This window comes from Shewanella sp. MMG014, assembly GCF_018100775.1.
GTDB classification, from domain to species: domain Bacteria; phylum Pseudomonadota; class Gammaproteobacteria; order Enterobacterales; family Shewanellaceae; genus Shewanella; species Shewanella japonica.
The window spans coordinates 346,028-461,370 of sequence record NZ_JAGJDZ010000003.1 but is presented as its reverse complement, the minus strand read 5'-3'; the positions used below and the strand labels follow the sequence as shown (position 1 = coordinate 461,370).

Annotated in this window: 102 protein-coding genes (2 of these 102 running past the window's edge); 45 read left to right on the top strand and 57 right to left on the bottom strand. The window is 40.9% G+C overall.

Annotated elements, in window-relative coordinates:
• The 9 genes from J8L86_RS07300 to cobA all read right to left on the bottom strand — a co-directional run.
• Positions 1 to 82 carry the 5' end (the start) of an NADH:ubiquinone reductase (Na(+)-transporting) subunit D gene (locus J8L86_RS07300; protein ID WP_065109532.1) on the bottom strand. Its footprint begins 539 nt before the window's first position, so 82 of the gene's 621 nt are visible here — the first part of the coding sequence; it begins with the start codon at positions 80 to 82; the stop codon falls past the left edge of the window.
• Positions 79 to 852, bottom strand: a complete 774-nt coding sequence (locus tag J8L86_RS07295; RefSeq protein WP_211029540.1) for a Na(+)-translocating NADH-quinone reductase subunit C — start codon at positions 850 to 852, stop codon at positions 79 to 81. Before J8L86_RS07295 ends, J8L86_RS07300 begins: the two co-directional genes overlap by 4 nt.
• On the bottom strand, positions 842 to 2,059 hold the full coding sequence (locus tag J8L86_RS07290) for an NADH:ubiquinone reductase (Na(+)-transporting) subunit B (protein WP_065109530.1): 1,218 nt from the start codon (positions 2,057 to 2,059) through the stop codon (positions 842 to 844). Before J8L86_RS07290 ends, J8L86_RS07295 begins: the two co-directional genes overlap by 11 nt.
• On the bottom strand, positions 2,059 to 3,420 hold the full coding sequence (locus J8L86_RS07285) for a Na(+)-translocating NADH-quinone reductase subunit A (protein ID WP_065109529.1): 1,362 nt from the start codon (positions 3,418 to 3,420) through the stop codon (positions 2,059 to 2,061). The genes J8L86_RS07290 and J8L86_RS07285 overlap by 1 nt, the downstream gene beginning before the upstream one ends.
• Positions 3,421 to 3,842: 422 nt before the next feature.
• Complete coding sequence (gene cysC, locus J8L86_RS07280) at positions 3,843 to 4,460, bottom strand: adenylyl-sulfate kinase (protein ID WP_055025135.1); 618 nt, start codon at positions 4,458 to 4,460, stop codon at positions 3,843 to 3,845.
• Positions 4,461 to 4,490: 30 nt separating this feature from the next.
• A complete protein-coding gene (locus J8L86_RS07275; protein WP_055025134.1) occupies positions 4,491 to 6,218 on the bottom strand; it encodes an SLC13 family permease in 1,728 nt (575 codons plus the stop codon).
• Positions 6,219 to 6,221: 3 nt separating this feature from the next.
• The gene (gene cysN, locus J8L86_RS07270) at positions 6,222 to 7,664 is read right to left on the bottom strand and encodes a sulfate adenylyltransferase subunit CysN (RefSeq protein ID WP_211029624.1); all 1,443 of its coding nucleotides are present in this window, start codon (positions 7,662 to 7,664) and stop codon (positions 6,222 to 6,224) included.
• Between the two features lie 74 nt (positions 7,665 to 7,738).
• Positions 7,739 to 8,647 carry a sulfate adenylyltransferase subunit CysD gene (gene cysD, locus J8L86_RS07265; RefSeq protein WP_055025132.1) on the bottom strand — a complete coding sequence of 303 codons (909 nt, stop codon included), beginning with the start codon at positions 8,645 to 8,647 and terminating at the stop codon, positions 7,739 to 7,741.
• A gap of 56 nt (positions 8,648 to 8,703) precedes the next feature.
• A complete protein-coding gene (gene cobA, locus J8L86_RS07260) occupies positions 8,704 to 9,525 on the bottom strand; it encodes a uroporphyrinogen-III C-methyltransferase (protein ID WP_055025131.1) in 822 nt (273 codons plus the stop codon).
• 290 nt (positions 9,526 to 9,815) lie between these two features.
• Between cobA and J8L86_RS07255 the strand changes: the two genes are divergently transcribed.
• Complete coding sequence (locus tag J8L86_RS07255) at positions 9,816 to 10,679, top strand: phospholipase A (protein ID WP_055025194.1); 864 nt, start codon at positions 9,816 to 9,818, stop codon at positions 10,677 to 10,679.
• A 71-nt stretch (positions 10,680 to 10,750) separates the two neighbouring features.
• On the opposite strand, the gene J8L86_RS07250 is transcribed toward J8L86_RS07255, so the two are convergent.
• The 5 genes from J8L86_RS07250 to J8L86_RS07230 all read right to left on the bottom strand — a co-directional run bounded on the left by J8L86_RS07250 (position 10,751) and on the right by J8L86_RS07230 (position 17,467).
• Positions 10,751 to 12,472 carry a hypothetical protein gene (locus tag J8L86_RS07250; protein WP_065109594.1) on the bottom strand — a complete coding sequence of 574 codons (1,722 nt, stop codon included), beginning with the start codon at positions 12,470 to 12,472 and terminating at the stop codon, positions 10,751 to 10,753.
• A gap of 203 nt (positions 12,473 to 12,675) precedes the next feature.
• A complete protein-coding gene (locus tag J8L86_RS07245; RefSeq protein WP_211029538.1) occupies positions 12,676 to 12,879 on the bottom strand; it encodes a hypothetical protein in 204 nt (67 codons plus the stop codon).
• 258 nt (positions 12,880 to 13,137) lie between these two features.
• Entirely contained in the window at positions 13,138 to 13,881 is a 744-nt protein-coding gene (locus J8L86_RS07240) for a phosphoadenylyl-sulfate reductase (protein ID WP_065109527.1), read from the bottom strand.
• 32 nt (positions 13,882 to 13,913) lie between these two features.
• The gene (gene cysI / locus J8L86_RS07235) at positions 13,914 to 15,605 is read right to left on the bottom strand and encodes an assimilatory sulfite reductase (NADPH) hemoprotein subunit (protein ID WP_211029622.1); all 1,692 of its coding nucleotides are present in this window, start codon (positions 15,603 to 15,605) and stop codon (positions 13,914 to 13,916) included.
• A 77-nt stretch (positions 15,606 to 15,682) separates the two neighbouring features.
• Positions 15,683 to 17,467: an assimilatory sulfite reductase (NADPH) flavoprotein subunit gene (locus J8L86_RS07230; RefSeq protein WP_211029536.1), complete on the bottom strand. Its 1,785-nt coding sequence runs from the start codon at positions 17,465 to 17,467 to the stop codon at positions 15,683 to 15,685.
• 346 nt (positions 17,468 to 17,813) lie between these two features.
• Between J8L86_RS07230 and J8L86_RS07225 the strand changes: the two genes are divergently transcribed.
• The 5 genes from J8L86_RS07225 to J8L86_RS07205 all read left to right on the top strand — a co-directional run bounded on the left by J8L86_RS07225 (position 17,814) and on the right by J8L86_RS07205 (position 23,615).
• A complete protein-coding gene (locus J8L86_RS07225) occupies positions 17,814 to 19,001 on the top strand; it encodes a Re/Si-specific NAD(P)(+) transhydrogenase subunit alpha (protein WP_055025128.1) in 1,188 nt (395 codons plus the stop codon).
• Between the two features lie 5 nt (positions 19,002 to 19,006).
• Positions 19,007 to 19,282: an NAD(P) transhydrogenase subunit alpha gene (locus tag J8L86_RS07220; RefSeq protein ID WP_055025191.1), complete on the top strand. Its 276-nt coding sequence runs from the start codon at positions 19,007 to 19,009 to the stop codon at positions 19,280 to 19,282.
• Between the two features lie 5 nt (positions 19,283 to 19,287).
• Positions 19,288 to 20,667, top strand: a complete 1,380-nt coding sequence (locus J8L86_RS07215) for an NAD(P)(+) transhydrogenase (Re/Si-specific) subunit beta (protein ID WP_211029534.1) — start codon at positions 19,288 to 19,290, stop codon at positions 20,665 to 20,667.
• 387 nt (positions 20,668 to 21,054) lie between these two features.
• Entirely contained in the window at positions 21,055 to 22,068 is a 1,014-nt protein-coding gene (locus J8L86_RS07210; RefSeq protein ID WP_065109525.1) for a sensor domain-containing diguanylate cyclase, read from the top strand.
• Between the two features lie 182 nt (positions 22,069 to 22,250).
• The gene (locus J8L86_RS07205) at positions 22,251 to 23,615 is read left to right on the top strand and encodes a MipA/OmpV family protein (RefSeq protein WP_247663252.1); all 1,365 of its coding nucleotides are present in this window, start codon (positions 22,251 to 22,253) and stop codon (positions 23,613 to 23,615) included.
• Between the two features lie 342 nt (positions 23,616 to 23,957).
• Here the strand turns inward: J8L86_RS07205 and J8L86_RS07200 are convergent, their stop codons facing one another.
• From J8L86_RS07200 to hldE, 3 genes are all read right to left on the bottom strand, one after another.
• On the bottom strand, positions 23,958 to 24,440 hold the full coding sequence (locus J8L86_RS07200; protein WP_211029533.1) for a TetR family transcriptional regulator: 483 nt from the start codon (positions 24,438 to 24,440) through the stop codon (positions 23,958 to 23,960).
• Between the two features lie 324 nt (positions 24,441 to 24,764).
• On the bottom strand, positions 24,765 to 25,739 hold the full coding sequence (locus J8L86_RS07195; RefSeq protein ID WP_211029530.1) for a hypothetical protein: 975 nt from the start codon (positions 25,737 to 25,739) through the stop codon (positions 24,765 to 24,767).
• On the bottom strand, positions 25,739 to 27,169 hold the full coding sequence (gene hldE, locus J8L86_RS07190) for a bifunctional D-glycero-beta-D-manno-heptose-7-phosphate kinase/D-glycero-beta-D-manno-heptose 1-phosphate adenylyltransferase HldE (RefSeq protein WP_065109522.1): 1,431 nt from the start codon (positions 27,167 to 27,169) through the stop codon (positions 25,739 to 25,741). Before hldE ends, J8L86_RS07195 begins: the two co-directional genes overlap by 1 nt.
• Positions 27,170 to 27,271: 102 nt before the next feature.
• On the opposite strand from hldE, the gene J8L86_RS07185 reads away from it, so the two are divergent.
• The 4 genes from J8L86_RS07185 to J8L86_RS07170 all read left to right on the top strand — a co-directional run bounded on the left by J8L86_RS07185 (position 27,272) and on the right by J8L86_RS07170 (position 32,808).
• On the top strand, positions 27,272 to 28,198 hold the full coding sequence (locus J8L86_RS07185) for an LpxL/LpxP family Kdo(2)-lipid IV(A) lauroyl/palmitoleoyl acyltransferase (RefSeq protein ID WP_055025122.1): 927 nt from the start codon (positions 27,272 to 27,274) through the stop codon (positions 28,196 to 28,198).
• 268 nt (positions 28,199 to 28,466) lie between these two features.
• A complete protein-coding gene (locus J8L86_RS07180) occupies positions 28,467 to 29,432 on the top strand; it encodes a L,D-transpeptidase family protein (RefSeq protein WP_055025121.1) in 966 nt (321 codons plus the stop codon).
• Positions 29,433 to 29,641: 209 nt separating this feature from the next.
• Complete coding sequence (locus J8L86_RS07175) at positions 29,642 to 31,105, top strand: pitrilysin family protein (protein ID WP_348772648.1); 1,464 nt, start codon at positions 29,642 to 29,644, stop codon at positions 31,103 to 31,105.
• Positions 31,105 to 32,808 carry an insulinase family protein gene (locus tag J8L86_RS07170; RefSeq protein WP_211029529.1) on the top strand — a complete coding sequence of 568 codons (1,704 nt, stop codon included), beginning with the start codon at positions 31,105 to 31,107 and terminating at the stop codon, positions 32,806 to 32,808. Before J8L86_RS07175 ends, J8L86_RS07170 begins: the two co-directional genes overlap by 1 nt.
• 94 nt (positions 32,809 to 32,902) lie before the next feature.
• Here J8L86_RS07170 and J8L86_RS07165 read toward each other — a convergent pair whose 3' ends face one another.
• Together J8L86_RS07165 and nrfA are read right to left on the bottom strand one after the other, a co-directional pair.
• Complete coding sequence (locus tag J8L86_RS07165; RefSeq protein WP_211029527.1) at positions 32,903 to 33,388, bottom strand: GFA family protein; 486 nt, start codon at positions 33,386 to 33,388, stop codon at positions 32,903 to 32,905.
• A 137-nt stretch (positions 33,389 to 33,525) separates the two neighbouring features.
• Entirely contained in the window at positions 33,526 to 34,926 is a 1,401-nt protein-coding gene (nrfA, locus tag J8L86_RS07160; RefSeq protein ID WP_055025119.1) for an ammonia-forming nitrite reductase cytochrome c552 subunit, read from the bottom strand.
• A gap of 243 nt (positions 34,927 to 35,169) precedes the next feature.
• On the opposite strand from nrfA, the gene narQ reads away from it, so the two are divergent.
• Both narQ and J8L86_RS07150 read left to right on the top strand, forming a co-directional pair.
• Complete coding sequence (gene narQ / locus J8L86_RS07155; protein ID WP_065109519.1) at positions 35,170 to 36,921, top strand: nitrate/nitrite two-component system sensor histidine kinase NarQ; 1,752 nt, start codon at positions 35,170 to 35,172, stop codon at positions 36,919 to 36,921.
• Positions 36,914 to 37,543, top strand: coding sequence for a response regulator (locus J8L86_RS07150; RefSeq protein ID WP_055025117.1), 630 nt, complete (start codon positions 36,914 to 36,916; stop codon positions 37,541 to 37,543). The genes narQ and J8L86_RS07150 overlap by 8 nt, the downstream gene beginning before the upstream one ends.
• A 97-nt stretch (positions 37,544 to 37,640) precedes the next feature.
• Here the strand turns inward: J8L86_RS07150 and J8L86_RS07145 are convergent, their stop codons facing one another.
• Positions 37,641 to 38,009: a YacL family protein gene (locus J8L86_RS07145; RefSeq protein WP_055025116.1), complete on the bottom strand. Its 369-nt coding sequence runs from the start codon at positions 38,007 to 38,009 to the stop codon at positions 37,641 to 37,643.
• A 193-nt stretch (positions 38,010 to 38,202) separates the two neighbouring features.
• Here J8L86_RS07145 and J8L86_RS07140 point away from each other — a divergent pair, with 193 nt between their 5' ends.
• Positions 38,203 to 39,171, top strand: a complete 969-nt coding sequence (locus J8L86_RS07140; protein WP_080916640.1) for a zinc transporter ZntB — start codon at positions 38,203 to 38,205, stop codon at positions 39,169 to 39,171.
• A gap of 79 nt (positions 39,172 to 39,250) precedes the next feature.
• Here J8L86_RS07140 and fkpA read toward each other — a convergent pair whose 3' ends face one another.
• Complete coding sequence (gene fkpA, locus J8L86_RS07135) at positions 39,251 to 40,009, bottom strand: FKBP-type peptidyl-prolyl cis-trans isomerase (RefSeq protein WP_055025114.1); 759 nt, start codon at positions 40,007 to 40,009, stop codon at positions 39,251 to 39,253.
• A gap of 149 nt (positions 40,010 to 40,158) precedes the next feature.
• Between fkpA and J8L86_RS07130 the strand changes: the two genes are divergently transcribed.
• From J8L86_RS07130 to pepN, 6 genes are all read left to right on the top strand, one after another.
• On the top strand, positions 40,159 to 41,124 hold the full coding sequence (locus tag J8L86_RS07130) for a hypothetical protein (RefSeq protein WP_065109518.1): 966 nt from the start codon (positions 40,159 to 40,161) through the stop codon (positions 41,122 to 41,124).
• A gap of 33 nt (positions 41,125 to 41,157) precedes the next feature.
• The gene (locus J8L86_RS07125) at positions 41,158 to 41,370 is read left to right on the top strand and encodes a SlyX family protein (RefSeq protein WP_055025112.1); all 213 of its coding nucleotides are present in this window, start codon (positions 41,158 to 41,160) and stop codon (positions 41,368 to 41,370) included.
• A 133-nt stretch (positions 41,371 to 41,503) separates the two neighbouring features.
• Complete coding sequence (gene def, locus J8L86_RS07120; RefSeq protein ID WP_211029518.1) at positions 41,504 to 42,085, top strand: peptide deformylase; 582 nt, start codon at positions 41,504 to 41,506, stop codon at positions 42,083 to 42,085.
• Positions 42,082 to 43,449, top strand: coding sequence for a hypothetical protein (locus J8L86_RS07115; RefSeq protein ID WP_055025111.1), 1,368 nt, complete (start codon positions 42,082 to 42,084; stop codon positions 43,447 to 43,449). Before def ends, J8L86_RS07115 begins: the two co-directional genes overlap by 4 nt.
• A gap of 39 nt (positions 43,450 to 43,488) precedes the next feature.
• Positions 43,489 to 44,082, top strand: coding sequence for a penicillin-binding protein activator LpoB (lpoB, locus tag J8L86_RS07110; RefSeq protein WP_174567611.1), 594 nt, complete (start codon positions 43,489 to 43,491; stop codon positions 44,080 to 44,082).
• 86 nt (positions 44,083 to 44,168) lie between these two features.
• Entirely contained in the window at positions 44,169 to 46,805 is a 2,637-nt protein-coding gene (gene pepN, locus J8L86_RS07105) for an aminopeptidase N (protein WP_065109516.1), read from the top strand.
• A 187-nt stretch (positions 46,806 to 46,992) separates the two neighbouring features.
• On the opposite strand, the gene ftsZ is transcribed toward pepN, so the two are convergent.
• The 3 genes from ftsZ to J8L86_RS07090 all read right to left on the bottom strand — a co-directional run bounded on the left by ftsZ (position 46,993) and on the right by J8L86_RS07090 (position 50,562).
• Entirely contained in the window at positions 46,993 to 48,186 is a 1,194-nt protein-coding gene (ftsZ, locus tag J8L86_RS07100; RefSeq protein ID WP_065109515.1) for a cell division protein FtsZ, read from the bottom strand.
• Positions 48,187 to 48,238: 52 nt separating this feature from the next.
• Complete coding sequence (locus J8L86_RS07095) at positions 48,239 to 49,246, bottom strand: WYL domain-containing protein (protein WP_065109514.1); 1,008 nt, start codon at positions 49,244 to 49,246, stop codon at positions 48,239 to 48,241.
• Between the two features lie 143 nt (positions 49,247 to 49,389).
• Entirely contained in the window at positions 49,390 to 50,562 is a 1,173-nt protein-coding gene (locus tag J8L86_RS07090; RefSeq protein ID WP_211029516.1) for an endonuclease/exonuclease/phosphatase family protein, read from the bottom strand.
• A gap of 236 nt (positions 50,563 to 50,798) precedes the next feature.
• Between J8L86_RS07090 and J8L86_RS07085 the strand changes: the two genes are divergently transcribed.
• The 5 genes from J8L86_RS07085 to J8L86_RS07065 all read left to right on the top strand — a co-directional run bounded on the left by J8L86_RS07085 (position 50,799) and on the right by J8L86_RS07065 (position 54,869).
• The gene (locus tag J8L86_RS07085) at positions 50,799 to 52,181 is read left to right on the top strand and encodes a DUF4397 domain-containing protein (protein WP_211029514.1); all 1,383 of its coding nucleotides are present in this window, start codon (positions 50,799 to 50,801) and stop codon (positions 52,179 to 52,181) included.
• Between the two features lie 151 nt (positions 52,182 to 52,332).
• Positions 52,333 to 52,983, top strand: a complete 651-nt coding sequence (locus J8L86_RS07080; protein ID WP_080916654.1) for a CIA30 family protein — start codon at positions 52,333 to 52,335, stop codon at positions 52,981 to 52,983.
• Between the two features lie 98 nt (positions 52,984 to 53,081).
• Complete coding sequence (locus tag J8L86_RS07075; RefSeq protein ID WP_065109511.1) at positions 53,082 to 53,690, top strand: HAD family hydrolase; 609 nt, start codon at positions 53,082 to 53,084, stop codon at positions 53,688 to 53,690.
• Between the two features lie 409 nt (positions 53,691 to 54,099).
• Complete coding sequence (locus J8L86_RS07070; protein WP_156003341.1) at positions 54,100 to 54,240, top strand: hypothetical protein; 141 nt, start codon at positions 54,100 to 54,102, stop codon at positions 54,238 to 54,240.
• A gap of 413 nt (positions 54,241 to 54,653) precedes the next feature.
• A complete protein-coding gene (locus J8L86_RS07065) occupies positions 54,654 to 54,869 on the top strand; it encodes a TIGR02450 family Trp-rich protein (RefSeq protein ID WP_065109510.1) in 216 nt (71 codons plus the stop codon).
• 48 nt (positions 54,870 to 54,917) lie between these two features.
• On the opposite strand, the gene J8L86_RS07060 is transcribed toward J8L86_RS07065, so the two are convergent.
• The 5 genes from J8L86_RS07060 to J8L86_RS07040 all read right to left on the bottom strand — a co-directional run bounded on the left by J8L86_RS07060 (position 54,918) and on the right by J8L86_RS07040 (position 58,186).
• A complete protein-coding gene (locus J8L86_RS07060; protein ID WP_211029512.1) occupies positions 54,918 to 55,823 on the bottom strand; it encodes a DnaJ domain-containing protein in 906 nt (301 codons plus the stop codon).
• Between the two features lie 553 nt (positions 55,824 to 56,376).
• Positions 56,377 to 56,682, bottom strand: a complete 306-nt coding sequence (locus tag J8L86_RS07055) for a DUF1330 domain-containing protein (RefSeq protein ID WP_065109508.1) — start codon at positions 56,680 to 56,682, stop codon at positions 56,377 to 56,379.
• 77 nt (positions 56,683 to 56,759) lie between these two features.
• Positions 56,760 to 57,434: a nitroreductase family protein gene (locus tag J8L86_RS07050; protein WP_055025100.1), complete on the bottom strand. Its 675-nt coding sequence runs from the start codon at positions 57,432 to 57,434 to the stop codon at positions 56,760 to 56,762.
• Between the two features lie 88 nt (positions 57,435 to 57,522).
• Complete coding sequence (locus tag J8L86_RS07045) at positions 57,523 to 57,687, bottom strand: YbaM family protein (protein ID WP_080916659.1); 165 nt, start codon at positions 57,685 to 57,687, stop codon at positions 57,523 to 57,525.
• Positions 57,688 to 57,811: 124 nt separating this feature from the next.
• Positions 57,812 to 58,186, bottom strand: a complete 375-nt coding sequence (locus J8L86_RS07040; protein WP_055025099.1) for a PH domain-containing protein — start codon at positions 58,184 to 58,186, stop codon at positions 57,812 to 57,814.
• A gap of 201 nt (positions 58,187 to 58,387) precedes the next feature.
• On the opposite strand from J8L86_RS07040, the gene J8L86_RS07035 reads away from it, so the two are divergent.
• Positions 58,388 to 59,098: an NAD-dependent epimerase/dehydratase family protein gene (locus tag J8L86_RS07035; RefSeq protein ID WP_211029510.1), complete on the top strand. Its 711-nt coding sequence runs from the start codon at positions 58,388 to 58,390 to the stop codon at positions 59,096 to 59,098.
• Between the two features lie 698 nt (positions 59,099 to 59,796).
• Entirely contained in the window at positions 59,797 to 60,069 is a 273-nt protein-coding gene (locus J8L86_RS07030) for a hypothetical protein (protein ID WP_119967999.1), read from the top strand.
• Positions 60,070 to 60,283: 214 nt separating this feature from the next.
• Here J8L86_RS07030 and cydC read toward each other — a convergent pair whose 3' ends face one another.
• Both cydC and cydD read right to left on the bottom strand, forming a co-directional pair.
• A complete protein-coding gene (gene cydC / locus J8L86_RS07025) occupies positions 60,284 to 62,062 on the bottom strand; it encodes a cysteine/glutathione ABC transporter ATP-binding protein/permease CydC (protein WP_211029508.1) in 1,779 nt (592 codons plus the stop codon).
• Positions 62,062 to 63,897 (bottom strand): cysteine/glutathione ABC transporter permease/ATP-binding protein CydD, encoded by a 1,836-nt coding sequence (gene cydD / locus J8L86_RS07020; RefSeq protein ID WP_211029507.1) that lies wholly within the window; start codon positions 63,895 to 63,897, stop codon positions 62,062 to 62,064. The genes cydC and cydD overlap by 1 nt, the downstream gene beginning before the upstream one ends.
• A 337-nt stretch (positions 63,898 to 64,234) precedes the next feature.
• Between cydD and J8L86_RS07015 the strand changes: the two genes are divergently transcribed.
• Positions 64,235 to 65,116, top strand: coding sequence for a GGDEF domain-containing protein (locus J8L86_RS07015; RefSeq protein ID WP_211029505.1), 882 nt, complete (start codon positions 64,235 to 64,237; stop codon positions 65,114 to 65,116).
• Between the two features lie 56 nt (positions 65,117 to 65,172).
• On the opposite strand, the gene J8L86_RS07010 is transcribed toward J8L86_RS07015, so the two are convergent.
• Positions 65,173 to 66,240 (bottom strand): DUF3626 domain-containing protein, encoded by a 1,068-nt coding sequence (locus tag J8L86_RS07010; protein ID WP_211029503.1) that lies wholly within the window; start codon positions 66,238 to 66,240, stop codon positions 65,173 to 65,175.
• A gap of 295 nt (positions 66,241 to 66,535) precedes the next feature.
• Here J8L86_RS07010 and J8L86_RS07005 point away from each other — a divergent pair, with 295 nt between their 5' ends.
• The 4 genes from J8L86_RS07005 (at position 66,536) to J8L86_RS06990 (ending at position 70,683) form a co-directional block, all read left to right on the top strand.
• Complete coding sequence (locus J8L86_RS07005; RefSeq protein WP_065109500.1) at positions 66,536 to 67,978, top strand: DEAD/DEAH box helicase; 1,443 nt, start codon at positions 66,536 to 66,538, stop codon at positions 67,976 to 67,978.
• 207 nt (positions 67,979 to 68,185) lie between these two features.
• Positions 68,186 to 68,965, top strand: a complete 780-nt coding sequence (locus J8L86_RS07000) for a hypothetical protein (protein ID WP_065109499.1) — start codon at positions 68,186 to 68,188, stop codon at positions 68,963 to 68,965.
• Positions 68,966 to 69,358: 393 nt separating this feature from the next.
• Entirely contained in the window at positions 69,359 to 70,060 is a 702-nt protein-coding gene (locus J8L86_RS06995) for a DUF6445 family protein (protein WP_065109498.1), read from the top strand.
• 176 nt (positions 70,061 to 70,236) lie between these two features.
• The gene (locus J8L86_RS06990) at positions 70,237 to 70,683 is read left to right on the top strand and encodes a hypothetical protein (RefSeq protein WP_065109497.1); all 447 of its coding nucleotides are present in this window, start codon (positions 70,237 to 70,239) and stop codon (positions 70,681 to 70,683) included.
• An 82-nt stretch (positions 70,684 to 70,765) separates the two neighbouring features.
• On the opposite strand, the gene dbpA is transcribed toward J8L86_RS06990, so the two are convergent.
• The 8 genes from dbpA to mpl all read right to left on the bottom strand — a co-directional run bounded on the left by dbpA (position 70,766) and on the right by mpl (position 78,725).
• Entirely contained in the window at positions 70,766 to 72,169 is a 1,404-nt protein-coding gene (dbpA, locus tag J8L86_RS06985) for an ATP-dependent RNA helicase DbpA (RefSeq protein ID WP_211029501.1), read from the bottom strand.
• Positions 72,170 to 72,318: 149 nt separating this feature from the next.
• Positions 72,319 to 73,194, bottom strand: coding sequence for a pirin family protein (locus tag J8L86_RS06980; protein WP_211029499.1), 876 nt, complete (start codon positions 73,192 to 73,194; stop codon positions 72,319 to 72,321).
• 199 nt (positions 73,195 to 73,393) lie between these two features.
• Positions 73,394 to 73,993, bottom strand: a complete 600-nt coding sequence (locus J8L86_RS06975; RefSeq protein ID WP_055024874.1) for a class I SAM-dependent methyltransferase — start codon at positions 73,991 to 73,993, stop codon at positions 73,394 to 73,396.
• Positions 73,994 to 74,158: 165 nt separating this feature from the next.
• Positions 74,159 to 74,929: an ABC transporter permease gene (locus J8L86_RS06970; protein ID WP_055024875.1), complete on the bottom strand. Its 771-nt coding sequence runs from the start codon at positions 74,927 to 74,929 to the stop codon at positions 74,159 to 74,161.
• Complete coding sequence (locus J8L86_RS06965; protein WP_055024876.1) at positions 74,929 to 75,864, bottom strand: ABC transporter ATP-binding protein; 936 nt, start codon at positions 75,862 to 75,864, stop codon at positions 74,929 to 74,931. Before J8L86_RS06965 ends, J8L86_RS06970 begins: the two co-directional genes overlap by 1 nt.
• A 150-nt stretch (positions 75,865 to 76,014) precedes the next feature.
• Positions 76,015 to 76,545 (bottom strand): hypoxanthine phosphoribosyltransferase, encoded by a 531-nt coding sequence (gene hpt, locus J8L86_RS06960; RefSeq protein WP_055024877.1) that lies wholly within the window; start codon positions 76,543 to 76,545, stop codon positions 76,015 to 76,017.
• 29 nt (positions 76,546 to 76,574) lie between these two features.
• Positions 76,575 to 77,246, bottom strand: coding sequence for a flavin prenyltransferase UbiX (locus tag J8L86_RS06955; RefSeq protein ID WP_065109493.1), 672 nt, complete (start codon positions 77,244 to 77,246; stop codon positions 76,575 to 76,577).
• 78 nt (positions 77,247 to 77,324) lie between these two features.
• Positions 77,325 to 78,725 (bottom strand): UDP-N-acetylmuramate:L-alanyl-gamma-D-glutamyl-meso-diaminopimelate ligase, encoded by a 1,401-nt coding sequence (gene mpl / locus J8L86_RS06950; RefSeq protein ID WP_211029497.1) that lies wholly within the window; start codon positions 78,723 to 78,725, stop codon positions 77,325 to 77,327.
• Between the two features lie 216 nt (positions 78,726 to 78,941).
• Between mpl and J8L86_RS06945 the strand changes: the two genes are divergently transcribed.
• A complete protein-coding gene (locus tag J8L86_RS06945) occupies positions 78,942 to 80,720 on the top strand; it encodes a glycoside hydrolase family 9 protein (protein WP_211029489.1) in 1,779 nt (592 codons plus the stop codon).
• Between the two features lie 385 nt (positions 80,721 to 81,105).
• On the opposite strand, the gene J8L86_RS06940 is transcribed toward J8L86_RS06945, so the two are convergent.
• Positions 81,106 to 81,564 carry a TetR/AcrR family transcriptional regulator gene (locus J8L86_RS06940; protein WP_156003344.1) on the bottom strand — a complete coding sequence of 153 codons (459 nt, stop codon included), beginning with the start codon at positions 81,562 to 81,564 and terminating at the stop codon, positions 81,106 to 81,108.
• A 179-nt stretch (positions 81,565 to 81,743) separates the two neighbouring features.
• On the opposite strand from J8L86_RS06940, the gene J8L86_RS06935 reads away from it, so the two are divergent.
• Complete coding sequence (locus tag J8L86_RS06935) at positions 81,744 to 83,159, top strand: hypothetical protein (RefSeq protein ID WP_211029487.1); 1,416 nt, start codon at positions 81,744 to 81,746, stop codon at positions 83,157 to 83,159.
• A 105-nt stretch (positions 83,160 to 83,264) separates the two neighbouring features.
• Here J8L86_RS06935 and J8L86_RS06930 read toward each other — a convergent pair whose 3' ends face one another.
• The 8 genes from J8L86_RS06930 to J8L86_RS06895 form a co-directional block, all read right to left on the bottom strand.
• Positions 83,265 to 84,113, bottom strand: coding sequence for an ion transporter (locus J8L86_RS06930; protein WP_211029485.1), 849 nt, complete (start codon positions 84,111 to 84,113; stop codon positions 83,265 to 83,267).
• 283 nt (positions 84,114 to 84,396) lie between these two features.
• Positions 84,397 to 85,077, bottom strand: coding sequence for a Fe2+-dependent dioxygenase (locus J8L86_RS06925; RefSeq protein ID WP_211029483.1), 681 nt, complete (start codon positions 85,075 to 85,077; stop codon positions 84,397 to 84,399).
• Positions 85,078 to 85,097: 20 nt separating this feature from the next.
• On the bottom strand, positions 85,098 to 87,425 hold the full coding sequence (locus tag J8L86_RS06920) for a TonB-dependent receptor (RefSeq protein ID WP_211029481.1): 2,328 nt from the start codon (positions 87,423 to 87,425) through the stop codon (positions 85,098 to 85,100).
• A 356-nt stretch (positions 87,426 to 87,781) separates the two neighbouring features.
• Positions 87,782 to 88,177, bottom strand: a complete 396-nt coding sequence (locus J8L86_RS06915) for a VOC family protein (RefSeq protein WP_065109487.1) — start codon at positions 88,175 to 88,177, stop codon at positions 87,782 to 87,784.
• A gap of 127 nt (positions 88,178 to 88,304) precedes the next feature.
• A complete protein-coding gene (locus J8L86_RS06910; protein ID WP_211029479.1) occupies positions 88,305 to 90,371 on the bottom strand; it encodes a PhoX family phosphatase in 2,067 nt (688 codons plus the stop codon).
• A gap of 228 nt (positions 90,372 to 90,599) precedes the next feature.
• Complete coding sequence (locus J8L86_RS06905; protein WP_211029477.1) at positions 90,600 to 91,868, bottom strand: DEAD/DEAH box helicase; 1,269 nt, start codon at positions 91,866 to 91,868, stop codon at positions 90,600 to 90,602.
• 149 nt (positions 91,869 to 92,017) lie between these two features.
• Entirely contained in the window at positions 92,018 to 92,452 is a 435-nt protein-coding gene (locus J8L86_RS06900) for a hypothetical protein (RefSeq protein WP_080916701.1), read from the bottom strand.
• Between the two features lie 168 nt (positions 92,453 to 92,620).
• On the bottom strand, positions 92,621 to 93,076 hold the full coding sequence (locus tag J8L86_RS06895; RefSeq protein WP_211029476.1) for a GNAT family N-acetyltransferase: 456 nt from the start codon (positions 93,074 to 93,076) through the stop codon (positions 92,621 to 92,623).
• Positions 93,077 to 93,238: 162 nt separating this feature from the next.
• Here J8L86_RS06895 and rluF point away from each other — a divergent pair, with 162 nt between their 5' ends.
• Positions 93,239 to 94,189: a 23S rRNA pseudouridine(2604) synthase RluF gene (rluF, locus tag J8L86_RS06890; RefSeq protein ID WP_065109482.1), complete on the top strand. Its 951-nt coding sequence runs from the start codon at positions 93,239 to 93,241 to the stop codon at positions 94,187 to 94,189.
• A gap of 144 nt (positions 94,190 to 94,333) precedes the next feature.
• On the opposite strand, the gene J8L86_RS06885 is transcribed toward rluF, so the two are convergent.
• The 5 genes from J8L86_RS06885 to J8L86_RS06865 all read right to left on the bottom strand — a co-directional run bounded on the left by J8L86_RS06885 (position 94,334) and on the right by J8L86_RS06865 (position 98,993).
• The gene (locus J8L86_RS06885) at positions 94,334 to 95,506 is read right to left on the bottom strand and encodes a lipase family protein (protein ID WP_055024892.1); all 1,173 of its coding nucleotides are present in this window, start codon (positions 95,504 to 95,506) and stop codon (positions 94,334 to 94,336) included.
• A 42-nt stretch (positions 95,507 to 95,548) separates the two neighbouring features.
• A complete protein-coding gene (locus J8L86_RS06880; protein ID WP_065109481.1) occupies positions 95,549 to 96,139 on the bottom strand; it encodes a DUF6795 domain-containing protein in 591 nt (196 codons plus the stop codon).
• Positions 96,140 to 96,469: 330 nt separating this feature from the next.
• Positions 96,470 to 97,495, bottom strand: coding sequence for an alpha/beta fold hydrolase (locus J8L86_RS06875; RefSeq protein ID WP_247663250.1), 1,026 nt, complete (start codon positions 97,493 to 97,495; stop codon positions 96,470 to 96,472).
• Between the two features lie 603 nt (positions 97,496 to 98,098).
• Positions 98,099 to 98,437 carry a hypothetical protein gene (locus tag J8L86_RS06870; RefSeq protein ID WP_211029474.1) on the bottom strand — a complete coding sequence of 113 codons (339 nt, stop codon included), beginning with the start codon at positions 98,435 to 98,437 and terminating at the stop codon, positions 98,099 to 98,101.
• Positions 98,403 to 98,993 carry a hypothetical protein gene (locus J8L86_RS06865; RefSeq protein ID WP_211029472.1) on the bottom strand — a complete coding sequence of 197 codons (591 nt, stop codon included), beginning with the start codon at positions 98,991 to 98,993 and terminating at the stop codon, positions 98,403 to 98,405. The genes J8L86_RS06870 and J8L86_RS06865 overlap by 35 nt, the downstream gene beginning before the upstream one ends.
• Positions 98,994 to 99,383: 390 nt before the next feature.
• Here J8L86_RS06865 and J8L86_RS06860 point away from each other — a divergent pair, with 390 nt between their 5' ends.
• The gene (locus J8L86_RS06860) at positions 99,384 to 101,246 is read left to right on the top strand and encodes a hypothetical protein (protein ID WP_211029470.1); all 1,863 of its coding nucleotides are present in this window, start codon (positions 99,384 to 99,386) and stop codon (positions 101,244 to 101,246) included.
• 55 nt (positions 101,247 to 101,301) lie between these two features.
• Complete coding sequence (locus J8L86_RS06855; protein ID WP_211029468.1) at positions 101,302 to 102,759, top strand: OmpA family protein; 1,458 nt, start codon at positions 101,302 to 101,304, stop codon at positions 102,757 to 102,759.
• 77 nt (positions 102,760 to 102,836) lie between these two features.
• On the opposite strand, the gene pyrC is transcribed toward J8L86_RS06855, so the two are convergent.
• Positions 102,837 to 103,874, bottom strand: coding sequence for a dihydroorotase (pyrC, locus tag J8L86_RS06850; RefSeq protein ID WP_065109479.1), 1,038 nt, complete (start codon positions 103,872 to 103,874; stop codon positions 102,837 to 102,839).
• Positions 103,875 to 104,238: 364 nt separating this feature from the next.
• Here pyrC and J8L86_RS06845 point away from each other — a divergent pair, with 364 nt between their 5' ends.
• Together J8L86_RS06845 and J8L86_RS06840 are read left to right on the top strand one after the other, a co-directional pair.
• Positions 104,239 to 105,294, top strand: coding sequence for a PQQ-dependent sugar dehydrogenase (locus tag J8L86_RS06845; protein ID WP_247663269.1), 1,056 nt, complete (start codon positions 104,239 to 104,241; stop codon positions 105,292 to 105,294).
• A gap of 64 nt (positions 105,295 to 105,358) precedes the next feature.
• Entirely contained in the window at positions 105,359 to 106,537 is a 1,179-nt protein-coding gene (locus J8L86_RS06840; RefSeq protein WP_211029464.1) for a BamA/TamA family outer membrane protein, read from the top strand.
• A gap of 34 nt (positions 106,538 to 106,571) precedes the next feature.
• Here the strand turns inward: J8L86_RS06840 and J8L86_RS06835 are convergent, their stop codons facing one another.
• Positions 106,572 to 108,617: a hypothetical protein gene (locus J8L86_RS06835; protein WP_211029462.1), complete on the bottom strand. Its 2,046-nt coding sequence runs from the start codon at positions 108,615 to 108,617 to the stop codon at positions 106,572 to 106,574.
• 188 nt (positions 108,618 to 108,805) lie between these two features.
• Between J8L86_RS06835 and J8L86_RS06830 the strand changes: the two genes are divergently transcribed.
• The 7 genes from J8L86_RS06830 (at position 108,806) to J8L86_RS06800 (ending at position 114,759) form a co-directional block, all read left to right on the top strand.
• Complete coding sequence (locus J8L86_RS06830; RefSeq protein ID WP_247663249.1) at positions 108,806 to 109,924, top strand: acyltransferase; 1,119 nt, start codon at positions 108,806 to 108,808, stop codon at positions 109,922 to 109,924.
• A gap of 124 nt (positions 109,925 to 110,048) precedes the next feature.
• Positions 110,049 to 110,999 (top strand): DMT family transporter, encoded by a 951-nt coding sequence (locus J8L86_RS06825; protein ID WP_211029460.1) that lies wholly within the window; start codon positions 110,049 to 110,051, stop codon positions 110,997 to 110,999.
• A complete protein-coding gene (locus J8L86_RS06820) occupies positions 111,000 to 111,335 on the top strand; it encodes a 5-carboxymethyl-2-hydroxymuconate Delta-isomerase (protein ID WP_211029458.1) in 336 nt (111 codons plus the stop codon).
• Positions 111,336 to 111,370: 35 nt separating this feature from the next.
• Complete coding sequence (locus tag J8L86_RS06815) at positions 111,371 to 111,709, top strand: hypothetical protein (RefSeq protein WP_211029456.1); 339 nt, start codon at positions 111,371 to 111,373, stop codon at positions 111,707 to 111,709.
• A 439-nt stretch (positions 111,710 to 112,148) separates the two neighbouring features.
• The gene (locus J8L86_RS06810; protein WP_211029634.1) at positions 112,149 to 113,075 is read left to right on the top strand and encodes a hypothetical protein; all 927 of its coding nucleotides are present in this window, start codon (positions 112,149 to 112,151) and stop codon (positions 113,073 to 113,075) included.
• A complete protein-coding gene (locus J8L86_RS06805; RefSeq protein ID WP_211029454.1) occupies positions 113,065 to 113,535 on the top strand; it encodes a hypothetical protein in 471 nt (156 codons plus the stop codon). Before J8L86_RS06810 ends, J8L86_RS06805 begins: the two co-directional genes overlap by 11 nt.
• Positions 113,536 to 114,114: 579 nt before the next feature.
• Positions 114,115 to 114,759, top strand: a complete 645-nt coding sequence (locus tag J8L86_RS06800; protein WP_211029452.1) for a hypothetical protein — start codon at positions 114,115 to 114,117, stop codon at positions 114,757 to 114,759.
• 102 nt (positions 114,760 to 114,861) lie between these two features.
• On the opposite strand, the gene lysS is transcribed toward J8L86_RS06800, so the two are convergent.
• Positions 114,862 to 115,343, bottom strand: partial view of a lysine--tRNA ligase gene (gene lysS / locus J8L86_RS06795; RefSeq protein WP_065109468.1) — the final stretch only. Its footprint extends 1,021 nt past the window's final position; only the last 482 of its 1,503 coding nucleotides appear in the window; its start codon lies beyond the right edge, outside the window; it ends in the stop codon at positions 114,862 to 114,864.

Below are 115,343 nucleotides of genomic sequence, written 5' to 3'. Positions count from 1 at the left end.
CACCCAATACTTGCATCGCAACAGGGTTATTAGCAAAAATAGGCGATGTTAAAATCTGCTTAGTAGAAATAGCACTACTCATGACTTAGCCTCCGCTTGAGCAAACTGCTTAAGAAAGGTTTGAAAACCTTCTACCCCAAACCAAAACTCAACCGCGCGCTGAATACCGACACCAGTTCGAGTCGCTCCACTCACACCATCAACCCCATGAATGTCACCTTCTTTAGCGCCACCTTTGACGACTTTAATAGCAATCTTGCCTTGTTCATCAAATAGCTGTTTGCCTTTCCATAAGTCAGTCCATTGTGGATCGGTAACAAAGTCAGCAATACCAGGTGTTTCACCATGTTCGTAGAAAATGATATTTTCAACCGTATTCAAATCAGGCTTGACTGCTAAATAGCCATAAATCATTGACCATAAACCTTTGCCATATATAGGCATAACGACGCTCGATAAGCTGCCTGATTCATCTCGAACTTCAAAAATTCGGATATTATCCGCACGAGTCTTAATCTTGGCGGTATCTTTTTTAGGCTTAGATGAACTATCAGGGTTGATTGCCGCCATACGGTCATCGAAATCAAGTAGGTTTTCTTGTGCGACATATTCACCAGAATCCAGATTCACCATCTTAGGTGTCACTCGCTCGGCAAAGAGTTCACGAAAATCGCCATTACTGATATCAACATTGGCTGCGCGCAACACAAATTGCTGTATTTCATCTCGTTTTTTGGCCAACTTACGTTCTTTGAGAATTTCAGCGGTCCCGGTAATCATAAACGAACACACTAAACTCAAACTGATGATAAATATCATCGTGCCTGCGACAGTATCTTTCTTAAAGGCCATGACGTTTTAGTCTCCGTTTAATGTTGGCTTGAGCCACCAGATAATCGAATAGCGGTGCCCATAAATTCGCAAACAAAATCGCTAACATAATGCCTTCAGGAAGTTTTACGTTTAGTACTCGTATCAGCACAGTCATAAAACCAATTAATGCGCCGTAGGCGTATTTGGCATTGCGCGTGTATGAAGCGGTCACAGGGTCCGTTGCCATAAACATCATGCCTAAGGCAAAGCCACCTGTCACAAGGTGCCATGTCCACGGCATTGCAGCGATAGAGTTTTTGCTAGGGCCAACAAGATTGAATAAAATCGCCGTGGCAATCATACCTAACAACACACCAGCGACCACTCGCCAATCTGCAACACGAGTCAGTAATAACACGCCACCACCAATCAAAATGGCTAAGGTGCTTGTTTCCCCAATCGAACCAGGAGTAAAGCCTAAAAAGGCATCCATCCATTTAGGATCTGACAGCGCACCTAACCAACTGACATCAGCGTAAAGGTTAGCGCGACTCGCTGCAGCTTCGGTTAATGTAGTAGCGCCAGCGAAGCCGTCTACCGCGACAAACTGACTAATTGCAGCCACTTCTGTCGGATATGCAAAATAAATAAAGGCGTAACCCGCTAAGGCAGGATTTAAGAAGTTATACCCCATGCCGCCAAACATCTCTTTCGCGACAATCACCCCAAAACACACGCCAATAGCAATAATCCACAACGGTGTTGAGACTGGCACAATAATCGAGAACAACAAGGCTGTGATGAAAAAGCCTTCGTGAAGTTCTTGCTTACGCATTTTGGCAAAAATCACTTCCCAAAATAAGCAAACGATTAATGTGGCGAGATAAATTGGTACATAGTAGCTGGCACCATAAGCAAACAAACTCAGTAAGCCTGATTCACTTGTCAGTGGTCCAAAAACCGCATTAAAAATAACTAATTGCCAACTATCAGGTTGAGTAGCACCTGCTGCTATGGCGATTTGAGCTTGAAGCCCTAAGTTGTACATGCCAAAAAGCAGCACAGGCAGTAAACACATACCCACAATGTGCATAGTACGTTTGACGTCAATAGCATCACGTACATGTACTTTACCCTTGGTGCTTCGGCCACGTGCAATCCATAAAGAGCGCAAATAGCTTTTCATCGAGTGCCCGTGAGCGTAATACTGCTCTTGCTTACCCGGTTTATTTTGTTGCTGACCCATTAACCTTCCCTCTCGATAATATCCAAGCAAGCACGTAACTCTTTACCGAAGTCATACTTTCCGGGACAAACAAAAGTGCATAACGCTAAGTCTTCTTCGTCTAATTCTAATGCGCCTAATAGCTGAGCTTCATCAGTATCACGAACCACTAAATCTCTGACGAGTAAGGTAGGTAAAATATCCAAAGGCATCACACGTGCTAATTGGCCAAACGCCATCATTGCCCGTGGTGAGCCCCCCGCATGAGTGGTGAAATCGAATAGCTTTTTCGTGCGGCTAAAACCCGACATCATAATGCCAGTAAGGGAGAACTTTTCTTTATTGCGTCTCACCCACGGCAAAAGCTCATGGCGAGCATTTTCAGTTAACACACTAACTTGGGTGTGATAACGACCTAAGTAGTTATAAACCCCGACAGCAGTATGACCAGAGAGCACAGATCCCGACACGACTCGAGACTGAATATCTTTGATTTCTTTCTCTACCATTTCACCTAAATCGGCACCAAGCTGGGTACGAATCAATCGTGGGTTTAACACATTGGGGCCCGCTAACGCGACAACACGTTCGTTGAATAACTCACCAGTTTGAAATAGTTTGCCAAACGCAATGACATCTTGGTAACCAATATGCCAAACCACATTTTCAATGTTTACAGGATGAAGAAAATGAATATGCGTGCCCACAAGACCTGCAGGATGTACCCCACCAAACTGGTGTGAATCTACTTGCTGAGCATCACTGCCGGGTAAACTCGCGCCTTCATCATGACAGAGTATGACTTTGCCATCAGTTAACCGAGACAGTACTTGTAAGCCTTGACTGAATGCTTCCTCATGCTCTGCAATCACAATGCGAGGATCCGCCGCTAATGGATTGGTATCCATCGCAGTGACAAAAATTGCACTCGGAGTTGCATCAAGGGCAGGAATACGTGAAAAAGGACGGGTGCGAAGTGCAGTCCACAAACCGCTATTGACGAGATTACTCTTTACCTTATCCCGAGATAAAGCCAGCACATCATCAGCAATGTCAAAACTCACCGACTCGTCGCCTTCACAGCGAATAACAACAGATAATAATACGCGTTTTTCACCGCGATTAATGCTGATGACTTCACCACTTGCTGGTGCTGTGAATTTTACTCCTGGTGTTTTTTTGTCTTCAAAAAGTACCTGGCCTTTTTTGACCATATCCCCTTCTTCAACCAGCATAGTCGGTTTTAAACCAACGTACTCTTCACCAAGAATTGCTACTCTCGACGTCGCTTTTATTGATTCGATGACTTGTTGCGGTTCCCCCGCGATAGGCACATCAAGGCCTCGTTTAATTGTTATAACCTGATTTGAGGATCCAGCCATTACTTGTAACCTTTAAAATTCAGATACCACATATTAAATAAATTTGTGAGCCAAATCCGCTATTGAAGTCACACCTTTTAAATATAATGTGAAATAAATGTACGACAAAAAACGAATTTGAGCTAAAACTTTGAACTGAGTCCGAGATAAAATTTCAATTATGAAACTAAAAAACGGCCCAATAAGCACAAAAACTCACCAAGCGCTGTTGATGTAGCACAACATACTACCAAACAACATAGACCTAGATCACAGTAAACTCAACAATATCTGTATGACAATGAAATGAAATTTCTTGGAGGATGTTAACGTTCTTCTTGGTGAAAAACGCAAATGTTAACATTGAAGACTAAAAATAGTCTAAAAGTAAAAACACGGCACAAGCAAGGCGCTTATACCGTGTCAAAAATAGTGAGTAATGGTTAAGCTAGTGCAGAAAGCTGCTTCCCATCGATCACTTGAATGGCGCTTAAGTAATCCAGCAAGGTATTTACTTGAGTGGTTAAATCACCTTTACTGGTATCAATGGTCAATTCAGCTGCAAGGGGCTGCTCATAAGGCGAAGATATGCCAGTAAAATTCGCTATTTCTCCACTTCTTGCTTTGGCATAAAGCCCTTTAGGATCGCGAGCTTCACAGACACTCAAAGGCGTTGATACATGAATTTCAATGAACTTCCCCTCAGGAAATAATGCTCTCACGCGTTCTCTTTCTGCCAAAGTCGGTGAAATAAAAGCTGATAGCACCACTAAACCTGCATCAACCATTAACTTAGCAACTTCACCGACACGACGTAGATTTTCGTCTCGATCTTCCAAGCTAAAGCCTAAATCTTTACATAAACCATGACGAACATTGTCACCATCAAGTAGATAGGTATGGAAGCCTGACTCAAATAAAGCTCGTTCAAGTGCTCCCGCTAATGTTGACTTACCTGAACCTGAAAGCCCTGTAAACCAAAGCAACACTGGACTTTGACCTTTCTGGTCACCTCTGGCAGCTTGGTCAATTACATGTTGATGCCATACTATGTCTGTCATAAAGACTCCAAATTCAGCCTAATTTGCTGATTACTTAAAAGGAAATACGATTGGTACAACAGAAATCACAACCGCAGAATAAAGCACCGACATCGGTAACCCTAAACGAACAAAATCACTAAACTTATAATTGCCTGCGTTAAATACCATGAGATTAGTTTGATAACTATAAGGCGAAATAAAACTGGCACTTGCTCCAAAAACTACCGCCATGATGAAAGGTCTTGGATCCAGTCCATAATTAACTGCTACGGCATAGGCAACAGGAAAAGACAGCGCAGCTGCAGCATTGTTGGTTATCAACTCAGTGAGAATCAAAGTAACAAAGTAAATCCCCACAAAAGCCGCAAAATAGCCATAACCATTCAACACGCCAAGCATTCCTTGCGCCATGACATCCGCAAGCCCTGTTTCAAGCATTAAATTTGCTAGACCCAGTGCACTACCAACAATCACCACCAGCTCTATAGGAAACCGACGTTTAATTTCGGTCATATTCACTGCACCAATCGCCAGCAAGCCTAATAGCAACAGCACCAAGCCTTTAGCTAAAGGTAAGATATTTGCAATACTGGCTAATATGGTTATAGCAAAGCCAAACAAAACTAAATTACTGCGTTTGCTATCTAACCTAACGCTAAGATCTAGGCCGCTAATGGCAGCAAAATCCGTAGTTAACCTCGGATTAGTCGAAAAGCTATCGCCAGGCGTAATCAATAAAACATCACCTGGTTGTAATTCAATATCCCCAAGCCCCCCTTTTAACGGAAGGTGACCACGCCTAATTGCCATTACAGCCGCATCGTACTCTTCACGAAAACGCGCATCCTTTAAGCTAGTTCCCACTAATTTAGACGCAGGAGACAGCACTGCTTCCACAAGGTTTTGACCTTTAGCTTGTTGCTTGCCGAACCACTCCAAACCATCAAATTGATGCAATAGTTCAACTGACTCAACAGCACCACTAAAACGCAGTACATCGCCAGCTTGTAGCACTAACTGAGGTGGCACTGGACAGATTCGAATACCACTGCGCTCTAACTCGACTAAATACAATTTTTTAAGCGCGCGTAAACGGTTATCGACAACACTTTTACCCACCAAGGCAGATGTATCGGCGACATGCGCTTCTAACAAATAAGGTAATGACTCTTCTGCCGTATCAACCCGCCTATCAGGAAGTGTATTGGCGATTAACATTAACAACACGATGCCGCTCACAACCAGTACGATACCAACCAATGTAAATTCAAAAAAACCAAGCGGTTTCAAGTTGGCATTTTCAACAAACGAATTAACGATTAAGTTAGTGGAGGTACCAATTAATGTGAGCGTGCCCCCTAATATCGCAGCATAATTTAGCGGTAGTAGAAGCTTAGCTGGCGCATGGGTTTGATTGCGGCGAACAACACCAATCAGTGAAGCAACAACAGCCGTATTGTTTGTAAATGATGATAATAAAGCAGTAGAAACACCCAACTTAGCTAACGTCATTGGCAGTGAACTATTGCCTATCATTTGACTCAGCCTCGCCAAGAGGGAGGTCTTCTCTAAGGCAATCGCAGCTAACACGAGCAAGATTAAGGTAATTAAGCCGTTATTGGTAAAGCCAACAAGTGCACTCGATATATCAACCAACCCGAATAAGTAAGTGGTTAACAGTGCAAAAAAGAACAGTGCGGCAGGCGACGCAAGACCAGCGACTAACCCGCCAACCAAGGCAATTAATATAATAGCCAGCTGCCACACTTCACTCATTGATTATTTTCCAAAGACACTAATATCTTTCGCTTCCCAATGAGGGTAATGCTTACGTATTAGTGCATTTAACTCAACTTCAAATGGAGTAAATTGAGAGTCAGCTTGCAAACTACCTTGCTGACCTGCTACAACCATCGCAGCCCCAACAGTTGCATTGGTTAGACGATCGATAACGATCATGCCGCCAGTGTCACGCACTAATGTATAAGGATCTAAAATAATCGATTCAGTGAGCTCTAAATGAACTCTTGCAATTGCATTCAATGGCAGACTGTCAGCATCACTTTTTGCTAGTGTATTCACATCAACCACATATTCGATTGAACTAACACTTGCTTGAGTCTTTTTACCTGCCACTTTAACGTCATACTGCACACCAATCTGTAGAGATTTTTCATCCATCCACACAATGTCAGCTTGAATTTGGTTTGCTAGTGCAGGTGCACTGTCGGGCTTTGCAATTAAGTCGCCACGGGAAATATCAATTTCATCTTCTAATGTAATTGTAATGGCTTGACCTGCAACCGCTTCTTCTAAATCACCGTCAAAAGTGACCAAGCGAGCAACCTTGCTACGCTTACCAGAAGGTAGAGCAACGACCTCATCACCTACTTTAAATGAACCAGAGGCTAAAGTGCCGGAGAAACCTCTAAAGTCTAGATTTGGGCGCTGAACATATTGCACAGGGAATCGAGCTGGCAAGTCGGCTAATTCACGTTGTGTATCAATGGTTTCTAATAGCTCTAATAAAGTGCCACCTTGATACCAGTCAGTTTGCGGACTGCGGTCAACAACATTGTCACCTTTAAGCGCTGACAGTGGCACAAAGTGAAGGTCAAGCTCACCAAAATCTTTAACGAACTCTTTAAAGTCGGCTTCTATTTTATTGAATACTGACTCATCAAATGCCATTAAATCCATCTTGTTTACAGCGACAACAAAATGTTTAATGCCCACTAACGATGCAATAAATGCATGACGTTTAGTTTGTGTTTGCACGCCGTAACGAGCATCCACTAGAATTACAGCTAAATCACAGGTTGATGCACCTGTTGCCATGTTACGGGTGTACTGCTCGTGGCCTGGGGTATCTGAAATAATAAATTTGCGTTTTTCACTCGAGAAGTAGCGATACGCTACATCAATCGTAATACCTTGCTCTCGTTCAGCCTGTAAACCATCAACTAATAGCGCTAAATCAATTTCATCGCCTGTCGTTCCCATTTTGGCGCTATCGTTTTTAATACTTGCTAACTGATCTTCATAGATTTGCGCACTATCGTGTAATAAACGGCCAATTAAAGTACTTTTACCGTCATCCACACTGCCACAAGTCAAAAAGCGTAATAAGCCTTTATTCTGCTGAAGCGCTAAATATTCCTTCACACCATGCTGCTCAATTTCAGCTGCCATTTTGGTGGTATTATTCACTGCTTGATCCATAATTTTTCTCACTTACATTCTTTACGATGACATTCGTATCAATTCAATTCTCGAAAACCATTCACCACAGAAAATTAGAAATACCCTTGACGTTTTTTAAGTTCCATAGAGGCGCTTTGATCAGAGTCAATAAGACGCCCTTCTCGCTCACTTGAGCGGGTTAGCAGCATTTCTTCAATAATCTTTTCTAAGGTGTCTGCTTCAGAATTCATTGCCGCAGTTAATGGGTAACAGCCTAAGGTTCTAAAACGCACCTTCTGATAAGTCACTTCTTCATTTGGCTCTAATGGCATTCTGTCATCGTCTTTAAGGATCAACTGGCTTCCTTTTTGTACTACAGGACGTTCAGCCGCAAAATATAACGGAACAAGCTCAATGTTTTCTTGATAGATATATTGCCAAATATCTAACTCTGTCCAATTTGATAATGGAAATACGCGAATGCTTTCGCCTTTATTGACTGCGCCATTGTATGTACGCCATAACTCAGGTCGTTGATTTTTAGGATCCCAACGGTGATGTTTATCCCTAAACGAATAAACACGCTCTTTAGCACGAGACTTTTCTTCATCACGACGTGCTCCACCAAAAGCAGCATCAAATCCATATTGGTTAAGAGCTTGCTTTAAGCCTTGCGTTTTCATGATATCAGTGTGCTTGGAACTACCATGGTCAAAAGGGTTAATGCCTTGAGCAACGCCCTCTGGGTTTTGATGTGTCAGTAATTCAAAGCCAAATTTTTTGGCTTGTTCATCACGGAACTTAATCATCTCTTTAAACTTCCAGCCTGTATCAACATGCAATAAAGGAAATGGGATCTTGCCAGGATAGAAAGCTTTACGGGCCAGATGAAGCATTACCGAAGAGTCTTTACCAATTGAATACAGCATCACTGGGTTATCAAACTCAGCTGCGACTTCACGAATGATCTGGATACTCTCAGCTTCCAGTTGTTCTAAATGGCTTAATGAACGACTTGCCATGATTACTCTCCATTACCAAGACTGCAAAACAGTTAGAAATTAATAAATTGGGTAAATTACAATCCGAGGGCTGTAATTTCTGAATGTATTTGGGAAGTCGTTGCGGATGCTGGTGTGAACCAGTTTAATGTTTCCGCAAGCTCAACTACTTCACCGATAATCATCAGCGCAGGCATTTCAAGTGCTGCATCTGCCGCTAATTGGGGTAAGTCACTTAACTTACCGATAAATCTTTGTTGTAAAGCCGTGGTTGCTTTAGACACAATAGCCACTGGTGTATCAGGATGTCGGCCATGGCTCATTAAGCCTTCGCTGATAATATTGGCATTCAAAATACCCATATACACCACTAAGGTGTTGGATGAATTAGCATAGCCTTGCCAATCCATCGGTCGACTCTCCAACTGGCAATGCCCAGTAATAAACGACACTCCTTGAGCATAATCTCGGTGAGTGAGTGGAATTCCAGCATAAGCTGCTGTACCACTAGCGGCTGTAATACCGGGGACGACTTCAAATTCAACATCACTTTTAACTAAAGTTTGGAGCTCTTCTCCACCGCGACCAAAAATAAATGGGTCGCCACCCTTTAAACGAACCACATTTTTACGGGTATACGCCTTAGTCACTAATAATTGATTAATCTCATCTTGTGCAGCACTGTGTTTACCAACACGCTTACCTACAGCGATTTTTTCTGCAGCAGCAGGAATAAGATCCAGAATTTCTTGGCTAACAAGTGCATCATAAAGTACCGCATCAGCTTGTTTAATAACGCGATAAGCTTTTAACGTGAGTAGTTCAACATCACCGGGACCAGCACCGACCAACCATACTTTGCCTTTAGCCTGCTGACCAGGCATTGATACTAATTCCATGACCTACTTACCTTTCGATAATTAATTAAGGGTAAATATAGCGGTTTATATATTCCACATATAATATGTATTGATTAGCTTTTATTCCTTTTAGTTATATACAGAGTTATCTATTAATCTTTTTTCAGTACATATTACGCTGCTAGTATTTGCACTTTGTTGTCTTACATTTGTTTTATAAATGCGTAAGTTTTGTTTCACCTTTGTATCCTCAGTGATAACCTATGACGAAAATTAAGTAAAAAGGGAATTCAATGAGAACATTTTTTGGCATCGCTTTGACGATATGCATGCTCTATGACGTTTCTCAACTCGCATTCGCAAATGAGTCATTAGTTGATGAACGAGTAAAGAGTGAGACAGAGACATCTGAAAAACGCTTCGTGATCACACCTCATAAGGTGAATTACATCCTGCCTTACACTTACAATGACACCCCGAATACTGCTCCATACGTCGACTTTAAGACGGGCAACGACGACGCTGATGAGCACGTTGATAATGCTGAAGCTAAGTTTCAAATAAGCTTCAAGTTTCCTCTTTGGTACAATGTTTTTGGTGATAATGGCCATTTATTTTTTGCTTATACCAACCAATCTTATTGGCAGGTATATAACAAAGACATCTCATCTCCTTTCAGAGAAACTAATCACGAACCTGAAATTTTTATGTTATTCAACAATGACTGGGAAGTTGCAGGCCTAAGAAACTCATTTTGGGGCCTTGGTGCAGTCCATCAATCAAATGGGAAGTCAGGAAGTTTATCTCGTAGCTGGAATCGTATTTATGGCGAAATGGTTTTTGATCGTGGCCCTTTTGCACTCGGATTTAAAGCGTGGTATCGCATTCCTGAAGATGAGAAAGAAACTCCAACATCAGCAGATGGTGATGACAACCCAGATATCGGCGATTACATGGGGAATTTTGAAGTGACGGCGATTTATGGTCTAGGTGAACATCGCTTTACCTTAATGGGACGTAACAATTTAGATAGCCCCAATAAAGGCGCAATAGAAGCAACTTGGAGTTACCCTATACTAGGTAACCTTAGATTATATACACAATACTTTAACGGTTATGGCGAGAGCATGATTGATTATAATCACCATAACCAACGTATCGGTATTGGCGTATCAATTAACGACATTTTATAACGCTGACAAATAAGTAAATAAAAAAGGTGAACCGCAAAGGTTCACCTTTTTTTATTAGTAATCATAATGATTTATTTTGCTTTGCTATTCGCTTTGGTAGAGATAGCAAGGCCTTTATCGGTGACATCGAAAGTAAACTGCATGCGCATATCATAATCTTTCAAAGCAGAAATCTCTTCAGGAATAGGTTCACCACTGTCTTCAATCAGTTTCAACACTGGCGTGAGAAGTTTCTGATAGTCTAACGACATTGCTGTTAAGCCGTTAGCGACCACTTGCTCATCATTTAGCTGATTCGCTAATGCTTCACCTTTTTCACCGCTATAAATCACAATATGCTGGTCTTTAACCGCCATTTTAGCAGTGACGCCAAGCTCAGGCGGTAACATTAGGTATGGAGTGACATCGACCGCATCACCATTCTTAGTGAGTTCAACATTCGCTAACTGAGGTACAAAAGGCTTAACCATGTTGAGTAACATATCAGGATCATTGGCAGAAAGAGCAATTAACGAATCTAACTGCTTAAATCCAGGCTCACCATTTTCATCAGTTAAGGTGAAGTCGATGATAGATGCACTAACGCCTTGCACGCCATTCGCCATACCAGTCATCATGCCGAGCATCGCCGGATTTTGTTCGCTTAAGCCATATTGCATTTGCGCTAGCGCTTCACACTGATAACTCGGAGTTTGCAGATCTTGCCAAATTTCAGTCAATGCCGGCGCCAATTGCATCACGTTTAAACCAATGCCTACAGAAGCTACATTGTCATTGAGGTTTTGGGCAAAACCAGGAATAAAGCCACGCATTTTAGTCAATGCACCTAGTATCACTTGGTTATTAGACTCAATCACGACTTTTGCATCAAAATTAGTTTGCTTTCTATCAACGGAGAATGACGTTAATCCCATCACCGTTTTTGGCCAATTAGCTGCAATAGCACCAAATTCAGCTTTACATTCTGGTGTTTTGAATTCAGCGAATGGATCACTTTGAGTGCCATCCATCTCAACCAGTTTAGTCAGTTGCTTCGCCAACATATTGCCATCAGAAGAAGTTAATCCTTTCACTAACTCCACATGGTTAACAAAGCTGATGCTGTCTTGTAAAAAGCCATGTGTAGACGTAATGTTTTCAATGACATTAGTATCACTGATAGGGTTATCGACTTTCGTTAGCCCTAAAGCGGTTTCTAACAACGAAGCTTGGTTAAACGAAGTGTTTAATGTAATCGTCAACCAGCCGTCTTGTTGTGCAAAAACCATATCAATGGTTTCATCTTCTGCAATCAGAGGATAAGCACGATATTCAAGGCCTTTAATCGACTCAGCTTTATGCACTAAGCCACTCTCTTCAGACGCCTTATCTAATAAAGCCCAAATAGCCGCCTCATTCTCAACCTGAATTTTGAATACCGGTAATGCACCTAAAGTGTATGTATAAGATTCAATTTGAGAAGGAAAACCAAACGTTTTTAAGAATAAGTCTGGGTTTTCAAAACTGGTTAGATAGCTCTTATATAAGCTAACAAAAAAACGCTCTTGTTCAGTGCTAAAAGGGCCTGCTTGCTCTAACTGCTCAAGTGAAGCTTTGCTATTTAATCCCATTGGCATGGAATATAAATAATCTTCCAGAGGAAATGGCGTTAGCTGACCTGAAAATAGTAAGGTGTCAGCCGGAATGTATTGCAGCATTTCATTCGCTGAAACAGCGTTATCTTCTTTACTTGTGAGTACATAAGCACCGGCACCAACTGCAATAACAGCCGCAGCAATTGCGAGTTTTTTCATTTTTTGCTCCATAAATTACATGCACATTAAAACAAGTCACTCTTCCTTGAGAGTTATTGGTTTATTTTGAGTTCAATTAGGTTAATGCGACACATCAACATCAATTTTTAATAGCTAGCGCAATAACTTAGCATTATTTTTTAATGAATCACAGAAAACGGGCAGGATAAGCCATCATTTACAAAATATTTGCCAAAAAATGTTTAATGGCTGACTAGTCGATGACATCGAGTAAACGATAAACGAAGGGGAATTTCTCGGTAAGTCACCCAAGGGTGACTTACCGAGAAATCAAAGTTGATTGCACTTACGCTAGCAAGCCAATCACTGGGCACTCGATAAATCGAGTGAGGCTTTTGGAGGTACTGGGTGAGCAACAACTCACCTAAAGTGTCGACAAAAACCATCTACGGGAACTTTCTAATTTAGACTATAAAATTAACTTGTGCATAATTTTAAAGTCGATTTTTGACGAAAAAATGTCAGCAGATATAAAATCAGTCAATAGTCTTAATTGAGCGAACAATATACCCCAATTGAATGAGGTTAAACGCTAGATAAATAAAGCGTAACCAAACTATTTTATTCATTGATTTTATGCAAAATAAAAAATATCAGCACGGATGCTGATATTTTAAGTCGGTCAATCACGCTTGAATACACAGCTATATTTCGTAGTGTAAACCACACTCACGCTTTAAACCGTTGAAACGTGTTTCTTCTTCGCTCATCCCAAGCTCTAACGGCTTACTAGAGTGAGTATCACCCACCGAAACATACCCTTGCTCCCATAAAGGATGATAAGGCAAATCATGTTTGGTTAAATATTCATGCACGTCTTTATTAGTCCATTCAATAATCGGCAGTAATTTAAAACGATTTCCGTGAATGGCTAAAATAGGTAACGCTTCACGGGTGCTTGCCTGTGAGCGACGAAGTCCAGCAAACCAAGTACCAACATTGAGTTCGTTTAAAGCGCGCTGCATAGGCTCAACTTTATTGATACGGTTGTATTTCTCTAAACCATCAAGTCCTTGTTCCCACAGTTTTCCGTAACGCGCTTCTTGCCAAGCAGACGATTCGCTTGCTTTATAAACGTTAAGATTTAGCTCCAATCGTTCTGTGAGCTGATCAATAAATTGATAAGTTTCAGGAAACAAATAACCAGTATCAGTCAACAAGACAGGAATATCAGCTTGTGCTTGGCTTACCATATGCAACATAACCGCAGCTTGTATACCAAAGCTAGATGATAATGCATGTTCGCCCGGCAACAGTGCTAAGCCCCAAGTCACACGTTCTTGTGCTGTTAATCCAGCTAAAAACTCATTCACTTGCGCTAATACAATAGCCTGCTCCTCTTTAGGAGCAGTCAGTAGCGCAAGCAATTCATTTTGATTAATCATCATTAATCCCTCATTGGTAAGACTCAATTAGAGCCTTAACCATGAAAATCTTTCGCAGCATCATTTACTGCTTTCACGATGCCATGACGAACGGTAAAGTTACCAAAAGTTTCGCCAGCATCACGCTCTTGTACATACAAACCAAACAAGTTGTCTAATTCAGCTAAAATCTCAGCTTCTTGAATGTTTTCTTTGTACATTTTATTTAATCGCGTACCTTCAAAGCTTGCGCCTAGGTATAAGTTATATCGCCCAGGAGCTTTGCCAACTAAACCAATCTCGGCCGCAAAGGGTCTTGCACAGCCATTAGGGCAGCCTGTCATACGCACCACGATGGCTTGTTCGCTAATACCATGTTTCGTCTGTAATGCATCAATATGGTCAATAAACTCAGGAAAATAACGCTCAGCTTCCGCCATCGCCAAAGGACATGTAGGCAAAGCAACACAGGCAATTGAATGACCACGGGTCTGACTGATTAACTTACCAAAAAAACCATGTTGGCGAGCAAGATCTTCAATCGCTGCTTTATCTTCTTCTGAAACACCAGCAATAATCATATTTTGATTAGATGTCATTCTAAAATCGCCTTTATGAATTTTGGCAATTTCACGTAAACCCGTTTGCAATGTTTGACCTTCAACATCTTTAATACGACCGCTTTCGATAAATAAGGTCAGGTGCCATTTATTATCAACACCTTTAACCCAACCATATCGATCGCCTCGATCGCCAATCACGACATCACGTTTTGGTTCAAAATTGACACCTGCACGTTTTTCAACTTCAGCTTTAAATTCAGCAACGCCATGATCAACTATGGTGTACTTTAAACGTGAACGCTTACGATTAACACGATTACCCCAATCACGTTGAACTGTCATGACGGCTTCTGCAAACTTGATCACATCTGCAGTTTTAATAAATCCAAAATCATCAGCTAATCTTGGAAACGTTTCCACTTCACCATGCGTTGAGCCCATGCCACCGCCAGCAACTAAATTAAAGCCAACAAGCTCACCTGCTTCTGCCACTGCAACAAAACCTAAATCGTTGGTATACACGTCCACGTCATTATCTGGCGGTACAGCAACGGCCATTTTGAATTTACGTGGTAGGTAGGTTTTACCGTAAACAGGTTCATTAGTTTCAGTGTCTAATAACTTTTCTTCATCTAACCAAATCTCGGCATAAGCACGAGTATGAGGCAATAAATGATCTGACAATTCTTTTGCTACAGCATAAGCCTGTTGATGTAGTTTAGACTCAACAGGATTTGGGTTACACATCACGTTACGGTTAACATCACCACAAGCTGCAATCGAATCTAATGCTGCCCTATCTAAACCTTGGATCAGGGTTTTCAAATTACGCTTAGGAATGCCGTGATATTGAAAAGTTTGACGTGTCGTCAAACGAATACTATTCGAGGTTGTTAATGTTGATGAAATACGATCAACATCTAACCATTGTTCAGGCGAACAAATACCACCTGGCACACGAGCACGCAGCATGAAACTATATAAAGGCTCTAGCTTTTGCTCTTTACGCTCATTCCTTAAATCACGATCATCTTGCTGATAAAAACCATGAAACTTAATTAATTGCTGATCGCCATCACTAAATGATCCCGTGACTTGGGTATCTAAACCTTCTTTAATCGTGCCACGTAAATAATCACTGTCGGTTTTTAAGTACTCGTTTACTGCTAATTTTTGCTCACTCATCATGTGGCCTCTATCAATGCTTTGCTCACGCCAGCGTTCATCTTTCTAGCGCATATCTTGTTATGTTTTTATGGCAATTAGTAAACGTCTTTTTGATAACGTTTGGCGCTACGTAATTCTTCTAAATAATTTTCGGCACCAGCTTCATCTAAACCACCGTGCTCAATTGCAAGGTTTATCAAGGCTTGATGAACATCTTTGGCCATACGCTCAGCATCACCACAAATATAGAAATGGGCACCATTTTGTAACCAGTTCCATAGGGTTTCACCTTGCTCAGCAATACGATGCTGCACATATACTTTTTCAGCTTGGTCGCGAGAAAATGCCACATCTAATCGGCTTAGCTCACCAGACTTAAGGTATTGTTGCCATTCAACTTGATATAAGAAGTCTTGCTCAAAATGCGGATTACCAAAGAATAACCAGCTATCGCTTTCAACACCGTCAGCAGCACGCTGTTGCATAAATGCTCTGAAAGGCGCAACACCTGTTCCAGGGCCCACCATAATAACGGGAGTATCATTGTTTTCAGGCAATCTAAAGTGCTTGTTAGGCTCGACATAAACCTTAACTGTTTGTCCTTCTTCAGCAGACGCCAAGAAGTGAGATGCACCGCCAAAACGAGTTTGTCCTTCTCTTTCATCCTCAACTAACGCCACAGTTAAATGCACTTCACTTTCAACTTCAGCTTGGCTAGAAGCAATTGAATACAAACGAGGCGTTAAAGGACGCAATAAGGCAACCAATTTGTCAGCATCAATGGTCACTGGATATTGGGTAATTAAGTCGGCTAGTTGATGACCTAATACAAACTGTCGTGTTTGTTCTTTATCTGCTGCAATAGCTGTTAATGCGCCATTGCCAGCTAACTCTGCCCATGCGGTAACAAGTCCAGGATAAAGTTGCGTCAGTTCTTTCTTTTCAAGTAAAGCTTGCTCAAGGGTTAGCGTTTGCTTGCTTACTGTCACTTCAGCGTTAGCATCTAACGAAAGGCCCGTTATGACCTCGTTGACTAAACCTGAGCTATTGGTAAACCAGATACCTAGTGCATCACCAGCTTCATAACGTATACCTGACTCACCTAAATCAATCTCTACATGACGAACATCTCTATCAGAATCTCGTCCGGTTAATTTTTGACTAACCAGTATTTCTGCTTCATAAGGCTGCTGCTTGGTGTATTCACTTTCTGCAGAAGATTTTGCAGTATCAATTGATACGACACTTGCGCCACTTGCTTGTACTAAGGGTTCAACGGCAGTTAATACTTGCTCTTGCCAGTTTTCAGCAGCGTCTTCATAGTCCACATCACACTCAACAATAGGCAATAACTCTTTGGCGCCTAATGCAGTTAAACGCTCACTGAAGTCCTTACCTGTCTGGCAGAAAAATTCATAACTGGTATCACCTAAAGCAAGCACAGAAAAATTCAATTGCTCAAGCTTTGGTGCACGCTTCGATGCTAAGAATTTATGTAACTCAATGGCATCATCTGGCGCTTCACCTTCGCCATGGGTGCTGACCACAGCAATCAAAATGGTTTCTTGTTTAAGTTGACGAACTTTGTAGTCAGCCATAGAGGCTAGGTTAACAGCAAAACCTTTTGCGCTAGCTTGCACAGCCAATGTCGTTGCGATGCCTTTGCCGTTACCCGTTTGGCTACCATATAAAATTGTGACCGTTTGAGCAGGAGCAGCCTCTGGTATTTGTGCAACCTGTCCTTGATTAGCGGTCGCTGCTAAATAGCCACTTACCCAAGCTAATTGTGTCGCAGATAACTCAGAAGTGAGCTGCTTTAGCTTATCCACTTGTCCTTCAGACAATGGTGAAGCAAATGAAGAAAGTTCTTTTAACAACATTAGAAGATGGCCCTATAACAGTTTAATGTCATAAGACTACTCCTAATCCTTACAACCAAAAAATAATAAAAATTGCTTTTTTATTCCATTAAGGAATATGCAAAGGCGATTTTTTAAGCTACAAAAGTGTGGTGTAGCGCAAACTTTTAGGTCAGACCTCCGTAAAAATGAGATTTCACGCATTCTTTACTTGTATCAAACCTAAGACTTGCCAGAATGATGCACGTTAAAAATTATGGTACTAAAATTGTTTCTTACTCATCACTGTTAGCGATGGCAGTGTTAAGCACGATGAAGTACTAAAACGACCCGACCCTTCCCTACATATAACTAAGAGGTTGTCCTTTTGAAATTAGGTCTACCGAAAGAGAGTCACTCAGGTGAGCAACGTGTTGCGTTAATCCCTGCCAACGTGACCATTTTAATGAAAAAACAGCTACAAGTGATCGTAGAATCAGGCGCTGGACTACAAGCAGGCTTTACCGATGACGATTACGTCAAGGTTGGAGCCACGATAGCTTCTTCACGAGAAGCCTTACTCACTGAAGCCGATATCATTACAGTGGTAAACTGTAAGGGTGATCAATTTGATGAAATTAGTGCGGTATTAAAACCACATCAATTGGTTATAGGGATGATGGATCCACTGGTAAATCCACAAAACGCCCAAACGATAGCAAATACAGGTGGCAGTGCAATCGCACTTGAACTGATCCCACGTATTACCCGTGCTCAAAGCATGGATGTATTATCATCAATGGCAACCATTTCAGGTTACAAAGCTGTATTACTTGCAGCCCATAAAGCGCCGCGTTTATTTCCTATGATGATGACAGCAGCAGGCACATTAAAGCCGTCTCGTGCATTCATTATGGGTGTGGGCGTGGCAGGTCTTCAAGCTTGTGCGACGGCAAAACGTTTAGGTGCAGTTGTAGAAGCTTACGATATTCGCCCTGCAGCTAGAGAGCAAATTATCTCTGTTGGTGCAAAGCCTGTTGAGCTGGATATCGAAGCAGAAAACACTGAAACCAAAGGCGGGTATGCCACAGAGCAAAGTGATGACTTCTTAAAACGTCAGCAACAAGCCATGGCTAATGTACTTGCCCAGCAAGATATCGTCATCACCACAGCTGCCATTCCTGGTCGTAAAGCCCCTGTGCTCATCACTAAAGAAATGGTCGATGGAATGAAAAGCGGAACTATCATTGTAGATCTCGCCGCTGAAAGTGGTGGTAACTGCGAGTTAACCCAGGTTGATGAAGTGATTATGCATAACGGCGTAATGATTTTAGGCCCTTCAAATGTACCAAGCACTGCGGCAAATCATGCGAGTCAAATGTACGGCAAAAACGTTGAGAACCTACTGAATTTACTGATTAATAATGAAGGTGAATTGGTTCTTGATTTTGAAGATGAAATTGTACGAGATACGGTTGTTGCTCATGGTAATGATGTGAGTAGCGCTCGCCTGAGAGAGTTACTGAATTTAGCTCCACTCACAGCGCCTGAGTCACCGTCTGAGGAGACAGCATAATGGATATGACACTATTGCTTTTACTGACACTATTCGTCGTCGCAGTATTTTTAGGTGTAGAACTCATCACTAAAGTGCCACCAACCTTACATACTCCTTTAATGTCAGGTTCCAATGCCATTTCTGGTATCTCTTTAGTTGGTGCGTTACTTTCTGCTGGTTCTGGGGCAGGAATTATGGTTAATGTCCTTGGTTTTATTGCCGTGGTATTAGCAACAATTAACGTGGTAGGCGGCTATATGGTCACTAACCGTATGCTTGCCATGTTCAAAAGGAAATAGACTCAATGACAACATTTATATATTTAGCTTACCTTGTTGCCGCAGTCTTATTTATCTTAGGTATTAAAGGGTTAACTAAACCACGTACCGCTGTGCGTGGTAATCAGCTCTCGGCAATGGGGATGTTTATTGCCGTTATAGTCACCTTATTTGATCAAAGCATTCTTAGCTATGAGTGGATCATCGCTGGGGTGCTATTAGGTGGAACAATCGGCGCAGTGATGGCAACTAAAATTAAAGTCACTGACATGCCTCAAATGGTTGCTTTACTGAATGGTTTTGGTGGTGGTGCCTCGCTAGCAATCGCTGCGGCAAGCTTCCTAGATCCTGCAGCAGCGACCAATACCGTGGCACTAATTTCAATTGGTGCAACAATTATTATTGGCTCTGTCACCCTGTCGGGTTCATTTGTCGCTTTTGCAAAGTTACAAGAACTGATTTCGGGTAACCCAATTAAAGTCCCAGGTAATAAACCATTAAATGTCATCTTGCTGATCAGTGCACTTGCACTCGCTGTTGCCATTGTAATGGACCCAACTAACACTAGTTTAATGTATGCATTAGTTGCTGTTGCGGTTGTGCTAGGTGTGCTGCTTGTTGTTCCTATTGGCGGTGCAGATATGCCAGTCGTCATTGCACTATTGAACTCTTACTCTGGTATTGCTGCTGCCACAACCGGTTTCATCACAGGTAATACAGTATTGATTGTGTCAGGTTCTTTAGTCGGGGCTTCTGGCATCATCTTGACTCAAATTATGTGTAAAGCAATGAACCGTTCATTGTTTAACGTGTTATTTGGTGTCATGGCTGAAGGCGGTGAAAAAGTTGATGCAGATGAAATCTACGCAGGTAAAGTCAAATCAACTTCGCCAGATGAAATCGCCATGATGTTAGAAACGGCTGAGCGTGTGGTCATTGTCCCTGGCTACGGCCTAGCTATGGCGCAAGCACAGCATGCTGTAAGAGAACTTGCCAATGTTCTCCAAAGCCGCGGAACCGATGTGAAGTATGCTATTCACCCAGTTGCTGGCCGAATGCCTGGTCACATGAACGTATTGCTTGCAGAAGCTGAAGTACCTTACGATCAGCTAATCGAAATGGACGAAATTAACCCACAGTTTGAACAAACTGATGTGGCCATCGTCATCGGTGCAAACGACGTCACCAACCCTATGGCGCGTGAAGATAAAGGAAGCCCGATTTATGGCATGCCGATTCTAAACGTTGATAAAGCCAGAACCGTTGTGGTGATTAAGCGTTCATTAAGTCCAGGTTTCGCTGGGTTACCTAACCCACTGTTCGCTATGGATAACTCATTAATGTTATTCGGCGATGGTAAAAAAGGCATCGTTGAGTTAACAGCGAGCTTAAAAGAAGCTGATTAACCAACCTCTCTAATAAAAAGGCCACTATGTGGCCTTTTTTATGGCTGAAATAAAATCAAAGCTTAAAAATAACGACAATAAATGAGTATTTCCTAAAACAATAACAGTAAAACTCATTCGCTTTAATTCGTTAAATACTTGCCAACAATGACACTCCACACCCGATACCTTAGATAAAGACAGTTTATAAGCCATTATTATCTTGAGTTATTTTCAACATGCTCAATAAAACACCTAAAACACACACCTTGAAGAGTACAATAAATGCGATAGCATTATCGATTCATCAATCTTTAGCTTACAAAATTACACAATTGACTATTTAGGCTAAAAAAAGTACAAAAGTAGATTGAGTTCTTTTCTGACGAACACGGATGATTGACCCATATGGATACCCAAGCTTCGCAACTCAGTGCATTAGCAGCAGAAATAGAGCGGTTAACGCGCGAGAATGAAGCCCTAAAACAACATAACATTCACTTGCAACAGCAGCTTTCAGCAACGCTTGACGGCACAGGGTTGTGTTTGTGGGAGCAACACGTCCCTTCTGGTGATTTACTTATCTATAATCAAGAGTGGGGGTCATTACTGGGTTACACCCGTGAAGAATATGCCGCGAATATGGAAAGTTGGAAAGGAAGTTTGCATCCAGATGATAAAGACTGGGTCATTAAAGCTTTTGAAGATCATATTGAAGGCAAAGAAAACGTGTACCAAGCCGTACATCGAATGATCCACAAAGATGGAAGCGTACGATGGGTTTCTGATCGTGGCAGAATTGTAGAATACACATCAGATGGTAAACCGTTAAAAATCCTCGGCACCCACATCGATATCACCCAAGAAAAACGTTACCAACTCGATTTAGCCAGACTGGCGCATCGCGATCCGCTTACTGATTTACTCAATCGAAACGCAGCTAAAAAAGCGTTCAAATCCTTACAACACGATGCCAACTTTGACTCTGGAACCTTGTTATTTATTGACGTTGATAATTTTAAAATGATCAATGATCATCATGGCCACCGATTTGGTGACCTAGCACTAATCAATATCAGCCAAACCCTGCAACACTATGCTGATAAGCTATTAGCGAGTAAACAAGTGAGCATTGCTAGAATTGGTGGAGATGAGTTTGTCATTATCACAGCGATTTCAGAATATGAACTCATTAGTATTTTGGCGGGGTCATTAGTGAATCATTACAAGCAGAACGTCACTATAGAAGAAAAGTCGGTATCATTAGGCTTAAGTATCGGCATTAGTTGCTTTGCAAAACACGACACTTTTGCTGAAGTTTGTGAGCAAGCTGATAATGCCATGTACGGCATTAAACAAGCAGGAAAACATAACTATTCTTTTTGGCAACAACCCAAAACCCTTATTCAATCGATTCGCTAATCAATTTCATCAGTAACAAAAGAAGTTAACAGTTTGCTACAAAAAAAGCTGGGGACTGATTACTTTAAAAAACGTCATGCTATAATCCACTAATATTCAATAAAATACATCTGTTAGCCACTAAACAATTTGTAAGTGGTTTGTAAAGTCCATTACTCCATTATTATTGGTATTAAAGCACTATGTCTAACTTCTCTCGCTTATGTGCGATCTTATTATGCACTAGCCCTTTAATGTCTTATGCCAGTGATAATAGCCCTTCAACGGCTACATCTACGTCAAATACAACTCAAACGAGCAAGGCACAAGAAAGCGAGTCAGAAAAATACTTTCCTTCAACATGGGGAGTCGGCATTGGCATGCGTCGCGCCGATATTCCTTACGCAACTGAAGCAGATGTTGTTACGGATGTCATGCCATTAATCGAGTTTGAAAATGATTACTTTTTTATTGATGGTTTAGAAGCCGGTGTCCATTTGTGGAGTCATCAAGAACATCAAGTCAATTTATATACTCGATTTCGTTTTGTCGATATTCCCCAAGAATATCAAAATCAAACTCAATCAGATGCGTTTGATTTTGGTGTGCAATATCGCTTTCAAAAAGATGGATTAGAAGCTGATGTTGCCTTTTTAAGTGATGGAGATAAACGCTATTACGCCTATACTCGAACACAATATCACTGGACGGCGGGTGATTGGCAATTAAACCCATATGCAGAATTTCAATGGAAAGGTGATTCATTTAATGAGCACTATTACGGGCTAGATCAAATTGATCCTGGTGCAGGTCTAGCGTTTTCTGCAGGGTTAAATACCCGTTACCACCTTGCCAGTAACTTATACTTGCTTGCCAACTTTGGCGTCACGCGCCTTGAAGATGATATTTATGATTTACCGACAATCGAAAACCAATATCAATTAGAATCCTTCTTCGGTTTTGGTTTTTACCCCGATGCTAAACGACCTAATACCAACCCAATACCTAAGGAAAGTGGTGAGTTTTTAAGGGTCGCGCACGGTTGGGCCACGCCTTCAAACTTAAATGATATCCTAACAGGCAATGCAAAAGGTGACCGTTATAACAACCAAATGACGTCGTTATTTTATGGCATACCCTTAACAGACAATTTATTCACACTCCCAATTGATCTTTATTTTACTGCGGGTGGTGTTTGGCATCATGATTCTGAAGTGCAAGACAATTTAGCTGAAGGTGTCATCGGAGTTAAGGCATTTTATACCTTTGATTTAGGCTGGCGCTTCCGCCTTGGTGTTGCAGAAGGCTTGTCTTATGTGTCTGATGTCACCTACATTGAAGGCAGTGAGTTAGATGAAAAAGATTACCGACCATCAAAGTTACTTAATTATTTAGACTTCTCATTTGACGTCAATCTAGGCGATGTATTTAACCATGCGCCATTAAAAAATGCATGGCTAGGTTACAGTATTCATCATCGTTCAGGCATTTTCGAAACAAGCTCAGCTTTCGGGCGCATTAAAGGTGGCAGTAACTACAACACCATCTATGTACAGTGGCATTTCTAAGTTTTTTGATGACCTCCCCTGCGCAGCTTTATGGCACAGGGCACAGGGAAAAGACAATGACTAGGGCCTGTTGATCTTTCAAGGTTGTTTTTGCAGCGAATTGTTGGCCATTTATACAAGGAAGAGACTTTGTGGTGTAGTTATTCTACATAAAAAGTTAATAACGCAGTAAAAATGGCCAACAAACGCTGCCCAAAGGGTTCGAGTAAAAGCGTTTTACTCTTTGTTGGATAAATTTTGCTTAGATGATTAGGCATCAATCCATCCGCCTCAATTAAAACGCTTTTATTTCGAACAAAACTTAACCAGCAAAGATCAACAGGCCCTAGCCTTTATGAGGTTTTAAGCCGCTACAGCTTCTTCAGTTTGTGCACTAAACATGGTCACAGCGCTTTGACCAATTAACCTATCAATGCAAAAGCCACCTTCATCACCTAATCTCATCAGCGCTTTATAACGAATATCGTTAACTGTGTTGAAGCGTCCCTGAATTTGCTGGCTAGAAGCACACAAGCTAAAAAACAATTTAAGGACGGCTTTAGCGTGATCTTGACTAATGAAATGTCGCCATGAAGACTCAAGTAATTGCACAGAGCTAAAATCTAACCCTTCACAAAAACGAGCTGAAATACGTGAATCTAAACACGAAAGAAAGTCTGCCTTTCGGGGAAAATGATGGCTAATTCCTGTACGGCTGATACCTGTAGCATTTGATAACGATGTATAAGACATGTTTTCAAACCCAATTGTCAGGATTTGCTCAAACGCCTCATCTAAAATCAATTTTATGGTGATTTCAGTATCGATTCTAGAACGCTTTGCCATACAAAAATATCGTTACTATTTCTAGTAACTACCTCAATGAAATGAAATTTTGCATAGCCTATCAAATGTTTATCTAGCTTGTCTTTTTAAAAAGTACAATTTATTAACACGCACTTTAACTATGGATTTTAACATTGGCTAAAGAGCAAACATATCACCAATTAATCTTACAGAAATAGCCACTGCGTCAGTCAATAATAAGGCTTTTAATAATTTAGCTAGCGGTAAACACTATTTGAAAGCGTTTCAGATTGAAATGTAAATATTCATGACAACAGTCTACGCTAACTGAAACATTTTCATCATGGTTCAAACCTGACAGTTTTACTCATCAGTGCTTATAACCTTTTCGGCTTCTGAGAACTGCTGAATTAGCCATGCATTAGCAAGTTCAGCTCCCATCAGGTGCACTAACGTCGGATGTAATACTTCAATTAAACGCTGCTGTTGCCAAAACATATAATGCGGCAAAGCTTGAACGGCGCCACGGCCAAATGTGCGTTGCATCAGGCTTGATATTTCATCCATTTCGGTGTCATTGATTTGCGGCGCGTGGGGATAAGCATCAGCGATGAAGTCAGCATATTGTTCAAAAGCAATAATATCATCAACTTCATAGCGATTTAGTAGCCACAATAATTGTGGAGAGCTCCAATGGCCAATATTACCAGTGGTATTCATCACAGCAATATTGCGTCTATGCAACTGCTGCCAAATCAGTGACACATTTCCAGACTCATGAGCTAAGCGCCACGCTAAGTAGTAATCAGCAAGCCATTCGTGCTGGTAAGGGGTTAATGGCAGCAATAAATGACTCTCTTGCAGCGAAATATTTTCAAGGTGCCCTAGCTCATGCCACAAAGTCAGTTGAGTTTGTTGCTCAAGGTTAAATTGATACGCTTGACCGTTAAGTGCCACACTTTGATTAATCACTGGCAGCTTGTCATTTATCACCACGATACCTGCAATATCTTGATCAACAACTGGCATTACCATCGCAGTTTTAAGACCCAAGCTTTGTGTTACCGACTGACGTAAAGGCAATTGTGCAGACACTCTCGCGGGTAGCTGTTTTATGCAAGAAATATAATGAGCAATTGGACAAATCAGCGCTTGTTTATCAGTCAGTTGATGTATTTGGCCGATTGAATATAGAGAGGAATAACTGGGGTAAGAAAGGGGGTTGAAACGATTATGGCTCTCACGACTTAATGAGCTAGCGTTAGCCTGTTTAGGACTAACGCCAACAATAATAGCGCTGAAAAAACTAAGCCCAATAATCAGGGCCAGAAATTTCACTACTTTTTAGCCATAATATTTTCGATTATCGCTGTGGTTGATACGCCATCTTCAAACCCTAAGATTTCAACCGTGCCACCAGCTGCCATAACTTCAGCTCCGCCAGCAATCTCTTCGACTTTATAATCACCGCCTTTAACCAACGCATCAGGTAATAAACGACTAATAACACGTTGTGGTGTGTCTTCACTAAACGGAATCACCCAATCAACAGACGCTAAACCTGCAAGCACTGCCATACGGCGGTCCTCTTGGTTGACCGGTCTTCCCTCACCTTTTAAGCGTTTAACTGAAGCATCGTCGTTTACGGCGACAATTAAACGATCGCCTAAAGCTTTGGCTTGTTGTAAATAACTCACATGCCCAGCATGTAAAATATCAAAACAACCATTGGTCATGACCACTTTTTCACCACGTAGTCTGGCTTGCTCAAGGGCATACATTAACTGATCTTCTGAGACCACACCAAAGCCTGACTCGCCTTGATTTAATGCAAGTGCTTCAATCAATTCAATTCGGCTTACCGTTGCAGTACCTAATTTTGCAACCACAACTCCTGCAGCCATATTGGCAATAGAACAAGCTTGTGCCATTGAACTGCCGGCAGCTAATGAACTGGCTAACGCAGAAATCACTGTATCGCCTGCACCAGTCACATCATAAACTTCACGGGCAACCGTAGGGATATGTAGTTCAGCTTCATCTTGGCTAATTAACGTCATGCCTTTTTCTGAACGAGTGACTAGAATAGCCCCTAGCTCAAATTGTTCAATTAAGCCTTTAGCTTTGGCAATGAGATCCGCCTCATCTACGACAGGGCCGACTACGGCTTCAAATTCGCTCATGTTTGGCGTCAATAATGATGCACCTCGATAACGAGAAAAATCACTGCCTTTCGGGTCAACCAATACGGTCACGCCTTTAGCACGTGCTTTGGCAATAAAATCAACAGGGGAATCAATTGCGCCTTTAGCATAATCGGACAAGACCAGTACATCGACATTATCTAAAATTGGTTCACTGGTGTTTAATAAGTTATCACTGTCAGCGCGACTATATTTCTCTTCAAAATCTAGGCGAATTAATTGTTGGTTACGTGAAAAAATACGTAATTTAGTGATGGTTGGTTTGTCGGCAACAGTTAACCAACGCGGTTCTACACCTTGAGCTTGAACACCTACGGTCAATGCTTGGGCTGTTTCATCGGCACCAACAATGCCTGCAAGCTGAACTTGCCCACCTAATGCGGCAATATTCAATGCCACGTTTGCAGCACCACCTGGACGGTCTTCTATGTCTTTAATGTTAACTACTGGCACGGGCGCTTCTGGTGAAATTCGCCCTGTAGGCCCTACCCAATAGCGGTCAAGCATGACATCACCGACAACTAGTACACGGGCTTTTTCGAATGCTGGGAGAGATACCTTCATAGTAAACTTTTTCTTTTGCTGACATTAAACGGTGATTGTACCTAATTTTGCTATAAAATTAAGTTAGAATAGAAACTAATTTGATTTAAAAGTGAGTGTTCCGTGGTAGAAAAAGCGCAATTTGGTTCTCATTTATTACATCCTAAACATTGGCCACTATGGTTAGGTGTTGGATTAATGAGGCTAACTCAACTATTACCTTTGCGTTGGCAAATGGCAATGGGTAAAGGGTTAGGCCGTTTAGTGTTGAAATTTGCTGGCAGTAGAAAGCACACAGCAGAGCGAAATTTAAGTTTGTGTTTTCCTGATATGCCAGAGCAAGAAAGAGCAGCTTTATTAACACGCAACTTTGAAGAAACCGGCAAAGCCTTATTTGATACCATCAACGCATGGTGGTGGTCTAATGATAAAGTGCAACGTCATATGACCATGAAAGGCGATCAGCACGTGCGTGACACCTTAGATAATGGCAATGGTGTCATCTTGTTTGCAGTGCACTGTTTACCATTAGAAATGGGCGCAAGAATGTTTGGCCAATTCCAGCCAGGAATCGGGGTTTATCGCCCGCATGATAACCCTGTGATGGAGTACTTACAGGTCAATGGCCGCTTACGTTCGAATAAAGGTCTTGTACCTAAACGTGATCTTCGTAATATGGTCAGAAGCCTGCGAAATCCCGATGTGATTTGGTATACAGCAGATCAAGACTTTGGTCGCTCTAGTGCGGTATTTATTCCGCTTTACGCAGTACCAGATGCCGCCACAATTACTGGTGCAACGACCCTGGCGAAACTTGGTAAAGCCAAGGTATTGCCTTTTTTCGTTGAACGAAACGCTGACGATAGCGGTTATCACATGGAAATCATGCCGCCACTGGATAATTTCCCTGGTGACAATGAACTCGAAGATGCGATTCGTGGTAACAAGATTATTGAAAACATTATTGATAGAAACCGTAGCCAATACATGTGGTTACATAGAAGGTTCAAAACTAGACCGACTAAAGAAACCCCTTCCTTATATCAATAAATACTCGGAAGGCTTTTAAATAAAATAATTAAAGATTAATCACTCATAAAAAGGGATTTAATCAGTGATTAATATTCAAAAGAAACGTAAGGGTAAAACTGATTTCAAACACCACCTAGCTTGAAATCAGTATAAGAATGATCAAGGATGCCAAACTTGTTACCCTTTAAGGGTTAATTATTAAGTATTAGTTAATATATATTTGGTATAAAATTAATACTTAATAATAATTGACCACTGTAAACAAAATTAGGAATCCGTCGCCCATATGATTAAGTCGTTTTGCGTCAGTTTAATTGCTATATCAGCCTTATTAACGAGTCTCAATGCTGCAGCTGTTGAATACCGTCTGCCAGCTAAAGAAAGTCGATTAATTGGTGAAAACCAGTATTACGTGGTTCCAGAGGGTAAACTTACCCTAGAAGCCATTGCTGCTGAGTTTCAGTTAGGCTTGAGCAACATGATGGAAGCCAACCCTGGTGTCGACCCATATCTACCTAAGCCTGGTAGCACACTGGTTATTCCTCATCAGTTAATTTTGCCAGATGCGCCTCGTAAAGGAATTGTGATTAATAGCGCTGAAATGCGTTTATATTACTACCCTAAAGGGACCAACACTGTTGAAGTATTACCTATAGGCATAGGTCAAGTTGGACGAGATACACCAGAGAATTGGGTCACTCAAGTGTACCGCAAGCGTGCGAATCCGACATGGACTCCTACTCAAAAAACACGTGAAATATACGCAGCAAAAGGCGTTGAGTTACCCGATGTTTGGCCAGCTGGCCCTGATAACCCAATGGGGCTTTTCGCGCTCTACGTTGGTAATTTATTCGCTGTCCATGGCACTAATGCCTCGTTCGGCATTGGTCTGAGAGTCAGCCAAGGCTGTGTCAGACTTAGAGAAGATGACATCGAGCACCTGTTTAATAGCGTACCTGTAGGCACACGAGTCGAGTTTGTTAACCAACCGATTAAGGCTACTGTTGAACCTGACGGAAATCGTTATTTAGAAGTTCATCAACCACTGTCTGAAACCATTGAGCAGTTTGAGTCGAATGAGCAACTCCCTTTAACCCTAAACAAACAAATTACTGCGATTGTGGCGCATGCTGATACCGATTCATTTACGCTTAAACGCTTATTAGAGCAACGTACTGGTATTCCGACCCGCATCAATACAGCTCAGCAAGCTCATAATGAGCAACAATTGAGTCCAAAAAACTCTGATTAGACACGGTGTTTAAACAGTTAGTGTGAACAACAATAGTGATTAAGCGCTGACTAACACTAGCAAATCAGCAGTTATTTCGATTAAAGCCCAAGTGCCACTCAAGTGCGTTTGGGCTTTTTGCTATTTCCCCATCTTAATAAGTAAACTTGAGTAACAAGCGCTATAAAAGTAATCTAATCAACATCATTTACGAATATGCTGGTGACATAGTGACACAACCTGACTTCATTCCGCCTAAGCGCTCTAGTTTTAAAAAATATATTGCTTATGGGATGTCTTTTATCAGTGTCGTGCTCAGCCCTCAACTGCAAGCCAACTCCCAATGTCTGCTTCAGTCGCAAATCAACCAACTACAACATATTGAAAACCAAATAGCGCTAACAGAGCTCGATAACGGATTAATATTGAGACAAGTACACAGACCCGAACAAGCCACTGTCTCCATTGCCAGTCAATTTAATGTTGGTTCTAGGAACGAACCCAGTGGACAATCAGGCTATGCACACTTATTTGAGCACCTTCTGTTTAAAGGCAGCCTTAATGCACCAGCAGATAGCTACCCAAGAACCATGAGTGCAATAGGAGCTCAGTTTAATGCCAGTACTCATTTTGATTACACCAATTACTACGCCACTATCCCAGCTCAAGCCTTGGCTTTAAGTTTATTTTTAGAGGCTGATCGCTTTATTAACCCAGTGTTATCAGCTGAAACAGTCAACAATCAACAAGGTGCTGTCTTAGAGGAAATGGCAACTAGCATTGATAATCAACCCTACATACGTCCCGCTATGGAGTTTTTATTATCGCAAGTAAAAGGCAGTCCCTATGCACATGCGATTATTGGCAGTAAACAGGACGTCACCAGTGCTACAGCCTCAGCATTACAGACATTTCATCAACGTTACTATCGCCCTGACGCAATGCAATTATCCTTAGTAGGCCATTTAGAAGAAGACAGTCTTGCCCTTGTAAAACAGCACTTTTCAGGCTGGACATCACCAAATATTCCTCATGATAGCTTCGAACAACTCAGTATTAATGCTAAAGCAATTCAAACAGAAATCGTCGATGAGCGTGGTCCATGGCCAGCAATCCTTATGGCTTGGCATACTGTTGGAAGAGAGCATGCTGATTATGAAGCTATTTCTTTACTGCAAGGATATTTATTTCAAAACCTACGCAGCGCTCTCGCTAAGCAAACATTAGCATCGCCATCTCACATGCTCAGTTATTCAATTCCATTAACAATGGAGAATCACGGCGTCACCAATTTGGTTCTCGTCCCGCGGGCAAACACCTCACTAAATGAGCTACAGAAATTAACTGATTCACTATTTACCGACATCATGACCAATGGGATAACAGAGCAACAATTATGTGAACTTAAAACCTTAGCACTATCTCAACAGTTACAGCAGTTTTCGCACTCGCAAACACTTGCTAAACACTTATCAAATACAGCCAATAGAGATAAATATGCGCCATTAACGCAGCCATGGCAGCGTATTCAAGCAGTACTTCCTGATGATATATCGCGAGTTACCCAAGCGTATTTTATTGATAAAACAGTTCGAGTGGACTTGCTACCACCTTGGTACATTCGATGGGGTAAAAGCGTACTTGAAGTATTACCCCAAGGAATGGCTGAGACGCTAGAAGGCTGGGCGCTATAATGTTGATACAAAAAAACAAACATCCCAAACTCATTATTACCAGCAGCATGATAATGTTGGCATTAATGACATTAGGTTGTCAGCACTCACCCATTCACTTTACCGAAGCGCAAGCGCCGAACATTCCGTCATTTGACGTTCCAGAAAACCACACCTCTGCTAGCAATACGTCAACCGATTTATCCCGGTTATTGGCGGCTACTCAACAAGCACAATCTAAAGCTATAAAACCAGTTGCTTATCAGTTACCGCACACCATAACCTTAACAAAGCAGTTTCACGCTCATCAGTGGCCATCAAGTGCGGTTAATGACTCTGGGTTAAATCGACTATACTTAATCGGCATTTCAGCCCAGCAACCGATAACTCACCCCGATATTTTAGTTGAAGCTTTCAAGCAAAAACTTGAAGAAATGGCCAATACAACCTCCTACTCACCACAAATGGCAAGCTGCTTGAGCAGCATTAAGATAAGAGCCAGTCTTCATAGCGTAGGAATGACCATTGAATGCAGCGCAACCGATCAACAATTGCAGCAACAGCTCTGGCAGTTTTGGCAAAAAGGTGCGCTAAGCGACATCAATATTGCAACCGTCAAACGCAACTTGAAACTTAATAAACACATTGGTGCTTTTACTGGTTCTGAAATCGACACGACATTTCGCCAGCAGCTATTAGGACAACAGCACCCTTACAATCTCAATGTTCGCAATCAGTCAGCAATCAATGAGCTAGATAACACGACACTGCAAACTTTACACAACAAAATACGTCAGCAACTTCAATGGCATTTATTTATCCCCTCTCCAATAACTTCGGCTACACATGGTGTTGCTCAGAGCTCTTTGAATAGCCCATTGGATAGCCCATTGAATAGCCCATTGAATAGTCAATTGAATAACCTTTCGAGTAGCACTTCAACTAGCTCTGCCAACAAGCAAAACGCAACCATAACCAACTCTGATATTTTTGTGCCAACTTGGTTAGCCACAACTCAGCCTAACTTGACTAAAATACAACCAAATATCATTACCAACAGCACTGGTTCAGCAACAAAACAATCAACACAGACAATTCTTATCATTGACGCTAAAGATGCTGTTCAAACCCAAGCTCGAGCAGGCTTTGTGTTAGCAAAACCTGATCTGGTCAACACCACAAATCACCATCAAAATAGTACCGATTGCAAAACCATCGCAGCATTACTCGGTCGAAGTTACTCAGGGCGGCTATTTTATGATTTACGTGAAACACGTGGGCTCACATATGGTATTTACGGTCGCTGTGTCGATGCGCCATTAAGTCAATACCTGTATTTTTATGGCAGCACTTCACTAGAGAATTCTGGCGCATTCCTAAAAGGAATAATCGATCATACTCAGTTGTTAAAAGAACAAGCAGCTAAACAGACTGAAATTAATGCAGTGATCACTTACTTAATGGGTAAACAACAACTGGCAAGCGACCATAAATACGGCAAAGAAAGCCGTTATATTAACAACTTACTTTTAGGTAGAACAGCTAGCTTTGAGCAATTACAACATGAAACCCTTAACTCACTGACACCAAAAGCAATAACAACCATGGCTAACCATGTTTTTGAAGGTAATCCCGTTATTGTTTTGCGTGGCGATGCCGATAAAATCATCCCGGATCTAAATGAGAAGCTACCACACTGGCAAGTGATAACTATCTCTCCATAACAGTCTCACCATAACAAGCTTAGCGTTACAGCCTCTAATGAGAGACGCTGTAACCTAGCCAGCAAGCGATGCGCCGATAAGCTTTTTTGAGTAATTAACTGCGATCAAGCGGGTAGCGCTCGCAGGTATCAAGAATATTAAGCCAACTCACTTGGTTCGCTGTATGAATATGGTAATTCGGGTGAATAAGGTTTGGGTTGTCTAGCGAGCCAATGGTCAAAGTATAGTAGCCTGGGTGGCGAGTATCTCTAAAACTGATCGTACAGCCACATTGCTGACAAAAACCTCGGCGAACATGTTCAGAAGAGGCAAATTCGACGGGCTTGCCCGCAATCCACTCGACCTGCTCAACCTTAAAATCCATCCACGCTTGAAAAACAGCACCAGAAGATTTTTGACATTGACTGCAATGGCAATAATCCGCGTCAAAAGGACGATGTGTAATCTGATAGCGAATTGCACCGCATAAACATCCTCCTTGATGTATAAAATCATCAGAGCCGCGGCTCTGCTCAGATCCAGTAACATCTTGATTGCTTGGAGTTTCCTTTTCTTCAGTATTGATGTGATTATCACTCATGATACGCCCCGCTTTGTCGTCATTCCTTATGATCTATCAGATAGTAGTAACATGATAATGAATGGTTTTAAAGCCCCAAAAAAAAGCCCTCTAAGAGGGCTTTTTATCTCAACACTAATGTTAATTACATCGTGTTATTAGTAAGTTGCTTCACGCTTTTTAGCTTCAGCATCCCATTGTGGAACAAGGTCTTTTAAGAATTTTTGCTTATCAGCATTCATCTTATCCATGTCCATACCTAAGGCTTTTTGTGCTTTAGCTTTAGTCGAGATATCTGGAATAGCGATTGGCATTTTAACGCCTTTAGCTGCAAGTAATTGCGCTAACTTGATACGCGCATCAGCTGCTTTATCAACTGCGCCACCTAGAATACGTAATGCTTCAGCTGGAGCATGAGCAGCAACACCGTGAGATGCAGTTGCAAAGTCCCAACGCCATTGACTATGACGAATATCAGTTAAGATAGGTTTCATTTCCGCTTCAGTCGCACCAGCATCCCAAGCTGCACCTGCTTCGAAGTGAGCGTGTACAAGCTGAGTTTCAGCTCTTAGCTTAATTTCAGTAACACTTTTTTGATTCTCATGTGTTACTTCCATCATGAACTCTTTTGTTTTGCCTTCATGACAAGTTGCACAAGTTTCGTCGAAACGATCAAATGGGTTACCCACTTTATGGTCTGTGAACTTACCTTTACCGTTTGCTTTAGCAACACGTGGCATGTGACAGTCAGTACAACTTACGTTGTTTTTACCGTGCATACCTAACATCCAAGTTTCATAACCAGGGTGCTGTGCTTTTAACATAGGTGTTTTAGAAATTGCGTGAGTCCAATCAGCAAAGTTGATTGCGTCATAGTACACTTCCATTTCTTCAACAGTGGTACCGTTATCCCATGGGAATTTCACATAACCTTTACGGTCAGCTGTTTTCTCAAAGTAGTATTCAACGTGACACTGACCACAAACCATTGATTGCTTGTCTTTACGAGAAGCTTTATCAAATGGCTTATCAATGGCTTCTAAAGCACGGTCAACATATGGACGAGAAATACGTAATTTTGGTGAACCTTTTACGTGACAATCACTACAACCGATAGTGTTAACGATTTCAGGACCGCCTTTAGCCCATTTACCTTTGAAGTAACCGTCTTCACCTTGCTCTTCAATCATGCGAGGTACGTCAGGGCTTTTACAGCTCCAACAAGCCATAGGCATTGGGCCATCATCTGGTCCAGTCGGTGCACCAGTACGTAAAGTGTTACGCACATCAGTCACAGCATAGTGGTGACCACGTGCTTTATTGTAATCTTTAGCAAACCCGTAACCTGCCCATAACACAACTAGGTTTGGATCTTCTTCTAGCACATCAACAATTTCAGTACTTTCTGACGTTGCGTGCCAGCTTTCAAATTGCTGCTTATACTTGTCCTTGTAAACATCGTTACGAGGTTCAGTCTTATCACTAGCCATTGCACTAGTCATCATAAAACTGGTTGCCATCAATGCGCTAAGCGCAATAACTCTTCCTTTCATCTTCATCACCGTTCATCTCCGTGTTACATTTTATTTTAAATATTCACGACATCTCCATGAACAAACTTATCCATTTAAGGTTAAATTAAGAATACCCCTTTATGAGTATTGAACAATAAGCTTGCGCTAGATCAACATGTTAATATGTTGTACATCACATTTTTGATTATCTGTTAATATAAAACAGTCATCGCTAAAGTAATATTTGGCTATTATGAGCATTAAAAACAAACCAAAGTTGGATTTAAAATGACAAAACGAGGCAGCCTAACCTCCACTATTCTTAGACTAATGTTAGTCTTAATTTTCATTTCTTCCAGCTTGGCGGTGTATTCAATTATCAACCTTACTTTCAGTATTGGTGATGCCCGAGCAATCAATGCATCAGGCTCGCTCCGTATGCAAAGTTATCGGTTAAAATTATTTTTAGACAGAGATGAGAAATTACTGAATGAAAAGATAAGTTTATTCGAAGCAACACTCCACTCTGAAGCGTTAGAACGCTCATTAACTTGGTACAGTCCTGATGACTTGTCACAGCAATATTTATTGGTCATCAATAAGTGGGAACAAATGCGCTCCCACATTGAAAATAATCGACAAGATTTGTACTCAGCTTCGTTAAAAGATTTCGTTGATACAATTGATTTATTAGTGCTTGAAATGGAGCGCTTTGCAGCGCTCAAACTGCGTATTTTGGTCATAGGCCAAATCATCGGGTTATTTTTAATGTTGATTGTTGCCACCGCTGCTACCCGATACACTCGTATCAGAATGGTAGAGCCTATACTCCAATTGATGGATGTCGCCAACGCGATATCTAAGGGCAATTTCAAGGTTGATGTACCTCAGACAGAATATGTAGAGCTGCATGCACTAGGGGAAGCTTTCAAAAAAACCGCCTCTGAGCTCGATACTCTATATCAAGATCTTGAGGGGCAAGTGAATGACAAAACCATTGCGTTAACCCGTGCAAATAATGAGTTAAGTTTCTTATACGACAACCTTATTCGACTTCACGCCGACAGCTTAGATTATAAATCACTCAGTTCAGCACTCACTCATTTACAGCAGTTTGAAGATTTAGATTATGTCAGGCTGGTTATTGAACATGTTGATAACTCGGTCGATTGTATTGAAGCTGACAACGGCTGGATTGATACCAATAAGCAAGAACACACAGCTGATACAACCCAAGAAGCACAAATTAAACCGGTAAAATATAACCTACAATTAGAAGATAAAAGCCTAGGTTATATTGAGGTAATTTCGCATAAACCACTCAATAATATGCTATTTGTTAATTTTGCTATGATGCTAACCCGTTCAATTGTTATTCATAATGCGACAGAGGAAAGACAGCAGCTAGCATTAATGGAAGAACGAGCGGTAATAGCCAGAGAGCTCCATGATTCATTAGGACAACTTCTCTCCTATTTAAAAATTCAAGTCAGTTTGTTACGCAAACAAATGGACCCCAATTGTATTACTGACAAAGTTGAAACCCAGCTGATAGATATTAATGATGGAGTGAGCACCGCATACGGCCAGCTTAGAGAACTTTTATCAACCTTTAGATTAACCATCAAAGATCCTAATTTAGGCCAAGCAATTGAAGTAATGTTAAGCCAATTGCGTAAGCAGTCTGGTATTGAAATTAATCTTAACTATCAGCTCTCACCACACTTACTGGCAGCGAAACAACATATCCATGTTTTACAACTGACACGTGAAGCAACAATCAACGCAATCAAGCATGCAAAACCTTCAAAAATAGAAATTGATTGTTTTTTGGCAGATTCTGATATGATACACATCAATATCAAGGATGATGGAATTGGCGTGTCGCATCTAAAAGAACGAGATCAGCATTTTGGTATTGGGATCATGCATGAACGTGCAACTAAACTGCATGGCAGCGTCAAGTTTGATAATAATCCGAAGGGCGGCACAACAGTCTCTCTCGTATTTCCACCCCAGCAGGAGCCTCTAAATGGGTAAACCTTATTCAGTATTAGTAGTAGATGACCACCCGCTTCTTCGACGTGGTATTTGTCAGTTAATAACCTCAGACGGTGATTTTAAACTGTTTGGTGAAGCAGGAACGGGATTGGATGCGTTAACCGCCATCGGTGAAGACGAACCGGATATTATTCTGCTCGACTTAAATATGAAGGGCATGTCAGGCTTAGATACACTTAATGCAATGCGCCAAGAAGGAGTAACAGCCCGCATTGTTATTTTGACTGTATCAGATGCCAAACAAGATGTTGTTCGTCTGCTGCGAGCTGGGGCTGACGGATACTTACTCAAAGACACTGAGCCTGATTTATTACTTGAGCAACTTAAAAAAGCCATGCTAGGTCATCGTGTGATCAGCGACGAAGTTGAAGAGTATATTTACGAGCTGAAAAATGCTGACAATGATGAAACTTGGATAGCATCGCTCACACCACGTGAGCTGCAAATTCTTAAAGAGTTAGCAGAAGGCAAGAGTAATCGTGTTGTCGCAGAGGCACTGCATATCAGTGAAGGCACAGTAAAAGTGCATGTTAAAAACTTACTCCGTAAAGCCAATGCAAAATCCCGTACAGAAATGGCAGTAAGATATTTAAACCATTAGTCTTCAAACTGACTCAAAAAAGGCGAACCCTTAGGTTCGCCTTTTTATTGAAATGTAAACATTGAATACTTTATCTGTTGCTCATGTAAGCAAACCGCTATTGCTTAATAAACGAAATCCAGCTTTTTAGCGCTGTTTCAAAATCCTCAAGCCCACAAAACGATTCTGACTCCGCATCATACATGCTCATCGCCTCTTCTAGCTCAAAGTCTTCGTCAAAATCAATCGCGTTAACAAACACTCTAACCTGTTCACTATCAATGACCATAGCTAAGTCTTCGCTTTGCATTAACCATTCATTTTTCTTACTCGCACGAATAAGCTCGATTTGAGCTAATATCGCTTCGCAACGATTAACATCAGTAGCCAATTGCTCAGCAAAAAAACGCCCTAATATGGCATGCTCCATGCTAAATTCAGCAAACACAGTGCCGTCTAAACTGTTACGGCGAAACTCGTATTCCATGATAAAACTCAACTATAAGGCTTTGTTCTATTTTAACCGAAATTCCGGAAACCTGCTTAGTTACGACATGTAAATAATGAAAATGTCCTAATTGAATAAATTCACTCTATTTCGCCTTCAATGCTAATATTATTTTCATTAAGGATTAAACCCCAAATAAATAATGCTACAACAATAGGATACAAGGATACCTATGGATACAGGCTTTATATATTGCTTATTGTTAACGGGATCGAATGCGGGTAAAAGTTTATCAGCAAGTGAGCTTGAACAATGGCAACCTAATGACGGATTACTTTGGGTGCATCTTCGTTATAGCCATCCTGACGCTCAACAATGGATCATTAACGCCCAGTTGCCTCAAACCGAAACTGACACATTATTAGCAGAGCACACTCGCCCTCGTACATTGAGCTCTCCTGATGGTATTTTAATGGCACTGCGCGGCATAAACCTTAATCCTAATTCAGCGCCTGAAGATATGGTATCGATGCGAATCTATGCCCAGCAACATCGTATTATCTCCACCTGTGAGCGCCAACTGCAATCGGTTAAAGATATTGCCGAGCAGATCATTAACCACCCTAATAGTATTAACTCGAGTGCTAACTTTTTAGTGTCTTTGTGCGAACGATTAACCGAAAGAAAAATGGAGTTAATCCATAACCTTGAAGATGAACTCGACACCTTAGACGATCAAATCACCTTACCTAGCGCGGCAACGCTGCGAGTGGATATTGCTGAATTAAGAAAACAAACAGTGACCCTAAGGCGTTACTTCTCACCTCAAAGAGACGCATTATCTCGACTGCTCAATGATAGTCATTTCCTGTTTGATAATGAGCACAAATTACGCATACGTGAGATAAATGAAACCTTAATCAGAGTCATTGAAGATCTTGATGCTGTGCGTGATAGAGCAAGCGTAACTCAAGAGCAATTACAATCTCAGCAGTCGGAGCAGCTTAATAAACGGTTATATTTTCTTTCGTTAATCTCTGCGGTGTTTCTACCATTAGGTTTTTTAACTGGGTTACTAGGGGTCAATATTGGTGGTATTCCAGGCACTGACATCCCTTGGGCTTTTTCGGCATTTTGTGCGGGATTAATTGTTCTTATTGCGCTGCAAATGTGGCTTTTTTATCGCCTCAAGTGGCTATAAAGCCAATGTAGATAAATGTTCAGCCAGTATTTAGGCATAAAAAAAGGACGCGCTCAGCGTCCTTTTCTTTTTATCACAATTACTGAGCAGCTGGCGCTTCTTCAGTTTGTGCTTTCTCGATTGAAAGTAACTCAACTTCAAATACTAAAGTTGAATTAGCTGGAATAGTACCAGTATCACGTTCGCCGTAAGCAAGTTCTGATGGGATAACGAACTTGTACTTAGCGCCAACAGGCATTAACTGAACACCTTCAGTCCAACCAGGAATAACACGGTTTAATGGGAATTTAGCTGGTTCGCCACGGCTGTATGAGCTATCGAACTCAGTACCATCAATTAACGTACCTTTGTAATGTACTTCAACCGTATCTTCAGCAACTGGCGTTTCGCCTTCACCCGCTTCTAATACTTCGTATTGTAAACCAGATTCAGTTGTAACAACGCCTTCTTTCGCCTTGTTAGTTTCTAGGAACTTTTTACCTTCCTCAACTGCTTTGCTCGCCATTAACTCAGCTTGCTCTGTACGTTTTTCACTTAGCTTAGCATCAAGTCCTTGAAGTACTGTTTGCATTTCTTCTTCAGTTAACTCAAGCGTATCAGCTAGTCCATCACTGAAACCTTGAATAACAAGAGCACGATCAACAGCAAAACCTAGTTCTTCTTGTTCAGTAATATGACCTGCCATGTAACGACCAATTGAGCCACCAACACTGTAAGCTTCTTTTTGTGCATCAGTTGTTAATTCAACTTTCTTGGCAACAACTTCTTGTTCTTGGTTACATGCAGTAAGACCAACAACAGCCAATGCAACTAACGATAATTTGTAAATAGATTTCATTAAAGCTTCCTCAGCGTCCTTTAGCGGTTACAATAACCGGTAGGTAAAAATTTTGTATATATTTGGCCACTTTATACTAAATAAAGTGTTTTTAGCAATGGCCTGAATGATAACGCAGCCATTAAGACAACTTTTATAGGAGCAAGTTCATGTTTCGACTAATTATGCTGATTTTATGCATTTGCTCACTGACAGCCTGCCAGCCCAAGGCTGATAACGTCTTTAGTATTACGACTGACTCGAGTTATAGTGCGAGCTTGTCTCAAGATGCGCAGCTTGCCCTCGTCAGTACTTCAAGTAATGGGGTTCAATTATGGGATCTCAAGGAAGAAAGCTTAAAATATCGCTGGCAACACAGTAACAAGGCCGATAATACTATCAATAATGTGTTTGATACTGCATTTTCAGCCAATGCTCACTATGCAGCAACACTCACAACCGATTCATTAGCCATTTGGAATGTCGAAACAGGTCAATCTATCGGTTGGTGGTCACTGCCAGCATCGGCACAGTCAGTTGCGATTGCCAACAACGCCCAAACGTTAGTGGGATTAATTGATGGTTCTGTCATGTCACTAGCACCTGAGCAAAGTCTCATTAAGTTTTTAGGCCATAATGAGCGCGTCTCGAGTGTCTCTATTTCGGCAGATGGCCAACGTGCATTAACAGGCTCTAATGACGGACAAGTCATTTTATGGCAAGCCACTACAGGGCAACCGATTCACCAATGGCAGTTCAGCTCTCGTATCGGCAAAGTGCAATTAAATCAAAGTGGCTCACTCAGTTTCGCGAGTGATATTACCGGAAATGGAAATATCTATAACAACAGCGATGGCAAAGAAGTCACTTCATTAGCCATTAACCGCCGTCAAATGACCTTCAGCAGTGCTAGATTTATTCATCAGGATAAAATACTCGTCACAGGGTCACCCTCAAAAGAAATTATCCTTTGGCAAGTGCAATCGGGTAAAAAACTGGCCAATAGACAAATTCAGTTAACTAAAAACAGTCAAAATAGAGGCGCCGTTGTATACTCTATTGCAAGTGATGCTCAGCAAAATTTAGTCAGTATCAGTAATCAAGGTTTAGTTGAGTCATGGGGACCTCTACCTTAAAGCAATTCATCCCCATCAATGTGAGAGAAAAACATGCAAGATATGCAACAAAAAATTGATGATTTAGAAATGAAAATCGCTTTTCAAGATTCAACAATCGAAGAGCTAAACCAAGAAGTCATTAAATTAAATGATTTAGTTGCGTTCCAACAACATCAAATGTCATTAATCGTCAATAAACTGCAAGCGATGGAGCCAAGCAATATGGCAACCCAAGCAGAAGAAACACCACCGCCACACTATTAATGTGTCATTGCATTTTATTTGTTACATTGATTACTCATGAAATCAAAAACTAAGGTGTCCTAAGCAAAACGCGAAGTAAGCTTGTGCTACACCTAACTTATACAAGATTAACTGCAAACATTTAAGGAACGTTATGCCTGCAAGTGACATCATGACAATAGCCCAAACTGGCGAAACAATTTTAACCCGCCAAACACAAGCTGTGGTGACATTTGATCAAGCTTTGGTTCAGCTGGCTAACAGTATGATAGCAACAATGAACGCGGCTCATGGAGTGGGGATTGCAGCCCCACAAGTTTTCAGTAATTTAGCTATCTTTATCATGCATTCTAAACCTAACTCTCGTTATCCTGGCGCGCCACTCACCCAAGCGACTGTGGTGATTAACCCGCAAATTATTGCGGTGTCTGAAGAAATGGAAACAGAGAATGAAGGCTGTTTATCTATAGCGGGTCAACGTCTTGAAGTAACACGACATAAAAGCATCACTGTTCGTTATCAGTCACTTCAAGGCGATAGTATCGAGCAGCAATTGGACGGTTTTATCGCACGAATTTTTCAACATGAGTTTGACCATTTGCAAGGTATTACCTTGCTTGAACGGGTCAAGATGCCAGAACTGCAATATGTCAATCAAGCTGACTTTCCGATACCCAACCAGTCATACAATAACTTACATTCTCCATCACTCGACGGGCAAGGTGTGAGCCAATGAATAAATTGCTCAGTATTGCCTTAATCTGTTTCAGCTTAACTGGCTGCGCATATAATAGCGTTTTAATTAATTATCCATCTCAAATTGCGCCGATAAAACAAAACCTAGCCAGTCCCTCTCCTGCAGCCAAGCTGCCTGAGCTAGCTGCACAAATCGACAGTAATGATGGCTTGTTGTATGCACAAGAAGCGGGGAGAGTCGCTCAAGTCTCTGGTAACTTTGAAGCCAGTAAAACCTACTATGAACAAGCGATTAGCGCTTATAAAGCCTTTGATGACAGAGCCACAATTAGCGCCTCTGATCTGACTGCCACCGCCAGTAGTTTAGTATTAAACGATAATGCCATCCCTTATCGTGGACCGGGTTATGAGCGCATTATGGTGCATCAATATCAAGCCTTTAATTATCTCTTTTCTGGCGATGCACAGGGTGCATTAGTCGAAGTTCGCCGCAGTAACCAACTGCAAAGCAGTGAACAAGCACGCTACCAAAAATCTCAAAAGTCAGTTAGAGCAATGGCTAACGGTACGATTGATAGCGAAATTAACAAACTAGACCAAGCGACAGGTACTGTCACTAGCTCGTTTTTGAATGCTTACAGTTATTACACCACTGGCTTATTGCATGAGTTATTAGGTGAGCCTAATGATGCGTACATTGACTACCGAAAAGCCGCTCAAATCACTCCCAATAATAAGTACTTGCAACAAGACCTAGTTCGACTCGCCAAGCAACTTTCCATGCCGCAATATGATGAATTTAAACGTCGTTGGGGTGATGCTATTTTACCTAAAAAAGGTCAAGGCCAAGTAGTTATGGTGGTTGAAAAAGGCTTTGTACCAGAAAAACAAAGCCTAACGGTCCCCTTCACTATTGATGGCAACTGGCAAACCGTGTCACTTGCAACTTACCAGCCCCATAGGCAACAAATTGCACCATCCACAATCCAAGGGCTCGGAACAGTATTAAAAGCGGAACCTATTGCCAATATCGATGCCTTAGCAATTAATGCATTAAAAGAAGATTTACCTGCAGCCTTGGTGCGTCAAGCTGCGCGGGTCTATACTAAGTCTGAAATGACTCGAAGCGTCGAAAGTGGCAGTAAACGCCGTAATAACGAAGCAGATGCGGCGGCAATATTAATGCAAATTTTTAACGTTGTGACAGAGCAAGCTGACAGACGAAGTTGGTTAACCTTGCCTCGACAAGCACAAATTGCCCGCCAGTACATAGAGCCAGGCGAGTATCAAATCCGTTTAGGCAACAGTCCTGCGGCTAAAATTGATGTAAAACCAAACCGTGCAACATTAATTTGGGTGATAGAGACTGGAAATCAAACCCGTTTTTATTCAATAATTATCTAACTCGACTATTTATAAGTCATATTCAATATGGAACTTACTATGAAACATTTTAAACTGATTTTTGTTTTAGCCGCTGCAATCGGGCTATCAGCTTGTCAATCTAAGGTTGAGTATGGCGACGCAACTGAAGTAGAAACCGTCAATGAAAACTTTGGCTCAACGGATTTGCAAGCTATTGCTGCTAAAATGGTTGATAGCATGTTGACCTTCCCACCTGTGATTGTAATGACTCAAAACGATCGCCCAATTATCTTCGTCGACAAAATTAAAAATAAAACCTCAGAGCATATTGATACAGAATCTGTTACTGACACTATCAGCAACAAGTTACTTCGCTCAGGCAAGTTCCGCTTTATCGATATGACAAAAGTGGATGCGGTGCGTAAGCAGCTAGATTACCAAAACAATGCAGGAATGGTTGACCCATCAACAGCAATTAAATTTGGTCGCCAAGTTGGTGCGCAATACATGCTTTACGGCAACTTATCTAGCATCGTAAAACAAGATGGCAGCACAAAAGATGTTTACTACAAAATGACTATGCGCCTAATGGATCTAGAAACAGGTCTAATCGAGTGGTCTGATGAAAAAGAAATTCGTAAAGTAAAATCTAAGTCTTTCTTAGGTCTATAAACCTCTGATACCATAAAATTTAGCCGACCTTGAGTCGGCTTTTTTATAACCGTGAATATAACAATAATAAATTTAGGGAAGAAAAAGTGAAATTGTTTAAGTCGTCAATCGTCGCGCTAACTTGTGCCGGCCTGTTTGCTTGCTCAAGTACATCCAATATCGGTCTTACTGAGCGAGATGGCAGTGCTAATATTAGTCAGCAACAAGCGATGGCTCGCTCAACTATCATTTCTGAAGTCAACTACCAACTGCAATTTACATTAACTGGTGACACTCATTTTAATGCAAATACAACAGTAGACTTTATCCTCAGCAATAATAAAGAGCCGCTTACACTGGACTTAAACAAAGCCAACATCAGTAAATTTGTGGTGAATGGCAAAGCAATCTACCCCAACTACAATGATGCTTACCTCACCATTAACCCTCAGCTATTAAGTACGGGGCGCAATACCATTGAAGTGGAATATAGCCGTGAACACAGCACCAACGGTGAAGGCTTACACCGTTTTGTTGACCCTGTAGATAACAAAGTTTATCTCTATTCACACTTTGAACCAGCAGCAGCTCAACAAATGTTTGCCGTATTTGACCAACCAGACTTAAAAGCCACCTATAAGATTAGCGTCACAGCGCCTAAAGATTGGCATGTCATTAGTACCATGCGTGAAACACAAATCGACGAACAAGCAAATAGCAATGTTTGGACTTTCCCAGTTACCCCTAAATTAAGCCCATATAACTTTTCTATGCATGCAGGGCCTTACCATGTTTGGGAAGATAATAGTGGCAAATACCCGATGCGATTATTTGCTAGGCAGTCTGTCGCCGAGCAAGTCACCGCGAAGGACTGGTTTACCTACACTAAGCAAGGCCTAACCTTTTTTGATGACTACTTTGGCATCGAATACCCTTTCAAAAAATATGACCAATTATTAGTGCCAGACTTTTTATATGGTGCAATGGAGAATGCAGCAGCAGTCACCTTTGCAGAAAACCGATTCATGTATAAAGACACGATGACCGCAGCGCAAAAGCAGCGACTTGCTGGAGTTATTATGCATGAAATGGCTCACCAATGGTTTGGTGATTTAGTCACGATGAAATGGTGGAATGGCTTATGGTTAAATGAAAGCTTTGCATCATTTATGGGTACCTTAGCAACCAGTGAAGCCACTGAGTTTACCCATGCATGGCGTACATTTTACGCCCATGGAAAACAAAGCGCTTATCGTCAAGATAGCTTAGTGACGACTCACCCAATAGAAGTCCCAGTCCCCACCAGCATGAATGCATTTGATAATATTGATGCAATTACCTATTACAAAGGGGCGTCAACACTAAAGCAATTACGTCACTTACTGGGTGAGGACACTTTTCAGCAAGGGGTTCAGCAGTACCTAGAAAAATACAGTTACCAAAATGCTGAGCTCGATGACTTTATTGGCAGCTTGGCACAAGCCAGTAACCGAGATTTATCTCAATGGACTCAAGCGTGGCTATATCAAGCTGGTGTTAACACACTTGAAGCTGATTTTCGTTGTGAAAATGGCCGCATAAGCCAATTCAATTTACTGCAAACCGCGCCAAGCAACGAGCTACCAACTTTACGAGAGCAACGAGTTCAAGTCGCCCTATTTAATGTTAGTCGTTATTCTGTCCACTCAGGTCCTAAAGTTGCCGTGACTTATAAAGGAGAGAAAACCGCAGTGCCAGAGCTTATTGGTAAGCACTGTCCTAATTTGGTTTACCCCAATTTTGATGATTGGGGCTACGTTAAGGTGACTCTCGATGAGCAGTCATTTCAAACCGCTAAAGAGCAGCTAAGTAAAGTCAACGATCCGCTGCTTAGGTCAATGTTATGGCAGAGCATGTGGGATAGTGTTGCTGATGGAAAAGCGTCTTTAAAACAATTTATCAATGTTGCACTGGTTAATGCCCCTAAGGAGCAGGATTACACTATTTTAGGGCAAGTTATCGGCAACTTGAAACAAGCACAACGATACCTGAACAGCATGGCGCCGAATCATCAAGCCTATGCACAAAAAGTTAACCGCGCGCTGAGCCAAATGAGCTTACGTATGGCTATGCAGCATCATGATAACCCTGACTTCCAACGTCGCTGGTTTGATAGTTATATCGCCATGGCGAACAGTCGTGATGCATTAGATCATTTAGCCGATCTTCTTAGCGGCCATAGTGCGATTAGAGGCTTGAATATTAACCAAGATCTACGCTGGAAAATCATTATCCAACTTAACCGTTATGATTACCCAAATAGTGCCAAACTACTTGCAAGAGAGAAACAAGCAGACAGTTCTGATAGCGGCCAAAAATCTGCAATAGCGGCAGAAGTCAGTCGGCCACAAGCGCAAATAAAGCGCCAATGGCTGCACAATATTGAACACGATACAGACATGCCTTTCTCTAAGTTACGAGTGGCGATGAATTATTTATACCCAAGTGAACAAAAGCTACTCAGTGCAGCAACGGCAGAAGAGCGCTTAGCCAATATTGCAGAAACAGATAAAAAGGGCCCAGTATTTATGCGGGCTTACAATCGTGCGTTAATCCCAACAGCTTGCAACAATGCCAATATTGCAGCCATCAACCGAGTATTAGATACCGAAACGGGCTTATCTCAAATGACGCGTCGCGCACTACTTGAGGCACGCCAAAAAGAACAAGGTTGCGTGAAAATCAGTGAAATGCTGAATCAATAAGTTATTATTTAAATCGCTAACATATCAAATGCCGTTTCTTCATAGAAACGGCATTGTTTTATTGATGCGAAACCTCTTGTAATCTATGGCAATAAACCATTAAAGCCATTAAAGCCATTAAAGCCATTAAAGCCATTAAAGCCATTAAAGCCATTGTCTTGTCATTTATTACTGACTCAAAAAATAGCTAAGCTGCACCATCATTAAGGCATCGCTTAAAAACCCTGTTTGGGTAGCGACGGGTTATCGTCGGGGTATCAAACTCAGAAGATGAATATGATGTCGTTTGAGGATTTTGTGATTTTTCGGCTAAAAAATCATGTAGGTTCAATAATTCTGATTGGCCGAACCTCTCATCAGTATTACTTGCTACTGTATCTCCTATTCCACTTGCCGCTTCCTTTTCCTCTTTATTTGCCTCTTTGTCTCCAATACCTGTTGCAATCACCATTAACTCAAGCTCAGATTCAAGTTCAGGGACAATAGTCAGCCCAATAATGACCACCGCTTTATCAGCTAACGCTTGTTGTAATATTTCACCTATTTTATGGTACTGACTAAGCTCGATTTGCTCTGTCGCCATGACACTGACAATGGCACCTTTTGCAGAAGTTAAATCAATATCTTCCAATAATGGATTTTTCAGCGACTTATTGATGGTGTGCTGTAACTCTTCATCAGCAGCTTGCCTTGCCACCCCCATCGCCGCGCGGCCTCGATGGCTAACCACGGTAATAAAATCATTTAAATCGATATTAATCAGTCCAGACTGACTAATAATGGTCGTTAATCCCGCTAATACATCCTGCAAAATTCGATTACTTTCAAAAAAAGCATTCACTAAAGTAATCTTTTTATCCAAGGTTTTAGCAAGCTTATCATTAGGCAACACAATCACTGCCGATGCGTGCTGCATCAAATTATCTATGCCTTCTTTTGCCAGTTGGTTTCGTTGCAGTCCCTCAAAGCTAAATGGCGTGGTAACCACAGCAACCAAAGGCTTATTTAATTCTGCTGCTAAGGAGGCAATAAAAGGAACCGCACCCGTTCCTGTTCCGCCTCCCATACCACCGGTGATGAAAATGACATCAGCTTGTTGGATATGCTCTCTTAATTGTTCTTCAGACTCTTGCGCCGCTGCATATCCCTTTTTAGGATCGGCGCCGGCACCCAAACCTTTTGTCACTTCGGTGCCGATTTGTAGGCGTGAGCTGCACGCTGATACGGCCAGTGATTGCGCATCGGTATTCACAGCAATCAGCACGACATTGTCACTTAATGAAGACTGGCTTAATTGATTAATGGTATTGCATCCACAACCTCCAACGCCAAAAACGGCAATACAAGGGGCTTGGGGATGTTTAGGCTTAATATCTAACATAAGTCACTCTCCTTACTATGTTATCAATAGCCTAACCTCAAGGTGCGACAAACTAAGTCGTAACGTTTTGATACTGCCTAGACATTTTATTAATTAAACGGGCAAAGTGATCCCTGAGCCTTTCTGGAGCAATAACTTCAACGTTGTCAGCCATCTCCCATAAGAAAGCTCTTAGTCTTGGCGTATCACTCACACTGGCATTTACCTTATATTGTCCACTTGATAAGTACTCAATGGTTTGGTTTTCGCTTAGTTTAGATTGATGGAAGATGAAATTAGCTTTTGGCGATACGTGTAACTCTATGTCAATTAACGTCGATGAATTATCAATACCAGTTCGAGCAATATCAAAATCATCTCGAGTAATTGCTGGCGTCTCAAGCAGACGAATATCTCTTAATTGCTCGATAGACTGAACATAGCGTTTTTCATGAGCAGACCCAACAGTAAAAGCCAATAAAGCGACCCCCTCTGAAATAGTGATACCTTCGGGATTTATCGGTTCGTAGTTAATCCAATAACTTTTGCCTTTAATCATTTTTTGAATTTGGCAAGCCAGCTGGCGCTTGTGCAACAATGCATACTGAACCGTCTCAAACGCTTTTGGATCTTGCTCTGCGTAAATAAGCGGAAAGGGCTTGGGTAACTGAGCAACTCGGCATGCCCAATACAACCATGGATTATTAGGATCGCTCGCCAACACTTGATCAGCCCGTTCAAAATATGGCGTAAGCTGTTTTAAACTTTGCGGAGGCAATAACTGACTGGCGCTGTGCTTAAGCGTGTGAAATGCGAGCGCCATATGTTGATCCATCAAAGTCAGGTTTAGCCCACGCCAGCAAGCTGCAATTGACCAACCAAATGGTTTATTGCGATCGTCCAATTCAAGACCAAATAATCCCATGTCACACATTGCTTTCAGTTCGCGCTGCACAGTTCTTAAACCGACATCAAAATCTCGGCTATTGAGCCTATCTGTCAACTCATTCGCCGTTATACGCCTAGGGTGATTAGGTATTTGTTCGAGCATGGCAAGTTGCCGCTGAATATTGGTCTGCATAAAGCATCATCTCCATTTCTAGAGTATTTAGCTTAATACTAACCTGCGACAAAATCTGTCGCAGCAAGATATTTTTATTTAAAAATAAATAAGTTACTTAGAGAAATAGATGAGAATAAACAGGTTGTATTGGACAAGCTGAGTTAGCTTCGCAATGTGAATGTCATCATAATAGGCGCATGATCTGTGCTGTCACTGTCCCGCTCGTATTCAGGTCTCACAAGGTGACGATCATGGGTTTGATAATCACTGACTTCGGCAAGGTTTTTAGGATGGCTAGCATCGAATTCACATGAAGCCAAAATATAATCCAATACTGAACCAGTATTGCCAAAATAGTGAGTTGCTTGACGCGCATATTTAAGAGGGTCTACAGGTGGTAAAACATCTTCTGCAATATCGGAATCTTCATCATGCAAACCTGACTCATACTCATCCTGCGCTAAAGTAGCATTCAATTTTTTTCTGGTCTGAAACAGCTCATATGTATCGAACAAACTGAATTCAGCAAAAGCGTCAGCTAACATTTTATCGTTCAATAATCTCAAGCTAGGATCGATAATATCATTACGAAATACTCGCTTACCGTTCGCTCTAAAAGCCTCTAATGCTGTGCTTTGCAACGTGTCATTAAAGTCACCCATTAATATTACTGGCAGCTGAGTTTTAGTGCGCTGCTTGGTGATTTCATTAAACAATAAAGCCGCTTCACTCCCACGTTGCATATTTGACGCCCAACTGCCAAGTGCTTGGCGAGCCATTAAATCGGCACCACCTTGCATACCTGACTCGGCAAGAGTATCGACTCCCATGCCACTGCGTTTAGATTTTAAATGCACCACATAACACTCGCACTCTCCAAACTCAGGTAATGCAATTTTTGCCCGTAGAGGTTTACGACTAAAGCTAAAATCATTAGCAATCCCCATAAGCGGCAACAAGGTTGCATCAGGTGTCACTAATGCGGATTCAATAATGGGATATTTGGATGCAATCGCCACCACAGGGCTTTGATAAACATAATCACTGATTAAACTAGGCTCATCTAAAGCGGCAAAATATTGATACCCTAATGGTGCCAATAACGCTTTTAATGCATCCGGACTAAACACTTCCTGAAAACCAATAATGTCAGGTTGATGTACCTCTAAATAATCGCAAATCCAATTGCACTTTTTCTGCCATTGCTGATGAGAATAGATATTTTCAAAGTCATAATACGCTGATGGCGGTTCAATAAAATTAAATAAATTAAACGAAACTACTTTAAAAATCGGAGATTTTTTTTGCTCATTGTTACTGCTTTTTTGAGTCACGAAAAATGCCTTAGGAACCCTATTCTGACTACAGGTTAAAGCTAAAAAGATTGAGTGTCGATGATAATTATCTATGGTTGCAAAAAGATTTTATCTATCTTAATTATCCAATATCCGCTGAAAAAAATGATCCTAAATTAGCAACTGCCGTATTACCCCTCGAAATCAGCGCATGAATTCAGCAATCAAACAGAAATTATTTAGCTCGTTTAAGAAACACTTTTGAGGAAAGAACGATGAAAAGGATCTACTCTCTTGCACTATGCTGTTCACTGATTGGTTTAACCGCTTGTTCAGATGATGACGATGATACAATTACAACAATTGATGCTGACGAAACGCCAGTTGCTACTTACGCAGACATACGTGTGATTCATGCTGGTAGCGACGCCCCAATGGTTAATGTGACTGCCGATGGTGCAACGCTATTAAGTGATGTGGACTACGCCATGTCTAGTGGGTTGTTAGAAGTTGCCACAGACACTTATTCAATCGCAGTTGATGCACAACTTGCTGACGGCACAACGCTTACCGTACTTGAAGCAGAACTTGCAGTGGCTGAAGATATGGAATATACCGCCGTTGCTCTGGGTAAGGTAAGTGACGAAACCCTAATGCTCAAACTTATCGCTAATGAAGAATCTGACATCACTGCTGATAACGCTCGGGTACAAGTGTTACATGCAACACCAAGCGTAGGCCTTGTTGATATATATGTGACAGAACCAATGGTCGATATCACCATGATGGATCCTACCCTGTCAGCCAACTACATGGACAACAGCGATCAATTAGAAGTCCCCACAAGCGACTACCAAATTAGAATTACTCCAGCAGGTGACAAAACGGTTGTTTTCGACTCAGGTACGGTCAATTTAGCTGCTGGAATGGATTACTTTATCTCTGCTATTCCAAATGAATGGTCAGGAGACTCACCAGTCGCCCTACTTGTTGCACTACCAGAAGGGCAAGTCCTTCTGAATGACGTTAATAGTGGTAGCGATATTCGTGTCGTACATGCAGTAGCTGATGCCCCCGCTGTAGATGTTTTCTTAGACGGCAGCACAACACCAGCTATTGATATGCTTTCATTTGGTAATTTCGCAGGCTACGTCAATATTCCAGAAGGCATGCACACTGTGACGGTAGCAGCAGATGCTGACAATTCGGTCGAAGTGATTAAAGATGCAGCTGTCGATCTGATGCAAGGCGCCAGTTATTCAGTCCTCGCTGTTGGCTCTCTTGCTGACAATGATATTAGCCCATGGGCTTTTGCAGAGCACACTCGACGCATTGCTACTGAAGCAAGACTAAATGTTATTCACGCATCTTATTCTGCTGGTAATGTTGATGTCTACCTAACACCAACAGCCGATATCAGTGATGCTGATCCAGCGCTAACAGATGTGTCATTTAAAGCAGCATCAGGCAGTTTAAGTGTTGCACCAGGTGATTACACCGTAAGTGTAACAGTAACAGGAACCAAAACCGTCGCCATAGGCCCACTTGCCGTATCATTAGCAGGAAATGGGTTATACAGCGTAGCTGCTGTTGATGCAGAAAATGACACTTCAATGTTCTCTGTCATTTTAATGGACGACTTTGTTGCCGAAGAATAGGCACCCAACACTGAAATGACTTTTCATTACTAATCTCCGTCCGACCCTTTTGCGGCTTATCTTTCACCCGAGATAAGTCGCTCTTTTATCCTGTTTTTACGTGTTGCTTTACACTCATCAATGTTGTCCGATTAAGCAAAAGGAGCCAGATATGATAGGCTTGTCCATAAAATCAAACCAACATTTTACCTCGTCAGGTGGCTTATTCGCACTTGTTGTTAAATGCTTGTTTGCTATAGCCGTTTACGGTTTTTTACTCTCCAGCTTTGGGAGCCGTGCCATGGAAATACAGTTTGCCTCTTCAGATAAATTAACCCCCGCAAGGATAAGCAATGACTCTGTCATGGGTGGCATATCCTCTAGCCAAATTGAAATTAACCATAGTGCCACGACAAAAGCCGATATTAACTCCTCAGGCCATGTGCACTTTAGCGGTCAAGTGTCTTTAGAAAACAATGGCGGCTTTGCCTCAATGGAGTATCAAATCACTTCATCCATTCCCGCAACAAAACAAGTCAAATTAACGGTACTGGGCGACGGGAAGCAGTATCAGCTAAGATTTAAAACCTCGGAGCTTTCATTTGGCGAAGCCTATGTAGCCAACTTTGAAACCACAAAGGGCCAAGTCACCGAGCATTTATTTAGCCAGACCGATTTTGCTGCCCAATTTCGTGGAAGAAGTATAAACGCACCAACAATCGAATTTAATAACGTTAATCGAGTGGGATTTTTGATTGCGAATAAACAAGCTGGCGCATTCTCATTACAGCTAGACAGTATTGAATTTGAAGAGCATGATTAATGGGTGCTTCTATGCTGTTCGAGTTAGCATTAATATGTGCAAAAAATCAGCTGAAGTCACTTTATAAAGTGAATGTAAAGTAGGAATAAGGACCACTAATGAGCCCATTAACAGGCATTCAGGGTGTTATATTTGATTTAGATGGCACATTAGTAGAGTCGGAGCTTAACTTTACCCATATAAAACAAGAGTTAGCATGCCCGCTTAATATCGATATCTTAGATTTTATTGATGCATTACCAACTCATATTGAAAGACAACGAGCACACGATATCATCATTCAACATGAAACCAATGATGCTCTAAATGCTAAAGCCTTACCCAATATGCACCCGTTACTCAACACCCTTAAAGCCTTGTCGTTGCCTTGTGCCATAGTCACTCGAAATAGCAAAGCAGCCACAGCCACTAAACTTACCCAAAATAATATTGATATTGATTTAGTCTTAACCCGAGAATGTTATCCTGCAAAACCCGCTCCCGATGCGCTACTGGCGATAGCTAAACAATGGCAATTACCCGCTAAGACGCTCATTTATGTAGGTGATTACCTCTATGATATTCAAGCGGCTAAAAATGCTGGCATGACATCTGTTTTTATCAATCATCATAAGCAACCCGATTATCAAACACAGGCTGATGTCATCGTTAATAATCTCGCCCAATTACAACAGGCAATACAAGCTTCGAACCCTGCATCAACCTAAAAAAGCGAATGAGACCATTATTTTCGATAAATGTATTTCAACGAAAGGAATATTTTAACGAAGAGGCCTTAGCTAACTTAGTGTACATACCCATTTTAACTAACCACTCAAATGACAATTCAAATCAAAAACAACCAAAAATAAAGCCCACCATACGCAGTAACATTGCCAACCAATGCGTTAAAAAAACACTAGACTCTTAACAAAACTGATTCGAGATTGTTAAGTTTTACCTCGTAAACGCCAAAATTAGAGTAATAACTTTAAGTTTTGATGGTTTATTAATCTGTTCTTGCTAATATTCGCGCCCCTTAATCAGCTAGCCACTGAAAATTAATTTTTCGTTAGTTGATATCAAGTGACCTATAGATGTCACTTAATCCCATTGTAATGACTAAGAGGTAAACAAATGAGCGAAGTAGAAGTGTTTCTTGACATGTTGTGGAGCGAGAGTGGAGCGATGGTGTTAGGAATGATTGGTTTTTATGCACTTTGCTTATCAATCGTTTGCCTAGTATGCGATAACATGAAACAGCCTACAGCTGAATAAACCAACGCTTTATTTAACAAGCGAAATTAAACACGTAGCTAGCCTTTTGCTAAGCTACGTGTTGTTATTTTCCCCCATGAATCATGACTTAACTGCTATCAAAGTAGGTAAGCTCCTAAAGCCCTCAACACTCATCATCTGGCTTGGTTGCTAGTGACGCATTTATTCATTTCAACAAAATGCCCAATATCATATCCCTTTGCACTGAGTTCAACATTCACGAATAAGAAATAGTGAACCTCATAAGCGATTTTCAGCATTCTTAACTAAAGCGTTAACTAAAGAGTTAACTAAAGAGTTAACTAAAGAGTTAATCGCAGCCATTGGGCAATGAACTTTATTAGAAATGTCTACGTATGAAGTTAATATGCCTAGAAAATTACTGTCCTTAGCATTAACTATTAAGGAAAATGATGAACCCTTTACACCCTAAAAAGCTATTACACAGCAAGTGGACTAAAGTAAATGTCACCCAAAAACTTAAACACTTTTCGGTGATTAAGGTGAGTAAGGACGAAGATCAGAATGTCATCGAGTGCATTATTCGCGCTGAAATGAATGCACAAGAGTTTTCTATTAATTGGCGAGATTTAAAAGACAATCGTCAATGGTTACAAGGTTGGAAGTAAGCGCTGAAAATAAGCCCTGAAAATAAGCCTAACCAGTGCTTATGCACCTTAAAAAACAACAATGGATACACTCACAAGCAAGCATAAACTCACCACGATGACGGCAGCGCCTTTACATACTCCTTTTTTTGTTACGCTCAAAAGGGGCTCATTTAGCTTCGTTGCACTTTTTGCCCTTGGTGTTACCTGAGACAAGCGATGTTCGCCTTCAATCTGTGTAAATATGTCTTCTGTTGACGCTTGGAAAGAGATCGGCGAAGTCCCCCCTTCTTTTTGAGTCGTTTTTCTGCGTCGATGATGACTCGAATCGACGTCATTTTGATTATGCTTAAAAATAGATTCTGTTAAATCAATGACTTCATTTTCAATGTTGACCTCTATCCCTTGTAGCTTAAATAACTCTGCGACAGTCACTTTTTCTGACACACTCGTTGCACTAAGTAAGCCTTCAGCCAAGGGTTTGATATTTTGCTCCTCATCAAAAAAGCGTCGTATATATTGGGCACACATGATGTATGCCAAGCGTTCTGCCTCTTCAAAACGCTGACTTTCAATTAAGTAAGCCTTAAAAGAAATTGCTAATACCATAGACAAACCAGAGAGGTTATCAAAAAGCTCTTGTAATTGAGGGTATTGCTCAACCCGTTCAGTCCATTGAGCCATGTGGTCGCCATCAACTTCAAACTCATAGTCCATATCAGGTACATCGACTAACAGATCAGAAGATTTATTCAGCTGATAGTGTTGCCATAATTCATCGTAGGCACGGCGTTTGGTAACGGACTTTAGGATGTCATACGACACCGCAATGTTGGCAAGTTTGACATCGGTATCAGCATATTCACTTTGATAATCGTCAGAATGATAAAATAAGTATAAGCTTTCGTAGGCTGCTGATATTTCCTCAGCATCTGCATCTTGGCTTATTCCCAACGTCAAATATAAGTTTTCCATGAACGCCCTAGGCAATATGATATTGTTCTGCGCCATACTAACCAGCACAGTAAAGTCATTGACAGTTAATCGATATAGGGTTTACTCACTAATTTATCGTGAACGACATTAAAAAGCTGCGCTAAAAACCCATCACCCAAAACTATAGCGACCACCACTATAAATAACCGTTGCCCAGCGCTAAAAAACCATCAAAAATTAAATAAATAATCGTAAAAACAATTTATTAACTCATATGTCACTTTATTTATCGCCATCAAATTATTGAATACAAGCTATTCCAAAGATAACAAAACAAAGGAAGGACAAATACACAGTCATAAGACTTGGTATTAACACATAGATATCAGCACATTGAAGTGAGTCTCTAAAGTGAGTCGAAAATGATTAGTGACTGATGCTAGATAACTTATGTAAGAATTAAAATGTGTAAGATTTAAAAGGTGTAAGGTTTAAAATGGTAAGTCGACATCATTAGCAAGAAATAAAACACGTCATTATCGCCTGCATAATGCCATAGCAGATCATTTCTCCTATCAATGCGCAACCTTCATCATAGCGTCGTTTCGTGTAAACCAATCACAGTTGCATGAGACACTGAATGCATAAAGTGACGCTGTTTTACCACTAAGTATTCAGGATCATTAAAAAATGTGTCCATTACCGTCTGCGAGGGAAACTCGATGGTAAATACCCTATTAATATGATGTTCCGTTTTACTTTTTAGCACTTTTGAGACTTCAAAATCGTAACCGAAACTGCCACCATAACGCGTCAAAATCGGCATCATAGCTTCTCGATAACGCTGATACTCTGCGGCATCACTCACATGCAACCCCATTATTCGCTGAAACCCCATGTTTGCTCTCCTGTAAACGTTAATACTTGATGCTTATGATCGCCTTAATGGGCCTGTGAACAGGCCCATTAAGTGAATTAATCAATAAAATCACTTATCTCAGGCAAACTTTTCTTATCAAGAGCATGTTGTGGCACCGTGGCATTTTCATCAGGATAGCCAGCAACAATCAACATATATGGTCGCTCATTATCGTTATCTCGACCGCACACTTTACTTAAAAATGACATAGGTTTAGGAGTATGCGTTAAAGTACCAAGGCCTGCATTGTGCAACGCTTGCAGTAAAAAACCTGTCGCAATACCAACCGATTCATGCACATAGTAATTTTGCTTCTGCTCACCATTATCTTCGCTACGTTTTTTAGTAAAAACGGCAATTAACCAAGGGGCTGTTTCAAGGTAAGGCTTGCTGGCATTGGTACCTAAAGGCTTTAAATTATCTAGCCATTCCTCACCACCTCGCCCTGCATAAAATGCTTGTTCGATGGCTTCTGCTTGCTCACGAATTTGTGCTTTCACTTCAGGGTTACTAATAGCGACAAAATGCCAAGGTTGATGATTAGCACCATTTGGCGCTGTCCCAGCAGCTAAAATACATTGTTCGATTATCGCTTGTGGCACAGGTCTATCAGAAAATTTCCGAATAGAATGACGACGTTTCACATTTTGATAATTTGACTTAGCCCGCTCAAGCATTTCATCTTGAGGGTATTCAATAAAGTCTGTTAATGGCAGGTGCGCTTCAGTCATAAATGTTCCTTATTATTTTAGTTCGAACTTGCTTAATCACACTTGGCTTATTGCTACTCACATACTCCTAAGCCATACGACACGCAAACTATTGCTTCTCTAACTTCTTTTTAAAATCATCTAACGTAATTTGTAATGCTTCAATTGCGGTCACTGTATCTATGTTGTTTTCTTCAAGTAATTGAATTAAATCGACTGCAAGTTGAATCGATTTAGGTGCGTCATTTAATGATGCGTGCTGTTTGTCGGTCATTATTTAAAAGCCATCCGATATTAATGCAATGTCATGTCACTGTGCTTCTTAGCAAGCAATTGTTGAAACGCCCAAACTAGGTAAGCGACATAACTGTCATTTAACTAAAAGTAGTGAACAGGCATTACAATGAAAAGTTGGCTATTGCCTTTTGAATTCCCACGACATCCGTTCCTTTTTTAAGCTCTTTTACTATCGGGTGTTCGGTACCAGAGATATAAATTTTTAACTCAGCATCCATGTCGAATGTTCCAGCAGTTTCAACAATAAAGTGGGTCATAGATTTATATGGCACGGAGTGATAACTGACTTTTTTGCCAGTCATGCCTTGCTTATCAATTAAAATCAAACGCTTGTCGGTAAATACAAACATGTCACGGATTAATTTGTAGCCCATATGCACAGATTCATTATCAGCTAAAATCGGTGACAGCTCTTGCTGAAGTTCTGTTAAATCCATTTCAGATGAATTACCTAAAATCGCATCAAAAAGTCCCATTATGTTCTCCTTGGGGGTAGCTGAAACCAGCAACTAAAATAGTGCGGTATCTGAGATTAATACACAAGTTAAACGCGCCTTTTGAGTAATTTAAGTTAGTTATCACCAATATTCAAACAACATCTGGTTTATCAATGGAAGCTATTAAAAATGAAAACCTGTTAAAATAAGTCTTACGCGATTACATGATCTGGGAATAAAATGAACGCTGTCATCATTGGCGCAACAGGATTAATTGGTCAGCTGCTATTACAAGAGCTACTGGCTAATGAGGCTTATGAGCAAGTGGTTGTGATTGGCCGTCGTCGGCCCACTATCAACACTACTCAGCAAGGCGCTGCCAAGTTGTGCTTTATGCAAGCCCAGTTAGATCAAATACCTACACTTAGTTTACCCGTAAAAATCGACCATGCTTTTTGCTGTTTAGGTACCACGATGAAGCAAGCTGGTAGTCAGGCTAACTTCATAAAAGTCGATTACCAAGCTGTACTCGATTTTGGCAGATTGGTTGTGGCCCATCAAAGTGATAATGGCACAGCGTTATTCGTTGTTACCGCACTGAATGCTAATCCCAATTCAAAGGTATTTTATAATCGTATTAAAGGTGAAATACAGCGTGATTTAGCGCTACTGCCTATAACCAGCATTCACTATTTTCAGCCAAGTTTGTTAATAGGGAGTCGTGCTGATAAGCGCACTTTAGAAGATATTGGCCAGAAGTTTTTTGCTATTGCATCAGGGGTATTTATTGGCCCTTTAGTCAAGTACAAACCCATTACAGGGAAACTTGTGGCTGACAACATGTTGGCAGCTGCTGTTAAATCAAATACTGAGTTAGTAAGTGAGCCATCGTTAGAGACTAAAGCTGTAAGGATTATTGATAATAAGCAGATGCATCAAATGGTTAACTGAGTTTTATCCTAATTTTTAGTTATCATTTTGAAGTTATAACTTTGAATAAGCCAACGTCGTGGCGCTTCGCCCACACCCGACGAAAGGGAAACAACAGCATTTCCCTTTTCGCTGATTTTCATAAGAGCCTTGTCGCCCCTACGAAATTGCTCTTAAAAGCGAGCAAGCCTCATGCATATTCAATGGGGAACATCGAGCCTGCAAGTTCATTTGTTGTTACATAACCCATTCTGTAAAGCTTTAAACTGATTTTGATCTTCTTTGAATGTTCAATTTGAATTGAGCCTAAAAATTTTTAGTGCCTATTATTAACAAATACTGTCAAATCGAAGAGGCAATAATCCCAGTGTAGATGCAGCGGCGAGCTTCCAAAACATGGATGTTTTGGCAGAGCTTACATGGACGTACTTGCAGCGTCTCGCAGTTGTATCTGCACATAAGCCTGCGGCAGGCAATGGATTAGATTGAGGTTATGGTCTATCACCAATTAACCAAGAAAAATAAAGCATTGAATTTAATATACAAAACAGGTTATTTATATATTAATAAGGACAGAGTGAGTTAGTCTCAAAAGCATTATTGAGAACACCATTTAAGGAAGAAAAAGCCATTCAAGAATGTGCCTCAATCAACCTTTTAAAGTTTACTCTGACCAGACTAATTTTTTGACGTTATGAGTAAAATGGAGTAATCGGGAAATGGAATATTTGTACATTATTCTTTTGGTTGCTGTAGTTTTGAATATCTTAGTATCAGTTTCTACATTTAAACGTGATGATTTTGAAAAAGGGCAAAAAATTGCACAAATTATTTTAATTTGGCTGGTACCTTTTATTACTGCAATTGGAATTTGGTTCTTTCATCGTAGCTTTGATGAAACCTATAAATCTCAAAAGCCATCTCGTGGTGGCGAAGATGCTGATAGCTTTGATACAAGGAAGCATAATAACCATGAGCATATGGGAGATTAATTAATCGCTTAAGAGATATGTGGAGGGGCAAAGCAAACTTTATTGTCCGCCTCATTCCCAACCTAACAATACCCAACTTCAATTTAGGCTGAAACTAAAAACGCTAACCGCTTGGTTGTTACCCAAATCGATTAGCGTTTTTTATCGCCATTAACCTTTCAAAAAGTGCTTTCCAACAGCTTCTTAAACGATAACAAAAACAAGAACAGTCCTATTACGCTTCTTTGCCTAAATGCTGATACAAGCGCTGATAATCAGTATTGTCTGACATTAATTGTTGATGACGGCCACTGGCTTTGATTTTTCCGTTTTCCATCATATGAATACAATCCATTTCAGCCATGGCGGTTAAACGGTGGCTTATCATCAACATGGTTTTGCCTTTTGCTAAGGTAAATAATAAACGTAAGATTTCACGTTCGGTGCGCTTATCAAGTCCTTCTGTTGGCTCATCAAGTAGCAAGATTGGCGCATCACGTAGTAAGGCTCTAGCGACCCCAATACGGCGCTGCTCTCCGCCTGATAACTGTCTGCCGCCTTCACCAATCCAGCTATCTAGGCCAATCTCTTCACCTCGATCGGTAACCGTTTTAGAGGTTAATAAGGTTTCAAGTCCAACCTGGTTCAGTACCTCAGTTAAGCGTTCATCATTCGCACGCCTTTTTTGACCTGGGACATGGGGTAAGGCAATCGAGAGGTTATCTCTCACTGTGCCCGCAAATAAATGAATGCGTTGACTGACGACAGTCATAGATGCTCGCAGTGTGGCTTCATCATATTCAGCAATATCTAGACCGCCTAAGGTAATTTGCCCTTGCTGCGGCTGCCACTCACGTGTGATCAAGCTTAATAAACTCGACTTGCCACAGCCTGTTGCGCCCAATAACGCGACTTTACTCCCTTGAGGTATGTGCAGGTTGAGTGCCGACAATACTGGGCTGTTTGCTTGATAACCAAACTGAATATCGTTAAGAATAAGCTCACTTTGTGGTAACTGGCCAACATCTCCGAAATTAATATCTGCAGTTTGCTCAGTCACTTCAGAGATCCGTTTTGCCGCTAATACACAACCAGATAAGTGTTGAAATGCGCCAGCAATCGGCATCATCATTTCAATGGTCGCCATGGTGGCAAAAACCATCATAGCCATTAATGGGCCTGGCGGTACGCTTTCACCCACACCTTGACCTGCAAGATACATCATCATCACCACAGCTGCGCCATTGACCATAATCAATAAGGCTTGGCTCAAACCAGTAATATGCGCCATTGCAGCTTGGCTATTGAAGAGCGCTAGCTCTGCTTGATGTAGCTTTTCACGGTAGCGAGCATTGGCCGAAAACAGCGTCAACTCTGCCTGACCTTGAATCACATCAAGCACCAGCACCCGAAAACGGCGCTTATTATCAACAACCGCTTCACCGGGTTTTCTACCCAAACGATAGAACACTAACGGTAAAATTAACCATGCAGCCAATAACCAAACCGTTAAACTGATAGCGAGTGTGGCATCAAACCAAGCGATAAAGGCATATAGTGCACCGACCGTCAGCAATGATGCAGACATTGGTACTAATAATCGCAAGTATAAATGATCCAAAGTATCGATATCGGCCACTAACCGATTAAGCATATCCCCTTGCCTCAAACCTTGTAGGTTGCTAGCACTTAATGGGAATAGCTTTTTCCAAGACCATACACGTAACTCGGTGAGTAATTTAAAGGTCGCTTCATGTGTTGCTAATCGTTCGCCATAGCGGCTTGCTGTGCGGGCGATAGATAAAAAACGTACACCACCAGCGGGGGTAAAAAAGTTAAACGCTAACGCCGTGGCCGCCGTTAAGCCCGCTATCGCAGTCGCCGATAAAAACCAGCCCGATAATGACAAGAGGCCGATGCCTGCAATAATCGTAGTGCAAGTGAGAAAAAGGCCAATCAGCATCATGAACCACTGACGCTTAAACAGCTTAATGAAAGGCAATAATGACTTCATTACGCGCCCTCCTTTTCATTATCAGCTGGCTCTGAAAGACTGAGCAAAACATCATTATCATCTTGCTGTTGCATGCTGCTGAATAAGCCACTGTGTTGGCTAAGTTCTGCATAATGCCCCTGCTGAACCAGCGAGCCATTATCAATCACTAAAATATTGTCCATATGTTGTAATTGCTCTAAGCGGTGCGTCACCATAATACAAGTTTGCGATGTCATCGCATCGTTCAGGGCACTTGAGACTAACTGCTCGCTATGGCTATCTAAGCTTGCTGTTGGCTCATCAAGCAAGAATAAGCTTGCGGGTTGAGCTAAGGCTCTAGCCAGTGCAATACGTTGCGCTTGCCCAACTGAAATCCCTGATGCTTGATCGCTAATGATGGTATCGAGCCCTTGTTGCTGACTGGAGACAAACTCTGCAATATTGGCTTTTTCCAACAACCCCATTACTTGATTGTCGTTTAACTCTGGATTCGCTAGGCACACATTGTCACGGATTGAACCATGAAATAGCTGAGGATCTTGCCCAAGCCAAGCAAGATGCGTTCGCCATTGCTGCTTATCTATCACACTCAATTCAACGCCATTAACATTGAGTGAGCCTTTGTAAGGCAAAAAACCGAGCAACGCATTCAATAAACTGGTTTTGCCAGCTCCGCTTGGGCCAACAACAGCAACTTTTTGACCCGATTGGATCTCAAATGAAATTGGGCCGAGTAGCCGCTCTCCTGACAAGGTGAGCACCTCAAAGTCTGTGGCTGTGATAGCGATTTTTGATAACGACACTTGATGGTGCTGTGCGGTTTGCTCACTAAACTTACCATCAACCTGCTTCAACGGGTTGGGGTGCTCAAGCAATTCAACTAACGCCTCTGCCGCCCCAATAGCCTGAGCTTTGGCATGATAATGAGTCCCTAAATCACGTAATGGTTGAAAAAACTCTGGGGCTAATATCAAAATAAACAAGCCGGTGAACAGGCTAATTCCTGCGCCATAATGACCAAAATTAAGATGGTCTAAATAACTAAAGCCAAAATACACAGCTAATACTGCAATAGATAATGCCGCAAAAAACTCCAACACCGCCGAACTTAAAAAAGCCATTCGAAGTACAGACATGGTTCGTTGTCTAAAGTCCTCTGACGCAGCTTCAATTTTATTCACTTCCGTATCGCCACGGTGGAACAGTTTAAGGGTGCTTAACCCTTTTAACCTATCCATAAAATGGCCACTTAAACGAGATAGCGCGCTGAAATTTTTACGGTTAGCATCAGCAGCGCCCATCCCCACCAAAATCATAAACATAGGAATTAATGGCGCTGTTGCAAATAAAATAACCCCTGCAGCCCAGTTCATCGGAAATACTGACACCAAGATAATCAGTGGAATAAAACCTGCGAGCATCATTTGCGGTAAGTAGCGGGCGTAAAAGTCATGTAAGTCTTCTACCTGCTCTAGCACAATACTGGCCCAAGCCCCAGCAGGTTTCCCTTTGATAAATGCTGGGCCTAATTCTGTGAGCTTGTTTAAAACCGCCTCACGAATATCTCGACGTAATCGCTTACCAGCCTCAAAACTCAATCGCTCACGAGCATATGCAAGTCCAGCTCGCACTAAAATGAGTACAACCAGTGCGATAAATTGATTAGTGAATTGACTCATTGGCGCTTCAAGCATGATCACACCGTGTAAAACATGAGCCAACAAATAGGCTTGTATTACTATTGCGACACCGTTTAGTGCCCCAGTAAAAATGCTGAGCTTCAAGAATATGCCACAAGAAGACTTTTGCTTTTTAAGCCATTGGCCGAGAGATTTTTCTAGATTTTTATCCATTTTATTCCTGAAAATGACAGCACTAATGAGGAAAATTGCCGCAGTATCGCAAGCTAACGGCCGAGATAACAGCCGTTTACAGAGAAGTGTTAACTGATTCACACATTGCTAATAAACACTGTGTTAATGATGAACTATAATTTTAAGCCATAGTCGTTATTAGCACAGAAAAAATAAGCTAAATATTTGTTCATCTTTGCCGTTAATATTAGTGCGATTTGACCCCTAATTGGAGAGGAAAAGTATATCACCCCTTCAATTATTGCCATGATGAAAACGATATAACCTATGTTGCCAGTCCACTTTCTTCTAATAGGGATAAAGAAGGTACATTAATATGGATGTTGATCTTTTAGTACGCAGAGCGCACGCCTTTAATCACTTATTTGACGCCGTCATAATCACAGATGCCGCTGGATTCATTATCGATTGGAATGATGGCGCACAGGATTTGTATGGCTACGCTAAAAAAGACATTATTAAGAAACCCATTGCCCAACTGCTTCTGCAAGAAGATAGCACCACGATGACAGAGTTGGTCAATAATGCGTTAGAGCAACATGGCAAATGGTCCGGTGAATTGCGCTTTTTACATCAAGACGGCTCAATGGGTTGGCAAGCGTCAACTTGTGTGCCTTTATTTGATGACAACCAGATGTTTATTGGCGCATTGATCGTCAATCGTGACATCACTCAACGGGTCAATCAGTCGCAGCTGCAATTGAACCAAGCCTGCTATGATCAACTCACTTCGCTACCTAACCGCTATTTATTAATGGATCGAGTGCAGCAATCTATCGAGCGTTGCAAACGCACACGAACTCGATTCAGCCTGTTATACATTGACTTAGATGAATTTAAAAAAGTGAATGATGCTGTTGGCCACCTGCAAGCTGACAAAGTGTTAGTAGAGATCACTTCAAGGTTACAACGGGTCATTAGAGAGTCAGATACGTTAGCCAGAATTGGGGCTGATGAATTCTTATTATTACTTGAAGATGTTACTGACAATAATGATATTTCTCAGATGGCAGAGGTATTAATTGCAACACTTGATACCCCATTTAGCCTGAATGACCAATCATTATTTCTCAACTGCAGTGTCGGCATCGCCACCTATCCAGATTCGGGTGAAGATTTTGATAAACTTATCAAAGCAGCTGATTTCGCTATGTATAAATCTAAACGTCAAGGAGGAGCAACATACCGCTTTGGCTAACACTCTGACTCTGATAATAGCTGAAACTCAATCATAGAAATGGGCTTAGTTAACCATTATGTTTGAGGTAGTTGAGCACCAAATTTAACCAATACATGCCACATCAATTTTAGTTGTTGTAGCTGCTGTGCCTGCTTACTACGTTCACTCCATGCAACTGGAGTTTCGGTTAATACTTGCGCAGCACGGCCAATCACTTCTGCATTAATCTTATTATCACGGGCTATTACCTTAGCTAATTCAGGCATAGTCGCTCCACGAAAATCAATGGGTACTTGCCCCACCTCAAGTTGGTAACCAGGGTGCCAAAGCAGCTCAATATCATATTCATCGCAAAGCAATTGCATTACATCGCCAGTATCTGTTGCTTTAAAGCTTGGATCCGCCACCAAATAAGCAATATCGTCATCTAAAGAAACCTCACCATGAATCTGCGCTTCGATGTAATGATCCAAATTAGCCGATGTAGGTCTTAAAAAGCGCCTCTGAATCCCGAGGGGTAATTGCTGCTTAACATGATCCACAATATCTGCAGGCTTAATGTTATTAACACCTAACGCATATTGACGCTCAAAACATTCACTCAATAACGCAGCCAACACTACTTCAAAATTCGCTAATGTGCCTTTTTCCTTAGGTAAGCGATATGAATCCATATAACTAAAAGTGCAGCGAGACAGTAATTGCGCATGTGTAAGAAAATAGCAGCTACCAAATCGAGGCGCTGGCCCCATAGGGCACAAACCAATATCTAACGCACCATATTTAGGTCGCTGTTTCACGCCTGAGTAACACTGACCAAAAAGCTGATTCTCCCAATGATCACGCGGTCCACCTAGTTCAGGTGATAACTGACCATTGGATATATGCGTTTCAAATTGGCTTTTATACACCCCATCTTTAAGCAGTCCTGCAACGACGGATATACCTCGGCTATCAAGACGGTCTGGGTGAAAGTGAAGTGCTACTCGGCCATGCTGATGTAACGAGTGCATAGCCTGTTGCACGTCGAATGTAGGAATATTCGACATTAACAACACATTTTTAATCACTGAGCTAGAATGCTCACGAAGGCTGGCAATGGTGCTTTCGATATGGGATTGTGCTGCTGATTTTCGATTCATACTTGCACCTCCCTTGCATTTGATGTCGTTGACAATGATGAGAAACAACCTGCTAAGTTATTGTATTTCATTGTATGTAAAATAATCTGCTTTAGCACTTAAGATTAAAACTAATTCATTAAAAAATAGGCTTAAAACCCCATAATCGAATATTTACCTATAAGCGACAATAAAAGAAGAATATTTAATCGATTTAATGGCGCTCTAGCAGTGTTTCAGGTAAGCTTCACGGCCGCCATTTAGTGGCACCCTATTTAGTCATAGCAACATCAGTGTTGCCCAAAGAGATCATTCTATGAGTTTTGCCTCACTAGGCTTAAGTACAGCAATTTTAAAAGCTGTTGAAAAACAAGGTTACGACACTCCATCTGCAATTCAAGAGCAAGCTATTCCAGCCGTATTAGAAGGCAAAGATGTCATGGCTGCTGCGCAAACGGGGACAGGTAAAACCGCTGGATTTACCTTACCTTTGTTAGAATTACTCTCTAAAGGTCAACGAGCAAAGCGCGGCCAAGTTCGTGCTTTAGTGCTTACTCCAACACGCGAACTGGCAGCCCAAGTTGCTGAAAGCGTCTCAACATATGGCACTAACTTACCGCTAAAATCGGCCGTGGTGTTTGGTGGCGTATCCATTAACCCTCAAATCTCAACACTAAGAAACGGTGTTGATATTTTAGTAGCGACCCCAGGTCGTTTATTGGATTTATGCCAACAAAAAGCGTTGAGCTTTAGCCAACTTGAAGTACTGATTTTAGATGAAGCTGACCGCATGCTAGACATGGGCTTTATCCGAGACATTAAAAAAGTATTGGCCATGTTGCCAAAGCAACGTCAAAACTTAATGTTCTCAGCAACCTTTTCTGATGAAATTCGTGAACTTGCTAAAGGCTTAGTGAACAACCCAGTTGAAATCTCAGTGACCCCACGCAACGCCACAGCCAACACGGTTGAACAATGTGTTTACGCTGTCGATAAAAGTCGTAAAGCTCGTATTCTAACTAAGCTAATTAAAGAAAATGATTGGCATCAAGTGTTAGTCTTTTCACGTACGAAACACGGCGCTAACCGTTTAGCTAAAAACCTCGATGCCGAAGGGATTAATGCCGTTGCTATTCACGGTAATAAGAGCCAAGGCGCGAGAACGAAAGCCCTAGCCGATTTTAAAGCAGGTAAAGCACAAGTTATGGTTGCAACTGATATTGCAGCTCGTGGTATCGATATCGATCAATTGCCATTTGTGGTGAACTTTGATTTGCCGAATGTACCAGAAGATTACGTTCATCGTATCGGTCGTACAGGTCGTGCGGGGGCAACAGGCTTAGCTGTATCACTTGTCAGTGACGAAGAGGTGAAGTTACTCCATGACATTGAAAGGCTCATCAAGCGTACTGTTGAACGTAAGCTCATTGAAGGTTACGAAGCTTGTCACGATTTACCTGAAGCAAGTTTAAAAGGCGGACATCGCACAGCGAATCATAAGAAGCCAAACCCAAATCGCCGTAAGCATGCCAACCAAGCTAACAAGCCAAAGCAAGGACAAGGGCAAAAACAAGGACAACGTCCTGCGCCAAAAGGCAATACAGATAAGCCAAGTCAGCGCCAACGCGCCCGTGCTCGAGCTGAAGCTGAAACAGCTCAAGCGGAAGGCAGTAAAAAGCCACAAAGAAGACGCCAAGGTCGTAATGACCAAACGGCAACTCAAGGCAAAGTCGACCCTTACGCGAATGCTAGACGCTAGATGTTAGCGCATTAGACGTTAAACATTTAACTTAATCAGTCACTAACACCTTGTCTTAAAGGCATGAAAGTACACCTTTCATGCCTTTTTTATTTGCCTGTTCCAGCGTTTGATTCATAAGCTTCCCTCCTCAATAAAGTTGCCAGATTAACGCTCTTCGTCCATCATAATGAATGAAAATTAAACAATTTCATTCATGGAAGATTTATGAAACATACAGGTTTATTCATTGTGGTATTGCTTTTAGCAATAGGCAGCCTATTTGTTGGCTTACAAATGGGTAAAAGTCAGCTGAATCAAGTTCAAACCAATCCACCTACCGCGCATAATAGTGATGAAGACGCTGAGCAAAATAATTCAGTTTCGGTAGCAAAAGTGATTGATTCTAGCTCAATTGATTTGGTTACGGAGCTAAAACAAGAAATCGAGCACCTGAAACAACAACTTAATGAAAAAAATACGCTGATTGATTCAATGAATGCCTCACTTGGCTTATTAGAGCAGCAAGTTGAACTTGCCTATAATGAGATCGATGAAGCAGGACAAGCGACATCACCTTTTCACCAAGAACCTGACGCCATCACTGCCGAGCAAGCCAGTGTATGGGTACCTGCAGCCTATGCCGATATCGTCTCCTCGCAACAAGGAGAAATGGTTTCCTTATTTAAACGCCATCATCAAGCGGAAATCGATCCCAATTGGGCGAATGAAAGAGAGCAAGCCTTGTTAGATTCTTTTGCTTTAAGTGAATATGCCGATATGGTGAACATCAGTGCTGTGAATTGTAAAACCACCACTTGCGAAATAAGAGGTATTGAACTGAAACCCAATGGTTGGATGCTCGCAAGTCAACAACTGCAAGGAAGTGAACTCGGCAATAATGTGAGTTCTTGGTCTTATCTTGCCAGTGCTAATGACGGTGAAACTCTGATTTATATGCTCTCAGAAGCTAAAGAAGCAGGCAGCGAAGGCGAGCAATCACAATAAAATATACCCACGTTGAATTAAACGAGCCTAGTCTCTTGAACAATAAGGGCTTAGCTCGTTGAAATCAGACTAAAGCCCAATATAAAAAACCAATTAAAACCAATAACCTCCACTCAACTTGATTTGAAACCTTATGGTCAAAACCACTCTCATGGCGCTGATGACTAACTCACTCAACGTTGCTTCAATCATGATCCAATAAAACGTCATTGACGTACAAACAAGTGAATTGAGCAATGCTCAACAGATGACAGCAAAGCTGTGAGTGATTTTGATGTCGTTTTACGACTAAGTTAAATACCCAATTCAAGTAAAATTAACCATACCGCCATCTTAATACGTCAATATTCATGCGTTAGCGGGACGTCAATAATGTGAAGGAACACACTGACCATGCATCAGATCAATACAGAATTACAGATACAAGTAAACCCGATTCCACATTCAAACCATCTTGTATGGGTTATCGATAACTTTATCGCTGATTTTGATGCCCTAGTCCGTTACAGCAAAGAAAAAGCCTATTTTAATCCAGTAGGTGCTGACGGCACTTTGTTTCCAGGGGTGCGTGATGAAATGCCCAAACCCTATTATCAAAGCTTATCATTGCTCATAGACAAGCTCTCACAGCAACCTAATGGCGAACAATTTAAGCAACATAAAATAGCCAAATGCTGGCTTTCAAAAGTCACTCTTAGTCCCTTGCAGCTAAATGCGACTCAAACAATGCCGCACTTTGATTCATTATCAGCACATGACATGGCCGCAGTTCACTACCTAAACGATCAGCAATTAGGTGGTACTAACTTTTACCGCTACAAAGGTGCTGACACACTGCATTTATCTCAAGACGACAAAGACATAATTTTAAAAATGGTCGATGAAGTGAAGCAAGCAGCTGTGACACGTAATGGATATATTAATGACTCAGATGAGCTATTTGAGAAGGTATTCAGCATTGAAGCCAAACCCAATAGGTTAGTGATTTATTCGGGCAATATTTTACACAGTGCCAATATCACCAACAAAGTTGAATTTGATAAAAAGGCGCCAAATAATCGCACCTCAATCAACTCATTTTTTAGTGTCGCCTAAGCAGTGACTATCTTTGATCAAGCTGTAATGACCTTATGTGTTCGTCATTCACTAGTTTAATCTCATATCGATGATGAAATTAAACTTACTTCATAATAGCTAGTTCGATGACTAACATCCTAATAAGATTATATAAATGATTAGAAATTAGTTGGTTGAAAGGATGTCACCAAGAGATGAAGATTACCCGTTACGATACTCAATCACACCAACTTAATGGCAGTGTCATTAATGCAAATTACGACCGTTGGACGGGTCGTTTTACCCTAACAACAGATCTTATTCAGAACCAAAAACCGATCAATCATTCGCCTCCCTCAGCTGAAAACCAAGTGCTAGAACCCGTCAATATTAAACGGGTATTGGGTTCTAAAAATATCTTTTTAAATCCGTTTTCGACCATGATGTTTCGACTGAATGGAATTGATTATCTTGCGAGAGTAAGCTGGTTTGTCGTCTGGCGCTCAAGGATTTATCAAACAAAATTAGCCGCTAATACTAATCAATCAACGCTGAGTATTGAGGAATTATTGCCACGCCGACATAAGCGCAGCATTATTTTATGTAGTTATGTGGCAATGATAACCAGTATAAAGCTTGGAATGCTGTTATTTGTCGCTTAAAACAAATCGAGTAATGTAAAAAAGCGAGGATGATATGACTCATTCTCGCTTGTTGTTAGTCACAATTAATCGTGACCATTAATTATAAAAACCAAGCACGGTAAGTCTTACCTTTTAATCGTCCTTTGGTTATTTTATTCAATGCTTTTTTAGATGCATCACGCTTCACAGCAACAAATGAGCGGATATCTGTCACTTTAATCTTGCCAATATCAGCACCATTAATACCGTTCTCACCCGTCAAGCCACCCACAATATCACCAGGGCGAATTTTATGCTTTTTACCTGCATCGATTTGAATGGTGATCATTTCCGCTTCAAGCGGTTGCTTATTAAGCACATTCATTGAAGGCAGTGTTTCACCATCAATTTCTTTACCGATAAGCTCTTCAATTTCAACCATTCTGTGACCATCAGAATGACTAAAGAAAGTGTATGCAGCGCCTTTACTACCAGCACGGCCTGTACGACCAATACGGTGAATATGCACTTCAGTGTCGTAAGCAATGTGATAATTAAACACCGCTTCTAAATCTTCGATATCTAACCCACGCGATGCCACATCAGTCGCCACTAAAATACGCGCACTACGGTTAGCAAAACGCAGTAGCATTTGATCGCGATCGCGCTGTTCTAAATCGCCATGCAAGGCTAAAACACTGAAACCTTGCTCAGCTAATGTGTCGGCCACTTTTTGCGTTTCACGTTTAGTATTACAAAAAACCACTGCACTTTCAGGCTGTTTCTCTAATAACAATAAACGTAACGCTTCTAAACGAGCTTGGTTGTCTTCTGTGTGATAGAAATGCTGTTCAATCGTATGATTATCATGAGTAGCCTCGACTTTAACCATCAGTGGTTTATACATGATTTGCTCAACAATTTGCTGAATTTGCTCAGGGAAGGTTGCACTGAAAAGCAGTGTTTGCCTTTCATGCGGCGTTTCAGCAATAATTTGATCAATATGATCTTGAAAGCCCATTTCTAACATGCGATCGGCTTCGTCTAATACCAACATATTCACATTGCTAAGATCTAAACGATTGCGATCTAAATGATCAACAATACGCCCTGGCGTACCAACAATAATATGTGCGCCATGTTCAAGCGAGCCAATTTGAGGCCCCATAGGCACGCCACCGCATAACGTCAGTACTTTCACGTTATGTATGCCACGAGCTAGCGTACGAATATCCTTGGCAACTTGATCTGCCAACTCACGAGTTGGGCATAACACCATAGTTTGAATACGAAAACGTTTCACATTCAACTTATTGAGTAAGCCCAAACCAAACGCAGCAGTTTTACCTGAGCCGGTCTTTCCTTGGCCAATTACGTCATCACCAGCAATAATCGCGGGTAAGCTTTCTGCTTGAATTTGAGTCATAGACTCATAGCCCATGGTTTTTAGGTTATCAAGCAAATCTGGTTTCAGATTAAGTGATGCGAAAGCCGTATTAGCGGCCTGTTCAGTAGACTGACTCAAGGTGAATATCCTCTGATATCAAAGCAAAATTGGGATAATAGAAACAACTCGGCCAAGGAAAAATACCTTGGCCAAATGTTAGAATAGCTATTGTAGCAATTTTATCCGCTAATCGCTGACATTTATTTGAATATTACGTCATGAACCACTCAAAAAGATGACGCTATTTCACCAAATCGCCCTTGCTGATAATCATCAATGGCTTGATTGATTTCTGCTTGAGTGTTCATCACAAATGGTCCCATGTGCACAATTTCTTCATTGATTGGACGACCAGCCAACAGTAATAAGCCACTATCCAGATTTCCCGCCTGTAAATGAGTATTTCTCTCCGGCTCAATGACCACTAACTGACCTTGTTTAGCCACTGCTTGTTCGCCCTTGGTATCAATATAGGTAAGTTCACCTTGATAGATATAAGCACTGACACTGTGGTGTGCGGACAAATCAATATTGGCTTGGCCATTTCTCGATAACGTCACATCAGCAATAGCACCTTGACCCGCTAAACCTTGAATACTGGCCTCTATTGTTTCCTTCGAGTCTGTAAATTGCCAGTTTCCAGCCAGCGCTTTGAGTGAAGCGCCATGTCTGTTGCTCACCGTAGGATTAGGGTTACCTGCCGTGTCTTGATATATCGCTGGGCGCATCTTGTCTTTGGCTGGCATATTCAGCCAAATTTGAAAACCATGCAGCCCTTCATTGGCATCAGCGAGTGGCATTTCAGAATGAATAACGCCGCTGCCGGTACTCATCCACTGCACGTCACCACTGCGAATGGCTTTAACATTCCCTAGCTGATCACGATGCTCAAAGCCGCCTTTTATTAAGTAGGTAAACGTTTCAATACCACGATGAGGGTGAGGTGGAAATCCACCAATAAAATCCTGCTTGTCGTTTGACTTAATTTCATCGATCATTAAGTAAGGATCAAAGCGAGTATTTATAAAGTCAGCCACTCGCTTAATGTTTACGCCATCACCATCCATTGCAGGTCTTGCGGTAAATTTGCTTTTTACTTTCATCTTAAGTGTCTCTATTAAAAATGTTAAAGCCACTTTAGCAACTAAAATTTAGAATAAAAATTGCAATAAAACACACCTATCAGTCGATTAAATCGAACGATATCTCTCTATGTAGAAATAAAAAGTCACTCTAGACACTAAAATGGCATGAATCGTCGCAGTTAAGATAAATATAGCGTAATAAGCTTTACAAAGTGATTTAAGGCTTTTCAATGATAAGATAGGTATGAATTTCAGGATATTGATCGAATTCAAGATGCCTGACTACACAACCTAAAGACTGAAATAACGATAAAAAACCATTGGTACCTAATGATGAATAATACACCTCAGGTCCCATCACCGAATTGGTATGCGAGCCAGCTTCTGTTGTCCCACCAAACGAGAATATCAACACACCGCCAGAACATAATCCATTGACAATGTTGGTCAATACTTGTGTTTGCTCAGTCAACGGAATATGCCAAATACTGTCCCAAGCAGTAATGAACATGTATTGTTCATCCAATGGATACTGGCAAATATCAGCATGAATAAAACGAACATCTGGCTGACGGGCTTTCGCAATATTAATCATTTCAGCCGACACATCTAAACCTTCAGGAGCAAACCCCTCTGCTTTTAATAGTTCGATAAAGCGCCCTGTGCAGCCACAACCAATATCAAGTGCTTTACCCTTGTGCTTAACAAAGTTCAGCGCTTTTTTATGCTGCGCTATGCCATTTTCAAGATTAAATGTATCGCTTGTCCAGCGATGCGTAATTTGATCATAAGCCTTACCAATATCTATTGGTTTCATCCGTGTGTTATATCCTTTTGTCTTTACCGTGACATCAAAACCTTGGCATCACATCAAAATCATCGCCATGGAAATGGTTAACTATCAAACCACTGTAATGCATTCGTCATAAAAAAAGGACTCATAATGAGTCCTTTTAGCATAATATTTGATGGTTAACTTAGCTTAACTACGCAAGCCAATACCACGAGATATTAAGTAGTAAGCCACAAACCAAAGCGATGCACAAAAGCCTACCATGATACCAATTGACAATGGCACACTAATATCTGCAAAGCCTAAAAAGCCGTAACGGAATACGTTAATCATATACACAACCGGATTTAATGCCGACACGCCTTGCCAAAAATCGGGTAATAAAGAGAGTGAGTAAAACACCCCGCCCAAATAGGTCAGCGGCGTTAAGATAAACGTGGGAATAATGCTGATATCATCAAAACTTTTTGCAAATACTGCATTAATTAACCCGCCTAATGCAAATAGCACAGAAGTTAAAAATACCGTCATTATCACAAGACCAACATGATGCAGGCTCAGATTAACAAAGAACATGGCCACTAATGTCACAATCAAACCAACACTTAAACCACGAGCAACTCCGCCTCCCACGTAGCCAGCAATCATCACGTAATGAGGCACAGGAGCAACCATTAGCTCTTCGATACTGCCATGCATTTTGGCACTAAAAAATGAAGACGCGACATTAGAGTATGAGTTGGTTATCACCGACATCATAATGAGGCCTGGTGCGATGAATTCCATATAAGATACGCCGCCCATTTCACCAATGCGGTTACCAATTAAGTTACCAAAAATCAGAAAATATAATGTCATGGTAATCGCTGGCGGCACTAGTGTTTGTACCCAAATACGAGTAAAACGATTAATTTCTTTCGTTAATATACTTTTAAAGGCAATCCAATATAGGTGCTTCATTATTTTGCCTCCTTGGCTTTTTCAACAAGCTCTACGAATAACTCTTCAAGACGGTTGGCCTTATTTCGCATCGATGAGACCTCGATGTTTGCCTCTGAGAGTTTGGCAAATAAATCATTAAGATTGTGAGCTTTTGCCACATCCACTTCTAACGTGTGCCCGTCAACAAGGCGGCAGTTCATATTGGGGATTTGCGGCGCGGCTTCAATATCATTACGTAAATCTAAAATGAAGGTTTCAACATCCAATTTACTTAGCAAGCTTTTCATACTGGTGTTTTCCACCAGCAAACCTTTGTCAATAATACCAATATTGCGGCATAACATTTCAGCTTCTTCAAGATAGTGCGTGGTTAAAATAATCGTCACACCTTGGTTGTTAATATCTTTTAAAAACTGCCACATAGAGCGGCGTAGCTCGATATCAACTCCAGCTGTAGGTTCATCTAAAATCAGTAACTTCGGCTCATGCATTAATGCTCTGGCAATCATTAAGCGGCGCTTCATGCCACCAGATAAGGCTCTAGCTTGACTGTCACGCTTTTCCCACAAATCCAGTTGTGAAAGGTATTTCTCGGCGCGCTGTAACGCGACGGCACGGGTAACGCCATAGTAACCCGCTTGATTCACCACAATTTGCAGCACGGTTTCGAACTGATTAAAATTAAACTCTTGCGGTACAAGGCCAATACACATTTTGGCTTGTTCAAGTGTTTTATCGATATCAAACCCAAACACCTTGACGCTGCCAGCGGTTTTTTGCACTAACGAGCTAATCACCCCGATGGTGGTCGACTTACCGGCACCATTGGGCCCTAACAAAGCAAAAAAATCACCTTGTTCAACGGTTAAACTAATTCCTTTAACGGCTTGGACACCGCTTTTATAAGTTTTTTGCAGGTTTTCGATCACCAAAGCATTGGTGCTGTTACTCATTGCTATACCTCTAAGCTGTTTGTTAAGACGAGTGATTACACTGGCATTGTATTATCTATGACGTAATGTAACTGAAAAAGGTGCAAATATTTTCTAACGCCCAAAATAAAACTCCCGCCTAAAGCGGGAGTTTGCACACAAAGGGTTACATTAATCTAATGGAACCACTTTTGCGATATAAGGCAGGTTACGATACTGCTCAGCATAATCGATACCATAGCCAACAATAAACTCATCAGGAATGGTAAAACCGATAAAGTCGACAGGAACATCCACTTCACGACGTTCAGGTTTATCCAATAATGTACATAGTGCTAGGCTTTTAGGCTCACGCAATAATAACATGTCACGTACTTTATTTAGGGTGTTACCTGAATCAATCAAATCTTCAACAATCAATACATCGCGATCAGCAATCTCAGAAGAAACATCTTTTAAGATTTTAACGTCACGTGAGCTTGTCATTGCGTTGCCATAACTTGAAACTGACATAAAGTCGATTTCAACATGGCCTTTAATACGGCGACATAAGTCAGCCATAAAAACCACAGACCCTTTCAATAAGCCGACCATTAACAAACGCTCGCTGTCTGCGTAATGGGCATTAATCCTTTCAGCTAATATATCCAGTTTTTCGTTGATTTCTTCTGCAGAAATCATCACTTCGGTTGTGTGTTTCATATTACTCTCAATTGTCGTGACTTTCGGACTTAATCATTGGCTTCGTCGCGAGACTTTTGTGTGGCATAACCCCAACGATTTGTCAGCCCATGTTCAATACCCAAATGATCTAGAATTCGGGAAACCATGAAGTTTACCAGATCTTCTATCGATTGGGGATGGTGATAAAAACCTGGCGCAGCAGGCATGATAGTCGCGCCATGACGTGTAAGGCTTAACATATGCTCTAAGTGTATGGCACTAAAAGGAGTTTCCCGTGGCACAAGGATTAATTGACCACGCTCTTTAATGACCACATCAGCTGCTCTTTCTAATAAATTATTGCTCATTCCGGTAGCGACAGCTGCTAGGGTGCCAGTAGAACAAGGACAAATCACCATTTGTTTAGGTGCCGCGCTGCCCGATGCGGGTGGTGAAAACCACTCATCTTTACCTAACACCACCAGCTCACCAATCACAGAATCTGTCATTTCAAAATGCGCTAATAACTGCTCACGTGCTTTTTCAGGGTTGGCACTTAATTGCAGCGCTTCTTCAGTAGCAAGTACCACTCGTGCTGCGCTTGAAATCATCAAAAATACTTGATAATCCGCCTCAAGCAAGCATTGCAATAGCTTTAAACCATATGGCGCACCTGAGGCTCCAGTCCATGCAAGGCTAATGGCTTTGGGTCTTTTGTTGTACTGCGTTGTATTACTCATAAACTCTCTAAATATAGCTAAGTGTATCTCGCTATTTATACGTTCAGTGCACGCTTATGGATGCCTTAAAATGGTTATTTAAGCTAAAGCGCTAATTAATTTCTGATGAATACCATTAAAGCCGCCATTACTCATAATCACAATGGTGTCACCCGATTGAGCCAGTGACGAGACTGCGTTAATAATATCTGTAATCTCAGTCATCACAGTGACAGGAATACTGGCATGATTCATATTGGCACTCATGTCCCAACCAATATTGTCAGCTTGGTACAAAAACGCGCAATCTGCCAGTGCCATTGAAGCGGCTAAGGTGTCTTTATGTACCCCGCTTTTCATGGTATTTGAGCGAGGTTCTAAAACCACAATCAATTTACCACTGGCGTTATCCGCTTCACCCACTTTAGCTCGCAGCCCTTGCAACGTGGTAGCAATGGCTGTGGGATGATGAGCAAAGTCATCATAAACAGCAATACCACTCACCGTATCCAGTAGCTCCAGACGGCGTTTAGGCGGCGAAAATTGAGTTAACGCTTCAATAGCTTGTGCTGGTAACACACCAACATGACGCGCTGCAGCAATTGCCATCACGGCATTTTCAATATTATGCTGTCCCAGTAAGTCCCAATTCAAAATACCTTGAGATTCACCATCAAACATCACTTCAAATTCGTGACCATCTGCTGCAATGGTATTTGCATACCAACCTTTGCCAGCTTGTTTACCCGCTGTACTAGTCGCATAAAATAGCTCTTGCTCACTCCAGCAGCCTAACTCAATGACGTCTTTTACAGCCTCAACCTCAGCTGGCCAAATGACTTTGCCTTCACCAGGTACTGTGCGAATAACGTGATTAAACTGGCGCTGAATCGCCCCTAAGTCGGCAAAAATATCTGCATGGTCAAATTCAAGGTTATTAATCACCAATGTGCGAGGTCGGTAATGGACAAACTTAGAGCGTTTATCAAAAAAAGCACTGTCATATTCATCTGCTTCAACCACGAAAAAAGGGGAATGACCTAGCCTTGCTGACACACCAAAGTTTTGCGGTACGCCACCAATTAAAAAGCCCGGTTCGTAACCACAATATTCAAGCACCCATGCAAGCATACTTGAGGTTGATGTTTTACCGTGCGTGCCAGATACCGCCAGCACCCAGCGATTTGGCAAAATATATTCAGATAAGAATTGCGGTCCAGAAGTATAGTTAATACCTCGATTCAATACCGCTTCGACACACGGGTTACCGCGGCTCATTGCATTACCAATCACAACAACATCGGGCTGGTTTTCACCGTCTTTGCCCAATTGCACCGGATCAAAACCTTGGATAAGTTCAATTCCTTGCTCTTCAAGTTGGGTACTCATTGGCGGATAAACATTGGCATCACTGCCTGTCACTTTGTGCCCCATAGCACGGGCTAATAACGCAAGGCCGCCCATAAAAGTGCCACAGATCCCAAGAATATGTACGTGCATGTTGTTGCTCTTGTGAAAAAATTAATGGCTTATTCTAAAGCATTGTGACTGTAATTGTCAGGTGACAATAACAAGCTTTAATCTTGCATCCCATTCAACTGGGCAGAACGGCCCATTGTTGATATTTTTGCATAGTCATTTCGACTCATTCGGGTTTCTTTCTTGCTAAAAAAGCCGTAATAATGAACAGGCTAATTACGTTAACAAGGATTGATAATGATTAAGCTTGTCGCCCAAATATGCCCCCTGATTGTTACTGCTATATTACTCAACATTGGCATTAGCCATGCAGCCCCCAATAAAAATTACGCCATTCAGTTTAATCAATTAGGTTTTGGCGTTAATGGTACAAAAACAGCTGTGGTACCAGAGACTGATGCGGATAATTTTAGCGTGATTGAGCGGCATACTGGTAAAACGGTTTTTCAAGGAAAGTTATCTGAAGCCAAAACATGGGAAGCATCTGGTGACAACGTAAAGCTTGCGCATTTTGACGAAGTGACTCAGCAAGGTGAGTACTTCATAAAAGTTGACTCAATTCCGCAATCACTGCCATTTACTATTTCAGATGAGCGTTATAACAAACCATTAACTGCGGCCATTAAAGCCTATTTTTATAATCGCAGCGGCGCTGTGATTCAAAAAGAATTTGCTGGCCAATATGCGAGACCTGCTGCTCATCCAGACACTATTGTGTATGTGCACGAATCAGCGGCATCTAAAGCGCGCCCTGTTGGCACCGTCATTTCATCTCCTAAAGGTTGGTACGATGCTGGCGATTATAATAAGTACATAGTGAACTCAAATATCACAGTGTATACCTTACTTGCAGCGGTATCAGAACAGTCCAATGCCGTCATTAACCTTAACTTGAATATTCCTGAATCAGGTAATGCATTACCTGACATCATTGACGAAGTAATGTGGAATATTGACTGGATGCTGACCATGCAAGATCCCAATGATGGTGGCTTGTACCATAAGCTCACGACTAAGCGGTTTACTGGCGACACAGAAATGCCCCATAAGATGGACCAACCTCGTTACCTTGTTGCCAAATCCACAGCAGCCAGCTTAGGGTTCGCTGCAACAATGGCAAAAGCCAGCCAGATCCTTGCCCGGTATGATCAACACTTATCAATTAACCCTACAAATGGTCATAGCTATAGCCAGCAATTATTAATGGCAGCAAAGCAAGCATGGCAATGGTCATTGAAAAATCCAGCCATCCATTATCAACAGCCGAGTGATATCCACACTGGGACATATGCCACAGCTGGGGATGACTTAAATGATGAGTGGTTATGGGCAGCTGCCGAGCTTTTTGCTGCAACAGGCGATAGTGAATACCTCAGTAAAGTTGAAATACCGAAAAAGCCGCGTAACCCTGAGTGGGATAAAGTCGAAACGTTAGCCTTAATCACACTAGCATCACACTCTGATACGCCTTACAACATCGCAAAAGAAGCCAAAAAGCAACTCACGGCATTAACAGAGCGTTGGATTGAAGTGGGGCAAAATTCAGCTTACGGCCTTGCGATTAGTCCAAATGATTTTGTATGGGGCAGTAACTCAAACATGCTCAATAAAGCGGTGACGTTATTGCGTGTAAACCAAATCATAAACAATAAAGATAAGCCGAACAGTTTGTATGAGGAGCACGCTATAGCTATCGTCGATTACATTTTTGGTCGTAATCCAATGGGTATCTCTTATGTCACAGGAGTTGGCCAACAAACGCCGATGCATATTCACCACCGTGCTTCTATGGCTGATGGTATTAAAGCCCCTATTCCCGGTTTTTTAGCAGGCGGGCCACAACCAGGTCAACAGGACGCCAAAGATTGTAAAAAACAAGGCGGCATTTACCCATCAAAACAAGCTGCAAAGTCTTACCTCGATCATGATTGCAGTTATGCCAGCAACGAAATCGCCATTAACTGGAATGCCCCTTTGGTGTATATGTTGGCGGCGCTGGTTAATCAGGAAAATTAACCCAAACATATTTGTTTAAAAATACCAGTCGAGAAAAAGCGGCCTTGGAATAACATTTCCAAGGCCGCTTTCATTTTCTCACCACTGAGTTAATAGGGCCTGTTGTTCTTTGCTGGTTAAGTTTTGTTCGAAATAAAAGCGTTTTAATTGAGGCGGATGGATTGATGCCTAGTCATCTAAGCAAAATTCATCTAACAAAGAGTAAAACGCTTTTACTTGAACCCTTTGGGCAGCGTTTGTTGGCCATTTTTACTGCGTTATTAACTTTTTATGTAGAATAACTACACCACAAAGTCTCTTCCTTGTATAAATGGCCAACCATTCGCTGCAAAAATAACCTTGAAAGATCAACAGGCCCTAAGCTGAATGACGATCAATTATCCGGTTACACATCCAGTAACGTCAAAATCGTTTTACCGAGTAAACCTTCAACCACTTCCCTACCTTCGCCAGGAAAATGCCCATCAACCATTTTGATCAGGTTAGACATGCCATTAACGGTCATGTCAGAGGGCTCTGGTAAAGTTGAATTAGCAATAAGCATATTCAAAATATAACGGAAGCGCTTAACCGATAGCGCTTTATGCCAGCTCTCAGTTAATGCCTCTTTCGAACTAAAATCTAATTGCTCAGCAAAAATCGGAAATACTTTGCCTCTTAATGCATGAGCAAACTCTTTATTCGATTCGTAATAGCCTTGTAAGGTACTCTTTCGCACCCCTGCAACTTTGGCAATGTTGTCATACGTCACACAATGCCAGCCGCTTTCAAAAAAGATATCCAAAATAATTTGGTTATACTTCTGAAAGTTAGCTTCTTTCTCTTCTTTAGAAATCTTCGCCATTACTTTTAACTCTTTAATTAAGTGCCCTTTCAACTGCTGATCATTGTGCACGAATCTCACATAAAATCAATATTAGGTATTAAATACGAAAAAATACTTGCATTGCGTACCAAATATGAATAACCTACACCCAATTCGTACCGGGTACCGTTATAATTTTGTCATTGAGAGAGAGAAACATGAAAAAATCAGTATTAGCATTATCAGTCATTTCTGCATTATTTCTTGCAGGTTGTAGTTCAGATGATGACAATGAAGTGATTACACCAGATCCTGTAGAAACAAAATCTATTTCCGTTTCTGTTAATTCTAATATCACTAAAGAAACCGTTTCTGCTGATATTGTTTATCCTGTTAATCCACCAAATCCCGAAGAAGTACCTTTAGCTCAAGTTTACTCTGAAACAGGCTATCCTCACTTTTTACGCACAAATGATTACCAACTTTGTGTTGTGCCTAGTTCAGCAGTTGTTCGAGGTGAAGCTTGTATTGATGTAATTGATCTTACTGATGCAGAACAAACTTTTGAATTTTTAATAGATGCACATGAAGAAGATGTAAAAGTCGAGCTTAGTTTTACGGGAGAGCATGCCTCCGAAGAAGTTCGATATTACTACACAGCTGTTGGCTCAACCGATATTAATAATGACCAAGGTATTTTTGAAATTACAGCAGAATACGACCCTTCATATAGTTACGTTACACTTGAAGGTATTGCAGTCATTGACGGTTTAAATTCATTGATTAATGATAACCATTTCTTACTGGCTCAAACTAAAGAAGCTGACAAGCAGGATGACACTTCCAAAGGTCTTTACTATACCTATATTCAGAAAAGGTCAGATATTGTGTTAACTGCCAGATCTGGTGAAATATTAGTAGATGATATTGCTTACAATAGAAAAGAGCCTGAGCATACCCATTATAAATTTAAAACCTCTGAAAATGATGGTTCTGTTATCATCATCGCTCCTGACTTGGGAGAACCAATTGTAATTGAGCCAATCTCTCCTGTTGTTACTGAAGAACAAGTAGTCGGAGCAACACTTAAATCATATGACCTTAGTAAAGGAGATGCCCTTTATTCTGCTGAACTTAACAATAATGGCTTTGCAGAACCATGGATTTATCCTTTAGAAACCTTTGATGGCTCGACGACTTTGAGTGATTATGATTTTAGCTTTTCTGTATCAGGCTTTAAGAAACATGCAGATTACAGCACTTACATGAACATTTATCTAACGAAAAAGCCAGCAAAGCTTCCGTCAAATAGCATAGTAGATTCTCGTCTAGATCTTTATGATGATGGTCGTGTCTTCCATCATTCTGCAGATGGCTATAATGACTTTTTACGTGATGAGGATGAAAAAGCACTAAAAGGTGAGGCGGCCATTAACGCTATGCGTAAAATTGGCGATGAAATGTTTGTGATTCCACGTATCGACGGTAACAAAAAGGATACTAACTTCATCGTACGAGTAAATGATGACAACAAAAATGCATTTGAATTTACAATTAGTGATTTGACAGTTGAAAAACGTGAGCTTTCTCTAATAGACTCTGCTGTTGAAGTTGAACGTTCATCAAATCAATAATTCGATAATATCATCTCTCTAAGTGCTCGCTTTTCCCTAAATAGGATACGAAGCATATTAATGTAAAAAAGAGTCTCATATGAGACTCTTTTTTACATTCAATTACTATTTCTTCTCTAAAATAAGCTCTGTTAGCTTATCAATTTTTTCGTGTAATTGTCGAATTTGTTCATCTTTTACGTTACTATTAATTTCTATTCCGCCAAATTTTTCAAGCTTTTCTGTATCACAGTTATCCCCTTGCTCATCTCGCATGATTTTGGTCTCTTCACCCATCACATCTAATACAGCACCTACCATCATATTGAGGAAAACAAAGGTGGTTAAGAAGATAAAGCTTAAATAATACAGCCAGCTTAATGGGTATACTTCCATGGTTTCATACATGATCGATGTCCAAGATTCGAACGTCGAGATTCGGAACAAGGTGAGCATAGCAATCGACACATCGCCCCATAAAAAGTCATTCACATTGGCAAAAAACATGCTGCCAATAGCGCCATAGATATAGAAAATAACGAACATGAGCAGTGCGATATAACCCATTCTTGGGATCGCTTTTAATAGTGCATTAATCAACATTCTTAGCTCAGGCACCATAGACACTAATCTAAGCACCCTGAATATACGTAGCAATCTTGCGAGTAAAATCGTTGACCCGCCTAAAGGTACTAAGCTACCGATAACGATAATGGTATCGAAGATATTCCAGCCTTTGGAAAAGAAAGACTTAATACCATCACTCGCCATAAATCGGATGATCAACTCAAATAAGAAAAAGCCAGTGATCGCAATATCCAATACCCATAAGCTTTGCTCAAGCCAAGGCGGTAAATGGTAAGTGTGGGCACCAATAGATAATGCAGAAACAATAATCACAAAGATAACAAAACCTTGGAAGGTTTTACTTTGATCAACTTTTTTAAGGGTATTGAGGATACCAGTAGCTTGCATGGTGGGTTGTTCTCTCCAAAAATAAACCCCTCGGTTTTGAGGACACGAGAGCCTACTTAACCAAGATTAAAATAGAATTAAATGCAACGATCAACACAGTAAAGTGCATATCGCTACCCGTTAAAGGCCGCTAATATACAAGCTGATGGTTTCTTTCACTAATTAACTTATGTTAAAAAACAAAAAACCTAAGAAAACGTTCGCTTTCTTAGGTTTGTTTATTGCTCAGATTTGTCAGTATTAACTGCTCAAACTGAGTATCGTTAACAGTGATTCATGCCGATTATAAATGAGCAAATTGGCGTATCAAATTATGGTAAACATTATGCAGTCTATCCAATTCTGCACGCGGCGTATTACCCGCAGCAATAAGCGATTGAATTGACTGATCAAGTTGATATAAATTTTCTCTTAAAACCGATTCTGACACCATACTTTGCATCCAAGTGATTGCTGCAACTCGCTCACCACGTGTCACCGCTGTCACTTTATGCAAACTACTGGACGGGTAAACAACCGCATAACCCGCAGGCAGTTTAATGGATTGCTCGCCAAATTCAGTGGCGATAATCAACTCACCGCCATCATACTCATCGGGTTCAGAGAGAAATACTGTCATCGATACATCACTACGCAGCACAACCTGAGTATTGGGTACACGCATCACTGCTGCATCAACATGAAAGCCATATTCTTCAGACTCTGCATAGCGGTTAAAACACGGCGGAAATATCTGATGCGGTAATGTAGCAGAAACCACTTTGGGTGTTTCACCTATTTTATTCAACAACTGGTTTGCCAACTGTTGAACCTTGGCGTCACTGGCCAGTGCTTGGCTGTTTTGCTTGACTGCCGCAGCCATTCCCATTGCCGTATTTTTACCGTCATCCCAAGGGACTGACTGCAAAGTTTGTCGATATGCTTTTACGTCTTCTTTAGACAGTATTTGCTCAATTACAATCATTAGTTAACTCAACTCAATCCTTAGAATTCATAGGTCGCTGACAATTTAGCATTTCTAGCATCGCCAAGGTACATAAATGCGCCCGAGCGATAAGCGGCTGTAAAATACTCTTCATCTAGCACGTTACCCACATTCAAGCGGAAAGTTAATGACTCAGTTGCGTTGTAGTTAGCAAATAAATCAACCACTTGGTAATCTGGAACAACAATGCTGTATCGGCCGTTTTCATCATCATAACCCGCTGCAGTATCAGGTTGCCCGCCGTACATTTCGCTTTGATAGGTGTAACCTGCACCAACTACAAACGCTTCATTAATTTGATAACGTAATTGTAGATATGCACTTTCATCAGCAAAGTTACTCAACGCAAGGCCTACGCTTTCTTCATTGAATGATTCAAGCACCTCTGAATCCATAATCGCTGCTGAAAATTGCACGCTTAATGCTTCAGTAATATTACCCACCATGCCAAACTCGACACCTTGAACTCGGTTTTTACCTGTATTTAATGTGCCAAGTGTTGAGTAGCTGTCGCCCACACTTTCCATTACGTCACTCTTGGTGATTTGGAAAACTGACGCCGAAAACATCACACTGTCATCAAATAGCATCCATTTAGTACCAAGCTCAATGTTTTCAACTAATTCTGGATCGGCTGCACGCGCTTGTTCAGCAGTACCACACACCCCACCATAACCACAGCTTGCGCCTAAGTCTGACTCACCACCATTGATATTGGTTGCAGTACTGTAATTAGCATAGATATTCCCTTCATCAGTGATGCTATACACTAACCCAAGGTGTCCGTTAAACATGCTGTCATCATATTCGTACAACACATCTCCATTTCGACTGCTCGATGTATCATTCTGATAATCAAAGCTATCTTGTCTAACACCAAAGAACAGCTCTAGATCGTTTGTAAGCGCTACCGTATCCATAAAGTAAGCTGAAATGGTCTCTATTTGATACTCAGCATCATTGATGCCTTTAGTGTAAGTTCGGCCCATAAGTTTATCGATATTGTCGACAGGGTTACCGTCACCATCTAACATACAGTAAGCACCAGAGTCACCACGCCTCCCTGCTGTTATACAGTTAGTTTCGTTGGCAAATTCAATATCATAAACACCGTTATCAACTTGCTGATCGGTATACTCTAGGCCAAAAACAAACTTGTTCTCCATGCCTAGAATTTGTGTATTCCAAAACAAATTAAATTGGGTGCTGATGTAATCAACTTCTTGGTTACCTTGATGAGTACTTAAAGTCAGAGTATCAACACCTGGTGCGACAGGATCTGATTCGCTGCGTGTCGTTCCACTAGCACCTGTGGTGATATAACCGTTTTCAGTTTTACCGACACGAGTTGCATTATAAAAGGTCAGATTATCGTTAATGTCATATTGAGTGCGCAGGGTAAAAGTCAGCACTTCTGAATTTAGAAAATCTGATTCTTGTGCATATACAGGAATATCAGAAATGGGCTCACGGGTAGATTGATCAAAGTAGCTACCTAAATCAGCCACATCTTTTGCATCTAAATAATAGCCATCAGCAATGAAAGACAAATCGCTTGTTGGCTCAAATACTGCTGAAAGTTGCACACCATTGCGCTCACGGCTAATGCCTTCCCTGCCAGGCTTATCTTCATCAGCAAGTAAACCATTGACACGTAAACCGACAGTATCTGACACGGCATAGTTATAATCTAAAGTTAAGCGGCGATGATCGTCAGTACCTAATGCCAAATCAACACGGCCCAAGTCGTACGATGTTGACGCTTTTTTAGTCACGCTGTTAATCGCACCACCTGAAGAACCACGACCTGCAAATGTCGAACTCGGACCTTTAGTGATTTCAACAACTTCTGTGGCAAAACTTTCACGGGTTGTCATACCAGGATCGCGCAGACCATCAACAAAAACATCACTACGCGCTTCATGACCACGAATAATGTAGCGATCGCCAAAGGCGTTACCGTTTTCACCAGTACCTAAAGTAATACCTGCTTGTGCTGACAAGATATCCTTTAAATCTGTTTTACCTGATTCTTGTATTTGATCTTGGGTTAATACAGTGATGACTTGTGGTGTATCAACAAGATCTGCAACACGCCGTAAATCGCCAGAGGCTTCAGATAAGTAAACGGCGTTCTTTACACCGTGAACTTTAATACGCTCAATGGCTTCAGCAGTTTGGTTTTTATCGCACTCAATTCCGCTAACTTCTGGGTTACAGGTCTCATTAACTTCTTGATCTGCAGAGACTATAGGAGAAGAGAAAACGAGAGCGGCTGCTACGGCTTGTGCGCCTAGTGATAAATGTTTTTGGTTGGCTTGTTTCATGTTACACACTGTCCTTTGTTAACAGATTCCTAATATTCGCGCGGATGGTAACAAACCAACAACAGTAATGTAAATCGTTATCATTTATATTTACACTGGGATAATTCAGTATAGAAAACGAATAAAAACGTCCTGCAATCGCTAAAGGTATTTAAAGAGGAATAAAATAAACGAGAAAAGTGTTTATAAACGTAGCTTGAAGCTTGTAGTGAGTAGAGAATCACGTGTAGTCACATAAGACCTACATGCTGCATCTGAGCCAATAGACTCAATCAAAACAGGATTTATCTAGCCATTAAATCAAAGAATGAATTGTTTACATACAGCAGTCAAAAGGCCCATCTACTAAAAATTGATTAATCTTGTTCGCCAATGGCATAGATCTCTAACGGTAGATCGTCAGGATCGCTAAAAAAGGTAAATGACTTGCCTGTATATTCGTCGACTCTAATCGGTTCAACATCAATATTGTGTTGCTGTAAATGTGCAACAGCCTGATGGATATCATCCACTTTAAAAGCTAAATGACGTAAGCCTTGCGCCTCAGGGTAACTGGGTCTTTTCGGCGAATGAGGAAGAGAAAAAAGCTCAATTTGCGTGCCGTCCTTCAGCTGTAAATCCAGCTTATACGAGTCACGTTCTTGACGATAATTTTCAGCAAGTACTGTAAAGCCTAATACTTGAGTGTAGAAATACTTCGAGCGTACATAGTCACTTGCAATAATCGCTACATGATGAATACCGTTAAACATAACGCCCCTTTCAATCTATGATAAAAATAAAACCCTGATAGAGAGTCTATCAGGGTTTTAATCATGACACTGAGCAATAATTAATCAAAAATCTTAATCAGAAGTTTTAATCAATTATCGTAAGCCTTTAAACGCCGACTTCACCGCCATCATTTTTACGAATAACCACAGTTGCATCACGAGGGCGTAATGTCATACCTGCAGGAGTTTCCTCGGCTGCATTGCTTGAATAAGGCCAATTGCTTGGATGCTGAATATTAGCAAATACCGTGCTGTAATCAGATGTAATCGCAAAACCAGTCACCTCACAACCATTTGGCCCAACAAAGAAGCGCTTTAGCTCACTTTGATTGTCCGCAGAAACCACTTGCTGATTGTCGTCATCATCAACCAAAGTTGATGGCACAATCGCTAGCATTTGATCATTGGTGTACTCTTCGACTTCATCTGCACCATTATCAGTTTGAACCCACATAATGCCGCGCTGATCGAAAGCCAAGCCATCAGGACTTGCAAACTGATTTAAGTCATTCAGACCAGAGATGTTAGTCTCTTCGTCTGCATCAGTAGGTGCACCAAAGACAAAAATATCCCAGTTAAACTCCGTTGCTTCTTCACCTTCATCCCAACGGATAATATGACCAAAGCTATTATTCAAACGTGGATTAGCTGGATTGGTATCATCTGTGCGTTTTGTGTTGTTGGTCAAAGTCAGATATACACTGCCAGTAAATGGGTCAACCGCAGCCCACTCAGGACGATCCATTGGTGTTGCCCCTACTAAGTCTGCTGCACCTGCCGTATTTAAGATAATCGCAGCCACCGAATCGAAGCTATCGGCTAATGTGTTACCATCAGTTGTCGTGCTATCAAGTGTTAATGGTAACCAAGCACCCACGCCATCTTCACTGAATTTAGCCACATATAACGTACCTGAATTCATGTACTTATCGCCCATTGCTAAACGATTAGTCGCATTGGCATCCGCTTCATCCCAAACGGCATCTGAAACAAATTTATATAAGTACTCAAAACGTGAATCATGACCAGAATAAAATGTAATTGGCTTACCTGCCTCTAGCTTACCAAAAGTACAGCCTTCGTGACGAAAACGCCCTAAAGCGGTACGTTTAACAGCACGAGAGTTAGGGTTATATGGGTCGATTTCTACAATATAACCGTGGCCATTAGCTTCATTGCGGTAATCATTCGCAGCACTTGAACCTGTCGGTGTAATATCAAAACGAGCAAATTCATCTAAACGCTCTTCATCATTCCCTGCTAAGTGGTTCCAGCCGTAGCGAGTATCTGAAGTTGAAATCCCAATACGGCTTTGATCTTCAGTTAAGGTGCCATGACTGACGAAGTAACCAGGCCAGTTTTCTTCACAAGTCAGGTATGTTCCCCAAGGCGTGTAGCCATTACCGCAGTTATTCAATGTACCACGAGCTTGGCTGCCATCTGGCGAATAACGAGTTTCTAAATAAGATGTATAAGCTAATGGACCGGCAACATCCATGACTGTTGCACCAGTAAAACGGCGATTATGTGAGTCGTTTTCAACCACTTGCCACATGTTGTCTTTTAACTGAATACGCACAACAGAAATACCATGGGCATTAATCTCTTTACGCACTTCATCAATGACAGTTCGCTTACCATTCGCATCAAGCGTTGGCCCCATTGGGTGTAAGGCATTTTGATTAATATATTCATGGTTAATACAAAGCAAACCATCATCTGCTGCGTCATTTAACGGAAAGAAATGCATCCCATCATGATGCATTCCTACAGCGTTTTCTTGATCTACAGCGGTATTTGAGCCGTCTTCTTTCCATGCATTTGCTTTACTGTTTAGAGGCGTACCCCATGGAGCAAGTACATAAGCAGAATAGCCTGCTGGTACTGCAACAGCATCAAGTTTTGAGCCAGCAATAGAGTCAAAACCTAATACCGCAGCGCTTTTAGTCGGCGGAGTCTCTGCTGGTGGTGGCGTGGTGGTTGGTGGCGGTGTGCTTGAATCGTTATCAGAACTACATGCTGCTAATCCTGTTCCAGCAAACGCTGTCATAGCACTTAACCCTAAGCCACGTTTTACAAAGTCACGACGTGATAAATGGTTTTCCATCACGGTGGCAAATGGCACATTATTGCTTTTGTTATATTTGGTTGGGTCGAATGTCGCCTTGCTCATAATCTATCCTTAAGTTTGCTCACATCATTAATTGGGGGCTAAATTAGTGAACATAAGATAAGCAGGCTTTGTGACAAATTCACGCCATCTTGATGACAGCAAGATGACGCTTTTATAGCAAAATAATGAACAGAGAATGAAGTGTGATGGTGACCACAATAGATGTGGCAACATTAAAAATAGTTAAATCAAAACACGTAACACTTTGAAAAAGTTAATACATATTTGCTACTTTCGTTTCGATTTTGCAAGCGCTTTTTGTCGAGCTTGTTGCTTTAGCGAGCCTTTCTTCGTTTTACGCGTCACAGGAGCAACCTGGGTTAAATCAGGCTCAAACCCTGGTAACCATTGCTGTGGTAGTCGCCTATCTAAAAAAGCTTCTAGCTTGATCAGTTGTGGCTCGTCATCAACACTTAATAATGTAATTGCTTGGCCTGTGTTACCTGCACGGCCTGTTCGGCCAATACGATGAATATAGTCTTCATTCTGGAAAGGAAGCTCAATATTAACCACATAATTTAGTTTGTTAATATCTAATCCTCTGGCGGCAACATCTGTCGCAACTAACGCGTTAATTTCGCCAGATTTAAATTGAGTTAACACACTCTCACGCACAGCTTGTGAAAGATCCGCATGAAAGGCTGCAGCATTAACGCCAGCTTGCTGTAATTGCGTAGCGACTTTATCTGCGCCCTGTTTAGTGCGGCTAAAAATTAACGCTTGTTGCCAATCTTCTTTTTTAATGAGATGACTTAATAGTGATAATTTTCTCTTGCTATCAACGTTATATACTCGCTCAACAATACTCGTTGCAGTGCTGTTTCGTTGATGAGTTTCAATCACTTGAGGTGAATCTAATAAGCGTTTACTGAATTTAAAAATGCGTTCATCCAAGGTGGCTGAAAACAGGAGTGTTTGACGCTCTTTTGGTACACGTTTCAACACTTCGATGATTTCATCTCTAAAGCCCATATCCAGCATGCGATCGGCTTCATCAAATACTAAATGTTTAAGCTTGGATAATGACATCACTCGATTACGTAAATGATCGAGTAAGCGCCCTGGTGTGGCAACAATAATATCAGCGCCTGCTTGGATCGCATTAGCTTGAGCTTTGATACTGACTCCACCATAAACAATCACAGAACGAATATCGGTGCCAGATGCATATTTTTCAACATGTTGATGCACTTGCTGAGCAAGCTCTCGGGTAGGCACCAAAATTAACGTTTGGGTGTAATGCGTTAACGCATCTTGCTTGTCATCAACACTGTCATTGACTTGAGGTGCTGTTGCTTTTGATTGCAACAACATTTGAATGATTGGTAATGTAAAAGCGGCTGTTTTTCCTGTGCCCGTTTGCGCGCCAGCTAATACATCTTTACCAGACAATACCACTGGTACCGCCTGCTGTTGAATAGGCGTAGGCTGCTCGTAGCCTAACCGAGTTAACTGCTTAACTAACAAAGGCAATAACTGCAACGACGAAAAAGACATAACCACTCCCAATTATTAAGCCGCAAAGTTTATCACGCCTAACAATGAAAGCCAGCCACACAGCAGTTATCGGCAACTATTTAATCACCTTTGTAGACAACTAAATATTACCCAATTCATTATCTTTTTAGCGCCTTACCTGATATTTATTATTTGCCAGCAGTCATCGCGCCATACCCACCCCATTTAGTGGCGGCTAAACCAATAATAAAGCCTGCGAATAGGCCATCAGCCACAAACCAAAATGGTGATTGAAACACCCCATTAAAGCCAAATATAGCCACCATCATCGCTTGTATTTGATCGTATGCTAACAATGTTAATACCAGATTTAACCAACCGCCCATCACAATAGCGGTAAGCCACCAAGGTAAAGAAATCTTTAAAATGGGATGATAATCAAACACACCAACAAGTCCGATAATCGCACCAAAGGTGATATACCATAACAGTATGCCCCACAAAAATTGTGTGCTTGTATCGGGCGAAAACAGAGGAATTATCCAAAAGCACAGTAAACCAATCACTAAACCAATCAGCTTGCCTATGGCTGTACGAGTAATAAGAGAAGGGTTATTGAACATAGCACCTCCAAGTCAAAACCTTATGTATTAAGCGCAACATTAAATAATGGCCAAGGCGATAGTGAGTACTAACCACCTTATCGATTAAGTCATTTAATATTAGCCCTCACAGGGGTTTATTGTTGTGATCATCAATCAATTTACCGAACCTAAAAAGCGCTTTCTACCCTAGTTTTTTAGTACAAAAGCCAGCAATGGTTTATCGCAGTCAGCTTCTTCTACAACACCCATTGGCGTAAAACCATTTTTATTCAAGACAGCTATTGAACCTACATTATGTTGAGCCACTTCAGCAAAAATAGGCCGAGTTGAGTGCGCTGATAAAAATAGCCGTAATGCATTAGTCGCATAGCCTTTTCCCCAATACTCACGACCAACCCAATAACCCAAAAGCCATTGGTTCTCACTTTGCCACAGCACAATGCTACCAATTACGACATCGTCAACAATGATCGCTTGTGCAGCGATTGCAGGATTACTCAAAATATTCTGATACCAATGTTCAAAAAATGCATTACGATCTCGAGCTGGAAAATCAGCCATTTCATTGGCCTCGGGCTCACATTGAAATTGAAATAAGTGCTCTAAATCTTCAGATTTAACATCTCTAAGTTGTAAGTGCATTAAACATCCTTTAATTGATTTCTATCCATAATCTTGGCTTTACTGGTTGCCAATCCCAATTAGTCAGTCAGTAAGCTTAGGCAAAATTGCCAAAAATTGATAAACTCTGCCTGTTAAACTTAACCTTTTTACAGCGTAATCTCTACTCACAGGAAAACCACAGTGACAGACTCAGCCATCCGCCTAAATAAATACATCAGTGAAAGTGGCATATGCTCAAGACGCGATGCCGATCGATTTATTGAGCAAGGTAATGTTTTTATCAATGGCAAACGAGCACAAGTGGGTGATCAAGTTTCATTTGGCGATAAGGTCAAAGTGAATGGCCAAGATATTGAGCCACGAGATGCTGAAGATTTAGTCTTTATCGCCCTAAATAAACCCGTTGGTATCGTCAGCACAACCGAAGGCACTGAACGCGACAACATCGTCGATTTTGTTAACCATTCAACGCGAATTTTCCCTATTGGACGTTTAGATAAAGACTCCCAAGGGTTAATTTTCCTGACTAACAACGGTGATTTAGTCAATAAAATTCTTCGTGCGGGTAATAATCACGATAAAGAATATGTCGTGACCGTGAATAAACCGATTACTGATGACTTTATCAAAGGAATGGGCGCAGGTGTGCCTATTCTTGGCGTTGTGACTAAAAAGTGTAAGGTCGAACAAGTCTCAACTTATGCCTTTAAGATAGTCCTAGTTCAAGGGTTAAACCGCCAGATCCGCCGTATGTGTGAATACTTTGGCTTTGAAGTAACTAAACTTGAGCGTCAACAAATTATGAACGTTAGCCTTAAAGGTTTACCGATTGGCGAATGGCGTGACTTAGATAAACAAGAATTAGATGTGCTATTTGATATGATCAAAGACTCATCATCAGAAGATAAAAAATCAGCCCCAAAAAAGAAGCCTAAGCCTAAACCCAAAACGCAATCACTGCGTGATAAAATCGAAGGCCCTGAACACTTTATGCAGCACAACCGCAGCAGCAAACATAAAGGCCAAGCAAAGGGCGGTGGTAAAGGACAAACTAAGGGACAAGCCAAAGGGAAAGGTAATGCTAAAGGTGGTAAAGGCAAACCAAGTGCAAGTCGTAAACCTAAACGCTAAGTAGTTTGTCATCATAAGAAACAAAAAAGCTTAGCACTTAATAGCATTTTTCTACTAAAAATCACAAAAAACACCGTTTAACATAAACATTAAACGGTGTTTTTATTTCTTATTTCTTAGTTAATAGTTCAACTAAGGTGAAAGTTACTTATATACCGACTTAATGGCCTGCCTCACACCTTCATACAAACGCTTAAGCATCTTATCGAAAATCATTCGAATAGTTGCATAAGTTAGATCGGTAACCACAGTAACCACAGAACCGGCAAAGGCGAGCATATGCCCTAACAGCCCTCTGACTTCCTCAGCTGCAGCACTAGCTGCTGATGCAATTTTTTCTAAGGTTTTTGCCACCAAATCATAGAAAGTTAGCCCTGCAGAAATTGTCGCTTGAGCTGCAACTGCAGCGTAATAACCCGTTTCTTTTAAGATAGTAATTAACGCAGCACTTAACCTATCACTCCAGTAGTCACTGTAACTTGCTTGGTTACGGTTTTCATATTTCAACTTTACAGGCTGTAAGTATTCATTAGCTTTAGTGCTTAAATGAGCCCAGCTTTCGGTATCTGCAGAGACAAGATACCCAGGCACTGCACCTTCATCCGGATCCATACCATGCGCACTAATTTTCAGGCCTTGGCTATTATCAAGTCGATATTCAAAACCTTTGTAAGGTGCATGAATAAATGGCCAAAGCGGTACCTTAGGAACCAAGTCTGCACCATGGGTACAACGGTGGATTTTATTTAATCGATTAGTGTTTTTGTTGGCAAAGCTTTGCTGACCCACTCTCGGCGCACCAAAAGTGTATAAGTTAACGTTCGATGAATAGTTGTTTAAAGCTGCCCAATCCGCCGTTAACGATGCTAAGGCACCACCTAAACTGTGCCCGACACAATGAACAGCTTTTCCAGGATTTGCCGTACGCCATTGGTCTAAAAAGGTTTTGAATTGAGGACGTAAAGAGTTAAATGCATTATTAAATCCTGCATGGACAATTTGCCCACCTTCACTCGATGTTAAGCCTATTTGAGCATTGGTAGACCAATCAGCAATAGAGTTAAACTGAGTACCTCGTATTGCGATAACAGCATCTCCTTGATACTGACCTTTACCCACTCCCATAGCAGCAAAACCGGAATGGCGATTCATTACAAATCCTCCCGTTTTCCCAATACCTTTAGCTTGAAAGTCATAATGATTATTAATGTAGGCATTTCCGAATTTAGTTCTACCGCCAAATTCAGATTGCATATCAATGAGTGAGTACGTCGCTTGCGATAATTCTGCCGCAAGTTTTGGAGATAAAATAGGCATTTAACAATCCTTGTAAATGTTTAATTTAACTAATTTAAGGGTTTAATACTTACCATGAATTTTACGTTTTTCTACTTCAATTTTTTCTAGTTCAGGCCAGCGACAAATGCTGTCAATTTCATATCTAACGACACCTTGCTCGTAGCTGTCGTTAATAACATGATGAACCATTTCTTCCTCTGTAAGCTCACAATTCAGCGAAGCCAGACGTTCTTGAAAATAGGGACTGTGTTTTATCCCTCTGGATTTTGTAGCCCATATATAAGGATCTTGATATTCCTCATAGCGATCGTCTTCAACACGAATAATTTGAGAGATAATATTGGTAGAAAATAAACCATTTGGATGCGTTGACTGAATGACAATCTCAGGAAAGCTAAACTCACCATTGCTGCCTGTCGTAGTGTAATCATAAACACCATCTTCCATGACATTGATATAGAGGTAGCCTCGACGTAATTTAAGGCCTTCTACAGGCTTACCGTGCAGTGTAATTCTTCCTGAAACTGAAGGAAAAACTTCAACATCGACTGCTTTTTTGAATATACCCAACACAGTTCCCTCCGAGTGACTGCTGACCACCAGCATCAGTAAACAGCTGACTAATGCCGCAAATACAGTGAATTTTTTCATGTATTTAATGTCCCTTGCAATGGCGTCATATTCTGATTCAAGGCGCTAATTATAAAGAATTTAAAATGTGGATTGTATTATCACAATTAACTATATAGGTATGAATTTACATATTAAAGGCAAGAGGCTTACCCTAATGAGTATTACGAATAGATGAATAAATAGGCTAGTTATATAAGGTAGGTTAACAGCTTAAAATGAATAATATCCCCCCATGACCATTTTCCAAAAAGCCAAGGTAAAACGGTACTTAAAACAGTAAAGCGAAAGCATCAATGATAAAACCTGTTTTTGCACGCTTGCCAACAGCGGCTCAACTTACAAACTGACTCATTTATTCAATAAAAACGTCATTGGAATTGCTAGTCGTTCAGCCCAGTCATCCTCAGTATGAGCCTTACCTTTAAAAAAGTGGCTTTGCCATAGCTCTTTATCATACTCAGCAGCCTCAAACAGTTTATCCACATCAGCTTGAAGCGGCGGATACATGGCATCAAGGGTTTGATCGCCATAATCAAAATACAATTTCACTTGAGGCTTAGTGGCAATCTGCTTAGCTAAATACTGATTAAACACCTGTGGTATCGGGTTATTTTCTGTAGCAAAAGAGCCTGGCCAATGAGTCGATAAACAAGCGGCACCACCAAATATATTCGGGTACTCTAACGCCGTATACCAAGAGATTAACCCTCCCATACTTGAGCCCATAATAAAGGTATTTTGCTTATCTGTTGCGACCTTGAAGTGAGTATCGATATAGGGTTTTAGTTCAGTAACGATAAACTCAGCATACTTATCAGAATACACCGCCTGCGCTAATAGCTTTTCAGTTTCATTGCGCTGGGTTTGATACAAACTGGTTTGGGTATCTTCACTTAACGACTCAAACGGCTTTTGCGGAAAATATTCGCTATGGCGAGACTGCTCTGCATTATGAATACCCACCACGATAAAAGGCTTAATATCTTTATTTTTATTAAGGTTTGCAGCGGTTTCATCCACTTCCCACGCTGTGCCATTCCACGACTGAGTGGCATCAAATAGCACCTTACCATCATGCATATATACCACGGAATAAGGAGCCCTAGCAGGGTAATCTTCAGGTAACCACACATCAATAGGGCGTGGTTTTATAAGGGTAAATTCAATGTGTTTTTCATCAAGACGTTGTAATGTCCCTTGGCTGACAGCAGGTAATGACTTTTGTGAAAATTCAGGTGCTGCACCAGTCTTAGATTCAATATTGACTGCCGCTGCGCTGTATGACAAAAAAGATAACATTACAGTCACTAACAGAGGCGTCGTCACCTTAATAAAAGACGTAGAACCATTATTCTTGTTTAGCTTAAAAGCCATATTGTTTTCCCTTACAACACGATTGATTACCCATAACAAACATAATTCAATTAAAAAAATAACACTAGCTAAATTAGCCATGCTTTAAGCTAGTTAGTAATGTCGTCCTAGTTTGAAGTGTCGTGTTACTGCCGCAGCCTAAGCCGAACATAACAGCGATAATACATCCCTACTCCATAAAGCCATAATGTGGTCGTACAATTACCTAATAACAAAAATGCATATCCCACCAACGTAGGTTCAATGACTGCACTGAAAAGAAAATCTATGATACCGCCGACATCTTGTAGAACTATCCGCTCTTCCGTCTGATTACAAATTTTATAACTCATAAATCCCTTTAATATTTTTTAGCCATTTAAAAATAAAGCCCTACTAATGAGTAGGGCTTTATTTTACTTGATTAAGGTTTTTGGGAAAAATACCAGCGATTATCTTCAAACAGCTCAAAACGGCACGAACTTCTTTTTATTTTCTCCATTATTCCTGCTTGGTATTCTATTTTTATTTTCTTAATTTTATGACCTTTGTACATTCTCTCTGTAAATCCATCTGCTATATCGAACACATCGTATTTAATTAATGTTTCACTACCAAAGCGTTTTAAATGTCCTTCGTACCATTTTTCTCTAACCTTTCTTCTCTACTACTTAATGACTTAGGCAGCAGGTGAAAAAATAATTCTGGGTCATTCTTTAAAAAACTATTCACCATATAATCTTGGCAAACAGCTTTTAAATTTTCGTCAGAGCCATCTTCAATTCCTGCAAAGCGCTCTAGGGCACTTGTTGAAAAACTCAAGCCTAGGCTTAACATCAAGCTCAAAAGCACACATCTTATTTTCATTACTATTCCTTTAGTTTTATCTTTAAAAATCCAATTATTTATATCGAGAAACTGAGGTTTATTAGTTGTTTTGCTGCGCCCTTCTGCGCTCCACATCTGCTTTAGTCATCCCCATAGCATCTGTCATGTAGCACATTTTAACCATCTGAAACATTTGCACTAACGAGCTGATTCGCCCCGCATGCATTTGCACGTTTAACATCGCCATAGTCGCGTCCATTTCATCATTATCGCCAACGGATGCAGCAACAGTACTCAAGGCTGAATTTGCCTCGTTAATCTCCGCTATCATGCGTTGATATTCGGTGACATTTTCAGGTACATAACAGGTGGATGTTTCGGGTAATTGACTTAAAAAAATCTGATATTCATCAACAAACTTATTGGCCTCAACCAAAGTTTGCTCACCGAGTTGTTGTAACTCTTGCACTTTACCGCTTTTAAACATATCAATGGCACTGGTCTGCGCCTCTGTCATTCGATTAAACTCTTCCATAAGCGCCAGCTGTTTATCGGTTATAACTTGGCTACGTTCCGTTATCGGTAATGTTTTAGCATCAAATGAGGCTATGGCGGCTTGGTTCCCTGCTAGGGATGCAAAACTTGTTGCTGTTAATGCAGCCAACAATAAAGTGCGTTTTATATATTTCATTCTAAAATCCATTTTAGTTTTCGGTTTTTGATAGATTAATCTTATGTTTGCAACACTATAAACAACCGATAAAGGCCATAGCACAACATGATTGATAACCCTAAAGCCAAGTAGTGCGGCATTACATTAATGGCTTACGCTCTTAGATTCCAATGCACACCTTCTAAACGAGCAAATAGCATACAAAGACAACGCCCATAAGTATTACCTCCAACTGGAAAACATCCTTTGTAATAATTGCTATCATTATTGATTTAGCCCAGAATCCTGTCTTTACATATTAAGGTTATATAGCAACCTGTTGGTTTAAATTAATAAATTAACAGTCGAATAGATAGTGAATAAATTGCCGCTAGCAAGGTGGTAAACATACGGATATGGAGTTTTAAAATGGATTTTAGTCAACAATGGCGGCCGTCATTAATTGCTGCTGCGCTTTCTATCGTGCTAATGGGTTGTGGCAGTTCAGATTCAGATAACCCAGAAGTAGATACACCTGAAATTACCCCGCCTGATACATCAACCCCAACCACACCTGACACTGGAACTCCTGCAACAGACTTTGATCACCAAATTGCTGGTGTTGCGGCCTATCAAGGTGCATTAGTTGGCGCAACCATTTGTGCTGACCTAAACATGAACCAAGCTTGTGACACTGATGAGCCTTCAGCAATGACTGATAGCGAAGGCGCATATCAAATTGATTGGCAGAGTGAAGTTGAAACGCCTGAATATTACCTTTTAGCCAATTGGACAGCTGCATCATCAACGAGTAATAAAAAACCTCAAGTAATGCAGCTTCGATTTAAAGGCGCAACTCAACCAAAACAATTAAATACTATAATCAATGCAGCAGGATTTGGTTCTTTAGTCGCCTCAAGCGAGTATGGTGGTGCGATTAACCTACTGACCAATATCAAGTTTAACCGAAAAGTTGAAATTCAAAAAAGTGAATTAGAAGAATCGCAGAAAACCGCACTACTCACTGAAGTTGATACACTACTAGCACGTTTATTTGCACTGCAACCTTCAAATTTATATCAGGTGACTCCAGCTAATTCAGTGTCAGATGATTTCATCATTACTGAAGCATTATATAATTATGTTGAACAAGTTCTCGCTGGACAAATACCTGCACTATTGGCATTAGAAAACGTACTTGATGTTAGTTTTGACGATTTAAAAGCTTTACTCGAAGACAGTGAATTTAGCCTAGAAGAGTTTATTGACTCAGATCCATTGGCTGCAAGAATTTTAATCAGTAATGCCGCTATTTCACTTGGTTACACTGAATCTCACATAGATCATCGTATTATGGGAGAGCACGATTGGGATATATTATTAGGTAATATCATTAGTGAAACAGGCTTTAAAAACACCTTCACTTTAAGCTCAAATGTTGGCATGTCTTCTTTCAGTTTACATAACAGTGCTGACACCAAACAGCTTTTTGGCTTTTTAGTTGATGATGTCGTCACTGCTTTTGAAATGAACATAACCAGCAACGATTATGAGTGGCCAACTCAATGCTGGAACACAATGTCAGAAAGTTGGATGACAGAAGACCAAACATCGCCTGATTTCACTAAGCCGACGCCGTACTTTGATGGCAATACTTATGTTACTTATTACGACAACACTCCAGTAGAAATTCATTTTATTAGTCAGAAATTATTAAAAACTGATGAAGAGTGGGATGCCATTATCAACTCTACACCTCAAGCACTAGCTTTAAATGACATCAGTTGGCCTGAAGTTAGCTATCGCATGGAAATGCAATTAACTGAAAATGTCATGTGTCGAGAAGTGGATAATTATGACATCATCAATTTACCTGAATACTCACAATTAGAGCAGATAAACACCTCTGATATTGTAGACTTATTCTTCGATTTTGATGACTCGCAATTAGTGATCACCAATGACGTTAATAACACTATTTCTGTTGAGGATGGTTTAGGTACCCCTTTAGAAGTTTATCATTGGGAGTTGTTAGATAGCCCAAATGGAATGCCGATGATTGAAATTACTACAGTGCCACTAGAACAGGCTAATGCAGGATTGATAGACCATCGCAACTACCTCATTGAAGATTTCCTAGATGGTAAAATTGCCACTCAATTCGATTTGTACAAAGCTACCATCGATGAATCAACCCAGCTGCCACTCATGCTCACCTACGATGAAGATACCTATGAATTTACAGATGTCTTATATCAACATTTATTGGGGTTAATAAGCACACAACCTTAAGCCTTTAAACCAAATGCCCGCTTCTTGCGGGCATTATTATCAATGGGCGAACAACATGTATTTACCCTCATTAATAAAAATTTGTATTATCAGTTTCTACACGGTCATGTTTTCGTTCTCATCCCACATATTGGCCAACACAAAAGTACCTTTATTTACCCCACCAGCAGAGATAAAAAAGACCTCTACATTGGTGCGAAACTACAGCCCATATTCGTTGATTAATCAAACTGAAAAATCAATAAAATCGATACCTATTGAAGGTCGATTGACTCGAATTAATTATCGCTTAGACCCCAAGTTCACATCGCACAACTTAATCAATAATTATCTTAATCAAATAAATTCATTAGGTGGCAAAGTCATTTTTAGTTGTCGAGACAACGCCTGTGGCAAAGCCTCTAAACTAGAAAACCTGCTAAAGCCAATTGATAACAACGGTAAGGACAACCCAGTCCTTGTTACTGCAAAAATCACTCTTGATAACCGTGAATTATTCACCTCGATTTATATTTCCAGCTGGAAAAAAGCGACCAATATTCAACTCGATACGATTGAAGTGATTGAGGAACCACTAGATATTATTGCTATTGATAAAGACTATCTACAAGCTGAAGTAAGTGAGATTACCGTAAAAGATAATAGTAACAAAGATAAAAGAGGCGCTAGTGACCATCCCATGTTAACGCGCATTCCTGGCGCTTATATTCAAGACTATAAGACCTTTCAATTTGGCCAAACCACTGTAGCTTCAGGCAAAGTAGGTAAGAAATTCACCACAGAAGTCATTGAAGGAAAAATTACCGATATTGCATATAAATTACCTCGTAGTTATTCAGAATACGAAGTCGATGCAAACTATCAAGCTGCACTGAAAAAACTTGGCTTTATCGAGACTTTTAGCTGTATTGCAAAAGCATGTGGAACCGATAGCAAGTTCCAAAGAAACTTCAATGCTCTCGCCACAAATGGCACCACAGAAAGCCAATTCTATCGTTTCTATTTACTGCAAAAACCAACAGGTAATGTATATGCGATGACATACGTGATTGGTTACATTAATGGCCTTTCGAGCGAATTAAGGATCATTGAAGAAAACACCTTAAACACTGACCGCTTAACTATTGATTTAGATGGATTGACTGACAAAATTGCCCAAAATGGCCATGTCGCGCTTGACGGTTTATTGTTTGAATTCGACAGCGATAAACTGATGCCTGAGGCAATGGATGTAGTAAAAGTAGTTGCTGAGTATCTTAAAAGCCATCCAAAACAACAATTCTATGTTGTAGGGCACACAGACGATCAAGGCGGGCAAAGTTATAATAAGGTGCTGTCAGAAAAACGCGCCAAAGCGGTTAGAAGTGCATTAATAAATGACTTTAATATTAAGCCAACTCAAGTTGAATCAACGGGTCTTGGAGAATATGCGCCAGTTGCTAGCAACATGAATAATGCTGGTAAAAAACAAAATCGTCGCGTCGAACTAGTGCTGCGATCCGACAGTAAATAATCGTTAATTCATAACATTGAAATACAGCCACAAAAAAGCCAGCATTAAGCTGGCTTTTATTGAATAAGCAACAGATCTTAAGCTGTTTTCACTTTCCAGTTAACCGTTTCACCCGCAAAGAATGGCACGATTGGGTTATCGTTCGGCAAGATGATTTGCTCTGGCACAGTCCAACTTTCTTTCACTAGTGTCACTGTACCAGTGTTACGCGGCAGGCCATAAAAATCAGCGCCGTGTAAGCTGGCAAAACCTTCTAATTTATCCAGCGCGCCTAAGTCATCAAACACTTGAGCGTATAGCTCTAGTGCACTCCATGCGCTGTAACAACCTGCACAACCACACGCTGATTCTTTGCGGTGCTTTTCATGTGGCGCAGAATCTGTACCTAAGAAGAACTTGCTTGAACCCGTTGCCACTGCAGCTTGCAATGCTTGCTGATGAATATTGCGCTTAAGCACTGGTAAGCAGAAGTTATGTGGGCGCACGCCGCCTACCAATAGGTCATTACGGTTTAACAATAAATGCTGTGGTGTAATCGTCGCAGCAATGTTGTTTGGTGCATCAGCCACAAACTCAGCCGCATCTTTAGTGGTGATGTGCTCGAATACCACTTTAAGGTTTGGCATCGCCGCAACAATGCGCGCCATGTAGCGATCGATAAATACCTTTTCGCGATCGAAAATATCAATGTGCGACTCAGTCACTTCACCATGAACCAGCAACAACATGCCTTGTTCAGCCATGACTTCAAAAATCGGAAATAACGCATCCAATGCTTTCACTGCTGCATCAGAGTTAGTCGTAGCACCAGCAGGATAAAGCTTTGCTGCAACCACACCTGCCGCTTTAGCATCGATGATGTCTTGGGCTGTGGTGTTATTGGTTAAAAACAATGTCATTAATGGCTCGAATGAACTGCCAGCAGGACGAGCCGCTAGAATACGCTCACGGTAAGCAGACACCATTGTCGCATCGGTTACTGGTGGCACTAGATTTGGCATCACAATCGCACGTTTAAATAAGCGAGCAGTCGCCGGAACCGTTTCTTCTAACATGTCTCCATCACGGAAATGTAAGTGCCAATCGTCAGGCGTAGTAATAGTGATTTGCGTCATTTAGGGTTCCTAAAAAGTCGATTGCGGATAATTGGGCGCTATTGTGCCTGAAAAGCGGTTTTCTTAATAGATGTAATCCTTAAACGCTGAGTTTTACAGAGACAAAAAAGCCCCCCTTATTTCACTTCCTTATCTAACGAGATCCGCTAATATAGAGTTTATTTTTCAATCATTTTATAACCATAGTCTTGATAATAACGCCACTAATATTGAACTGAATAAATTGAATTGAATAGTTTGGCTTAAATAGCTTGGATTGGATTGAATAGATTGAGTTGGCTTTTTCAGTACAGGGATGAATAACATGAACAATATATCCGTTTTGGTTAAATCACTAATATGCGGCTTAGGGCTTAACCTGGGCATGTCAGTTACAGCCTACGCCCTACCGTTAGAAAAAATTCAATTGCCTGATGGCTTTAGCATTGAACTCTATGCCGATAATGTTAAAAACGCCCGCCAAATGGCTTTAGGCGACAATGGCACCTTATTTGTGGGCAGTCGCCGCGCTGGTAATGTTTATGCGCTAATTGATAGCAATAAAGATAACCAAGCTGATCAGCAAATTATCCTTGCTAAAGACTTATTCTTACCATCAGGACTAGCCTTCCATGATGGTGACTTATATGTCGCCGAAGTCGATAAAATTTGGCGCTATAACGATATCGAAAACAGTTTACCCACTATCCCAAAGCCAGAACTTGTTTACGATAAATTGCCAAATAAAGCCCATCACGGCTGGAAGAACATCAAATTCGGCCCCGACGGTAAGCTTTATATCCCTATCGGCGCACCTTGTAATGTGTGTGATGATCCGCTGCCCTACTCATCAATTTTAAAACTCGATGTCGATACCAAACAAACCACCACTGTCGCCCAAGGCGTGCGTAACAGTGTCGGGTTTGATTTTCACCCCGAGACGGGTGAGCTATGGTTTACTGATAATGGCCGCGACATGATGGGTGATGACTTACCTGACGACGAGTTAAACCGAGTTAGTCAAGAAGGTCAGCATTTTGGTTTCCCTTACGTTCATAACGCTGATATTAAAGACCCTGAATTTTATGATGCAGAAAAAGCCAAACTCAATACACCGCCTGAACTCAACCTTGGCGCTCATGTGGCCGCATTAGGGATGGAATTTTATCTTGGAAAGCAGTTCCCTGCTGAGTATCAAGGCAGTATTTTTATTGCCCAGCACGGCTCTTGGAACCGCAGCAGTAAAGTAGGTTACCGTGTAATGCAGGTGGTGCTTGATGGTAACAAAGTTAAAGATTACCAGCCGTTTGCCACCGGCTGGCTGCAAGGCGAACAAAGTTGGGGGCGACCTGTTGCCGTGCTTACAATGCCTGATGGTGCATTATTGGTGTCAGATGATGCGGCCGATGCCATTTATCGTATCAGCTATCAACCAGGCTAATTATCCAAATACTTGAACCATAACACTGTTATGACTATCGTTGCGTTATAGGGAAATCACTACGATGAAATCGACGTTTCGCCTTGCTATTGCAAGTTCGCTGTTACTTGGACATACCGCATTAGCCAGCACCAGTTTTATTGACCCCATTGACGGCTATTTTGATGCTGGCGAATACCTTGCTGAAAATGCTTATGGTTTTCTTCCTGTACCTAGCATCATTACTGAACCCTCAGTTGGCACAGGGCTCTTACTTATGGGCATTTTCCTGCATGAAAGTCCTGAGCAAACCACCAAGCGTCAGCAAGTAGCCAAAGACTCGGTTGATGGCGGCGCCCAATTGCTAACCCCAGGTATTTCAGCAGCAGGCATTGGCGCGACTGATAATGGCTCAAAGTTCGGATTTTTAGGCCATAGAGAAACATGGCAACAAGATCATATTCGCTACCTTATCGGTGGCGGCTACGGTGATGTGAATATGAACTTTTACAGCCAATCAGACTTTGCTCAAGACATAGCCTTAGACTTGAATATGCAAGGCTATGGTCTCATGCAAAAACTGCAGTTTAGATTATTCGACAGCCCATTATTTTTAGGTGTCACTCAAAAATACGCCAAAGTGGATTTAGCAAGCAACAAAGAACTATCACTACTGCCGCCAGAGTTAGTTGACAGGCTCACCGACATACTTGACCCATCGCCAGCAGTTTCATCCCTTGGTGCCGTGTTGCAATACGACAGTCTTAATAACTTTTTTATGCCCACCAAAGGCTATGACTACACCATCGAATACGACTGGTTTAATACCGCAATAGGCAGCGACTATGACTACCAAACCATCAATGCCACTGGGATTAATTACTGGCCAATGACACAATCCGTCACCCTTGGGGTAAAACTGAACTACCAAACCATTAGCAGTGACACTCGCCTGCCCGTCTTTACTTACCCCTACATTGAAATGCGTGGCATCCCGCGAAACCGCTATCAAGGTGAAGCGGTATCAACAGGGGAAGTTGAACTGATGTGGCGGATTACGCCACGCTGGATGGTACTGTCGTTTGTGGGTAGCGGCCTTGCTGGCGACAGTAATAGTGATATGTGGGACAGCGACGAGCAAACCGCCTATGGCGCGGGTTTTCGTTACACCATCGCCCGTCGATATGGGCTGCATATGGGAATTGATGTAGCAAAAGGCCCTGAAGATACCGCATGGTATATCAATGTCGGTACGGGGTTTTAAAAGGTCGCCTTTTGCATATCAAACCTAATGATGATTAACGGTATTTATTCATTTCTGTACCCTCTGCAGGAATCAAACGCTTATCAGCATCAATCAGTGTTTGATACTCCTGTGGATAAAACCGTTTAAGTCTTTCAATTCTCGCAAAGTGACTAGGCTCAATGACTTCAACCATTTGGGCGACTTCGTTAATGTAAGTAAACAACTTACCCTCTTTATAACTTTTATCCAGCACCCTATCAAACAAGTCTCGGCCTAACCGAGTGAAATCTTCAGTAACCTCTAGACCTATTAACATTTTAAATACTTCTTCAGATTTTAACGATACAACCAATAAACTGTTTCCTTCATGGTCTTTTAAATTAAAATCGAAACCTCTGTCATAAAGGGCTTTCGCCTGCTCTATCGTCACCGAGTTAAAATAATAAAAATTATTTGGAGGAGTTGAACCCGTTCTAGCATTCCATATATCAATATAAACGTCTGTTTCTTGCAGAACGAGTAAAAACAGATAGTTAGTTTCATCTTGAGATAAACTATTGGCACTCACGAAATCTGCTGCCTCGGAATATTTTTCGCTTTTTAATAGAGTGATTAATTCAGTTTGTTTTCCATTTTCCCGTACACGATGTTGCCGATTCCACACTTGATAAAGAAAAGGATCAATTTGATGTAATTCTTCGGCAACATGCTTGGAGTTATTTTCAATTTCCTCGATCAACTCATGCATCTTTTGACTCGACTCAAACCCTTCTTTATTTGTTTCTTTATTTGTTTCCTTCCGAGTAATATCTGCACACTGTTCAGACTGCTGACTAATGACTTTCTTTACTTCACCATATTCAGCAAACGCTTTACTCAGTTCAATAGGTACATTCATTTCACCTTCAATTGAATCAACTTCTTGAAAGTTTAATTTCGACGTTAGCGTTTTGTCTAGATCTGTAAAATCAATATAAAATCGATTAACTCCAGAAGAATAAAACCCCTTACCGTCATCGGAATATTGTCCTTTTAACTTTTGCCCTGATTGGTTTAGGTACTCAATCATTTCGCTCTGTTTAGGCGTTATTTGCGAATTAGAATCTTCAGGTAAACGACTAAAAGCAAGATTTAAACCTGATGTATTTGCGCTATTGCTTGGCGTCACACCTCTAGTCGCAAGTAACCTCAATACTTCAGTATTAAACTGAGCGACTGCGATGTCGGCTATATTTTCATAACGTGCAAAGTCACCCTGCTCAAATGCAGGATAACCATCAATGTTGTCCGACTGTTCGATGATGACTTTGATGTATTCAATTGGAAGTTGACCATTAATAGCAGCTGCAAGTTCATGAACGGTGAAACGATATTCAGCAATCAAATCTTGATACTCTTCAGCACTAAATAACTGAGCGTGAGTAACGGAGAGAATGGAGGGTGAAACAATGGAACGGTCATCAAACCTAAGCGGCGACGCGACATAGGTATTAAAGTTCTTATCATTATCATGCAAACTGATTAACGCCTCGCGGCTAACACCTTTAATGTCTTTGGTATTGATGGGCATATATATACCAGTTGTGTCACCCATTGGCTCTAATGAATTTACTAATGTCGTAAGCGCCGCTTTATTCATTCCCAAATAGCTACCAAACCCTTTCCACTCTGCTACAAGACCAATTTTATTAGTATATTCTACTTTCTCTTTTGCGATTTTCACCTTCGCAAGGTGTATCAAGTCCTCATAAGATTCATAAGATGTTGTATACAAATACGAGTATTGCATTAAATCATCACGCGATGCTCCGCCTCGTAACTCAAGCGCTAAAGCATCAATGAGTATCTGATGAGAATCACTAATATGTGCACTGAAGTTCCCATAAAACCGTTTACATTGCCTAGGAGTAAGCTCTTTTTCTGTCTCGGTTAGCTTTATATTTACCGCAACATCAACAACTTCAGAACTTGACGAAATAGCAGGATTTTCGGAGCTTTGATTTTGCGATGGCTCAGGAATAATTGCATTTTCATTAGAGCGATAAAAATAATAAGAAACACTTAGAATTATAAATAATACGAGGAACCACTTTTTCATTTAACTTCATCCTTGAAAATAAGCCATTGCAAAGTATCAATAAAAACTGTTTAGTTATAGTTTTAAATTGATTAATTGCTAAATACCTTATGAATCATTTTCATTGATTCTTATCTTTGCCATTTAGTCCAAGCTAATATAGGTTACTTATAAACTTACTAATTAGCTCAATTTAAGGACAAATTGATTTGAATTACGACAGTAGATATTCTGAACTTGATTGGCTTAGAGTTATTTTGATTTTTGCAGTTTTTTTACACCACGTTTTGATGCCATTTAACGGTGATGATTGGCATATAATGAATACTGAATCGAGTAAGTTACTCGATGATACTATGGTGTATTTTGAGCAATTCAGATTACCCACTTTATTTTTCATCTCCGGTGCTGGCTGCGTTATTCTGTTATCCAAAATTTCCGTCAAACAATTTTTCAAAGATAAATTCACTAGATTATTCATCCCGTTGTTGGCGGGTTCGATTTTAATCATTCCTCCCCAAACCTATATTGAAAATATCAACGAACTTGATTCTTTTTGGCAAGCATACCCTGCATTGGCTTTAAAATTTGAACTAAATCACCTGTGGTTCATCGAATACCTTATTGTCTTCTCAGTCATCTCAATTCCAATCAACGCTATGTTTCAAAGTCGATTAGGGCAAGGCGTTATATCGATAATAGCTAACATGAGCCAACTTAAAATCGGGCTACTTTGTTTGGTTGTTATACTTATTTTTATCAAGATATTTTTCTCAATTTACCTCCCAAGTGATGGCCACAAAATCGAAAATTTATCTTCTTCTAGCTATTACTTTTTCTTCTTTGTCACTGGCATGCTATTTATTCGTAGCACCACTATTTGGCAAGCAATACGCGATCAAAGAAGGATTAACTTATTCGCTTTAGTCGTGTTTAGTGCCTTATTTTATGCTTACTATTTTTCACCTGACTTAAGTGAATATTTGTCATTAAATGTGCGTTGGGGGATATGGTGGCTAGTGTGCTGTTTAGTCGCATGGTCTGCTCTATTGTCCATGCTCGGTTATGCACAACATTATTTAACCGTTACTCCTAATTGGCTCAAAGAGAGTAATCAATTAATCTATCCGTTTTACATTCTCCACCAAACTGTCATTGTCGTGATTGGATATTTTGTTATTTCACTTGAAGCCTCTATCTCAATTAAAATAACCCTACTGTTTACAGCCTCATTCACCTTGACCAGTGCCATCTGTGCTTTGCTGATAAGACCCTTTAATGTCTTCAGAGCCTTGTTCGGGTTAAAGTTAATAAAATCGGCAACTTAACACTTATGCTTCAGCAGTAAGTAAACTTAGGTAAAGCTAATTTACTGCTGATAAAGCTAGCCTTATGTAGCTTAACAATGACATAGTTAACTTTCGTAAATTACACCTTGTTGAGTCTACGCCTATGAATACGACGATTAATACCTCAATGTCAGCTAAAGGCTGGGCAATGCTATTGTTACTATCAATCCTTTGGGGCGGTTCATTCTTCTTAATCGGGGTTGTTGTCAGCGATTTACCTCCTCTAACAATTGTGACTCTTCGAGTTGCAATAGCGGCAATCACGCTATGGATTTTTGCCTTATCCATTGGCTTAAAGCCGCCTAAAGATCTCAAGGTTTGGTTAGCGTTTTTAGGAATGGGACTGCTCAATAACGTTATCCCTTTTGCCCTTATCGTGTGGGGACAAACTCAAATAGCCTCGGGACTTGCATCAATCTTAAATGCTGCCACTCCCATATTTGCTGTAATCGTTGCAGGAGCATTACTGCCAGATGAACGGGTCACATCGCTCAAACTTACAGGTGTCACAGTGGGCTTTATTGGTGTGGTAATAATGATAGGCCTACCCGCTTTTAGCGGCGAAGTCAGTTTACTTGCTCAATTAGCCATTATCGCCGCGGCACTGTCTTATGCATTTGCAGGCGTTTATGGCCGCCGTTTTAACGCGTTAAAAATCAATCCTATTATTACCGCTGCAGGTCAAGTGACTGCATCAACATTAGTGTTAATTCCTATCACTTTATTCGTTGAAGGCCCTTTGGATATCAATACTGTCGCCTTTAGTACGTGGGCTGCAATGAGTGCCTTAGCAATACTGTGTACCGCTATCGCTTACATCTTGTATTTTAAAATTTTAGCCACAGCAGGCGCCACTAATGTGTTATTGGTAACCTTGTTAGTGCCAGTATCAGCTATTTTACTCGGGTCAGTGTTTTTAAACGAAACCTTAGCGCCAGTTCACTTTATTGGAATGGCATTAATTGCAGTAGGGCTATCGGCCATTGACGGTCGACTCTGGCGTAAGCTGCTGGCTAACGAAGACAGTAAAACCAACTCAACACAGGAGGGATAAATGCCCCATTGTATCGTCGAATATTCAGCTAATTTTAACGGCCAAGCTTTGGTCGATTTGGTACATCAAGGTGCACTGACATCTGAGTTATTTCAAGCACAAGGCAGTGACATAAAAGTCAGAGCAATACCCTACTCAGAGTTTAAAACGGGTAATGTTGATATCAGTTTTGTCCATGTAACGATGAGGATTTTATCGGGCAGAAATGACAAGCAAAAAACCATGTTAACTCAGCGGGTGTTAAACCAATTACAAACCTTGATTAAAGCGGATTGCTCTTTGTCAGTTGAAGTTGTGGATATTGAGCGAGAAACCTATTCTAAAGTGGTTGTTTAACTCCATTTTTGTCAGTGTCTCTAAGGAGTTGGTAAATGCCTCATGTAGAAATCAAATATTCAGATAACCTCACTTTCAACACACAAGATATCTTTGATGATGTAGAAGTGATCATTAATCAAAAAGACGCCAGTGCTGGCGTTTGTAAATCAAGAGCTTATCCTTGTTCTGAATATAAACATACCCATATTCTTATTACCATATCCTTGCTCACTAAACCTCACCGAGATGAGCAATTTACCTTGGAGTTAAGCGCAGAGCTTGAACAGGCAATTAAGCGCCATCTAAAGCAAAGTTTGTATTTTTCGTTAAATATCGAATATAGCAGTACGTATTACACGACGAATGTTTATCAAGTTGATGGGGATGGTTAAGCTTAACCTCACTTTAAATAAGATTTTGGTTCTTTACATAGATCAAAATAGTAAAAAGTGAAATGCGACTTCTTATCTCTTTTTACGATGAGCTACTCCTATTCTTACAAAATACTAAAAACGTATTTTCAACAGGGTATACTATATAAGCCTCCTTGTATAACCCGCTTAAGGGTATAGACTACTAATTCTTGGACAGGTGAAGTCCCTTCACTTCAAAATATAAAACTTTGCCTCTTCCGATTAAAAACAATTTTCATATAACAGCAAAGCTAAAAATTCTTAGATCCTTTTTATATATTGTCCTTTCATTTTTAATGCGTTACCAATTAATTTCACATTAAAAAAGTCGTTTTAGCCACTACACATCTTTGCAATACAAGCGTATATTATTAATCAATAACCAAGGGATGGTTAAATTACAATCAAAGGAATGATCATGGCTAATACTTTATTTCGCTCTCCTTTACATGAGCAAAAAGAACAAAACCTTAAAACCCGTCTAGAATTTTCCCTCAATACAAAAAAAATATTCAAAGCGCTTGATGCAGATCCCAATACTACAGGAGCTGGAGTAGTATTTATTGATAATGAGTTTACAGCTGTTACGTTACGACCTTTTGTTCCTATATGTCGTAAATACCCAATCAGGTTAATCCTGCGTGAACCACCAAAAGGCATTTCAGCCACTCACTACGCCAGTCAACTAAAAACTTCGCATAGAGAAAGTCAACTTACCAATGAATTAATAAATACAGGATTAAGTTGTGGAGCTGCCGTATTAAGTTGGGTTGTAATTTTTGGTTCTACAGCAGCTATTCCAATTACAGGAGGCGCAAGTTCAGCCATTACTTATTTAGGTTATGCTGCGGCCACAGCTTCAGGGCTCCAATGTTTAAATGGGGTGGCTAGATCTGCAATTGAAATCCACTCACCAGACAACTTAAATTGGTTAGATAACCAGCAGTGGTATAACTCAGCAAATACCGCTTTGGATGTTATTTCACTAGGTGGAGCAGCAGCTGCTGGTGCGACTACGATAAAAATGGTCAAAACCCTTAAACTTACAACGTCTAAGTCTTTAACAGAAATTTTAAAGGGATTAAGTAGAGCAGACAGAAAGCGATTAACAATGGAAATACAACGCATAAACCAACCAGGAATTAGTGCGCAAGTAATGAAAACTTTGACCAATTCAGGCAAGCTAACTAAACGGTATAGTAGCCAAGCTTTAGTTAATGCCGTTTCGCTTAACCTTAAAGATGCTATTGGAGCAAGCTTAAGTGTAACTGGTAGCTCACTGAATGGAACTATAAAGAACTTAGCTGTTGGTATATATGAGGAATTGGCTCCTGATGAACGGTAACTTTTTTGAAGAATATGATTTTTCTCTATGGATTTTTGTAGTCGGAATTGCAGTAATCATGCTATTGATGATTGGAGCTGGTATTGCGGCTGTTATATTAGTTTTTTCATTTGAAGATCAATTTGGAGACTTGTCTCCCCAAATATTTTGGGGGTTCCTTATACCCATTGAGGTCATTTTAAGCCTTAGTATCACCTTTACTAATATAATGATTACACGAGGGCATTCGGCAGCAGTTAAGGCTAATAAGGCAATTATATATATTACCTTGTCGTTTTTTTTCTTTGGCTTATTATTTTTTGTTCATGAATTTAAATGGTTTTTTCTTAGCTTTGTTACTTTACCTGTAACTGCATATTGGTTAATGAATTCAGTAAAATACAAAGCATTCCTAGCCTATTTTGAAGCCCTACATAGAGATCCGGAAGCTTTTAGGTTACAAATGGAAAAAGTTAAATGATTAATTAGCTTTTATTGAAACTTTTGATGGCCGTTCCTTCACACCTCGAAAGCTAGCTGGAATCTTAAATGCAGGATTTACCAAATGCATTGAAGAGCAAAATAGCTTTAAAACACCGCTGTTTCTAGTTACCCAAGAACCAACAAATGAACCTGCGGGCTCAATATCCCCCGTTGGAAGTGTCCGAATGCGTTGAGCTAATTTGCGTGATGGAGGCAGGACGCCGACATAGCCTCAGTTGAACCATGGATGGCGAATCTGAGGCGATAGCAAATTCGCTCTGTAGCATGCGGAGCAACACTTCGCGGGAGCGACACGGGCAAGAAGTGTAATAGCCAAGAGGGTGATTGTTGTGGCTTTGCTTATCTCCTTCTTGCCGGGATGGGTGGACAACCACAAGTTTGACTTATGAATGGTTATCAAAAAAATAATATTAAAATAATCATATAGACTAGTATACTAAAAAGGTTTTAGTAAAATAAACAGATACTTATATTAAATTACAAACGATGAACCTCTATAGTCAAGATTAATAATCACCAACTGAATTAAGAACTTTGTATATAAAAGGAATTTGTTATGCATCTACTCAAAGCTGTTGGAGCTTTTTCAATTATTTTAATATCGCTATTGATAATTTCTCCCCAAACAGTTCCCGAGAAGAAAGTTAATTCAATTGATAAAATTTCAACTGCTGCAATTTTTGACTCGTTAAGTGAAGACTTATCAGAACAAAAAGTCCAATCTGCAATCCAAATTCTAAATGAGCTAGATTCCTCTGAAACATTATCAGTTTCTAGAAAAATTCAATTGCACCTAGCACTAAGAGAAATAGACCCTAAAAATCCTGTTATACAAAAAAATATTAATCAATTACAAAAAGACCACAGTAAAACTGCTGAGAAATCTACATCTTCAACAAGAAGATCAAGTATGATAGAAAAAATTGGTGATATGGATTACACCAGTATTTGCCAAACAGCTGGCTATATTATTCGTGAGAAACTTACGAATAGGTTCAAAACCATTAACTCACAATGTTCACTGAAGCCTTTAGGTTTGAACCAAATTGAAATTCATTCTGGGTATCTATCACCAATAAATCTTACTGAAATTAGGTATATTGCAAAAGGTAGAGTCAACAAAAATACACTCACCCTTGAAAAAATAAAAGTTATTGGAGTTGATAAAGAGTTTATCCAAATGAGTGATTTCGGGTTTTAATAGGAATGACTTTGTAAAGCACCACCCACAAAAAACCAGCCACTTTTCCAAGTAGGCTGGTTTTTTAATGGTGATTATTAAGCCAACGGCTTAATCCAACAATTACCCTTGTGGGCGCATTGCTGGGAATAAAATCACGTCACGGATAGTGTGAGTGTTAGTAAACAACATCACTAAACGATCGATACCAATACCTTGACCTGCAGTTGGTGGTAAGCCGTGCTCTAGTGCTGTGATGTAATCAGCATCGTAGAACATTGCTTCGTCATCACCAGCATCTTTAGCATCAACTTGTGCTTTAAAGCGGTTGTCTTGATCTTCTGCATCGTTAAGCTCAGAGAAACCATTCGCGACTTCACGGCCGCCGATGAAGAACTCGAAACGGTCGGTGATGAAGTGGTTTTCGTCATTGCGACGTGCAAGTGGTGAGATGTCAGCTGGGTAACCCGTAATGAACGTAGGTTGCATTAACTGTGGCTCTGCCGTTTCACCGAAGATTTCTTCAAGAAGTTGACCACAAGTCCAGAATTTCTCGATTGTCATGCCAATGCTTTTCGCAAGGTTACGCATAAACTCAACGTCTT

Coding starts and splice junctions, on each gene's coding strand:
- J8L86_RS07295 (WP_211029540.1), bottom strand. CDS start 852: ATGGCCTTTAAGAAAGATACTGTCGCAGGCACGATGATATTTATCATC.
- J8L86_RS07290 (WP_065109530.1), bottom strand. CDS start 2,059: ATGGGTCAGCAACAAAATAAACCGGGTAAGCAAGAGCAGTATTACGCT.
- J8L86_RS07285 (WP_065109529.1), bottom strand. CDS start 3,420: ATGGCTGGATCCTCAAATCAGGTTATAACAATTAAACGAGGCCTTGAT.
- cysC (WP_055025135.1), bottom strand. CDS start 4,460: ATGACAGACATAGTATGGCATCAACATGTAATTGACCAAGCTGCCAGA.
- J8L86_RS07275 (WP_055025134.1), bottom strand. CDS start 6,218: ATGAGTGAAGTGTGGCAGCTGGCTATTATATTAATTGCCTTGGTTGGC.
- cysN (WP_211029624.1), bottom strand. CDS start 7,664: ATGGATCAAGCAGTGAATAATACCACCAAAATGGCAGCTGAAATTGAG.
- cysD (WP_055025132.1), bottom strand. CDS start 8,647: ATGGCAAGTCGTTCATTAAGCCATTTAGAACAACTGGAAGCTGAGAGT.
- cobA (WP_055025131.1), bottom strand. CDS start 9,525: ATGGAATTAGTATCAATGCCTGGTCAGCAGGCTAAAGGCAAAGTATGG.
- J8L86_RS07255 (WP_055025194.1), top strand. CDS start 9,816: ATGCTCTATGACGTTTCTCAACTCGCATTCGCAAATGAGTCATTAGTT.
- J8L86_RS07250 (WP_065109594.1), bottom strand. CDS start 12,472: ATGAAAAAACTCGCAATTGCTGCGGCTGTTATTGCAGTTGGTGCCGGT.
- J8L86_RS07245 (WP_211029538.1), bottom strand. CDS start 12,879: ATGGTTTTTGTCGACACTTTAGGTGAGTTGTTGCTCACCCAGTACCTC.
- J8L86_RS07240 (WP_065109527.1), bottom strand. CDS start 13,881: ATGATGATTAATCAAAATGAATTGCTTGCGCTACTGACTGCTCCTAAA.
- cysI (WP_211029622.1), bottom strand. CDS start 15,605: ATGAGTGAGCAAAAATTAGCAGTAAACGAGTACTTAAAAACCGACAGT.
- J8L86_RS07230 (WP_211029536.1), bottom strand. CDS start 17,467: ATGTTGTTAAAAGAACTTTCTTCATTTGCTTCACCATTGTCTGAAGGA.
- J8L86_RS07220 (WP_055025191.1), top strand. CDS start 19,007: ATGACACTATTGCTTTTACTGACACTATTCGTCGTCGCAGTATTTTTA.
- J8L86_RS07215 (WP_211029534.1), top strand. CDS start 19,288: ATGACAACATTTATATATTTAGCTTACCTTGTTGCCGCAGTCTTATTT.
- J8L86_RS07210 (WP_065109525.1), top strand. CDS start 21,055: ATGGATACCCAAGCTTCGCAACTCAGTGCATTAGCAGCAGAAATAGAG.
- J8L86_RS07205 (WP_247663252.1), top strand. CDS start 22,251: ATGTCTAACTTCTCTCGCTTATGTGCGATCTTATTATGCACTAGCCCT.
- J8L86_RS07200 (WP_211029533.1), bottom strand. CDS start 24,440: ATGGCAAAGCGTTCTAGAATCGATACTGAAATCACCATAAAATTGATT.
- hldE (WP_065109522.1), bottom strand. CDS start 27,169: ATGAAGGTATCTCTCCCAGCATTCGAAAAAGCCCGTGTACTAGTTGTC.
- J8L86_RS07180 (WP_055025121.1), top strand. CDS start 28,467: ATGATTAAGTCGTTTTGCGTCAGTTTAATTGCTATATCAGCCTTATTA.
- J8L86_RS07170 (WP_211029529.1), top strand. CDS start 31,105: ATGTTGATACAAAAAAACAAACATCCCAAACTCATTATTACCAGCAGC.
- J8L86_RS07165 (WP_211029527.1), bottom strand. CDS start 33,388: ATGAGTGATAATCACATCAATACTGAAGAAAAGGAAACTCCAAGCAAT.
- nrfA (WP_055025119.1), bottom strand. CDS start 34,926: ATGAAGATGAAAGGAAGAGTTATTGCGCTTAGCGCATTGATGGCAACC.
- narQ (WP_065109519.1), top strand. CDS start 35,170: ATGACAAAACGAGGCAGCCTAACCTCCACTATTCTTAGACTAATGTTA.
- J8L86_RS07150 (WP_055025117.1), top strand. CDS start 36,914: ATGGGTAAACCTTATTCAGTATTAGTAGTAGATGACCACCCGCTTCTT.
- J8L86_RS07145 (WP_055025116.1), bottom strand. CDS start 38,009: ATGGAATACGAGTTTCGCCGTAACAGTTTAGACGGCACTGTGTTTGCT.
- J8L86_RS07140 (WP_080916640.1), top strand. CDS start 38,203: ATGGATACAGGCTTTATATATTGCTTATTGTTAACGGGATCGAATGCG.
- fkpA (WP_055025114.1), bottom strand. CDS start 40,009: ATGAAATCTATTTACAAATTATCGTTAGTTGCATTGGCTGTTGTTGGT.
- J8L86_RS07130 (WP_065109518.1), top strand. CDS start 40,159: ATGTTTCGACTAATTATGCTGATTTTATGCATTTGCTCACTGACAGCC.
- J8L86_RS07125 (WP_055025112.1), top strand. CDS start 41,158: ATGCAAGATATGCAACAAAAAATTGATGATTTAGAAATGAAAATCGCT.
- def (WP_211029518.1), top strand. CDS start 41,504: ATGCCTGCAAGTGACATCATGACAATAGCCCAAACTGGCGAAACAATT.
- J8L86_RS07115 (WP_055025111.1), top strand. CDS start 42,082: ATGAATAAATTGCTCAGTATTGCCTTAATCTGTTTCAGCTTAACTGGC.
- lpoB (WP_174567611.1), top strand. CDS start 43,489: ATGAAACATTTTAAACTGATTTTTGTTTTAGCCGCTGCAATCGGGCTA.
- ftsZ (WP_065109515.1), bottom strand. CDS start 48,186: ATGTTAGATATTAAGCCTAAACATCCCCAAGCCCCTTGTATTGCCGTT.
- J8L86_RS07095 (WP_065109514.1), bottom strand. CDS start 49,246: ATGCAGACCAATATTCAGCGGCAACTTGCCATGCTCGAACAAATACCT.
- J8L86_RS07085 (WP_211029514.1), top strand. CDS start 50,799: ATGAAAAGGATCTACTCTCTTGCACTATGCTGTTCACTGATTGGTTTA.
- J8L86_RS07080 (WP_080916654.1), top strand. CDS start 52,333: ATGATAGGCTTGTCCATAAAATCAAACCAACATTTTACCTCGTCAGGT.
- J8L86_RS07075 (WP_065109511.1), top strand. CDS start 53,082: ATGAGCCCATTAACAGGCATTCAGGGTGTTATATTTGATTTAGATGGC.
- J8L86_RS07070 (WP_156003341.1), top strand. CDS start 54,100: ATGAGCGAAGTAGAAGTGTTTCTTGACATGTTGTGGAGCGAGAGTGGA.
- J8L86_RS07065 (WP_065109510.1), top strand. CDS start 54,654: ATGAACCCTTTACACCCTAAAAAGCTATTACACAGCAAGTGGACTAAA.
- J8L86_RS07060 (WP_211029512.1), bottom strand. CDS start 55,823: ATGGAAAACTTATATTTGACGTTGGGAATAAGCCAAGATGCAGATGCT.
- J8L86_RS07055 (WP_065109508.1), bottom strand. CDS start 56,682: ATGGGGTTTCAGCGAATAATGGGGTTGCATGTGAGTGATGCCGCAGAG.
- J8L86_RS07050 (WP_055025100.1), bottom strand. CDS start 57,434: ATGACTGAAGCGCACCTGCCATTAACAGACTTTATTGAATACCCTCAA.
- J8L86_RS07045 (WP_080916659.1), bottom strand. CDS start 57,687: ATGACCGACAAACAGCACGCATCATTAAATGACGCACCTAAATCGATT.
- J8L86_RS07040 (WP_055025099.1), bottom strand. CDS start 58,186: ATGGGACTTTTTGATGCGATTTTAGGTAATTCATCTGAAATGGATTTA.
- J8L86_RS07035 (WP_211029510.1), top strand. CDS start 58,388: ATGAACGCTGTCATCATTGGCGCAACAGGATTAATTGGTCAGCTGCTA.
- J8L86_RS07030 (WP_119967999.1), top strand. CDS start 59,797: ATGGAATATTTGTACATTATTCTTTTGGTTGCTGTAGTTTTGAATATC.
- cydC (WP_211029508.1), bottom strand. CDS start 62,062: ATGAAGTCATTATTGCCTTTCATTAAGCTGTTTAAGCGTCAGTGGTTC.
- cydD (WP_211029507.1), bottom strand. CDS start 63,897: ATGGATAAAAATCTAGAAAAATCTCTCGGCCAATGGCTTAAAAAGCAA.
- J8L86_RS07015 (WP_211029505.1), top strand. CDS start 64,235: ATGGATGTTGATCTTTTAGTACGCAGAGCGCACGCCTTTAATCACTTA.
- J8L86_RS07010 (WP_211029503.1), bottom strand. CDS start 66,240: ATGAATCGAAAATCAGCAGCACAATCCCATATCGAAAGCACCATTGCC.
- J8L86_RS07005 (WP_065109500.1), top strand. CDS start 66,536: ATGAGTTTTGCCTCACTAGGCTTAAGTACAGCAATTTTAAAAGCTGTT.
- J8L86_RS07000 (WP_065109499.1), top strand. CDS start 68,186: ATGAAACATACAGGTTTATTCATTGTGGTATTGCTTTTAGCAATAGGC.
- J8L86_RS06995 (WP_065109498.1), top strand. CDS start 69,359: ATGCATCAGATCAATACAGAATTACAGATACAAGTAAACCCGATTCCA.
- J8L86_RS06990 (WP_065109497.1), top strand. CDS start 70,237: ATGAAGATTACCCGTTACGATACTCAATCACACCAACTTAATGGCAGT.
- J8L86_RS06980 (WP_211029499.1), bottom strand. CDS start 73,194: ATGAAAGTAAAAAGCAAATTTACCGCAAGACCTGCAATGGATGGTGAT.
- J8L86_RS06975 (WP_055024874.1), bottom strand. CDS start 73,993: ATGAAACCAATAGATATTGGTAAGGCTTATGATCAAATTACGCATCGC.
- J8L86_RS06970 (WP_055024875.1), bottom strand. CDS start 74,929: ATGAAGCACCTATATTGGATTGCCTTTAAAAGTATATTAACGAAAGAA.
- J8L86_RS06965 (WP_055024876.1), bottom strand. CDS start 75,864: ATGAGTAACAGCACCAATGCTTTGGTGATCGAAAACCTGCAAAAAACT.
- hpt (WP_055024877.1), bottom strand. CDS start 76,545: ATGAAACACACAACCGAAGTGATGATTTCTGCAGAAGAAATCAACGAA.
- J8L86_RS06955 (WP_065109493.1), bottom strand. CDS start 77,246: ATGAGTAATACAACGCAGTACAACAAAAGACCCAAAGCCATTAGCCTT.
- mpl (WP_211029497.1), bottom strand. CDS start 78,725: ATGCACGTACATATTCTTGGGATCTGTGGCACTTTTATGGGCGGCCTT.
- J8L86_RS06945 (WP_211029489.1), top strand. CDS start 78,942: ATGATTAAGCTTGTCGCCCAAATATGCCCCCTGATTGTTACTGCTATA.
- J8L86_RS06940 (WP_156003344.1), bottom strand. CDS start 81,564: ATGGCGAAGATTTCTAAAGAAGAGAAAGAAGCTAACTTTCAGAAGTAT.
- J8L86_RS06935 (WP_211029487.1), top strand. CDS start 81,744: ATGAAAAAATCAGTATTAGCATTATCAGTCATTTCTGCATTATTTCTT.
- J8L86_RS06930 (WP_211029485.1), bottom strand. CDS start 84,113: ATGCAAGCTACTGGTATCCTCAATACCCTTAAAAAAGTTGATCAAAGT.
- J8L86_RS06925 (WP_211029483.1), bottom strand. CDS start 85,077: ATGATTGTAATTGAGCAAATACTGTCTAAAGAAGACGTAAAAGCATAT.
- J8L86_RS06920 (WP_211029481.1), bottom strand. CDS start 87,425: ATGAAACAAGCCAACCAAAAACATTTATCACTAGGCGCACAAGCCGTA.
- J8L86_RS06915 (WP_065109487.1), bottom strand. CDS start 88,177: ATGTTTAACGGTATTCATCATGTAGCGATTATTGCAAGTGACTATGTA.
- J8L86_RS06910 (WP_211029479.1), bottom strand. CDS start 90,371: ATGAGCAAGGCGACATTCGACCCAACCAAATATAACAAAAGCAATAAT.
- J8L86_RS06905 (WP_211029477.1), bottom strand. CDS start 91,868: ATGTCTTTTTCGTCGTTGCAGTTATTGCCTTTGTTAGTTAAGCAGTTA.
- J8L86_RS06900 (WP_080916701.1), bottom strand. CDS start 92,452: ATGTTCAATAACCCTTCTCTTATTACTCGTACAGCCATAGGCAAGCTG.
- J8L86_RS06895 (WP_211029476.1), bottom strand. CDS start 93,076: ATGCACTTACAACTTAGAGATGTTAAATCTGAAGATTTAGAGCACTTA.
- J8L86_RS06885 (WP_055024892.1), bottom strand. CDS start 95,506: ATGCCTATTTTATCTCCAAAACTTGCGGCAGAATTATCGCAAGCGACG.
- J8L86_RS06880 (WP_065109481.1), bottom strand. CDS start 96,139: ATGAAAAAATTCACTGTATTTGCGGCATTAGTCAGCTGTTTACTGATG.
- J8L86_RS06875 (WP_247663250.1), bottom strand. CDS start 97,495: ATGGCTTTTAAGCTAAACAAGAATAATGGTTCTACGTCTTTTATTAAG.
- J8L86_RS06870 (WP_211029474.1), bottom strand. CDS start 98,437: ATGTGGAGCGCAGAAGGGCGCAGCAAAACAACTAATAAACCTCAGTTT.
- J8L86_RS06865 (WP_211029472.1), bottom strand. CDS start 98,993: ATGAAATATATAAAACGCACTTTATTGTTGGCTGCATTAACAGCAACA.
- J8L86_RS06860 (WP_211029470.1), top strand. CDS start 99,384: ATGGATTTTAGTCAACAATGGCGGCCGTCATTAATTGCTGCTGCGCTT.
- J8L86_RS06855 (WP_211029468.1), top strand. CDS start 101,302: ATGTATTTACCCTCATTAATAAAAATTTGTATTATCAGTTTCTACACG.
- pyrC (WP_065109479.1), bottom strand. CDS start 103,874: ATGACGCAAATCACTATTACTACGCCTGACGATTGGCACTTACATTTC.
- J8L86_RS06845 (WP_247663269.1), top strand. CDS start 104,239: ATGTCAGTTACAGCCTACGCCCTACCGTTAGAAAAAATTCAATTGCCT.
- J8L86_RS06840 (WP_211029464.1), top strand. CDS start 105,359: ATGAAATCGACGTTTCGCCTTGCTATTGCAAGTTCGCTGTTACTTGGA.
- J8L86_RS06835 (WP_211029462.1), bottom strand. CDS start 108,617: ATGAAAAAGTGGTTCCTCGTATTATTTATAATTCTAAGTGTTTCTTAT.
- J8L86_RS06825 (WP_211029460.1), top strand. CDS start 110,049: ATGAATACGACGATTAATACCTCAATGTCAGCTAAAGGCTGGGCAATG.
- J8L86_RS06820 (WP_211029458.1), top strand. CDS start 111,000: ATGCCCCATTGTATCGTCGAATATTCAGCTAATTTTAACGGCCAAGCT.
- J8L86_RS06815 (WP_211029456.1), top strand. CDS start 111,371: ATGCCTCATGTAGAAATCAAATATTCAGATAACCTCACTTTCAACACA.
- J8L86_RS06810 (WP_211029634.1), top strand. CDS start 112,149: ATGGCTAATACTTTATTTCGCTCTCCTTTACATGAGCAAAAAGAACAA.
- J8L86_RS06805 (WP_211029454.1), top strand. CDS start 113,065: ATGAACGGTAACTTTTTTGAAGAATATGATTTTTCTCTATGGATTTTT.
- J8L86_RS06800 (WP_211029452.1), top strand. CDS start 114,115: ATGCATCTACTCAAAGCTGTTGGAGCTTTTTCAATTATTTTAATATCG.